The 115,108-nt window shown below is 69.8% G+C and carries 104 protein-coding genes and 4 pseudogenes (1 of these 108 cut by a window edge); 38 read left to right on the forward strand and 70 right to left on the reverse strand.

The annotated features are described in order from the left end of the window. The 3 genes from AB0L95_RS19290 to AB0L95_RS19300 all read right to left on the reverse strand — a co-directional run. The coding region (locus AB0L95_RS19290) for a DUF4158 domain-containing protein (protein WP_365162874.1) at positions 1–700 on the reverse strand (700 nt) is incomplete at its 3' end. A gap of 401 nt (positions 701–1,101) precedes the next feature. Continuing rightward, on the reverse strand, positions 1,102–1,512 hold the full coding sequence (locus tag AB0L95_RS19295) for a VOC family protein (RefSeq protein ID WP_365162875.1): 411 nt from the start codon (positions 1,510–1,512) through the stop codon (positions 1,102–1,104). A gap of 136 nt (positions 1,513–1,648) precedes the next feature. Further along, the gene (locus AB0L95_RS19300) at positions 1,649–2,254 is read right to left on the reverse strand and encodes a TetR/AcrR family transcriptional regulator (RefSeq protein WP_365162876.1); all 606 of its coding nucleotides are present in this window, start codon (positions 2,252–2,254) and stop codon (positions 1,649–1,651) included. Positions 2,255–2,370: 116 nt separating this feature from the next. Here AB0L95_RS19300 and AB0L95_RS19305 point away from each other — a divergent pair, with 116 nt between their 5' ends. Then, a complete protein-coding gene (locus AB0L95_RS19305) occupies positions 2,371–3,291 on the forward strand; it encodes an NAD(P)-dependent oxidoreductase (RefSeq protein WP_365162877.1) in 921 nt (306 codons plus the stop codon). Positions 3,292–3,512: 221 nt separating this feature from the next. Here AB0L95_RS19305 and AB0L95_RS19310 read toward each other — a convergent pair whose 3' ends face one another. Then, a complete protein-coding gene (locus tag AB0L95_RS19310; protein ID WP_365162878.1) occupies positions 3,513–3,950 on the reverse strand; it encodes a PPOX class F420-dependent oxidoreductase in 438 nt (145 codons plus the stop codon). Between the two features lie 159 nt (positions 3,951–4,109). Between AB0L95_RS19310 and AB0L95_RS19315 the strand changes: the two genes are divergently transcribed. Next, complete coding sequence (locus AB0L95_RS19315; RefSeq protein ID WP_365162879.1) at positions 4,110–5,336, forward strand: serine hydrolase domain-containing protein; 1,227 nt, start codon at positions 4,110–4,112, stop codon at positions 5,334–5,336. A 78-nt stretch (positions 5,337–5,414) separates the two neighbouring features. Here the strand turns inward: AB0L95_RS19315 and AB0L95_RS19320 are convergent, their stop codons facing one another. The 5 genes from AB0L95_RS19320 to ribA all read right to left on the reverse strand — a co-directional run bounded on the left by AB0L95_RS19320 (position 5,415) and on the right by ribA (position 10,585). Continuing rightward, entirely contained in the window at positions 5,415–6,569 is a 1,155-nt protein-coding gene (locus AB0L95_RS19320; RefSeq protein WP_365163130.1) for a saccharopine dehydrogenase family protein, read from the reverse strand. A 4-nt stretch (positions 6,570–6,573) separates the two neighbouring features. Next, complete coding sequence (locus AB0L95_RS19325; RefSeq protein ID WP_365162880.1) at positions 6,574–7,629, reverse strand: saccharopine dehydrogenase; 1,056 nt, start codon at positions 7,627–7,629, stop codon at positions 6,574–6,576. Beyond that, on the reverse strand, positions 7,626–8,771 hold the full coding sequence (locus AB0L95_RS19330) for an FAD-binding oxidoreductase (protein WP_365162881.1): 1,146 nt from the start codon (positions 8,769–8,771) through the stop codon (positions 7,626–7,628). Before AB0L95_RS19330 ends, AB0L95_RS19325 begins: the two co-directional genes overlap by 4 nt. Beyond that, complete coding sequence (locus AB0L95_RS19335; RefSeq protein WP_365162882.1) at positions 8,768–9,745, reverse strand: ornithine cyclodeaminase family protein; 978 nt, start codon at positions 9,743–9,745, stop codon at positions 8,768–8,770. Before AB0L95_RS19335 ends, AB0L95_RS19330 begins: the two co-directional genes overlap by 4 nt. Before the next feature lie 150 nt (positions 9,746–9,895). Then, positions 9,896–10,585: a GTP cyclohydrolase II gene (ribA, locus tag AB0L95_RS19340; protein ID WP_365162883.1), complete on the reverse strand. Its 690-nt coding sequence runs from the start codon at positions 10,583–10,585 to the stop codon at positions 9,896–9,898. A gap of 86 nt (positions 10,586–10,671) precedes the next feature. Between ribA and AB0L95_RS19345 the strand changes: the two genes are divergently transcribed. After that, positions 10,672–11,502, forward strand: coding sequence for a creatininase family protein (locus AB0L95_RS19345; RefSeq protein ID WP_365162884.1), 831 nt, complete (start codon positions 10,672–10,674; stop codon positions 11,500–11,502). Between the two features lie 263 nt (positions 11,503–11,765). On the opposite strand, the pseudogene AB0L95_RS19350 reads toward AB0L95_RS19345, so the two are convergent. The 5 genes and pseudogenes from AB0L95_RS19350 to AB0L95_RS19370 all read right to left on the reverse strand — a co-directional run. Further along, positions 11,766–12,794, reverse strand: a pseudogene (locus AB0L95_RS19350) (lysylphosphatidylglycerol synthase transmembrane domain-containing protein); the annotation flags it as partial. After that, a complete protein-coding gene (locus AB0L95_RS19355; protein ID WP_365162885.1) occupies positions 12,791–13,723 on the reverse strand; it encodes a class I SAM-dependent methyltransferase in 933 nt (310 codons plus the stop codon). The gene AB0L95_RS19355 and the pseudogene AB0L95_RS19350, both read right to left, overlap by 4 nt. After that, positions 13,720–14,919 carry a glycosyltransferase family 4 protein gene (locus AB0L95_RS19360; RefSeq protein WP_365163132.1) on the reverse strand — a complete coding sequence of 400 codons (1,200 nt, stop codon included), beginning with the start codon at positions 14,917–14,919 and terminating at the stop codon, positions 13,720–13,722. Before AB0L95_RS19360 ends, AB0L95_RS19355 begins: the two co-directional genes overlap by 4 nt. 11 nt (positions 14,920–14,930) lie before the next feature. Further along, positions 14,931–15,329: a 6-carboxytetrahydropterin synthase gene (locus AB0L95_RS19365; protein ID WP_365162886.1), complete on the reverse strand. Its 399-nt coding sequence runs from the start codon at positions 15,327–15,329 to the stop codon at positions 14,931–14,933. A 186-nt stretch (positions 15,330–15,515) separates the two neighbouring features. Next, complete coding sequence (locus AB0L95_RS19370) at positions 15,516–16,496, reverse strand: NAD(P)-binding protein (protein ID WP_365162887.1); 981 nt, start codon at positions 16,494–16,496, stop codon at positions 15,516–15,518. Between the two features lie 109 nt (positions 16,497–16,605). Between AB0L95_RS19370 and AB0L95_RS19375 the strand changes: the two genes are divergently transcribed. Continuing rightward, positions 16,606–17,394, forward strand: a complete 789-nt coding sequence (locus AB0L95_RS19375) for a CDP-alcohol phosphatidyltransferase family protein (RefSeq protein WP_365162888.1) — start codon at positions 16,606–16,608, stop codon at positions 17,392–17,394. A 184-nt stretch (positions 17,395–17,578) separates the two neighbouring features. Then, entirely contained in the window at positions 17,579–18,088 is a 510-nt protein-coding gene (locus tag AB0L95_RS19380; protein WP_365162889.1) for a hypothetical protein, read from the forward strand. Between the two features lie 55 nt (positions 18,089–18,143). On the opposite strand, the gene AB0L95_RS19385 is transcribed toward AB0L95_RS19380, so the two are convergent. Next, positions 18,144–18,599: an RpiB/LacA/LacB family sugar-phosphate isomerase gene (locus AB0L95_RS19385; RefSeq protein WP_365162890.1), complete on the reverse strand. Its 456-nt coding sequence runs from the start codon at positions 18,597–18,599 to the stop codon at positions 18,144–18,146. A gap of 300 nt (positions 18,600–18,899) precedes the next feature. Then, on the reverse strand, positions 18,900–19,463 hold the full coding sequence (locus AB0L95_RS19390; RefSeq protein ID WP_355911080.1) for an NAD(P)H-dependent oxidoreductase: 564 nt from the start codon (positions 19,461–19,463) through the stop codon (positions 18,900–18,902). Positions 19,464–19,579: 116 nt separating this feature from the next. Between AB0L95_RS19390 and AB0L95_RS19395 the strand changes: the two genes are divergently transcribed. Further along, complete coding sequence (locus tag AB0L95_RS19395; RefSeq protein ID WP_365162891.1) at positions 19,580–20,071, forward strand: MarR family transcriptional regulator; 492 nt, start codon at positions 19,580–19,582, stop codon at positions 20,069–20,071. A gap of 97 nt (positions 20,072–20,168) precedes the next feature. Here the strand turns inward: AB0L95_RS19395 and AB0L95_RS19400 are convergent, their stop codons facing one another. Next, positions 20,169–24,335 carry a hypothetical protein gene (locus AB0L95_RS19400; RefSeq protein ID WP_365162892.1) on the reverse strand — a complete coding sequence of 1,389 codons (4,167 nt, stop codon included), beginning with the start codon at positions 24,333–24,335 and terminating at the stop codon, positions 20,169–20,171. Positions 24,336–24,809: 474 nt separating this feature from the next. Here AB0L95_RS19400 and AB0L95_RS19405 point away from each other — a divergent pair, with 474 nt between their 5' ends. Next, complete coding sequence (locus AB0L95_RS19405; protein ID WP_365162893.1) at positions 24,810–25,805, forward strand: helix-turn-helix domain-containing protein; 996 nt, start codon at positions 24,810–24,812, stop codon at positions 25,803–25,805. A 76-nt stretch (positions 25,806–25,881) separates the two neighbouring features. On the opposite strand, the gene AB0L95_RS19410 is transcribed toward AB0L95_RS19405, so the two are convergent. The 3 genes from AB0L95_RS19410 to AB0L95_RS19420 all read right to left on the reverse strand — a co-directional run bounded on the left by AB0L95_RS19410 (position 25,882) and on the right by AB0L95_RS19420 (position 28,785). Beyond that, a complete protein-coding gene (locus AB0L95_RS19410) occupies positions 25,882–26,607 on the reverse strand; it encodes a DUF305 domain-containing protein (protein ID WP_365162894.1) in 726 nt (241 codons plus the stop codon). A 127-nt stretch (positions 26,608–26,734) separates the two neighbouring features. After that, complete coding sequence (locus AB0L95_RS19415) at positions 26,735–27,166, reverse strand: DUF6153 family protein (protein WP_365162895.1); 432 nt, start codon at positions 27,164–27,166, stop codon at positions 26,735–26,737. 167 nt (positions 27,167–27,333) lie between these two features. Further along, positions 27,334–28,785: an MFS transporter gene (locus tag AB0L95_RS19420; protein ID WP_365162896.1), complete on the reverse strand. Its 1,452-nt coding sequence runs from the start codon at positions 28,783–28,785 to the stop codon at positions 27,334–27,336. 431 nt (positions 28,786–29,216) lie between these two features. On the opposite strand from AB0L95_RS19420, the gene AB0L95_RS19425 reads away from it, so the two are divergent. Then, positions 29,217–29,798: a helix-turn-helix domain-containing protein gene (locus tag AB0L95_RS19425; RefSeq protein WP_365162897.1), complete on the forward strand. Its 582-nt coding sequence runs from the start codon at positions 29,217–29,219 to the stop codon at positions 29,796–29,798. A gap of 110 nt (positions 29,799–29,908) precedes the next feature. On the opposite strand, the gene AB0L95_RS19430 is transcribed toward AB0L95_RS19425, so the two are convergent. The 8 genes from AB0L95_RS19430 to AB0L95_RS19465 all read right to left on the reverse strand — a co-directional run bounded on the left by AB0L95_RS19430 (position 29,909) and on the right by AB0L95_RS19465 (position 39,875). Next, complete coding sequence (locus AB0L95_RS19430) at positions 29,909–30,727, reverse strand: TIGR03943 family protein (RefSeq protein ID WP_365162898.1); 819 nt, start codon at positions 30,725–30,727, stop codon at positions 29,909–29,911. Further along, positions 30,724–31,737, reverse strand: a complete 1,014-nt coding sequence (locus AB0L95_RS19435; RefSeq protein ID WP_365162899.1) for a permease — start codon at positions 31,735–31,737, stop codon at positions 30,724–30,726. The genes AB0L95_RS19430 and AB0L95_RS19435 overlap by 4 nt, the downstream gene beginning before the upstream one ends. A gap of 109 nt (positions 31,738–31,846) precedes the next feature. Continuing rightward, complete coding sequence (locus AB0L95_RS19440) at positions 31,847–33,604, reverse strand: phosphatidylglycerol lysyltransferase domain-containing protein (protein ID WP_365163134.1); 1,758 nt, start codon at positions 33,602–33,604, stop codon at positions 31,847–31,849. 267 nt (positions 33,605–33,871) lie between these two features. After that, complete coding sequence (locus AB0L95_RS19445) at positions 33,872–34,849, reverse strand: hypothetical protein (RefSeq protein ID WP_365162900.1); 978 nt, start codon at positions 34,847–34,849, stop codon at positions 33,872–33,874. 146 nt (positions 34,850–34,995) lie between these two features. Then, a complete protein-coding gene (locus AB0L95_RS19450; RefSeq protein ID WP_365162901.1) occupies positions 34,996–35,799 on the reverse strand; it encodes a DUF2690 domain-containing protein in 804 nt (267 codons plus the stop codon). 251 nt (positions 35,800–36,050) lie between these two features. Further along, positions 36,051–36,683 (reverse strand): hypothetical protein, encoded by a 633-nt coding sequence (locus tag AB0L95_RS19455; protein ID WP_365162902.1) that lies wholly within the window; start codon positions 36,681–36,683, stop codon positions 36,051–36,053. 199 nt (positions 36,684–36,882) lie between these two features. Then, entirely contained in the window at positions 36,883–38,403 is a 1,521-nt protein-coding gene (locus tag AB0L95_RS19460) for a hypothetical protein (protein WP_365162903.1), read from the reverse strand. Positions 38,404–38,627: 224 nt separating this feature from the next. Further along, the gene (locus AB0L95_RS19465; protein WP_365162904.1) at positions 38,628–39,875 is read right to left on the reverse strand and encodes a serine hydrolase domain-containing protein; all 1,248 of its coding nucleotides are present in this window, start codon (positions 39,873–39,875) and stop codon (positions 38,628–38,630) included. A gap of 705 nt (positions 39,876–40,580) precedes the next feature. On the opposite strand from AB0L95_RS19465, the gene AB0L95_RS19470 reads away from it, so the two are divergent. Next, positions 40,581–41,174 carry a hypothetical protein gene (locus AB0L95_RS19470; protein ID WP_365162905.1) on the forward strand — a complete coding sequence of 198 codons (594 nt, stop codon included), beginning with the start codon at positions 40,581–40,583 and terminating at the stop codon, positions 41,172–41,174. A gap of 689 nt (positions 41,175–41,863) precedes the next feature. On the opposite strand, the gene AB0L95_RS19475 is transcribed toward AB0L95_RS19470, so the two are convergent. Genes AB0L95_RS19475 through AB0L95_RS19485 form a run of 3 tightly spaced genes read right to left on the reverse strand, consistent with a single transcriptional unit; the run spans position 41,864 to position 44,673 of the window. After that, entirely contained in the window at positions 41,864–42,580 is a 717-nt protein-coding gene (locus AB0L95_RS19475; RefSeq protein WP_365162906.1) for an NAD(P)-binding domain-containing protein, read from the reverse strand. 19 nt (positions 42,581–42,599) lie between these two features. Continuing rightward, complete coding sequence (locus AB0L95_RS19480) at positions 42,600–43,631, reverse strand: LLM class flavin-dependent oxidoreductase (protein ID WP_365162907.1); 1,032 nt, start codon at positions 43,629–43,631, stop codon at positions 42,600–42,602. After that, positions 43,624–44,673, reverse strand: coding sequence for an LLM class flavin-dependent oxidoreductase (locus tag AB0L95_RS19485; protein WP_365162908.1), 1,050 nt, complete (start codon positions 44,671–44,673; stop codon positions 43,624–43,626). Before AB0L95_RS19485 ends, AB0L95_RS19480 begins: the two co-directional genes overlap by 8 nt. Positions 44,674–44,780: 107 nt before the next feature. Here AB0L95_RS19485 and AB0L95_RS19490 point away from each other — a divergent pair, with 107 nt between their 5' ends. After that, positions 44,781–45,254, forward strand: a complete 474-nt coding sequence (locus AB0L95_RS19490; RefSeq protein ID WP_365162909.1) for a MarR family transcriptional regulator — start codon at positions 44,781–44,783, stop codon at positions 45,252–45,254. A gap of 304 nt (positions 45,255–45,558) precedes the next feature. On the opposite strand, the gene AB0L95_RS19495 is transcribed toward AB0L95_RS19490, so the two are convergent. The 8 genes and pseudogenes from AB0L95_RS19495 to AB0L95_RS19530 all read right to left on the reverse strand — a co-directional run bounded on the left by AB0L95_RS19495 (position 45,559) and on the right by AB0L95_RS19530 (position 56,210). Beyond that, the gene (locus AB0L95_RS19495) at positions 45,559–46,452 is read right to left on the reverse strand and encodes an MBL fold metallo-hydrolase (protein WP_365162910.1); all 894 of its coding nucleotides are present in this window, start codon (positions 46,450–46,452) and stop codon (positions 45,559–45,561) included. A 153-nt stretch (positions 46,453–46,605) separates the two neighbouring features. Beyond that, positions 46,606–46,851, reverse strand: a complete 246-nt coding sequence (locus tag AB0L95_RS19500; protein ID WP_365163136.1) for a helix-turn-helix domain-containing protein — start codon at positions 46,849–46,851, stop codon at positions 46,606–46,608. Beyond that, positions 46,837–47,157 (reverse strand): annotated as a pseudogene (locus AB0L95_RS19505) (recombinase family protein); the annotation flags it as partial. The pseudogene AB0L95_RS19505 and the gene AB0L95_RS19500, both read right to left, overlap by 15 nt. A 175-nt stretch (positions 47,158–47,332) precedes the next feature. Continuing rightward, positions 47,333–49,861, reverse strand: coding sequence for a tetratricopeptide repeat protein (locus tag AB0L95_RS19510; protein ID WP_365162911.1), 2,529 nt, complete (start codon positions 49,859–49,861; stop codon positions 47,333–47,335). After that, complete coding sequence (locus AB0L95_RS19515) at positions 49,858–50,229, reverse strand: hypothetical protein (RefSeq protein WP_365162912.1); 372 nt, start codon at positions 50,227–50,229, stop codon at positions 49,858–49,860. The genes AB0L95_RS19510 and AB0L95_RS19515 overlap by 4 nt, the downstream gene beginning before the upstream one ends. Before the next feature lie 120 nt (positions 50,230–50,349). Then, positions 50,350–53,469 (reverse strand): Tn3 family transposase, encoded by a 3,120-nt coding sequence (locus AB0L95_RS19520; RefSeq protein ID WP_365162913.1) that lies wholly within the window; start codon positions 53,467–53,469, stop codon positions 50,350–50,352. Between the two features lie 800 nt (positions 53,470–54,269). Next, complete coding sequence (locus AB0L95_RS19525; RefSeq protein WP_365163138.1) at positions 54,270–54,692, reverse strand: cold shock domain-containing protein; 423 nt, start codon at positions 54,690–54,692, stop codon at positions 54,270–54,272. A gap of 564 nt (positions 54,693–55,256) precedes the next feature. After that, positions 55,257–56,210: a helix-turn-helix domain-containing protein gene (locus AB0L95_RS19530; protein WP_365162914.1), complete on the reverse strand. Its 954-nt coding sequence runs from the start codon at positions 56,208–56,210 to the stop codon at positions 55,257–55,259. Positions 56,211–56,520: 310 nt separating this feature from the next. Here AB0L95_RS19530 and AB0L95_RS19535 point away from each other — a divergent pair, with 310 nt between their 5' ends. The 3 genes from AB0L95_RS19535 (at position 56,521) to fabG (ending at position 58,551) form a co-directional block, all read left to right on the forward strand. After that, positions 56,521–57,111, forward strand: coding sequence for a hypothetical protein (locus AB0L95_RS19535; protein WP_365162915.1), 591 nt, complete (start codon positions 56,521–56,523; stop codon positions 57,109–57,111). A gap of 26 nt (positions 57,112–57,137) precedes the next feature. Next, positions 57,138–57,515: a hypothetical protein gene (locus tag AB0L95_RS19540; RefSeq protein ID WP_365162916.1), complete on the forward strand. Its 378-nt coding sequence runs from the start codon at positions 57,138–57,140 to the stop codon at positions 57,513–57,515. A 253-nt stretch (positions 57,516–57,768) separates the two neighbouring features. Next, positions 57,769–58,551 carry a 3-oxoacyl-ACP reductase FabG gene (gene fabG, locus AB0L95_RS19545; RefSeq protein WP_365162917.1) on the forward strand — a complete coding sequence of 261 codons (783 nt, stop codon included), beginning with the start codon at positions 57,769–57,771 and terminating at the stop codon, positions 58,549–58,551. Between the two features lie 82 nt (positions 58,552–58,633). On the opposite strand, the gene AB0L95_RS19550 is transcribed toward fabG, so the two are convergent. Next, positions 58,634–59,941 carry a cation:proton antiporter gene (locus AB0L95_RS19550; RefSeq protein ID WP_365162918.1) on the reverse strand — a complete coding sequence of 436 codons (1,308 nt, stop codon included), beginning with the start codon at positions 59,939–59,941 and terminating at the stop codon, positions 58,634–58,636. Between the two features lie 311 nt (positions 59,942–60,252). On the opposite strand from AB0L95_RS19550, the gene AB0L95_RS19555 reads away from it, so the two are divergent. The 3 genes from AB0L95_RS19555 to AB0L95_RS19565 are packed head-to-tail and all read left to right on the forward strand — an operon-like array spanning position 60,253 to position 63,517. Continuing rightward, complete coding sequence (locus AB0L95_RS19555; protein ID WP_365162919.1) at positions 60,253–60,933, forward strand: 4'-phosphopantetheinyl transferase superfamily protein; 681 nt, start codon at positions 60,253–60,255, stop codon at positions 60,931–60,933. A gap of 6 nt (positions 60,934–60,939) precedes the next feature. After that, complete coding sequence (locus AB0L95_RS19560) at positions 60,940–62,958, forward strand: acetoacetate--CoA ligase (RefSeq protein ID WP_365162920.1); 2,019 nt, start codon at positions 60,940–60,942, stop codon at positions 62,956–62,958. A 31-nt stretch (positions 62,959–62,989) separates the two neighbouring features. Beyond that, entirely contained in the window at positions 62,990–63,517 is a 528-nt protein-coding gene (locus tag AB0L95_RS19565) for a MaoC family dehydratase (RefSeq protein WP_365162921.1), read from the forward strand. Here AB0L95_RS19565 and AB0L95_RS19570 read toward each other — a convergent pair. The 7 genes from AB0L95_RS19570 to AB0L95_RS19600 all read right to left on the reverse strand — a co-directional run bounded on the left by AB0L95_RS19570 (position 63,496) and on the right by AB0L95_RS19600 (position 70,695). Next, positions 63,496–64,530, reverse strand: coding sequence for a zinc-binding dehydrogenase (locus tag AB0L95_RS19570; protein WP_365162922.1), 1,035 nt, complete (start codon positions 64,528–64,530; stop codon positions 63,496–63,498). The genes AB0L95_RS19565 and AB0L95_RS19570 overlap by 22 nt on opposite strands. Further along, a complete protein-coding gene (locus AB0L95_RS19575; protein WP_365162923.1) occupies positions 64,512–65,405 on the reverse strand; it encodes an alpha/beta hydrolase in 894 nt (297 codons plus the stop codon). Before AB0L95_RS19575 ends, AB0L95_RS19570 begins: the two co-directional genes overlap by 19 nt. A 72-nt stretch (positions 65,406–65,477) precedes the next feature. Next, positions 65,478–65,765: a phosphopantetheine-binding protein gene (locus AB0L95_RS19580; protein ID WP_365162924.1), complete on the reverse strand. Its 288-nt coding sequence runs from the start codon at positions 65,763–65,765 to the stop codon at positions 65,478–65,480. Between the two features lie 110 nt (positions 65,766–65,875). Further along, positions 65,876–67,288, reverse strand: coding sequence for an NAD(P)/FAD-dependent oxidoreductase (locus tag AB0L95_RS19585; RefSeq protein ID WP_365162925.1), 1,413 nt, complete (start codon positions 67,286–67,288; stop codon positions 65,876–65,878). A 191-nt stretch (positions 67,289–67,479) separates the two neighbouring features. Continuing rightward, positions 67,480–68,274: an AfsR/SARP family transcriptional regulator gene (locus tag AB0L95_RS19590; RefSeq protein WP_365162926.1), complete on the reverse strand. Its 795-nt coding sequence runs from the start codon at positions 68,272–68,274 to the stop codon at positions 67,480–67,482. Positions 68,275–68,719: 445 nt separating this feature from the next. Continuing rightward, positions 68,720–70,150: a hypothetical protein gene (locus AB0L95_RS19595; RefSeq protein ID WP_365162927.1), complete on the reverse strand. Its 1,431-nt coding sequence runs from the start codon at positions 70,148–70,150 to the stop codon at positions 68,720–68,722. Between the two features lie 143 nt (positions 70,151–70,293). Next, positions 70,294–70,695 carry a PPOX class F420-dependent oxidoreductase gene (locus tag AB0L95_RS19600; protein ID WP_365162928.1) on the reverse strand — a complete coding sequence of 134 codons (402 nt, stop codon included), beginning with the start codon at positions 70,693–70,695 and terminating at the stop codon, positions 70,294–70,296. Positions 70,696–71,052: 357 nt separating this feature from the next. On the opposite strand from AB0L95_RS19600, the gene AB0L95_RS19605 reads away from it, so the two are divergent. Continuing rightward, positions 71,053–72,480, forward strand: coding sequence for an alkaline phosphatase family protein (locus tag AB0L95_RS19605; protein ID WP_365162929.1), 1,428 nt, complete (start codon positions 71,053–71,055; stop codon positions 72,478–72,480). Positions 72,481–72,747: 267 nt separating this feature from the next. Here the strand turns inward: AB0L95_RS19605 and AB0L95_RS19610 are convergent. After that, positions 72,748–73,090 (reverse strand): annotated as a pseudogene (locus tag AB0L95_RS19610) (NAD(P)/FAD-dependent oxidoreductase); the annotation flags it as partial. A gap of 181 nt (positions 73,091–73,271) precedes the next feature. On the opposite strand from AB0L95_RS19610, the gene AB0L95_RS19615 reads away from it, so the two are divergent. The 7 genes from AB0L95_RS19615 (at position 73,272) to AB0L95_RS19645 (ending at position 80,767) form a co-directional block, all read left to right on the forward strand. Then, complete coding sequence (locus AB0L95_RS19615; RefSeq protein ID WP_365162930.1) at positions 73,272–74,975, forward strand: NAD-dependent malic enzyme; 1,704 nt, start codon at positions 73,272–73,274, stop codon at positions 74,973–74,975. A gap of 261 nt (positions 74,976–75,236) precedes the next feature. Then, the gene (locus AB0L95_RS19620) at positions 75,237–75,605 is read left to right on the forward strand and encodes a hypothetical protein (protein WP_365162931.1); all 369 of its coding nucleotides are present in this window, start codon (positions 75,237–75,239) and stop codon (positions 75,603–75,605) included. Between the two features lie 4 nt (positions 75,606–75,609). Beyond that, positions 75,610–76,536, forward strand: a complete 927-nt coding sequence (locus AB0L95_RS19625) for a LysR family transcriptional regulator (RefSeq protein ID WP_365162932.1) — start codon at positions 75,610–75,612, stop codon at positions 76,534–76,536. Between the two features lie 228 nt (positions 76,537–76,764). Next, on the forward strand, positions 76,765–76,992 hold the full coding sequence (locus AB0L95_RS19630; RefSeq protein WP_365162933.1) for a hypothetical protein: 228 nt from the start codon (positions 76,765–76,767) through the stop codon (positions 76,990–76,992). A gap of 702 nt (positions 76,993–77,694) precedes the next feature. Next, positions 77,695–79,155, forward strand: coding sequence for a multicopper oxidase family protein (locus AB0L95_RS19635; protein ID WP_365162934.1), 1,461 nt, complete (start codon positions 77,695–77,697; stop codon positions 79,153–79,155). Between the two features lie 285 nt (positions 79,156–79,440). Beyond that, complete coding sequence (locus AB0L95_RS19640) at positions 79,441–80,028, forward strand: sigma-70 family RNA polymerase sigma factor (RefSeq protein WP_365162935.1); 588 nt, start codon at positions 79,441–79,443, stop codon at positions 80,026–80,028. Beyond that, a complete protein-coding gene (locus AB0L95_RS19645) occupies positions 80,018–80,767 on the forward strand; it encodes a hypothetical protein (RefSeq protein ID WP_365162936.1) in 750 nt (249 codons plus the stop codon). The genes AB0L95_RS19640 and AB0L95_RS19645 overlap by 11 nt, the downstream gene beginning before the upstream one ends. 230 nt (positions 80,768–80,997) lie before the next feature. On the opposite strand, the gene AB0L95_RS19650 is transcribed toward AB0L95_RS19645, so the two are convergent. Further along, the gene (locus tag AB0L95_RS19650; protein ID WP_365163146.1) at positions 80,998–81,399 is read right to left on the reverse strand and encodes a hypothetical protein; all 402 of its coding nucleotides are present in this window, start codon (positions 81,397–81,399) and stop codon (positions 80,998–81,000) included. A gap of 214 nt (positions 81,400–81,613) precedes the next feature. On the opposite strand from AB0L95_RS19650, the gene AB0L95_RS19655 reads away from it, so the two are divergent. The 3 genes from AB0L95_RS19655 to sbnA are packed head-to-tail and all read left to right on the forward strand — an operon-like array spanning position 81,614 to position 84,207. Next, complete coding sequence (locus tag AB0L95_RS19655) at positions 81,614–82,051, forward strand: hypothetical protein (RefSeq protein WP_365162937.1); 438 nt, start codon at positions 81,614–81,616, stop codon at positions 82,049–82,051. Next, a complete protein-coding gene (gene sbnB / locus AB0L95_RS19660) occupies positions 82,048–83,118 on the forward strand; it encodes a 2,3-diaminopropionate biosynthesis protein SbnB (protein ID WP_365162938.1) in 1,071 nt (356 codons plus the stop codon). The genes AB0L95_RS19655 and sbnB overlap by 4 nt, the downstream gene beginning before the upstream one ends. Positions 83,119–83,172: 54 nt before the next feature. Beyond that, positions 83,173–84,207: a 2,3-diaminopropionate biosynthesis protein SbnA gene (sbnA, locus tag AB0L95_RS19665; RefSeq protein WP_365162939.1), complete on the forward strand. Its 1,035-nt coding sequence runs from the start codon at positions 83,173–83,175 to the stop codon at positions 84,205–84,207. 325 nt (positions 84,208–84,532) lie between these two features. On the opposite strand, the gene AB0L95_RS19670 is transcribed toward sbnA, so the two are convergent. Then, complete coding sequence (locus tag AB0L95_RS19670) at positions 84,533–85,081, reverse strand: carboxymuconolactone decarboxylase family protein (RefSeq protein ID WP_365162940.1); 549 nt, start codon at positions 85,079–85,081, stop codon at positions 84,533–84,535. A gap of 141 nt (positions 85,082–85,222) precedes the next feature. Between AB0L95_RS19670 and AB0L95_RS19675 the strand changes: the two genes are divergently transcribed. Further along, the gene (locus tag AB0L95_RS19675) at positions 85,223–85,849 is read left to right on the forward strand and encodes an ABATE domain-containing protein (protein ID WP_365162941.1); all 627 of its coding nucleotides are present in this window, start codon (positions 85,223–85,225) and stop codon (positions 85,847–85,849) included. Positions 85,850–86,191: 342 nt separating this feature from the next. Here AB0L95_RS19675 and AB0L95_RS19680 read toward each other — a convergent pair whose 3' ends face one another. After that, positions 86,192–87,166: a zinc-binding alcohol dehydrogenase family protein gene (locus AB0L95_RS19680; protein ID WP_365162942.1), complete on the reverse strand. Its 975-nt coding sequence runs from the start codon at positions 87,164–87,166 to the stop codon at positions 86,192–86,194. A gap of 841 nt (positions 87,167–88,007) precedes the next feature. Continuing rightward, positions 88,008–88,754, reverse strand: a complete 747-nt coding sequence (locus tag AB0L95_RS19685; protein ID WP_365163140.1) for an SGNH/GDSL hydrolase family protein — start codon at positions 88,752–88,754, stop codon at positions 88,008–88,010. A gap of 497 nt (positions 88,755–89,251) precedes the next feature. On the opposite strand from AB0L95_RS19685, the gene AB0L95_RS19690 reads away from it, so the two are divergent. The 4 genes from AB0L95_RS19690 to AB0L95_RS19705 are packed head-to-tail and all read left to right on the forward strand — an operon-like array spanning position 89,252 to position 92,434. Next, complete coding sequence (locus AB0L95_RS19690) at positions 89,252–89,788, forward strand: calcium-binding protein (protein WP_365162943.1); 537 nt, start codon at positions 89,252–89,254, stop codon at positions 89,786–89,788. Beyond that, on the forward strand, positions 89,785–90,921 hold the full coding sequence (locus AB0L95_RS19695) for an isocitrate/isopropylmalate family dehydrogenase (RefSeq protein ID WP_365162944.1): 1,137 nt from the start codon (positions 89,785–89,787) through the stop codon (positions 90,919–90,921). The genes AB0L95_RS19690 and AB0L95_RS19695 overlap by 4 nt, the downstream gene beginning before the upstream one ends. Next, positions 90,918–91,562 carry an isochorismatase family cysteine hydrolase gene (locus tag AB0L95_RS19700; RefSeq protein WP_365162945.1) on the forward strand — a complete coding sequence of 215 codons (645 nt, stop codon included), beginning with the start codon at positions 90,918–90,920 and terminating at the stop codon, positions 91,560–91,562. The genes AB0L95_RS19695 and AB0L95_RS19700 overlap by 4 nt, the downstream gene beginning before the upstream one ends. After that, positions 91,541–92,434: an SAM-dependent methyltransferase gene (locus AB0L95_RS19705; RefSeq protein ID WP_365162946.1), complete on the forward strand. Its 894-nt coding sequence runs from the start codon at positions 91,541–91,543 to the stop codon at positions 92,432–92,434. Before AB0L95_RS19700 ends, AB0L95_RS19705 begins: the two co-directional genes overlap by 22 nt. Before the next feature lie 91 nt (positions 92,435–92,525). Here the strand turns inward: AB0L95_RS19705 and AB0L95_RS19710 are convergent, their stop codons facing one another. Genes AB0L95_RS19710 through AB0L95_RS19725 form a run of 4 tightly spaced genes read right to left on the reverse strand, consistent with a single transcriptional unit; the run spans position 92,526 to position 96,224 of the window. Then, positions 92,526–93,191, reverse strand: a complete 666-nt coding sequence (locus tag AB0L95_RS19710) for a response regulator transcription factor (RefSeq protein WP_365162947.1) — start codon at positions 93,189–93,191, stop codon at positions 92,526–92,528. Between the two features lie 3 nt (positions 93,192–93,194). Beyond that, complete coding sequence (locus AB0L95_RS19715; protein ID WP_365162948.1) at positions 93,195–94,412, reverse strand: histidine kinase; 1,218 nt, start codon at positions 94,410–94,412, stop codon at positions 93,195–93,197. A 55-nt stretch (positions 94,413–94,467) separates the two neighbouring features. Further along, positions 94,468–95,283 (reverse strand): ABC transporter permease subunit, encoded by an 816-nt coding sequence (locus tag AB0L95_RS19720; RefSeq protein ID WP_365162949.1) that lies wholly within the window; start codon positions 95,281–95,283, stop codon positions 94,468–94,470. Further along, positions 95,280–96,224 carry an ATP-binding cassette domain-containing protein gene (locus tag AB0L95_RS19725; RefSeq protein ID WP_365162950.1) on the reverse strand — a complete coding sequence of 315 codons (945 nt, stop codon included), beginning with the start codon at positions 96,222–96,224 and terminating at the stop codon, positions 95,280–95,282. The genes AB0L95_RS19720 and AB0L95_RS19725 overlap by 4 nt, the downstream gene beginning before the upstream one ends. A gap of 337 nt (positions 96,225–96,561) precedes the next feature. Here AB0L95_RS19725 and AB0L95_RS19730 point away from each other — a divergent pair. Continuing rightward, a pseudogene (locus tag AB0L95_RS19730) lies at positions 96,562–97,401 on the forward strand (RNA repair domain-containing protein); the annotation flags it as partial. A 210-nt stretch (positions 97,402–97,611) separates the two neighbouring features. On the opposite strand, the gene AB0L95_RS19735 reads toward AB0L95_RS19730, so the two are convergent. Further along, positions 97,612–98,403: an SDR family NAD(P)-dependent oxidoreductase gene (locus AB0L95_RS19735; RefSeq protein WP_365162951.1), complete on the reverse strand. Its 792-nt coding sequence runs from the start codon at positions 98,401–98,403 to the stop codon at positions 97,612–97,614. Between the two features lie 166 nt (positions 98,404–98,569). Here AB0L95_RS19735 and AB0L95_RS19740 point away from each other — a divergent pair, with 166 nt between their 5' ends. Beyond that, entirely contained in the window at positions 98,570–99,169 is a 600-nt protein-coding gene (locus AB0L95_RS19740) for a TetR family transcriptional regulator (protein WP_365162952.1), read from the forward strand. Positions 99,170–99,403: 234 nt separating this feature from the next. On the opposite strand, the gene AB0L95_RS19745 is transcribed toward AB0L95_RS19740, so the two are convergent. From AB0L95_RS19745 to AB0L95_RS19760, 4 genes are all read right to left on the reverse strand, one after another. After that, positions 99,404–99,841 (reverse strand): hypothetical protein, encoded by a 438-nt coding sequence (locus AB0L95_RS19745; RefSeq protein ID WP_365162953.1) that lies wholly within the window; start codon positions 99,839–99,841, stop codon positions 99,404–99,406. A 51-nt stretch (positions 99,842–99,892) separates the two neighbouring features. Next, on the reverse strand, positions 99,893–100,753 hold the full coding sequence (locus AB0L95_RS19750) for a heavy metal-binding domain-containing protein (RefSeq protein ID WP_365162954.1): 861 nt from the start codon (positions 100,751–100,753) through the stop codon (positions 99,893–99,895). A 13-nt stretch (positions 100,754–100,766) separates the two neighbouring features. Further along, complete coding sequence (locus AB0L95_RS19755; protein ID WP_365162955.1) at positions 100,767–101,708, reverse strand: heavy metal-binding domain-containing protein; 942 nt, start codon at positions 101,706–101,708, stop codon at positions 100,767–100,769. Positions 101,709–102,276: 568 nt separating this feature from the next. Continuing rightward, entirely contained in the window at positions 102,277–102,519 is a 243-nt protein-coding gene (locus AB0L95_RS19760; RefSeq protein WP_365162956.1) for a hypothetical protein, read from the reverse strand. A gap of 1 nt (position 102,520) precedes the next feature. Here AB0L95_RS19760 and AB0L95_RS19765 point away from each other — a divergent pair, with 1 nt between their 5' ends. Further along, complete coding sequence (locus tag AB0L95_RS19765) at positions 102,521–102,865, forward strand: hypothetical protein (RefSeq protein ID WP_365162957.1); 345 nt, start codon at positions 102,521–102,523, stop codon at positions 102,863–102,865. Positions 102,866–103,171: 306 nt separating this feature from the next. Here AB0L95_RS19765 and AB0L95_RS19770 read toward each other — a convergent pair whose 3' ends face one another. Both AB0L95_RS19770 and AB0L95_RS19775 read right to left on the reverse strand, forming a co-directional pair. Beyond that, positions 103,172–103,396 (reverse strand): hypothetical protein, encoded by a 225-nt coding sequence (locus AB0L95_RS19770; protein ID WP_365162958.1) that lies wholly within the window; start codon positions 103,394–103,396, stop codon positions 103,172–103,174. Continuing rightward, on the reverse strand, positions 103,393–104,028 hold the full coding sequence (locus AB0L95_RS19775) for an AAA family ATPase (RefSeq protein WP_365162959.1): 636 nt from the start codon (positions 104,026–104,028) through the stop codon (positions 103,393–103,395). Before AB0L95_RS19775 ends, AB0L95_RS19770 begins: the two co-directional genes overlap by 4 nt. Before the next feature lie 376 nt (positions 104,029–104,404). On the opposite strand from AB0L95_RS19775, the gene AB0L95_RS19780 reads away from it, so the two are divergent. The 3 genes from AB0L95_RS19780 (at position 104,405) to AB0L95_RS19790 (ending at position 109,005) form a co-directional block, all read left to right on the forward strand. Further along, positions 104,405–106,114: an MFS transporter gene (locus AB0L95_RS19780; protein WP_365162960.1), complete on the forward strand. Its 1,710-nt coding sequence runs from the start codon at positions 104,405–104,407 to the stop codon at positions 106,112–106,114. A gap of 523 nt (positions 106,115–106,637) precedes the next feature. Then, complete coding sequence (locus AB0L95_RS19785; protein ID WP_365162962.1) at positions 106,638–107,810, forward strand: AAA family ATPase; 1,173 nt, start codon at positions 106,638–106,640, stop codon at positions 107,808–107,810. A 475-nt stretch (positions 107,811–108,285) separates the two neighbouring features. Then, on the forward strand, positions 108,286–109,005 hold the full coding sequence (locus AB0L95_RS19790) for a rhomboid-like protein (protein ID WP_365162964.1): 720 nt from the start codon (positions 108,286–108,288) through the stop codon (positions 109,003–109,005). 1,015 nt (positions 109,006–110,020) lie between these two features. Here the strand turns inward: AB0L95_RS19790 and AB0L95_RS19795 are convergent. From AB0L95_RS19795 to AB0L95_RS19825, 7 genes are all read right to left on the reverse strand, one after another. Further along, entirely contained in the window at positions 110,021–110,260 is a 240-nt protein-coding gene (locus AB0L95_RS19795) for a VOC family protein (RefSeq protein WP_365162966.1), read from the reverse strand. A 288-nt stretch (positions 110,261–110,548) separates the two neighbouring features. Continuing rightward, positions 110,549–111,532, reverse strand: coding sequence for an aldo/keto reductase (locus AB0L95_RS19800; RefSeq protein ID WP_365162968.1), 984 nt, complete (start codon positions 111,530–111,532; stop codon positions 110,549–110,551). 397 nt (positions 111,533–111,929) lie between these two features. After that, complete coding sequence (locus tag AB0L95_RS19805; RefSeq protein WP_365162970.1) at positions 111,930–112,172, reverse strand: hypothetical protein; 243 nt, start codon at positions 112,170–112,172, stop codon at positions 111,930–111,932. A 541-nt stretch (positions 112,173–112,713) separates the two neighbouring features. Beyond that, entirely contained in the window at positions 112,714–113,175 is a 462-nt protein-coding gene (locus AB0L95_RS19810) for an STM3941 family protein (protein WP_365162972.1), read from the reverse strand. A gap of 186 nt (positions 113,176–113,361) precedes the next feature. Next, positions 113,362–114,249, reverse strand: coding sequence for an IS3 family transposase (locus AB0L95_RS19815; RefSeq protein WP_365162974.1), 888 nt, complete (start codon positions 114,247–114,249; stop codon positions 113,362–113,364). After that, a complete protein-coding gene (locus tag AB0L95_RS19820; RefSeq protein WP_365162976.1) occupies positions 114,246–114,545 on the reverse strand; it encodes a transposase in 300 nt (99 codons plus the stop codon). The genes AB0L95_RS19815 and AB0L95_RS19820 overlap by 4 nt, the downstream gene beginning before the upstream one ends. A gap of 187 nt (positions 114,546–114,732) precedes the next feature. Further along, a protein-coding gene (locus AB0L95_RS19825) for a hypothetical protein (RefSeq protein ID WP_365162977.1) crosses the window boundary here: on the reverse strand, positions 114,733–115,108 show its 3' portion. Its footprint extends 347 nt past the window's final position; the window shows 376 of its 723 coding nt (coding positions 348–723); the start codon falls outside the window, past its right edge — the gene reads right to left on this strand; the stop codon is at positions 114,733–114,735.

Raw genomic sequence — 115,108 nt, forward strand, 5'->3', positions numbered from 1 at the left:
GCCGGCACCCGCGCGGCGACCTCGCGGTAGGTGCCGTCCAGCAGCGCGGCCCGAGCCGCCAGGTGCTCCCCCGCCCCGGCGGGCAGGTTGAGCGAGGCGAGCACGGTGGGCTTGGCCTGCTCCCACGCTTCCCCGTGCTCAGCAGCCCGTAGAGGGTGTCCCACAGCCGCTGGTTCGCCGCCTCCCTCACCGCGGCCACCAGCCGGGCCAGCGTCGTCACCCCGGGCAGCAGCACCCGCCGCTCACGCAGCCACCCCGCCGCCGCGTCGAACAGCGCCTTCGGGCCCTCCCCGGTCGTCCACGCCCGCGCATCCACCCACGCCCGCAGCTCCGCCTCCGACTCGGCGAACTCCGTGTACTCCAGGACCCGCCGCAGCTCACGGACGTGATCAAGCCGGGTGTTCTCCCGCTCGCCGTACGCCTTCAACGCCGACGCGTCCGCGACGCCCAACTGCTCGGCGAGGTAGTCGACCACCCCCGCCGGCACGTCCGTCGGATCGTCCAGGAACACCCCAAGGAACCGCACCGTGGTCATCTGCACCGCGAACCCGAGCCGGTTGTGGGCCCGCCGCTTCGGCTCGATCAACGCCCGGTCCACGTCATCCAGGAAGAAGAACCGCTCCAACTCCGTACGGGACGGCGCCCCGTCGTACGCCGCATACTTCGCGGCTTGCTCATCCGTCAGAAACTCGACCGGCACCCCGGACCTCCAGACAGTCAGTGATCAACACGACTACCGAAGGCTCCGCCCCCGCCGAACCCCAGGTCAAAGCGCTCTCCAGCCCTCCAGAGGCTTAGCGCCGGTTTTCGTTCCGATGTTCCTCAACCCCCGATCCAGGCGGGCGCATCGCTGATGGCGTCCAGCATGTACTGCAGTGCGGGCCGCAGGCGCCTGGCGGGAGCGCGGCGGCGGGCCGCAGCGGGTGCGGGGGCACGGCGGGCGAGGTCGTACAGGTACTGGCGTTCGCCGTCGTCGAGGTGCAGGACACGCGCAAGTCCGGTGTCGATCGCGGGAAGCCCGAGCGGGGGCTGGGCATCGGCGCGGTGGGCGGATACACCGCCGGGGTCGCACCGCGGCCGGACGACCGGGCATAGCGGGACCTATCCGTTGGACCAGCCGCGTCGGCAGAGCACCAGCCGGTAGCTGTCGGGGTCCTCGATCGTGACGCCCCACTCGTTCCAGTACGGGTTGGGCGAGAGCACCCGTCTGCCGCCGTACTCCTCCAGCCGGGCGACCAGTTCGTCGGGGACCGGCTCGTCGAGGTAGAGGACGACGAGGTCCTCCTCGGTGGGTCGGGGTTCGACCGGTCGGCCGGCCTCGTGGACGAGTTCCAGGTGCCAGCCGGCCTCGGGCAGGCCGAGCATGAGCAGGTCGTGCTCACCCCGCTCCGGGCCCGCCTCGGCCCGGTACACCACCGACAGCCCGAGCCCCTCGGCCCAGAACCGCTCGGCCGCGGCCAGATCCCGGGAGGGACGGGCGATCCTGAGGTGACTGCGGGCGTCGAAGGGCACGACGGTTCTCCTCACGGGGATACGAACGGCGGGTCGCGGGGGTGGGCACCGCGAGCGGGCCCCTTCGTCAGCCTAGGAGCGCGGTGATCGCCGGGCCATCGGCCATGCGTCCTGCGTCGCAGGGCGTAGGACCACGTCAGCCGCCCGGTACCGGCCCTGCGACGCTCGCGTCGAGGAGGGGCCCCAGTTCCCTTACGACGGTCGTCAGGGCGCGTACGTCCCGTTCGGTCCGGGCGATCAGGAGGGCCCCTTCCAGCGCGCTGATCATGAGCGTGGCGAGCGGCTCGGTCCGGTCCGCCGGGACGCCCATGTCCGCGAGGGCGTCGGCCACCGGGCGGATCCAGCGGGCGAACGCCGCCGCGGCCGCCGTCCGTGTGGAGTCGGCGGTCTGAGCGCAGTCCACGGCCGCCGCGGCGACGGGGCAGCCCCCCGCGAACCCCGACGACGCGTACTCCTCCGTCCACTGCCGCACCATCGCGGCGAACAGCGCGCTCGGCGTCGGCTCGGGCAACTGGGCGAGGAAGCGCCCGACTCGCCCGGCCGCGTACCGGCCCGCCCAGTCCACGGCCTCGTTGACGAGCTGCTCCTTGCCGCCGGGGAAGTAGTGCTGGAGCGAGCCGCGCGGAGCCCCCGCATGGGCGGCGACGTCGCGCATACCGGTCGCCGTGACGCCGTCGCGCCGGATCAACTGGGCCGCGCTGAAGACCATCCGCTCCCGCGGCCCGCGCTCGGACGCCGCCATCGTCGACCTCCCGGGCTGGACACCGTGTTTCCCGCTCACCCTATGACCGGCGTCATAAACCTGGCTACTATGACCGCCGTCATAGGCCGGGGGTCCGGAGCGGAAGGCGGTCCATCGTGTACATCGGCTTCATCGGTCTCGGGGTCATGGGGCAGCCCATGGCGCTGCGCCTGGCTCGGTCCGGCACTCCCCTGGTGGTGTGGAACCGCACCCCCGCGCGCACCGAGCCGCTGCGCGTGGCCGGAGCCGAGGTGGCGGCGGGCCCCGACGAGGTGTTCGCGCGGGCGGAGGTCGTGATCCTCATGCTCGCCGACGACCTCGCGATCGACACCACCCTGGGCCGCGGCACCCCGGACTTCGCCGCGCGCGTCGCCGACCGCGTCGTCGTGCACATGGGCACGACCTCGCCCGGGTACTCACGGGACCTGGAGGCCGAGGTACGGGCCGCGGGCGGGCGCTATGTGGAGGCGCCCGTCTCCGGGTCGCGGGTCCCGGCGGAGAACGGGCAGCTGGTGGCGATGCTGGCCGGGGACACGGCGGCGGTGGACGTCGTACGGCCGCTGCTCGCGCCCATGTGCCGCGAGACGTTCCTCTGCGGCGCGGCGCCGAACGCCCTGGTGATGAAGCTGTCGGTCAATCTGTTCCTGATCACCCTCGTGACCGGTCTGTCGGAGGCCTATCACTTCGCCGACCGGCACGGTCTGGACCGCAAGCTCTTCCTGGACGTCCTGGACGCGGGGCCCATGGCCAGCGCGGTCTCCCGGATGAAGGCGCCCAAGCTGCTGGCCCGCGACTTCGCCGTGCAGGCGGCGGCCCATGACGTCCTGAAGAACAACCGGCTGGTCGCCGAGGCCGCCCGTGCGGCCGGACTCGCCTCACCGCTCCTCGACGTCTGCCACACCCTGTTCGACGAGACCGTGACGCTGGGGCACGGGTCCGAGGACATGGTGGCCGTCCTGCGGGCGATCGAGGCCCGCACCGAGGACGGTTCCCTCGGATCCGGGCCCCTGGGCGGCGGCCTGGACAGTTCCGTCTAGTGCTGTGGCCGGAGAGGTCTGCCGGGAAGCTCGCGGCGTCCGGTACTGGGGGTGCCCCCACGCCTTTCCGGCAGTGGGGGAGCATCGCAAGGCGGAGCGCCGCCCGCGTACTGGATGTACGCGGGTGATTGCGACAACGCGGCGAGGCGCCGTGCCTGGGGGCACCTCCCAGCCACCAGGCGGGGGGAGCCGCGAGCCGGTGAACCTTTCCGGTCGCAGCACTAGCTTCGGGGAATGCCGTAGGCCCGCTCGACGCGCAGTCGCAGGACCAGGCGGCGGTCGCGGACCATGGCGGCGCGGTAGTCGTCCCAGTCGGGGTGCTCGCCGACGACGTCGCGGTAGAGCCGTACCAGCTCCTCCACCGTCCGGTCGTACGGGTCCAGCGCGACCGGCGACAGCTCGGCGGTGCCCTCGGCGACCGTGTACGCCCACCGGTCGGGGCTGGTCACGTGGTACGAGGCCCGGGGGTCCCGGCGCAGATTGCGGGTCTTGACGCGGTCGTCCGTGAGCGAGACCCGGATGATGTGTTCCTCGGGATCGTAGGCGTGGCTGACGTTCGACAGCTGGGGCCGGCCGTCGCGCTTGAGGGTGACCAGCACCCCGCCGTGACCTTCGGAGAGCAGCGCGAGCAGCGCGTTCTGCGTGGCGTCCTGAGTCATACCCGCGTCAACCGCCCCGACCGAGCGGCGCATTCCCCGGTGCACACCCCGCCGTGATCCGGATCGCAGCGGCCCGGGGATCGGTCCGGATCCGCGTAGGGCCGTGACATGTTGGAGCCGGAAACCCGGGACGGCACCGGGACGGACCGGAGGAGAACGATGGGACAGCTGCGTCAAGAGGTGGAGCCGGGAGAGGTCGGTCTCGACCCGAAGGCGCTGGCCCGCCTCGACCAGCACTTCGCGCACCAGGTCGACGCCGGGAGGCTGCCCGGCTTCCTGGTGGCCGTCTCACGGCACGGCCGCACGGCGCACCTCACCCTGTACGGGCACCGCGATGTGCGGGAGGGGCTCCCGGTCGAGACGGACACGCTGTGGCGGATGTACTCGATGACCAAGCCGGTCACCTCGGTCGCCGCGCTGATCCTCATGGAGGAGGGCCGTTTCGGGCTCGACACGCCCGTCGCGGACTTCCTGCCGGCCTTCGCCGAGCCGCGGGTCCACGTCGACGGCTCCGGCGCGGATCTGCGGACCCGCCCGGCCGAGCGGCCCATCCTGGTCCGCCATCTGCTCACCCACACGGCGGGGCTGACGTTCGGCTTCTACCACGCGCATCCCGTGGACGCCCTGTACCGGGAGGCGGGCATCGAGTCGTCCGTGGTGCCCGGCACGGATCTCGCCGAGACCTGTGAGGCATACGCCCGACTGCCCCTGCAGTTCGAGCCGGGCACCCAGTGGAACTACTCGGTGGCGACCAATGTGCTCGGCCGGCTCGTGGAGGTGGCCTCGGGCCGGGACCTGGCCGCCTTTCTGACGGAGCGGGTCTTCGCCCCGCTGGGCATGGTGGACGCGGGCCTGTGGGTCACCGAGGAGCAGGCGCCACGGCTCGCGGAGCTGTACGGCGAGACGCAGCAGGGCGGGATCACCCCGGTGCCGGGCCTGCCCGTGCACGGCCGGCCGCGGCTGCTCTCCGGCAGCGGTGGCATGGTCGCGTCGGCACACGACTACCACCGTTTCATGGAGTTCCTCCGCCGCCGCGGTGAACTGGACGGCACCCGTCTGCTGAGCGCCGAGACGGTCGCCGCGATGACCTCCAACCATCTCCCCGATGGCGCCGACCTGCACTCCTACGGCAGTCCGGTGCATCGCGAACCCGGCAAGTCGGGCCTCGGGTTCGGGCTCGGCGTCTCCGTCGTCACGGATCCCGCGGCCACCCGGTCGCCCACGGTCCGGGGCTCGTTCGGCTGGAGCGGGGTGGCCACCACGACGTTCTGGGTCGACACGGAGCACGACCTGACGGTCCAGTTCCTGACCCAGCTGCGCCCGACGGGCTCGCACACGGTCTACCCGGAGCTGAAGCGGCTGGTGCACGAGGCGTTGACGGACTGACCGCGCTCGGCGCCCGCCCGGCCGAGTCGAGGGGCGGCGATCCGGCCGCCCCTCCCCCGGGGCTTGACGCCCCGCTGCTCACGCGCTGGTCGTCAGGCTGAACTCCAGCCCCTCCCCGGCCAGTTCCGCGAGCCACTCCTCGGACCGCCGGGCCGTCTCGGCCGCCCGGTTGAGCCCCGCCGGCAGGGCGTCGGCGAGGACCTGGCGCACGCCCAGGGCCAGCGGGCGGGAGACACAGCGAGCCATCGCGCTCTCCTCCTTCGTCCCCTCAAGGTCCAGCAGGTAGCGGCCCGACCAGGTCACGCGCGAGCCGGCCCGTACCTCCAGGGACACGGCGAGGACGACCCGGTCGCGGTCCTCGTCCGTCGTGGGGTAGGTGGCAGCGAGTTCGCCGGCCAGGGCCGCGATCGCCGCGTCGTCGCCCGCCTTCAGCTCCTCGAACACCCGGTCCCAGGCGCGCAGCCAGCCGTCCAGGCGCAGGGTGCCGCGGACGAAGGTCACCGGCTTCCAGGCGGGCGGCAGACCGTACTGGGCGACGAAGGGCACGCTGTCGCGGTTCGGGTAGACCTCGAAGGTCTCGCCGTCGATGACATGGGGGCGGGTCGCCTCCCAGGGCCGGGCCGCGGTGGTCTCGGCGCCGTCCTCGATATAACGCGCCGGTGAGCGCAGCGCGTTGAGGACGCCGACGGGCGCCCAGCTGAAGCGGTACCGGAAGTCGTTCGGGACCGCCGGGATGCCGCCGCAGTACGAGGTGAGGCTCACCTCCGCGGGGGTGCCGGGGCCGATCTCCTCCTGGGCGCGGGCGATCAGGCTGTGCGCGAAGAGGTGGTCGATGCCCGGGTCCAGGCCCGCCTCGGTCAGCACCACGAGCCCGGCCGCGGCGGCCTCGGGCACCAGGTCGAGGACCGCGTCGGAGACATAGCTGGAGCAGGCGAAGTGGGCCCGCCGTTCGACGCAGACCCGTAGCAGGGCCGCGTGTTCGGGTGCCGGGAGCATGGAGACGACCACATCGCCCGGCGTCAGCTCCGCCGCCAGCGCGGGCAGGGTGAACGCACGCGGTTCGGCACGTCCCGCGAGGCCCAGCCCGGCCAGGGCCTGCGCGGCGCGCTCCTCGGTCCGGTGCCACAGCCGGACCCGTGCGGCGGTGTCGCAGACCGCCGCGAGCCCGCTGCCCGTGGACAGGCCCGCGCCGATCCAGTGCACCGTGCCGCTTGCCGGGACAGCTGCCTCCATGGGTTCAGACATCGATCGACTCCCCTTCCCCGGACCGGAGTCCCCGGACCGCCGTGTCGAAACGTTCCCGGCAGCGCCCCCAGGCGCCGCCCACCTCGAAGTCCGCCAGCAGCGGGGTCAGCGCCGCCGAGAAGTCCGTGCTCGCCTCCAGTGGCAGCAGGGACGGCAGGTTGTCGATCGCGATGAGGTCGAGGACGGGCTCCTCGCGCAGCCTGCGTACCGGGTGCTCCCAGTCGGTCGGGGTGTCGTAGACGGGCAGGAGGTTCAGCGGCGACCCCACGTCGGCCGTCACGTCGCACACGGTGCGCAGCCCGCGGCCGGGTTCGTCGAGGTCCTTGTCCGTCAGGAACGGGGGCACCGGGCTCGTGGTGAGCACGGTGTTGACCATCAGCTCGTGGTCCAGCAGGGCCGGGCGGTCCAGATCGCGGGTCTCGGCCAGGTCCCAGCAGGTGGGGTCGACCCCGGCCGCCGCCAGGGCGGTCCTCGCGCCGCGCCCGCTGCGCCCCAGCGCGCCGATCACCAGGGCCCGCGCCTCGCCCGCGACCGCGCGCAGCCGCTCGTCCAGTTCCTCCTTCGAGGTGGGCCGCAGCGGGGCGGTCAGCCGGTCGCGATGGTGCAGCAGGGTGAGCGCGGCGCCCACGTAACCGGCCCAGAACCCGAACGCCACAAGCCGGCGCCCGGTGTCGTCCACCAAGTACTCCAGGTCGAGCAGTGTTCCGCCGCCCGCGCGAAAGCGGCGCAGCAGGGCCGCGGCGCCGGGCTGGCCCTTGTAGGCGTGCCCGAAGAAGACATGCCGATGGATCAGTTCCGACGGCTGGTCAGGAAGTTCCTTGAGGCCGAGGATCACCGCGTCCCGCGGCGCCGTCACCCAGGACCCGGGCGCGGCGAGGCGGCAGCCCACCGCCTCGTACTGCCCGGCCGGGAAGACCCGCTGCGGTGAGTCCTCGATCGTGACGGTCACTCCCGCGTCGATGAGCCGTCGGGCGTCGGACGGTACGAGGGGGGTGCGTCGCTCGGTGGTGCGGGTCTCGTGGCGGAGCCACAGATGGAGTGCGGTCATACGAGGTTGACCTCCGGGCGCGGGGCGTCGGCGGCGAACCGATCGACGCTCAGGGGGCTGATGTCGACGAAGGGTACGCGGCCGAGGTAGAGATCCCTCAGGACCTCGCCGACGGCCGGCCCCTGGAGGAAGCCATGGCCGGAGAACCCGGTGGCGTAGAGGAAGCGGGAGGGTGAACTCGCCTCGCCGATCAGCGCGTTGTGGTCGGGGGTGATCTCGTACAGGCCCGCCCAGCCGCCGGTGCGGCGCAGGTCGAGCAGCGCGGGCGCCCGCTGCTCCATCGCCGCGCACAACCCCGGGATCCAGCGGTCGTGGGTCTCGGTGGCGAAGCCGGGCCGCTCGTCGGGGTCGGACATGCCGACGAGGAGTCCCGGGCCCTCGGTGTGGAAGTAGAAGCTGGTGGTGAAGTCGATGGTCATGGGCAGTCCGGGCGGCAGGTCCGGTACGGCCTCGGTGACGGCGATCTGCCGGCGCAGTGGCTCCACCGGCAGCTCCACGCCCGCCATGGCGCCGACGGCCCGTGACCAGGCGCCCGCCGCGCAGATCACGGTGTCGGTCTCGATACGGCCCCGCTCGGTGACCACGGCGGTGATGGTGTCGCCGTGCAGTTCGATGCCGGTGGCCGCGCAGTGCCGCAGGATCCTCGCGCCGTGCCGGCGGGCCCCCGCCGCATAGCCGTGCACCACCGACTCGGGGGTGCAGTGCCCGTCGTCGGGCGAGTACGCGGCGGCCAGCAGCCCGTCCGTGGTGATGACCGGCGACAGCCGCCGCGCCTCGGCCGGGTCGATCATGCGGCTCGGCACACCGAGGGAGTTCTGCAGCCGCACCCCGGCCTCGAAGGAGGCGACCTGCTCGGGGGTGGAGAGCAGGAACAGATAGCCGACCCGGTGGAGCCCGATGTCCTGCCCCGGTTCCTCGGCGAACCGGGCGAACGCCTCCAGGCTGCGCGCCCCGAGCCGGATGTTGAGTTCGTCGGAGAACTGCGCCCGTACGCCGCCGGCGGCCCGGGAGGTGGAGCCGGCGGCGAGTTCGTCGCGCTCGACCAGGACGACGTCGGGGACACCCGCGCGGGCCAGATGGTAGGCGGTGCTGGTGCCCATCACTCCGCCGCCGATGACGACGACACGCGCACGCAGGGTCATCGGCGGGACTCCTTCTCACGGGCGGCGTCGATCACGGCCCAGGCCGCCGCCGCGTCCTGGACGCCCACCCCGACGCTGAGGTGGAGCACGATGTCGTCGGTGCTCCTGCGCGCCTCCAGCCGGCCGGTGACCACACCGCCCAGCGGGATCAGATCCTCCGGGGCGAGCAGCCGGTCGCGCAGCGCGGACACGACCGGACCCGCGTGGTTCCGGGCCGTGTCCGGGTCGTCCACGACCACGGCCGCGGCCCGCCGTACCGTCTCGGGATCGACCTCGCTGCGCGTGGGCTCGAAGGACCCGACGCTGACGACCGTGCATCCGGGGGTGAGCCAGGCGCCGCGCAGGACGGGGGTGCGGCTGAGGGTGCAGACGGCGACCATGGGCAGCCCGGTCACGGCCTCGTGCGCCGTGTCGACCGCCTTGACGGGGATGCCGAGTTCGGCGGCGAGGGCGCGGGCGGCCCCGGCGCGCCGGTCCGGCGTGGGGCTCCAGATGCGCACGGAGCGCAGCGGGCGTACCCGGGCGACGGCCCGTGCGTGGGCGAGCGCCTGCGTGCCGGCGCCGAGCAGGCCGAGTTCCGTGCTGTCGGCGGTGGCCAGGACATCGAAGGCCACGGCGCCGGCGGCGGCGGTGCGCAGGGTGGTCACCGCGGTGCCGTCCAGGATGGCGACCAACTGTCCCGTCACCGGGTCGAGGGCGTTGATCACCGCATGGACCGTCGGCAGCCCGGCGGCCGCGTTGCCCGGGTTCACACTGCCGAACTTGGCGACGGGCCCGGTGTCCGCGGAGAGGCGGGCGACGTAGGCGAAGACGACGCCGTCGTCGTGGCGGCTGGGGTGCATGATCTTGCCGGGGAGTTCGGCGGTGCCGTCCCCGAGCGCGCTGAAGGCCGCGCGCTGGCAGCGGATCGCCCGGTCGGTGTCCAGCAGTTGATGGATCTGCTCGCTGCTCAGGCGTAAGACGTCGTCGGTCATTCCTTGATTGTTTCCGGGATCCGCGCCGACGTCACCAGGGCGTCAGGATCGGTGGCCCACCGGGGTGCCGGGTGGGCCACCGCAGGTGCAGACTGCGCCGCCCGGTGTGCGGGCGCGGCGGCCGGCGCCGGGCGGCCGCCGCGCACCCGCTCACGAGGAGTGCACCACCGCGTCGAGGTGCGGCAGGTAGTGGTCGAGCCGTTCCCGCTTGGTGCGCAGATACGTGATGTTGTTCTCGCACGGCGGTATCAGCAGCGACACCTGCTCGTCGATCTTGATGCCGTGCTTGAGGAGCGCCTCCCGCTTGCGCGGGTTGTTGGAGAGGAGCCGCACGGACCGGACACCGAGGTCGTGCAGGATCTCCGCCGCGACCCGGTAGTCCCGCGCGTCCACCGGCAGACCGAGAGCGAGGTTCGCCTCCACCGTGTCCAGGCCCTCCGCCTGTAGCTTCATCGCGCGCAGTTTGGCGAGCAGGCCGATCCCGCGACCCTCGTGGCCGCGCAGATAGACGAGGATGCCGCGTCCGGCGGCCACGATCTCGCGCAGCGCGGTGGAGAGTTGGGGCCCGCACTCGCAGTGCGTCGAGCCGAAGGCGTCCCCCGTCAGGCACTCCGAATGGAGGCGGACGAGCATGCCCTCTTCCTTGATGTCGCCGTACACCAGGGCGACTTGTTCGTCACCGCGGTCGTGATCGAGGTAGCCGACGGCCTGGAAATCACCGTACTTGGTCGGCAGGGGGGCATTCACGACGCGGGTGACCCCGGAGGAGGGACCATTCACCACTCGGGGGACTCCCGAGAGGTGGGCATTGCCGCCGAGCACCCCATCGATGTCTGTCATGATCTATTCCTATCTGTAAGCGCAGGCGGTACGAGACGAAAGGCCGTGGAACCATGAGCGGTTCGGGGAATACGGGAACTTCTGGGATGCGGTCGGCGGATGACGCGGGTGTTGCCGGGCGGACGCCGGGGCGCGGCGCGGATGTGCTGCCGTCGGACACCTCGCGGGACGTACGGGTCCGGGCGGAGGGTGTGAGCCGCCAGGTCGCCGTGCTTCCCGTGGGCAGCTTCGAACAGCACGGTCCCTATCTGCCGCTGGCGACGGACACGCTGGTCGCGTGTGCGATCGCGCGCGAGGTCGCCGCCGCATATCCGGTTCACCTCCTTCCTCCGGTGACGATCTCCTGTTCGCACGAGCACGCGGACTGGCCGGGAACCGTGAGCATTTCCTCGGTCACCCTCCACGCGGTGGTACGGGACATCGCCGCATCGCTGCGCCGCTCGGGCGTCGAGGCCCTGGTTCTGGTCAACGGCCACGGCGGGAATTACGTCCTCGGCAATGTCGTCCAGGAATCCGCGGACAGCGGTGTCCGGATGGCGCTTTTCCCGGCCCCGGAGGACTGGGAAGCGGCCCGGGAACGGGCCGGTGTGCGCACCTCGTTGCTCAGCGACATGCATGCCGGGGAAATCGAGACCTCCATTCTTCTGCACTGCCGTCCCGAATTGGTCAGGCCCGGTTACGAGACGACGGATTTCATCGCCGACGACCGCAGGCATCTCCTTACCCTCGGCATGTCGGCCTATACGGAATCCGGTGTCATCGGGCGTCCTTCGCTGGGTTCCGCCGAGAAGGGGAAGCACTTGCTCGCGGCGCTCGCCGACTCCTTCGCGCCGTACTTCTCCTTGGTCGCCTCGGAGGAGTCCGCCGCGAGCGGCCTGACCGGAGCCACGGCTCCCGAGGGCACGCAGCGATCCTGACGCCGCGTCAGCAACGAGCGCCGCGACCCGGGGGGTGAGCGCGGATAGGGAGCGTAGGGCACAAGGGCACGGAGCGCGTGGGGGGAACGCTCCGGGCCCCGTGCGGGGGGCTCCTTCGACGCCTCCGACGGGCCCACCACGTCGGCGGACTCGGCCGGCTCCACCGGCTCGGCCCTCCCGGCGGACTCCGCGTTCGTCGTCGCGCGCGGGCTCCGCAGTCCCGCGTACCACCGGGCGAGGAGTACGACGATCCCGGGCAGGCTCGCGACGAAGCTGAGGACGCCGTACACCACCGCGACGCCGAGCCCCATGTTCGCGCCGAGGCCCGCCGCGCCGAACGCCCAGGCGGTGACGCCCTCGCGGGGGCCCCAGCCGCCCACGTTCAGCGGCAGCCCCATGGCGATGAGGGCGAGCAGGGCCAGGGGCAGCAGCGTGGCCGGGGACGCGTGCGACCCGGCGGCGCGCGCGGCCACGAGGAACATCAGCAGATGCCCGGCGAGCACGACCACCGACGAGAGCAGCACCGCGGGCCAACTGCCCCGGGCCAGCAGCGCGGTCCGCGCCTCGGCGAGCGTGGCCCTGAGCGCGCGGGACCGCGGCGAGGGCCGGCCCGCCCGGCCCATCCGGCCCATCCGCGACGCCGCCACCACGGCGAGCACACCGAGGGTCGCGAGCGCCGACAGCGCGACCCCATGGCGAGCCTGCGTGAGCACCGGCGAGGGGAACGTGAGCAGAACCGGCACACCGACCGCCACAAGGGCCACCTGGCCGGCGGTGCGCTCCAGGACCACGGCGCGCACACCGCGGCCGACGTCCCCGGCGCTCTGCCCGTGCCGCACCGCGCGGTGCACATCGCCGAGCACACCGCCGGGGAGCGCCGCGTTGAGGAACAGCGCGCGGTAGTAGTCGGCGACGGCGGCGCCGAGCGGCAGCCGGATGTCCAGGGCGCGGGCGACACGGCACCAGCGCCAGGCGCTGAACACGGTGGTCAGCACGCCGATCCCGAGCCCCACGAGCAGGGTCGGGACGTCGATCCGCCGCAGCCCGTCGAGGAACACGCCGGTGCCGAGCCGCCACAGGAGCACGCCGAGGATGGCGGCCCCCGCGACCGTGCCGAGATGCGTGCGCAGGGCGCGCGGGAGGGAGCGGCGACGCGCCGACGGCGTCTCGTCCGCGCCCGCCGGGCCGTCACCGGGCACGGCGGGCGCGGCGTCCTGGAGAAGGACCGCGGTGGCCGAGCCCTCCCGGACCCCCTCCCCCGTCCGCCCCGGGGCGAGCGTCCGCGCCGTCATCCCGCCCCTCCCACCGGCCGCGGCAGGACCAGGATGTCGCTGTGGTGCACGACCACGTCCAGCCGGCCCGCCGCGCAGTCGGCCAGACGGTCCTGGAGATACGTCTCCGCACGGTCCGCGATGTCCGGCCGCTGCTCCACGGCCGCACCGACCCAGCCGCGCAGCCATTCCCCGGTCAGTTCCGCCTGCTCGGCACCGAGCCGCCACGGGCTCGGCTGCACGCGTACGCTCGCGCCCAGCCGCTCGAAGACCTCGCAGGCCGCACGGACCGCGTCCGGGCCGAGGAGGTCGCCACGGCGCTGGTGGGCGTCGAAGGCGTCGGCGATCTCCTGGTCCATGGGGTGCGCGGGGGCCAGTTCCACGCGTCCGACGACGGACAGGGTGAGCAGCGCCGGGCAGCCGGCGCCGACGCAGGCCGCGGCGAACGTCTCCAACTCGTCGGCGGTGAGGACGTCGAGCAGCGCGGAGGCGGTCACCAGCGAGGCTCCCGCCAGGGCGTCCGGGGTGAGCCGGCCGATGTCGCCGCGCTGGGTGGTGACGGTGACGCGGCTGCCGTCGGCGGCCGACTTGGGGGCGCCGACCGTGGCGAAGTGCAGCAGATACGGGTCCCGGTCGTGCAGGATCCAGTGCTGGGCGCCGTCGAGGAGGGGGGCGAGCCAGCGGCCCATCGAACCGGTGCCGCAGCCCAGGTCGTGCACCACCAGGTCGGTGGCGCGCCCGGACCGGTGGGCGAGCCGGATCCGCAGCGGGTCGAGCAGTTCGTGCGCCCGGGCCGCCGCGTCCGCGGGTTCGCGCAGCTGCAGCCACTGCGGGGCGTACCGGGGGACTTCGGGCTCGGTGCCGCCGGGTGACGGTATCCCGGAGAGGGCGGCGGGCTCGGCGGCCGTCGGGTGCGCCTGGGGTCCGGGGGGAGTCGTACTCATGCTCATGCCGCCCTCCGGGGTTCGTGGCGCAGCTTGGCAAGGACGCCCGCCAGGCTGCGGGCCGTGGTGGCCCATCCGTCCAGTGCGGCCCGGCGGCCGCGTGCGGCGGCCTTCAGCCGGCGCCGTACGTCCGCCTCGCCGAACCAGCCCCGCAGCTCCGCTGCCAGCGCGGCGGGGTCCTCCGGCGGTACGAGGATGCCGGGCACCCCGCCGTCGGGTGCGCGTCCGACCGCCTCCGGCAGCCCGCCGACGTCGGTGGCGAGGACCGGGATGCCGCGGGCGAGCGCCTCGGTGACGGCCATGCCGTACGTCTCCGCGTACGAGGTCAGGACCATGAGGTCGGCTGCGGCGTAGCTGGCGTCGAGCGCGGCGCCGGACTGCGGTCCGACGAGGTGCAGCCGGTCGCCGAGACCGTGGGCGTCGACGAGGTCGCGCAGCCGGGCGACGTACTCGGGGTCGTTGCCGAGCCCGCCGACGCAGTGGCAGCTCCACGGCAGGTCCTTGACGGTGGCGAGGGCCTCGATCAGCCGGTGCTGGCCCTTGCGCGGGGTGACCGCGGCGACGCACAGCAGCCGTGAGACGCCGTCGGTGCCGGGGGCCAGGGGCGCGATGTCGGCGCCGGGCGCGGCGGCGTGGACGCGTTCGGGGGCGAGTCCGTGGTGGGAGACGAGCCGGCGCACGGCCCAGTCGCTGGTGGCGACGACAGCGGACACCGCCCGCAGGGTGGCGCGCTCCTTGGCGTCGAGTTCGGCCGTGGTCGCCGGGTCGAGGCCCGTCTCGTCCCCGAGCGGCAGATGCACGAGGACGGCGAGGCAGAGGCGTTCGGCCTCGGGGGTGATGATCTCGGGGACACCGCAGGCGACCAGGCCGTCCAGCAGGACGACCGTGCCGTCGGGCAGGTCCCGCAGCGTACGGGCGAGTTCCGCGCGGGCGGCGGCCCCGGGCCGGGGCCAGGTGCCGTCGACGGTGTGCTGCTGGACCTGCCAGCCGAAGCCGGGCAGGTCCAGACAGATGCGGCGGTCGTAGGCGTTGCCGCCGCTGGGGGTGGCCGGGTCGTCGACGCCGCCCGGCATGACGAAGTGCACGGTGCGCAGGGACATGGGGATGATGTCGGCGTTCTTCAGGGCCGTGTTCTGCACGGGCACGTAGTTCAACCGGCTCTGGGGCGTGCGGCCGCGGGAGTCCGGGGACGCGTGGTCGATGGTCGTGTCCGTCACAGGGCACGCTCGTAACTCGCCCAGGCGATGTGCGACTCGTGCAGCGTGACGGTGAGGGCGGCGATGCCCCGGGCGTTCTCGCCCAGCGCTCCCTTGTGGATCCGCTCGGCGAGACGGTCCGCGATCACCTTGGCCAGGAACTCCGTCGAGGTGTTGGTGTGCGCGAAGTCGGGCTCGTTGTCGAGGTTGCGATAGTTGAGCTCGCTCACCACAGCGCCCAGCTCCTGCGTGGCCAGTCCGATGTCGACGACGATGTTGTCGTCGTCCAGCTCGGCGCGGCGGAACGTTGCGTCCACGAGGAACGTCGCCCCGTGCAGGCGCTGCGCGGGTCCGAAGACCTCGCCACGGAAGCTGTGGGCGATCATCAGGTGATCGCGGACGGTGATGCTGAACAACGGACGACCCTCCAGGTGCGGTGCGTCTGGCCCCCTGTCGGGGCATGTTGTGTAGTACGGCCGGCTCCGGCGCGTTGTTCAGCTGCCCGTTCTCCTTGTTGCAAGGTTTTCTGCGAATTCCCAGAGGGTTTCCCAGGAGTCCGGACAACTCGGGCTGCGGGGCCGGGACTCGGCGGTGCGGACGGCTCAGCCGACGGGGTAGCGGATGCGGTGGCACAGCCCCTTGAGATCGCCGTGCGCGAGGCGCGGCAGCACGTCGGGGAGCTCGTCGAAGGCGGACTCGCCGGTGACGAGCGCGTCGAAGGCGGGGTCGGCGAGCAGCCGCAGGGCGAGGGCCATCCGGTCGCCGTAGGTGCGTCCGGAGCGGGCGCGCGGCGAGACGGTGCCGACCTGGCTGCTGCGCAGGGTGAGACGGCGCGAGTGGAACGCCTCGCCGAGCGGCAGGGTCACCCGCCGGTCGCCGTACCAACTGAGTTCGACGACGGTGCCCTCCGGGGCGAGCAGTTCCAGGGACCGTACGAGACCCTGCTCGGTCGCGCTGGCGTGGACGACGAGATCGCACTCCCCGAGCGCGTCCTCGGGCAGCGCGAAGTCCACCCCGAGCGCGCGGGCGGTCTCGGCGCGGGCGGGATCGGCGTCCACGAGCTGGACGCGGACCCCGGGATGGCGCACGAGGAGGGCGGCGACGGAGCAGCCGACCATGCCGCCGCCGACCACGGCGATCCGGTCCCCGACGAGGGGACCGGCGTCCCAGACGGCGTTGACGGCGGTCTCCACGGTGCCGGCGAGGACGGCCCGGTGGGCGGGCACGGCGTCCGGTACGACGGTGACGGCCGAGGCCGGGACCACATACCGGCTCTGGTGCGGATACAGGCAGAAGACGGTACGTCCGACCAGGTCACCGGGCCCGTACTCCACCTGTCCGACGCTCAGATAGCCATACTTCACGGGGGCCGGGAAGTCGCCCTCCTGGAAGGGAGCACGCATGGCGGCATGCTGGCTCTCCGGCACACCGCCGCGGAAGACGAGGGTCTCGGTGCCGCGGCTGACGCCCGAGTACAGCGCGCGCACGAGCACATCGCCGTCACCGGGCTCCGGAAGCTCGACGTCGCGCACCTCCCCGTGGCCCGGCGAACGCAGCCAGAAGGCCCGAGCTGTGAGATCCATATGCGTCCTCCTGAACGATCGGCCGACTCTTCACGTACCGCAACTACGAGAAGTCGCGCACAACGTACGCGGCGAAGATCGAATCTGTCACTTGGCCGGAGGGTGAGCGGTGGCCCTGAACCACATGTACGACGCGAGGCTGTTGCAGCAGGAGACGACCGTAGGGGCGGGCGTGCAGGTGCTGCTGCTGACCTTGCTGGGCACGGCGATCGGGATGGGCCCGGCCGGTTGGCTGACGGGCCTCGCGTTCGCACTCGCCACCTGGGCCGTCCTCACCCGCGCCGTGCTCCGCTCCCGGCTGCGCTCCTTCGGTCCGGCCAACCGGGTGACGCTCGGCCGAGCCACGCTGGTCGGCGGTGTCACGGCGCTGGTGGCGGACTCCTTCGAGAGCTCACCACCGGTGACGGTGCTCGTGGCACTGACCGCGGTGGCGCTGATCCTGGACGGCGTGGACGGCAAGGTGGCCCGCCGCACCGGCACGTCGACCGCGCTGGGCGCGCGCTTCGACATGGAGGTCGACGCGTTCCTGATCCTGGTGCTGAGCGTCTATGTGTCGATGTCGCTGGGCCCGTGGGTGCTGCTGATCGGCGGGATGCGGTACGTGTTCGTGGCGGCGGCCCGGGTGCTGCCGTGGCTGAACGGCGAGCTGCCGCCGAGCATGGCGCGCAAGACGGTGGCGGCCCTGCAGGGCGTCGCGCTGCTGGTGGCCGGGTCGGGGTATCTGCCGTACGTCGCGACGGCGGGGATCGTCGCGGGTGCGCTGGCGTCCCTGATGTGGTCGTTCGGGCGGGATGTGCTGTGGTTGTGGAGCGTTCGGGACCGGGGCCAGGACCGGCCGGGCGCGGGGGCGGACGACGCCATGCTGCAGCCGGTGCCGGAGCTGGTGGCGGGCGGCTGAGCGCCCAGGCGGGGCCGATGTGTGGGCCGACGCCCGGTGCGGCGGCGCGCCCGGCCGCGCGCGAGGGGACGCGGAATGCGCTGGATGCCCCCTCACGCCCCCGTTGCGGAAGTTCACCCGAAGTGCGTGTGCGGGCAGTGATGCGGAGGTAGTCACCGAGCCGTTCACGAGAGGAACGACCGCCATGAACCGACACCTGGCCCGCCCCGCCGGACTCGCCGCCTCCGCCGTCCTGCTGGCCGGCGGACTGCTCGCGGCCACCGCGCCCTCCGTCACGGCAGCACCCGCGAAGTACACCCAGGCGGCCGCCGCTCAGCAGTTACGGCAGGCGGGCATCCGCTGGACCTCGTCGGGCGGATGCAGCGACCGGAACAACTCCCGGTGCACGTCCTTCGAGCAGATCAACCGGACCACCGTCGCCGGCGTGATCGCCTTCAAGCGGGCGAGCGGATGCGCGGTGACCATCACCGGCGGCACGGAGCAGGGCCATGCCTCCGGCACCTACAGCCACCGGAACGGGTACAAGGTCGACATCCATGTGACGTCGTGTGTGGACACCTACGTCACCACCAAGTTCCACTACGTCGGCCCGCGGCCCGGCGACCGCGCGAGGCAGTACAAGTCACCCGCGGGGAACGTCTACGCCCGTGAGGGCTCGCACTGGGACGTGACCTACCTCAACGGCGACCGCTGACCGGGACGGTGGCGGGAGCCGACCACCGTCGCCCCGCCACCGCCGCACCGGTCCGCTACGGCGTCGGCCTGCCGCCGTCGAGCCGTCCGATCCGGGCCACGTTCTCCCGGTCGTCGGCGTCCCCGCTCGCCTCGGCCGCGAACCAGGCGTCGAGGATCTCCTTGAGCAGCGGCTCGGACGTCAGCCGCAGGCCGAGCGCCAGCACATTGGCGTCGTTCCAACGGCGCGCCCCGTCGGCCGTGTAGGCGTCGGTGCACAGTGCCGCCCGTACGCCCGGCACCTTGTTCGCGGCGATCGAGGCCCCGGTGCCGGTCCAGCAGCACACGACGGCCTGGTCCGCCGTCCCGTCGGCGACCTCTCGGGCCGCCGCCTCCGAGCACGCCGCCCACTGGGCGTCGTCACCGGGTCGCAGGGCACCGTGGACCAGCACCTCGTGGCCGCGACCGCGCAGTTCCCCGACGAGGCTGCGGGCGACCGGTTCGTCCATGTCCGAGGAGACGGAGATCCGCATACCCCGGAGACTACCGCGCTCGCCGTCGACGGTCCGCCGCCCCGGCGGGCCGCTCAGGGGCCGTCATGTCGCGCGCCAGGGGCGCGACATCGGTGCCGGACAGCTCGATGCGGGCCATCAGGGACGGATGCGGGCGACGGCTCGCAGGTTCACGTCGGCGGCCGAGAGCGGCATCCAGCCGGTGCGGCCCTCCCTGATCGCGAAGTGGCCGAGTCCGACCTGATCGAAGGTGTCCTGGGCCCGCGGACAGCGAGCCGCAGTGCCCGGACCGGCGTCCGGGCACCGCTCGGGGCGTGGAGGTCAGTTCTTCGTGCGCAGCTGCGCGAGAGCGTCGCTCCAGGCGACGACCTGGTCGATCGTCGCGGTGAGCGCGTCGAGCTGCGCCTCGATGGGCTTGAAGACGCTGAAGTTCTCGAAGTCGGTGAACAGGGACAGCGCCACCTGGGACCGCACATCGGCCATGTGCAGCTCACCGGCGATCAGGCGCAGATGCTCCACGGCGCGGGTGCCTCCGGTCGAGCCGTAGGCCACGAACCCGACCGCCTTGTGGTTCCACTCGGCGTAGAGGTAGTCGATGGCGTTCTTCAGGGCGCCGGGCACCGAGCGGTTGTACTCGGGCGTGACGATGATGAAGCCGTCGAAGGAGGCGATCTTCTCGGACCAGGCCTTGGTGTGCGGCTGCGTGTACTGCCCGAGCGACGGCGGGTAGGGCTCGTCCAGCAGCGGAAGGTTATGGTCCGCCAGATCGACGAGTTCGAACTCCGCGTCGGTGCGCCGGCTCGCGTTCTCCAGCACCCAGCGGGCGACGGCCTCTCCGTTCCTGCCGGGGCGCGTACTTCCGAGAATGATGCCGATCTTGGTCATGGTCTTTCCCCTGCGCTTCCTGAATCCGAACATTCGCTTGCTCCGTCAAGTAAATACTTGCGTGAGCAAGTAGATGCGCGGGATCCTTGACTTGTCAAGCAGCTACAATCGGCGCCATGCCGTCTGCCGAGCGCTCCCCCTCGCCCCTCACGCCCCTCAGTGCGACCGAGGAAGGGTTCGTGCGTGCGCTGGGCCGGGTGATGATGTTGCTGCCGCGGGCGGTGGACGCCGACATGCTCCGCGACGCGCGGTTGCCGCTGTCCGAGTACACGGCCCTCATGCACCTCTCCGAAGCCCCGGGCGGTCATCTGCGCATGAGCGAACTCGCCACCGTCTGCAATCTGTCGCTCAGCGGGATGACCCGGGTGGTGAACCGCCTGGAGAAGCAGGGTTTCGTCCAGCGCGCAAAGTGCGACGAGGACGGACGCGGCTGGAACGCCGTCCTGACCGACGAGGGACTCGCGGGCCTGGAGAAGGCCTGGCCGACCCACCTGGCCAGCGTGCGTCGGCATGTCCTGGACCATCTCGACCCCCAGGACCTCACCCGGCTCACCGACGCCCTGCAGCACATCGTCCCGGGAGCCGGCTCGGGCGGCCCGGGCGCCTGAACGATCCGGCGGTCCGCGGGTCGGAACGCCTGGCCGACGTGACGGTCCGCGGGCGCCGTGGCGCCCGCGGACCGGGGTGGTCGAGCAGCGGATCGGATCAGTAGGAGAACTGCTGGATCTGGCTGCCGTCGCCTGCGTACGTCCAGCCGGTCCGGGTCGCCGGGTCGAGCTGGACCACGCGCTCGCGATGGTTGTCGAGCCGGCCGTTCCAGGAGCCGAGCTGCGGATACTCGACGCCGGTCACGGTGCCCACCGTCCGGCCCGTCCTCAGGTCGGCGACGACGATGCGGCCGGTGGCGTTGTTGTCGGTGAAGCCGTACTGCTGGAAGCCGCCCGTCGGCTTCAGGTCCGGCACGCGGAAGGCGAACAGCGCCAGTTGGTGCACGCCGTCGACGGCGAGGGCCAGGGGCGCCTGCTGCATTCCGAGATTCACCGGGTCCCCGCTGGGCAACTGGGCGAAGTACCCGGTGCCGGGGAAGTTGACGCTGAAGGAGTGGTACCAGGTTTCGTAGAGGTTGCCCTTCTGGTCGGAGGCAAGGTCCCCGGCGCAAGAGGTTCCGCTCTGGCTGTGGGTGACCGTTCCGCTGCCCAGATCGACCGAGGCCACGGTGCCGGAGCCGACCGAGGCCAGGCAGTTGATGGTGCCCCCGGTCTTCTGCGCAGTGAAGACGCCGGTCGACTCGTCCACGTCCAGCAGGCCGTACGTGGAGCGGCCGTCCGGGGTGGGTTCGAGCTGGAGAGGTGCACCCAGAGCGCCGGTTGCCGTGTCCACGGGGAGCACGAAGCCCGCACGGTCACCCGAACGGGAGGCGAGCACCGCCGCACGGTGGCGCTCGGCGTCCACGCGCCCGCCCGTCACGACGTATTGGTCGTCGACCCGGACCGGGCTGCCGACCGCGTTGCCGGTGCTTGTGTCGTAGGTCTCGAGCCACTGCTCGCCGGTGGTGGTCTGCTTGTGCAGGACCAGGGCGTGGTGGGCGGAGTCGACGCCGAACACCTCGTAGATGGAGCCGTACGCCGGATCGCTCGTCAGCTTGCGCCCGTAGATACCGGTGGCGGCGTCGTAGTCGTACACCGAGCCTTCATCGGTGGGGCTTTCGACCGCCGCGACGGACGTGCCGCCCGGGACGATCGCGAAGTCGGTCAGGTTGGTGCCGTCGGGAGCCAGTCCGTCGTCGTACGCCAGCAGCGACGTCGGCGAAGCCTGCCCCACCGGCTTGCCGTGCCCGTCGACGGCGAACACCCGCAGGTCGTAGGCGTCCGACGAGGGCAGCTTGAGCGCGCGGGCGTCGAGTTCCACCGTGCCCCGTGTGCCCTTCAGCGAACGGTCGAGCATGGCCGGGCTGTCCACCCCGTTGCGGTCGCGGGCGGTGCCGTTCTGGTTGCTGACCAGGTTGTACGAGTTGTACATGTTCGGTCCGGGCGCGGAGAACTCCAGCAGGGTGCCGGTGGCGCCCTTGACCCGCGACACGTCGTAGCGCACCGAGAACCGCGGTGCGGCCCGGTCGATCTCCAGCAGGTGACCGAACGCGCCGGATGCCTCCTTCGCGGCCAGGGTCGGCGCCGCCGGGCGTTGCGAGGGGTCACCGCCGTCGACCCGGATCGAGGCGAACTCGCCGTACGCCGGGCCGCCCTTGGCGCCGCCTGTGGGGTTCTGGAGCACACCGATCCCGTAGATGCCGCCGCCGGCGGAGAAGGCGCGGGCCGGAACGGTGACCGTGCCGCGAAGTCCCGTCAGCGGGGCGGTGTAGGAGGCGGAGAAGATGGGCGCCAGCCCGGGGTTCCAGTGGCCGACTCCCGACACGACCAGCTGGGGCGAGCTGACCCTCCGCACTCCCGTGAGGTCGTAGCTCACCCGCACGGAGTGCCCCGCCTTGACCACGGACCGGACCACCGGGGCGAGTGCCTCGGCGTAGCCCCCGTCAGTGGGACCGAACGTCAGCTCGTGGGTGGTCGAGGCCAGCACCTCGTGGCCGCGGTGCACCTCGAAGGTGAGTGAGACCTGACGGTCCGTCGTGGCGACGACCGGCAGTCCGGCCGCCGTCAGCATCTGTGCGGGGGTCAGCCGGATCGCCGGCACGTCGGAGGTGAATTCGTGATGCCCGATGCGCAGTGCGTAGCTGACGCCGTGCCGGTCGGGCAGGCCGGTCACGTCGGCGCCGATGGTCACCGGCCCCACCAGGCCCTCCCCGGTGGCGGCTGAGCCCGTCCCCGGTCCGGCCAGATCGATGCGTCCGGGGTCGGTGGCCTCCAGGTACGAGGCACCGAGCCCGCCCGTGGTCTGGCGGTGCGCCACCGAGAGCCGGACGATCCGGGGCGTGCCCGGGCCGGCCTGGCTGCCGTGCGCCTTGGCCAGCACCGCCTGCACGGCGGCGGTCACATCGAGCTGCGGGCCCACGTGCAGCGGCTGGTCGATCTGCGGCGGCGTGGGCACGGCCCGGCCGGTGCGCTCCAGCAGCGTACGGACGTCGGCGGGCGACGGGTGCTGCCCGGTCAGCCGGGAGGTCTGCAGCACGACCGCGGCGGCGGCCGCGATCTCGGGCGCCGACGCCGACGTGCCTCCGTTGAGGACCTCCGTCACCGACTGCGCGGTCTGGCCCTGGTGCTCGAAGGCCGGGATGCCGTCACTGGGCGCCGAGACGTCCACGCGCGTACCGAATCCCGAGGAGAAGATCCCGGAACCGTTGAGCCTGGTGGTCGCCCAGGTCCCGTTGGCCGACGCGGCTCCGCCGTTCTGCGGCGGCACCGACAGCGTGTCGTCGGTCGTGGTACCGCCCGCGGCGATCGCGCCGGAGTCCAGCACCTTGCTGGGCGTGGTCGAGAGCTGGTCGTCGTCGATCCGGGTGGTGTCGGCCGCCTCACGCGTCACGTCGGTCGCGGTGCTGCCGCCGTCGGGCCCGACGGCCGCGTTGGTGTACAGCCTGGTGCCGTCGTTCGACGAGACCACGACGGTGATGCCGTACTGCTGCACGATCGACGCGATCACGGCCTGCTGGACCGGGTCGTCCTCCAGATAGCGGCCGGGGAGCCCCGCGGCGTCGGTGCCGTAACCGAGGCTGGCGGTGATCACGTCGGGGCGCGGCTGCTGCCGGGCCGCGGCCAGCAGCGCCACCGCGATCTGGCTGAACGTCGGCTGCTGCGGGACGACGAGCCGGTAGTTCGCGCCCGGGGCGATGCCCAGCAGGTCGGAGTTGCCGCTGCCCTGCATGCCCGGACGCTGCAGGTCGTGCGGAAGCGGCGCCATCACGGAGAAGTCCAGCAGCACCTCGCCCAGCGCGGGGTCCTCCCCCTGGGCCGAGCCCATCGGGTCGAGTGCCCCGGTCGCGTCCGCGGTGTAGGTGGGGATCAAGGGCATCGTGGGGATGTCCAGGTACCGCCGGCCGTTCTGGACGACGGTCGTCGGCCCTGTCGAGCCCAGGTTCGGCGTCGACGCGTCGGTGAGGTCGCCGACCGAGACATTGGTGATGGTCTCACCGGTGCCGGGCAGCTGGTGGAACTTCTGCTTCAGCACGCTGTAGGCGCCCGTCGCGTTCACGCCGCCCGCGTTGAGAAAGCTCTGCAGCGAGGTGCCGAGAGCCGCGTTGCCGGGCACACCGTCGGAGCCCGTGGCAGCGCTGTCCTCCCTCTTCGCCGACGAGCCTGACTTCCCCGCCGCGGCGCCCACCGAGGAGGGCAACGGCACGGAGCCGGTGTTCATGGGGGAGACGGTCTGGTCGGGCTCGGCGTAGACGACACCGGGTGTGGCGGCGAGCGTCCGGGCAGCGGCCGAGGCGTCACCGCCGGCGAGCTGGACGACCTGGACCTTGGACAGGTCGATCGCCCCGGAGCCCAGCTTCAGCTGGGCGGCCGAGTGCAACTGCCGGGCCTGGGCGGCCGAGAGTCCCGGCATCAGGGGCCGCATGGAGACCGCCCGGGCCCTGTGGAGCGCCGCGTTGACCGTGGTGTTCGAGGTCAGCGGGGTACGGGCCTGCAGATTGCGCTGCTTGCCCGACGACTTGCCGGTCACCTGGGTGGCCGAGCCGAGTACCACGAGAACCTGGTGAGGGCTGTTCTTCGTCGACTGCGCGGGCGTGGGCTTCAGGAACGAACGCCACGGACCGAGCGCCGAGGATCCGGGTGTGGTGGGCAGCGCGGCCCCCGCAGACGTGCCTTTCGCACCGGAATCGGGCGTAGGGGTCTGCCTTCCGGTGGCCGTCGCGTCCTGCACGGGTGCGCCGAACAAGAGGGCCGCGCTGGCTATGGTGGCGAGGCCGCGAGCGATCACTCGTCTCCGCCTTGTCATAGGAACTCCACTTCCTGCCAAAGGACTCGGGGACAGCACAGAGCAGGCGCCGGCCCCCCGAACAGCGCCAACGGTGTGGGGAATCTGTCAATCCGTAAAAGCCGGCACAAGACGAGGAGAGTGGCGGAGTTCCGCCAACTGGCCAGAACTCGCCAGCGAATCGGCGAGATCGCACGGTATTTAACGCGCCCTTTATTGACGCCGAAACAGAGGCCCCTACGACGCGCCCGCAGTTCGCCGCGGTCAGCGGACCGAGAGCCGGCGGACGGCGGCGGGGACGGCTCGTGGCGCGGAACCAGTTGCCCGCCCCACCGTGCGACGCCGCCACGGGGACCCGCCGGAGGGCACCTCCTCAGCGGAAGGGAAGATCTCGATCACGACTCGGGTTGCACAGGGCTACTGAAGTGGCCGGCTTCCGCCGGCCGGCGGAAGCCGCCATGGAAACGGTGAGAACGCATGGCATTCAACGTGCTGGGGCTGACGGACGAGACAGAGCGTGTGTACGCCGTGCTGGTCGGCCTGCCGCGGGCCACCGCCCGCGAAGTGGCGGACGCCTGCGGCTCGTCCTCCCCGGCCGTGGCACGGCTGCTGGCCGCGCTGGTCAAGGACGGCCTCGCGACACGGGCGACCGGGCGGCCGCCCCGGTTCACCGCGGTGGCGCCCGACGTCGCGGTCACCGCCCTCATCCGCCGACAGGAGGAGCAACTGGACGAGGCCCGGCTGCTGATGCACCGGTTGACGGACGCTCACCGCGAGGCGTCCCGGATCAGCCACCCCGACATGCCGGTCGAACTGCTCACCGACCGCGCCGACATCAGCGCCGCGGTACGGCGGTTGACCGCCGAGGCGTGCCGCGAAGTACGGATCCTCGACCGGCCCCCCTACGTCGACCGCCCGGGCAGCAACCTCGAAGGACAGCTCCAGCGGCAGCGCGCGGGAGTGGCGCACCGGGTGGTCTACGACCGCGCGGCGGTGGCCTGGCCGGGCCGCCTGCACAACGACATCCTGCCCAGCGTCCGGGCCGGCGAACAGGCGCGGGTCCGGGCCGAGTTGCCGCTCAAGCTCGTCATCTGCGACAGCCAGGACGCTGTCATCCCCTTCAGTCTCGCGCCGGGAGGATTGTCCGCCGCCTACCTGGTGCACACCTCACCGATGCTGGCGGCCCTGGAGTCCCTCTTCGAGGCCGAGTGGGAGCGAGCCCTTCCGCTGCACGTGACGGGCCAGGCGCCGCACGCCGGCACCACGGAGGAACCTGCGTCCGACGGACCCGACGTGGAGACCCGCCACCTGCTCACGCTGCTCGCCGCCGGGCTCACGGACGCCGCCATCGCCCGGGCCCAGGGCTGGAGCGAGCGCACCACACAGAGACGCATTCAGCGCCTGATGGCCGAGCTGGGTGCCCCCACACGCTTCCAGGCCGGCCTCCTCGCGGCCCGCCGCGGCTGGCTGTGAAAGCGGACGCGCGGCCGGCCCAGCGCGGCGGCCGGAAAGGTTCACCGGCTCGCGGCGTACCTTTCCGGCCACGGCACTAGCGTCGGCCGAGCATCCTGTTCATCTCGGTGATCTCGGCCGACTGCGAGGTGACGATCGACTGCGCCATCGCCCTGGCCGGACCATGGGCACCCTTGGCCTGTTCGGTCCTGGCCATCGCGAGGGCGCCTTGGTGGTGACCGACCATCATCTTCAGAAACGCCGTGTCGAAGGCGTCACCGGACAGCTTCGCCAGCTTGTCCAGGTCCGCGTCCGACATCATGCCGGGCATCGACGAGCCGGCGTGGTCCATGCCCGGCATGCCACCCTCCATGGCGGACGCGACACCGGACGGGACCTTCTCGCCCCAGGCCCTCAGCCAGCCCGACATGGTCTCGATCTCGGGATCCTGTGCCTTCTCGATCTTCGCGGCCAGGTTCTTCACCTGCTGGGACTTCGCCCGCGAGGAGGCCAGGCCGGCCATGGTCACGGCCTGCCGGTGGTGCGGGATCATCTCCTGCGCGAACGTCACGTCGTACGCGTTGTGGCCGCCCTGTGCCGCGGGAGCGGAGGCCGACGGGTCGGCGGAGGACATCGACCCCGTACCGGATCCCATGTCGTGACCGGAGTGCCCCGACGAGGAGGAGGCGGAGGAGGAGGGCGAGGCGGAATCGCCAGTGCCGCCACAGGCGGCGAGCATGATCGCGGCGGTCGCGGCCGCGGCCAGCGCGGCGGTCCGGCGGACGAGCGGGGTCCGGCGGACGAGGGAACGACGAGTTGCCATGGGAGGTACAGCTCCTTGAAAGTGCCCGCGCTCGTGCGCATGCGGATGCGCGTGCGCGCGGGAAGGTACGGATCATGAGACGGACCCGAACACGCCACCCCGGGCTGAGGGTGTCGTGCGGGTGCCTCTAGATCCGCAGAAGCTGTAGCTCGGACAGATCGGGCGGAGCCCGCCCGTCGATCGCTCCCGCGAGACGGTGGCCGTGCGCGACGGAGGCGGGATCGATGGGGGCGACGGGCGCGGGCGGCAGTGCGGGGGGTACGTAGGAAGCGGCCGTACCTCCGGCCGCGCAGGTTCCGTCGGCGTGGTCCATGACCATGCCGCCTTGTCCCGTGCCCGAGAGCATGCGGCACGATCCGGCGTCTGAGGCGTGCGCGGCGGTGCTCTCGGCGTGGTGCGCTGCGACGCCCGGCCCGGTCACCATGACGTGTGCGCCCGCCGACGGGATCCCCGACGGCGAGAGCGCGTGCATGGCCAGCACCCCGGCCACCACCGTCAGTACCAGCAGCATCCAGCGCGCACGACGCACCGCGAGGCGGATGCGCGGGCCGGATGTCATGGGCTCATCCTAGGGACACTCCGTGCCTGATCCGCGCGGCGGGGTTCCCTTTGCGCCACACGGCCGCCGGCCTCGGTCACCGCGACCGGGCCCGGCGCTCGACTCGAACCGGACCGCCGCCGCCCCACAGGGCAGGCGGCGGTCAGAGCCGTCATCCGTGGCGGACGTCAGCCGCGCGCACTCGGCACGGCGGCCTCCGCCCCGGTGCGGGCCGGCTCGTCGGACGCGCGCGGCACACCGGTGACCCGGGTGGCGTGCCGGACGGGGACGAGCAGCGCGGCCAGGGCGGCGGCGAGGCAGAGCAGGGCGAGCAGGCCGAAGCCGTGGGTGTATCCGGAGGCGTAGGGCAGACCCGAGGGCTGGAGGTGACCGGTCACCAGGACGCTGGTGACGGCCGCGCCTATGGAACCGCCGATCGTCCGGATGTTGGCGTTCATACCGGTCGCGGCGCCGGTCTGCTCGGCCGGCACACTGCCGACGATCAGGTTCGCCATCGAGGCGAAGGCCAGTCCGATACCGAAGCCGAACACGCCCGCCACCAAGGCCACCTGCCACTGCTGGTCGTGCCAGAAGGTCAGGATGCCGCAAGCGACCGCGTCCAGGGCGGCACCGGCCGTGAGCAGGGCCTTGGCCCCGAGCACCGGCTCCAGGCGACCGCTCAGCATGCCTGAGAGGAACATGGCGAGCAGCATGGGCAGCATGAGCAGCCCGGACGCGGTGACGGACGCGCCGAAGCCGTATCCGGCGACGGCGGGCGTCTGCACGAAGCCCGGCAGGAAGGACCAGATCGAGTACATGCCCGCGCCGAACAGCAGTGCGGCGGTGTTGGTGGTCCACACGGCGGGCAGCCGCATGACGCGCAGGTCGATCAGCGGGCTGCGGGAGCGCGCCTCGGAGGTCAGCCACAGCGCGAAGAGCACCACCGCGGCGACGAACAAGCCGATCACCCGGGCCGATCCCCAACCCCACTGGCTCGCCTGGCTGAGCGGCAGCAACAGGGCCACCAACCATGCCGAAAGCAGTACGGCGCCGGCCCAGTTGAGGCGCCCCTCGGACCGGCGCGGCGACTCGGGCACATAGCGCAGGGCGATCAGGGTGGTCGCGGCGACGACGGCGACCGGGATCCAGAACAGCCAGCGGTAGTCGAGCGCGGACACGATGGGGCCCGCCGCCACCATGCCGACGCCACCGCCGGCGGCGATCACGGCGGACAGGTTGCTGATGCTTCCGCTGACCTCGGACGGGGCGAACTCGTCGCGGATGATGCCGAAGGACAGCGGGAAGAGGGCGCCGCCCGCGCCCTGGATCACCCGGGCGACGATCAGGGTGCCGATGCCCGGCGCGAGCGCGGCGAGCAGACATCCGGCCAGCACGGTCAGCAGCACGGCGACGAGTGTGCGCTTCCTGCCGACAAGGTCGCCGATCCGGCCGAGGATCGGGGTGAACACCGAGGCGGACAGCAGATACGCCGTCATCACCCAGGTGGCGGTGGACTGCGAGGTGTGCAGCGCGTGCTGAACGGTCGGCAGGGCCGGCGCGATCAGCGACTGCAACATGGAGAACACGCCCGCACCGGTCGCCAGGACGGCGAAGGTGAGACGGGTGGACTTCCGTGGCATCAAAAAGCCTCTCCGGACAGGGCGGGGCCCAGGTCGTCGGGTCGGGTCGTACAGGGGTGTACGCGGGTGTTCTGGGTCGTACGAGGCAGCACCGATTCGTACGGGGTCGCACATGGGTGTTCTGGGGTGTGCAGGGTCGTACGGGGTCGCGCAGGGTCTACGAGCTCGGTCGCGTCGCGGGCGGCGCACAGTACGCCGACAGCCACGAGGAACGGTCGCGAGCGGATGGGGCGGCCGGACGGCGCGGTGCGCGCACGCCCGGCGTCGGGTCAGAGGGGGATCGAGAGGTGTCGAGCGGTATGGGGCGTCGGCGACGCGTGTGGCCGCACGCGTCCAGGCCGAACGCACCCCGACTGCTAAAGTGGAGGTAGACCTCCACTGTAACGGAGGCTACCCTCCGCTTCAACCCGGTTCCGTCCAGGGAGGCAGCAGTGACGGCTCAGCCGTTCCCCGTCAGCGAGATCGTGGCGGCCCAGCGGCCGCACCGGAAGGACGCCGCCCGTAACTACGACGCCCTGATCGCGGCAGCACGCGAGGCGTTCGCGGAGAACGGCGCGGAGGCGTCCCTGGAGGACATCGCCCGCCGCGCCGGCGTCGGCATCGGCACGCTCTACCGCAACTTCCCCACCCGCCGTCACCTCTTCGAGAGCGTGTACGCGGGCGAGGTGAACGACCTGTGCCGGGTGGCCAAGGAGGTGGCGGACCGCGAGCCGTGGGAGGCTCTCACCTCGTGGTTGCGCCGGTTCGTGGACTACACGGTGACCAAGCGCGCCATCCGCGAGGCGATGGACGACGAGTCGGACATCTTCCTCGCCTGCCGCGAGTCCATGTACCAGGCGGGCGGCCCCTTGTTCGAGCGGGCCCAGAAGGCGGGCGAGGCCCGGACGGACATGGGCTTCGACGACCTGCTCCGGATGGTCGCCGGGATCACCGCGACGAACTTCCTCGACGACGCCCAGCGGGACCTGGTCCTGACGGTGGCGCTGGACGGGGTGCGGACCCGCACCGTCTGAACCGGCCGACCGCGGCCGGCCTCAGCCGGCCTCAGCCGGCCTTCGTGGAAGTGTTCACCGGCGATCGGCGCGCCCGGGTCCTGCCACGGGCGCGCCGTCGGCCGGAGGTGTCACTGGTTCCAGCTCTCGTCGTAGGGGTCCTTGGGCGTCGGGACCGGCTTGGCCTCCTCGACGTCGAGGAACGGGATGCGGCCGCCGTTGACGGGGTCCTTCGTCCGCCGGGCGCTGTAGGTGCCGGTGACCTGGAGCCAGGAGTCGGGTTGCAGGACGGGCGGCAGCTTGCCGGACAGTCCGACCTTGACCGGCTGGGCGTCGGCGGCACAGCAGTTGAGGGCCATGCGGACGAGATACGGGGTGCCCCCGTGGTCGAGCGCGACGAACCCGGTGATCTCCACCTTGCGGTTGCCGAGGGAGTGTCCGTGGCCGTACGCCGCGCGGCCCGCGTAGTCCACCAGGCTGAGCGGGACCGGGTCGCCGGACGGCAGGGCCGGGTAGGCCAGCGGCGGCTGCAGGGCCGTACCGGCGCGCAGGGCACTGTAGGAGCCGAGCGCGGGCGGGGCGACCAGGATCAGGGCGAACAGCGGCAGCAGAAGCAGCCAGGAGATCCGCGGTTCGCGGTGGCTGTGACCGTCATCGTCACCATGGCCGCCGTCGTGAGCGTGGACGTGGCCGTCGTCTTGACCGTGACCGTGCCCGTCACCGCGGGCCGTGTGCGCCTCTCCCTCGCTCTTCCGCTGCCGGGCCGCGCGGTACCGGCGCAGGTCGTACCAGACGGTCGCGAGCGCCGCCATGATCAGCACGGCTCCGGCGGCGAGCAGCAGCGGCTGGAGCCCGGCCTTGACATAGCGCAGATACAACGAGGTCGTGCCGGCGTGCAGCATCGCCCCGCCGACCAGGAACATCACGGCTGCTTGTGCCTGCCGGTTCACAGCAGCACCGTCCCGGCCACGACCGACACCAGGATCGCCATCACGAGCGTGGTGGGCGCGAACCGCAGGGCGAAGGAACGCCCGAACGTGCCCGCCTGCATCGCGAACAACTTGAGGTCGATCATCGGCCCGACCACGAGGAACGCCAGCCGGGCGGTCAGCGAGAACTGGGACAGCGACGCCGCCACGAACGCGTCCGCCTCGGAACAGATCGACAGCAGCACCGCCAGGACCGAGAGCGCGAGGATCGCCACCTCCGGGTTGGCCGCCGCCGTACGCAGCCAGCTGGCCGGTGCCACGGCCTTGAGGGTCGCCGCGGCCATGGCGCCCACGACCAGGAACCCGCCCGCGTGCATCACGTCATGCCGTACGGACCCCCAGAACGCGGCACCCTTGCTGTGCCCCTCGTAGGACGCGCGGGCCGGCGGCTTCAGCCAGTCGGTGCGGCCCAGCCGCTGCCACAGCCAGCCCATCGCGCACGCCACCAGCAGGCTCGCCGCGAACCGGGCGAGGACCATCTCGGGGTTGCGGGGAAACGCGACGGCCGTGGCGGTCAGCACGATCGGATTGATCGCGGGAGCCGAGAGCAGGAAGGCCAGCGCCGCCGCGGGCGTGACACCCCGGCGCACCAGCGCCCCCGCGACCGGTACGGAGGCGCATTCGCATCCGGGCAGCACCGCCCCCGCCACGCCCGCGACCGGCACCGCGAGGGCGGGCCGCTTCGGCAGGGCACGGGCGAAGAACGACGGCGGGACGAACACCGCGAGGGCGGCGGACAGCAGCACACCGAGCACGAGGAAGGGCAGGGCCTGGACGACCACCGCGAGGAACACGGTCATCCAGCTCTGCATCACGGGCGCGCCCAGCGCCCGCCGGATGGGGCCCTGCCCGACGACCAGCAGGAGCACCAGCAGGACCAGGCCGTGGGAGGAGTTGAACTGCCAGCCCTGCGAAGGCTCCTCGTCATGGCCCCGGTCGACCGGGGCCGGGGGTGCTTTGACGATCGTCACGGGCGGGGTACCTCCGAAAGGAGCGGGCGGCGCGGGAGGGGCTCGGCCCCTCTACTGAGGTACGTCGTCCCGCCCGCCCCGTCTCACCCGGGGTCCGGAACTTTGCCGCTCAATGACCCTTGTCATGGCCCTTGTCGTACGCGAGCGGGGGCTGCCTCTGTCCCCCGGCCGGGACGTGCCGCCGCCGGAAGAGGGACGGCAGGCTCGGCGGGGTCAGGAATCCCTCGGCGCGGGCGCTGGCGATACCGATGCGCGGGATGTCGCTGCTCTTCTCGAACAGCAGGAAGCGCGGCTCCCACACGGGCCGGTACTTGGCGTTGGCGCGGTAGAGGGACTCGATCTGCCACCAGCGGGAGAAGAAGGTCAGCACGGAGCGCCACAGCCGCAGAACGGGTCCGGCGCCGAGGCGGGAGCCACGTTCGAAGACGGCGCGGAACATGGCGAAGTTCAGCGACACCCGCTTGATGCCGAGATCGGGCGCGCGCAGCAGCAGCTCGATCACCATGAACTCCATCAGGCCGTTCTCACAGCCGCGGTCGCGCCGCATCAGGTCCAGGGACAGACCGTGCTCTCCCCAGGGCACAAAGCTGAGCAGGGCCCGGGGCTCGCCCAGGTCGTCACGGCACTCCAGCATCACGCAGTTCGTGTCGGCCGGATCGCCGAGGCGGCCCAGGGCCATGGAGAAGCCGCGCTCGGAGCCGCCGTCGCGCCACCGGTCGGCCTTCTCGATCAGGCTCGCCATGTCGGACTCGGGGATGTCGCCGTGACGACGGATGTGCACGGTGTAGCCGGACCGGCGGACACGGTTGTGCGCCTGCCGTACGACGCGCATCGCGCGCCCTTCGAGGCTGAAGTCGGCGACCTCGACGATCGCCTCGTCGCCCAGTTCGAGAGCGTCGAGACCGTGCCGGGCGTAGATCGTTCCGGCTTCCTCGCTCGCGCCCATGACGGCGGGCGTCCAGGCGTGCCGCCGCGCCTCCTCCAGCCATGCGTCGATGGCGCCGGGCCATGCCTCGGGGTCGCCGATCGGGTCACCGGAGGCCAGGGTGACACCGCTGAGCACCCGGTAGGTGATGGCCGCCTTGCCGCTCGGGGACCAGATCACGGCCTTGTCGCGGCGCAGCGCGAAGTAGCCGAGGGAGTCGCGCTCACCGTGCTTGGCGAGCAGGGCGCGCAGGCGCTGTTCGTCCGCCTCGCCGAGGAGTTCCCGGCCGCGGGGTGCGCGGAAGCAGGCGTACAGAACGAGCAGGAAGGTGGCCGCGATCAGGCCGTTGATGGTGATGTCCACCCAGCGCGGGGCGTCCACGGCGTCGATACGGTCCGCGAGCGGGCCCACGCTGACGCCGCGCAGCAGCGTGTACGCGATCTGGTCGGTCAGGGAGGCCCCGGCCAGCTTGTTGGTGCCGTCCACCAGCAGGGTGCCGATGCCGCCGCTGACCAGGATGCCGCAGGCGCCCACGACCAGGGCGAGCCGGGGGTTGGCGCGGTCGCCCACGGCCTGGAACTCCCTGCGGCCGATCAGCAGCGCGGCCACGAACAGGCCGGTGAGCAGGGCGGAGACCCAGTTGAAGACATGGCGGCGGTAGTCGTCCTGGGTGAGGGCGAGCACGTAGAGCGCGAAGAGCGGACCGGCCAGCAGCATGTTGAAGATCCATGCGGCCCGCTTGCGGCGCCTCATCACCACCGCGAGGAACAGGGCGAGGGCCGCCGAGACCAGACCGGCGGTGGCCAGGTAGGGGGTGAAGAACTCACCGACGTTGTGCTCCTGGACCTCCTCGCGGAAGGGCAGCGAGACGACCGCCGCGATGTTCAGCATCGCCTGCAGCCGCAGGTACCAGACCGTGGCGGCAGCTGCTCCCGGGCGCAGGCGTGCGAGGAGCGACGATCGCTCCTCCGGCGCGCCCTGCGGATGCCGGACGCGCTGCTGGGGGATCACTGCTTGTTCCTGTGCGGGCACCGCGATGACTCACCTTGACAAGAGGCCGGAGCGACCGGCGTGGACGGAAGCGGACACTGGGGGCGGGACACTCTGCCCTTGGCTCTCCCGGGCACTCCCCTCGACCCTACATTCCGTAGGGGCACAGAGCGCCCTGCCAAGGGTAGGAGTCAGGCAAGGACGGGCAGCGCACTGCACCTAGCAAGCCCCGTCCTCCGCGCCCACGGCATGTCTCTCGGACGCATACGCAGGGTCGCCCCCCGCCGACTCCGCGCGCTGACGGAGGAACGGCACCAGCCCTCGTTCCAGCACGGCGTTCTCCCAGCTCTCCCGGGCCCGGCACACCTCGGGATCTCGGTCGGCGGGATGGCCCGGGCGGCAGCCGGAGCGGCTGCGCGCGCCCGTCACCAGGATCCAGGCGAGGTCGCCGAGAGCCGCCCCCGCCGTCACGGCGGCGGCGATCACCCCGGCCATCACGAGCCCGTCGCCGATGTGCGGGCGAACAGCTAAGGCACGCAGCCCGAACCCGCACAGCAGGAACACACCGGTGGCCACGGCCCCGAGGCTCGGGACGAGGACCGCGAGGACTCTTTTCGTATCGCCGTCGACAGCCGGAGCATCACTTGGCGTAGTGGAATCGTCATCCGAGGGGGTCCCGTACGTCCGGCCGTCGTCACCCGGAACTTCACCGTGCGTACGGGCGTCGTCGCCCGCAGGACCGGCGGGCGTACGGTCGTCGGTGCCAGTGGTACTGCTGGGCGTACGGTCGTCAGCGCCGGTAGTACTGGTGGGCGCGCGATCGTCATCACCCACGGAACCGTCCGACATGCGATCACCGTCCGCCGCGGCACCGTCCGACGCCCAATCGCCCGACACCTGATCGCCAGACGCCCAATCACCAGACATGTGATCGCCCGACACCTGATCACCGTCGCCCGAGGACCCGTAGCGGTCGACTGCGGCGGCCCGGAGCGCGAGATAGCGGCTGTACTCGGCGGCGGCGACACCGACGAGGCGGGCACGCTCCTCCAGGGCCTTGGCGCGCAGCTCCGCCCGGGACGCGCACGCGCCTGCGGCCTCGAGCGCGGCCGCGATCTCCGGGGCGTCCAGCGCCCGGTCGACCATCCCCTCGAAGGTCGTGCCGACCACTGGTGACGGCTCGTCGGACTCCTGCACGCGGATCCCCCGATCGGCGACAACGGGCCGGTCGATACCGACCGGCAGGGCGGACGAGCCAAACCCTACAACATGTAGGACATCCGCCAGGAGCAGAGCGTTGACACGTCATACCCCCTGCGCCCGCCCCCGGGCCGATCATCCGCTCAGCGCCCGCCCGTGGGTTCGGCATCGAGGCCGGTGCACGCCACTTTGCCGTCCACCTCGGCACATGCCTCCACGCCTTCGGGTGAACTCACGGCAAGCATGGGGCTGCTCGAACCCGCGGTGCCGTCTCCCGGGTACGACGCGGAGAGCACGTCCCGTCCCGACCGCACATAGATGACGCGGGCATCCATGGCCCGCGCCTGGACCTCGGCCCAGGCGGCACCGCAGGACGGCGAGTACTGAAGCCGCACCGCGTACGAGGCGTCCCGGACCGAACTCTTGGTCTGCGCGTCCCGGTCGCAGGCGGAGACGTCCGGCAACTGCCCCTGGCAGGACGCGCCCCGACAGCGGGGCGAGGGCGCGGCCGGACGGCCGGACGGCGCGCCCGAGCGGTGTGCCGCGACGAGGGTCAGGGTCACCGCGGTCACCACGACGACCAGGGCGAGCGCCGGCCGTGTCAGCCGCCGGGGCCGGACGGACTCCGACGGGAGGACGTCGTACGACGGCTCGTCCGGGCCCTGGGGGCGGTCGGCCGCCTCCCACAGGGCCAGTACGGGGGCCGGATCGACGCCGACGAGCCCGGCGAGCGCCTCCACGGCCGAACGGGGCGGCCGCTGCGTGCCGTTGAGATAGCGATGCCAGGCGGACTTGCTGTACGGGGTACGTGCGGCCAGGGCCGCGAGGCTGAGGCCGGTGCGCTCTTTCAGGCCGCGCAGCTCCGTCACGAACGGTCCGTCCGGCTCGGCCGACGGGACCGCCGCCGTCCGCCAGGGCGCCGCCGTCCGTGCTGCGCCGGCCTTCACGGTCTGGATCCTTGGGGCTGTCGCATGCTGGATCCTTGAGGCTGTCGCATGACCTGTCCCTCAACGCTGATTCCACTTTGGGCGGTTCGCCCTTGGTTGTCAGGATGTGTTCCCGGGATGGTGGTGCCGCCACACATGGAAACCGGTATGAACAAGGTGAGTTGCCAGGAGCCGAGCACGCCGAAGACCTGCCCGGCACACACAGGTGACCGGGCAGGCCTGTCCCTTCGGGGGGAGAGAGAAGGGACGCCTCAGCACCAGGGCACGGCGCTCCGGGTGCGGACGTAGTGCGCGGAGACATAGGCCCTGCTGCCGGCGAGGCGGTACCACCGCCGGTTCCCATGGACGTACGAGCCGTGCCTCTTGCAGGCCAGCAGCAGCCGGCCGTTGACGTGGCGGTGTCCCACCACGCGGTAGCCGGTGCCCGGACCGGAGCGGATGTTCAGCGGGACGTAGCGGGTGGTGACACGACCGACGACACGGTACGCGTGGTGCCGGTACGCCGCGCCCGTCACATAGCCGGTGCGGTGGCCGTACGCCGACCCGGTCAGGTAGCCGACGCGGTGGCGGTACGCCGTGTGGGCGCCGTAGCCGATGCGGTGCTGCGTCGTGCGCGGGATGTGGCGGAGGTGGCAGCTGTAGCCGACGCGACGGACGTGGCGGACATGACGCACGTAGCGCTGGCAGAGTGCGGAGCGGTGGGCGCGGTGCCGGACCGGCACATGCCGGGTGGCGGCGGGGAGCGTGTGCGGGCGGTACTGGACCGTCGCGACGACCGGCGCCGGGGCGGCCCGGTCGCCCTCCACGGCGACTGCGGCCGTGGGCACGAGCGCGAGCATCGCGACCGCGGCGAGCAAGCCGCCCTGCAGTGTCCGACGAATCATGGAAACCTCCGTGCTGACGTTGCCGATCACGAGGCGTGATCTCACGTCGCCCAGCGTTTCCGTGCCGGGGGCCCGGAATTCCGTTTCGCTGTTCCGGGGATGGGCGGAACGTCCCGTGGGACGGACACGGCCGGCCCGCGCCTGGTGGCGAGCGCCATGCGCGGCGCTCGCCACCAGGCGGGTTGTCGGCGGATCGCTTCTAGACGGCGCCCGAGGCGAGCTTCCACTCCCGGTGGAACGTGCCCAACGGAATCGTGCGCTGGAGGACGGGCGTGCCGAAGACGGACAGCTGCAGTTGCAGCGCACCGCTCAGATCGACACCGCCGTACAGCGCCCACGCCCCGGCCGCGCCTGCCGCCGGCGGTGCACCCGGGCTCGCGGCCGCGCTCGCCGCCGCCGACGCCTCGCCCCGCAGGTACGGCGCCAGGTCGGCGGTGACGCCCACCGCGCCGTACAGGCCGACGGAGGCCTGCGCGCCCAGCGCTCCCTTGACGTTCCCCGCGGCCGTCAAGGAGGTGCGTACCGGCGTGCTCGTCATCGCGGACTCGTTCACGGGCGTCCAGCCCTGGCCCGGACCGTAGGTGCCGCCCGCCTTGAAGTCGCCCTTGAGATCCTGTTCCACCGCGACGGTCACGTTTCCGTCGCCACTGATCTCGAAGTAGCAGGTCAGGTCGAGGTTGACGACGACGGGGATCGAGCCGACCTGGAGCACGGGGTCGGCGTGGAGCTTCGCGAAGGGCACCCGTACCGGCTTGGCCGTGACGCCGACACGCCCCTTCAGGGACCACCGCGAGGCCCAGCCGCCCGACACGCCGAGGTAGGCCGAGGCGGGCCCGGCCTGTCCGGCCCGGGCGGTGGCGCCACCGGTGCCGTCACCGCCGTAGGAGAAGTCGACCTCGGGCGCGACCTGCACATACCCGGCCACGGTGGCGTCCGCCGACACCGGAGTGCCGGCGGGGGTGGGCACATCGGCCCGGAGGTCGACGCGCAGACTGCCCAGCGGGAGCTTCGCGCCCTCGGGCCCCGCGTGGATGTCCCCCGTCTTGGCCCAGGAGACCTTCACATCGGGCAGCAGCCGCTCGACGTCGAAGGACGAGGGGTCGACGGGAACCGTGCCCTTGGCCTTGTCGTCGCCGAGCAGGGTGTCGAGGGTGGTCGGCGCGGTCTGCACCTCGGTGCCGTCACCGGTCTCCCCGATCACCTTGGTGACCTTGGCGAGGAGGCCGTCCGGGGCGCCGGGCGCGGGCGCGCTGGCGATGACGTCGCCGATGGCGATCCGCCCCGGCTCGGCGGAGCGGTTCGGGGTGCCGGACGGGGTCGCCGCGGGCGATGCCGGCCCCGTGGACGACGCCGCTGCCGTGGGTGATCCGGGTGCAGTGGACGATCCCGACGGCCTGGGCGTCGTTCTGACCGCCTGTGAGATGACGGCCCGTCGGGTGTGACGGTCGTACGAGCTCACCTTCAGCGTGCTGCGGTGGGCCCGCGTGTCGGTCGCACCCGGCCGGGCGAGTGCGGTGGACGTGGCGGCGGGCGCCGCTTTGACCGCGAGAGCGCTGTCGGCGTCCCCGGCCGCGATGGCGGACGCCTCGGGCTGTCCGGCGGGCGCCGCGCCGGAGGCGGAGGAGGAGCCGGACCCCGACGCGCAGCCGGAGGCGAGCAGCAGCACGGATGCGGTGAGTGCGGGCATGAGGGCACGCAGGTGCCCCTTGCGGATACGCAAGATCTGTCCTGTGGTGGTGGGGGGTTGCAGAAGGGCCCGACGGTGCGTTCATACCGACGGGTAACAAGGCGTGAGCATGCCATGAAGATGTGAAGCCTCGCTCCACATTCCGACCCCGGACACTTGCGATGTGAGCAACGCAACGAACGCCGACCGGACGCGGCGCACCTTCGAAACCGCTTTCGGTCAGCGGGAGTTGAGGCGTGGACGGCGACGGCCGTCCCTCATTCGGCCGACGGCCGTACGGGCAGACCGAAGACGTGCTCCGGCGTGGCGATCTTCGTGATGGCTTCGCCGAAGATGCTGCTGGGCTGCTGCCCGTCGCGGCGGACGTCGGTGTTCAGCAGCACCACGAGGGTCGTCCGCGTCGACGGCAGATAGACGGCCAGGGATTCATAGCCCGGCAACGAACCGTTGTGCCCGATCCAGCCCTGCACATCGAAGACGCCGAGCCCATAACCGACGCCGGGGGCGGCGGCCGGGGACGCGATGAGCCGCTGCCGCTGCAGGGCCGGGCTGATCAGGGCGGTGCCGTCGGGCAGAGTGCCGGTGGCCACTGTGCGCGCCCACACCCGCAGATCCTGCAGATCGGAGATCATCGCGCCGGCCGCCCAGGCCCAGGAGGGGTTCCAGTCGGTCGCACTCTCGGTCTTCCGGCTCGCGGTCTGGTCCGTGTACCCCTGGGCATGCGGGTCCGGGAAGGCGGCGTCGACCGGGAAGCGCGTGTGGTCCAGGCGGGCCGGCCGGAGGATGTTCTTCTGGATGAACTCACCGAGCGGCTGCCCGCCGGCCTTCTCCACGACCATGCCGAGCAGGACGAGGTTGGTGTTGCTGTAGTCGAACTGTTGTCCGGGTGGAAACAGCACGGGGTGCTTGAAGGAGTAGCCGAGCAGCTCCCGCGGTGTGAACGACCGCCTCGGATCGGACGTCAGCGCCCGAAGGAACGTCTCGTCCTCGGAGTAGTTGAACAAGCCGCTGCGCATCCCGGCCAGCTGGCGCAGCGTGATCCTGCTTCCGCCGGGCACGCCGTCGACGTACTTCCCGATCGGGTCGTCCAGCCCCACCCGGCCCCGCTCGGCCAACTGGAGCAGCGCCGTCACGGTGAACGTCTTGGTCTCGCTGCCGATCCGCATGTACAGATCCGGCGCCATCGGGCGACCCGTGCCCTTGTCGGCGACCCCGAACGAGCGTACGTAGCTGCCCTTGCCGGGCGTCCACAGTCCCACGGTCACGCCGGGGACGTGCACCTCCCTCATGATCCCCTGAACGGCCGCGTCGAGCTGCCGTTGCACAGCGGGCCCGAGGGCCGGTGCCTCGTCGGCGGGCAGCGACGGGGACGCGGGCATATGGGGTACGTCGACGGTGACCGTGACGGCGGCGGGTTCCCCTTCCTCCTGCCCCCGCACGGCTCCCCACACGGCTCCGGCCGCGATCGGCAGTCCGAGCGCGCCCACCCCGGCGGCGATCGCCACACCTTTACGCAACCGTCTGCACGCACGCACCATGAGCCGACTCCCACCGTGAACAGACCCGCGACCACGCGGAGGACGCAGGCCACAGGTCCCGAGGTCAGCCTAAGAGCGCCCGCGCGACCCCGCCTGTCGGCGTGTCACCCGCTCACCGGGAGGCCCGGAACCACGACACGCCGACGCCACGACCGATTCACCCGTTCGCCGAGGACACCCTCCGGGGCCGCGACCGGACCGCTCCCCGGCCGCGCCCGCCGAGGATCCGACGGCCGGCCGGCCGTCCGGCCACCCGGTTCGAACCACCCGTCGTCCGACGGGTCCGGCGACCCCGCCGACCGACACGGGACCGGCCGGTCACCCTTCCCTCACGCTCACATGAACTGCCTTCACCACGAAGGGAGTTAACGACTGATGAGAGGCGTAGACGGCGTCACCTCACACGTGCGCTCCCCCAGTTGGGACGGCCTCGGCGGTGCACCCCCAGGCCCCATGACGGCAGGCCACCGCATTCGGGCCGAGGCGGGCCGCGGCACGTCGTGGCAGGCCATGGGGCCCCGGCCCCGCATGACGAGGCGTCAGCGCCACTATTACTCCAAAAGGATTCTTCGTAATATTTTCAGCATGTCTGATATGACATACAAGAAGATGATCTGTACGTTCAATCTCGCATCGGCTCACAGCCGACGTCTCTCAGACAGGAGAAGCAACATGGCAACGCGTTCCACTGTGGTGACCGCCGCCCTGGCGGCCGGCGCGGCCCTGGTGGCCACCGGTATCACCTACGCCAACGCCGCCTCCGAGCCGGCCCAGGCGGCGGCTGCGGTCGCCGCCCCGGCTCCCGCCGCCGCTCCCGCTGCTCCGGCGGCGGGCGCTCCGGCCTACTCCGAGGGCAGCAACGGCAACGGCAACAACAACGGCAACGGCAACAGCTACGGCAACAACAACGACAACTCCAAGGGCCACGAGGGTGGCGAGGAGGAGGAGAACGAGGAGGAGGGCCACCACAAGGGCGAGGGTCGTATCTTCGTCAACGAGCGGGAGTACTCGCCCCACGAGAGCAGCTGCATCACGGTTGTCAGCGGCCTCGGGGCGAACAGCCTCAACGTCCGTAACGACAGCAAGAAGACCGTAGAGGTCTTCAACGGTGCGACCTGCGACAACGGCGCTCCTATCGCCACTGTCGGTCCCCACAGCTCCAGCAACGGCCTCTTCACCCGCCACGTCCGCGGCGGAGTGAAGGTCAAGCACGGTGTGGTGGGTAGCATCCGGATCGTGCACCGTCACAAGGGGTACGACGACTGACAGGGGCACTCGTGTTGCCCACACAACGAGAACCCCGGCCCGCCGGAATCGGGCCGGGGTTCCGGTCTGTAAGGACCTGACCGGTGTGTCCGCGTTCCACGTTAATCCTTTGCCGAACGACCCGCGTGTCGATCACGTAAAAAGCGAGACGTTGAGCTAAGGGCGCATCGGGCGGCGGCGCCCCGCCGGTCCCCGTGGGGCGCCGCCGTCGCCCTCCCGATGCCGGACACGGAGGCACAACCGGCTCCCGGCCGGGCGTGATCCCCGCCTCCGGACGGGCAACGGCCCGGCCGACCACCCGTCCCGCCAGTCGGGTGATGTCGTGCCCGACAACGCCCGTACGCGCGAAGTGATGCCGAGCCCACGGTCCATGCGCCGTGGCGGGGCGCCTGGACCACACGTACCGACGTCACTGGACCCCGTCCAGCACGAGGCGGACCTGCTCGCCGAACGCCCTGTGCTGTTCGTGGCCCGCACCCGGGTCCGGGACTGGCCATACGCGTGGCGCGCGTACTCCCCCTCCCCCTCCCCCTCCTCGGGGGGGGTTCGACCGCTGCAAAGGTCGGTGCGAGGGCGGTGGCCGGACACACCTCGAAATGCAGCGGCGTGTGCTCGGCCAACGGGGACGGGGCGTCGGCGGACAGGCGGCCCCCACGGGGCGAGGGTCAGCGGCCCTCACGGAGCAAGGGTCAGGCGGTGTGTTCGGTCGATGCCGCGGCAGCGGTCCGCGCGCCGATCACGGTCCGCCCACGGTCCGATTCGGGGAAGCGGTCGAGCATCGCGCGCAGTTCCCCGGCGCCGACATGGGCGCCGAAAGGTTCGGTGCCCGGTTCGAGCCGTACCCCTTCGGCGAGGGGGCCTGCCGTGACGGGGTCGAAGCCGACAGCGTCGACGAGATGCACGACGGCGGAGAGGTCGTCCGGAGCGTCACCGGCGATCGCGATCGCCTTACGTCCCGGCGCCCCCGCGGGCCGGGCCCCGTCTTCGAGGTCGTGGTATCCCATGTGGTTGAACGCCTTGACCACACGCGCTCCGGACAGGTACGCCTGCACGATCTCGCTCGAGGAAGTGAGCGGGTCGGTGAGGTCCTCGCGAATGCCGTCGACTTCCCACCAGTAGTTCATCGCGTCGATGACGAGCTTGCCCCGCAGCGCTTCGGCGGGAACGGTGCGGTATTTGCCGAGCGGGAGCGCCAGGATGATCATGTCCGCCCCCGCCGCGGCCTGCGCGGCGGTGACCGGGACAGCACCCGGCGCGAGGACCTCGACGGTGAGGGCGATCTTGGCGGGGTCGCCGGATCCGGCGACGAGCACGCGGTAGCCGGCTGCCAGGGCGAGTCGTGCCAGTACGGTCCCGACTTTCCCCGCGCCCAGGATGCCGACGGTGCGCACGGCAGGGGTGTCCATGCCTTCTCCGTTCATGGCGTCAGCCCGCGAGAAGGTCGCGGACCATCGGGATCACCTTGGTGCCGTACAGCTCCACGGCGCGCAGGCGGGCGCTGATGGGCTGTGTCCCGCTGGTGTAGATGAGGTCGAACCGGCCGACGTCGAGCGCCTTGACGGCGCGGGCCATCTTGCGGGCGACCGTCTCGGGAGAGCCGATGTAGAGGGAGCCGTGCTCGATCTCGGCGTCGTACTCCTCCTTGCGGATCGGCGGCCAGCCCCGCAGCGCGCCGATACGGTCCCGGATGACCCGGTAGTACGGCCAGTGCAGCTCCCGGGCCTCCTCGTCCGTGTCGGCGATGAAGCCGGGCGAGTGCATGCCGACCGGATGGGCGGTCGTGCCGAACTGGTCGGTGGCACGCTGGTAGAGGTCGATGTAGGGCGCGAAGCGCTCCGGGGTGCCGCCGATGATGGCGATCATGAGCGGGAGCCCGTAGTGCGCGGTGCGGACGACCGACTGGGGTGAACCGCCGACTCCGACCCAGGTGGCCAGGTGCCCGGACTCGGTCTTGGGGAAGACGTCGGCGTCGTCGAGCGGAGCCCGCTTGGTGCCGCTCCAGGTGACGGGCTTCTCCTTGAGCAGTTTGGCGAAGAGCTCGATCTTCTCTTCGAACAGCACGTCGTAGTCGCTCAGGTCGTACCCGAAGAGGGGGAACGACTCGGTGAAGGAGCCACGCCCGAGGATCACCTCGGCCCGGCCGTTCGAGAGCGCGTCCACGGTGGAGAAGCGCTGGAAGACGCGGACCGGGTCGTCGGAGCTCAGCACGGTCACGCCGGAGGACAGACGGATGCGGCTCGTGCGGGTGGCGATGCCGGCGAGGACCGTCTCCGGAGTCGAGATCGCGTACTCCGGGCGGTGGTGTTCACCGAGGGCGATGACGTCGACGCCGGTCTCCTCCGCGAGAAGGGCCTCGTCGACGACCTGCCGGATGGCTCGCGCGTCGGACACCGGATTGCCGGAGTCGTCCGTCGGCACATCGCCGAACGTGTCCAGACCGAAGACGAGATCAGACATGGGTGGGCTCCTTCGTGAGCAGTTGCTTCACCCGCGGGGCGACTTCGCGGCCCAGCAGCTCGATGGTGCGGGCTCGGGCTTCCCGGGGCAGGTTCATGACGTCGTACTTGAGGTCGAAACGGCTCAGGTGCAGGTCCCGGGCCATCGTGGCGATCTTGCGGGCGACCGTCTCGGGTGAGCCGACGAAGAGCGCGCCCGCCTCGACCTCCTGCATGTAGCGCTCACGGGTCGGCTGGTAGAACCCGCGTTCCTCCGCGAGTCGGGCCACGACCGGCTGCCAGTACGTCCACCAGGTCTCGACCGCCTCCTCATCGGTGTCCGCGACCATCCCCAGTGAGTGCTGGGCGACCGGTCGCCTGGCGTGCCCGAACTCTTCGAGTGCGCGGTGGTAGAGCTCGACGTGACCGGCGAAGCGCTGGGGGCGTCCGCCGATGACGGCCAGCATGAGCGGCAGGTCGTAGCGGGCCGCACGGACCACGGAGTTCGGGCTGCCGCCCACACCAATCCAGGTGGGGATGCCGCCGGTCGGCATCCGGGGATGCAACTGTTGCTCGACGAGCGGCGGCCGGAACTTCCCCGACCAGGTCACCGTCTCCTCGCGCTGGAGACGCATGAACAGGTCGAGCTTCTCCTCGAACAGCTCCTCGTAGTCGGCGAGGTCGTAGCCGAACAGCGGGAACGAGTCAGTGGCTGACGCCCGCCCGAGGACGAGCTGAGCGCGTCCGTTCGAGACCGCGTCCAGGGTGGAGAACTCGTGGTACAGCCGCACCGGATCGTTTGTGCTCAGTACGGTCACCGCGGTGCCGAGTCGGATGCGTTCCGTCGCGGTGGCGATCGCGGCGAGCAGAACCGGGGTGGCGCTGTCGTTGTGGCCTCGGCGGTAGTGCTCACCGACGCTGAACACGTCGAGCGACACGGCTTCGGCGAGCCTGGCCTCCTCGACGATCAGGCGAACGGTCTCGGCGTCGCTCAGCGGGCCCTCGGCATCGGTCGCGACCTCCCCGAACGAGTTGAGCCCCAGCTCAAAGCCTTGGGTCGTCATGGACTCCTCCTGCTGCGCTCCCGGCCGTAGGACACGGACCGAGTTCATTGACACGTCAATCATCAGTCCATATGATTGACGTGTCAACAAGAGAGGGTGGCGACACCATGCCAGAGCGACGGAAGGCCTATCCCACCTCTGAGGAACTGCGGATCTGGCGGGACTTCATCGAGACGACGGAAGCGCTCCGCTCCGAGCTCTCGTCACGCATGCAGAGGGAGTCCTCCTTGTCGCCGGGCGACTACGCCGTACTCCTCGCTCTGCGAGAGGCGGAAGGGCGGCGACTGCGTTCCTCCGAACTGGCGGCCCGCATCGGCTGGGAGCGCAGCCGTCTCTCGCACCAGATCGGGCGTATGGAGCGGCGAGGGCTGATCCGGCGCGAGGAGTGCGTCACCGACAGCCGAGGCGCCGAGGTGGTACTCACGCCGCAGGGCGCGGAAGCGTTCCGGGACGCGTCCCTGCCCCATCTGCGCGACGTGCACGAGCTGTTCGTGAACACCCTCACACGGGACCAACTCGCCGCCGCTGAACAGATCGCGACGGCGCTTCGGAACGGTCTGAAGGTGCCGCGCGACACCTGAGGAGGGTTTCCTGCGGACCGGCCGAGACCGCATACAGCGGTCCGGGCCCGTAGGGGCGAGCCGGTCGGGGTCGAGGCGGAGGACGCCTCCCGCTGTCCGGCCGACGCCGGCCGGACGCGGACGGAGCGGGTCAGCACGAGGTAAGGACGGCGCCCGGTTCGGTGGGTCGCCGCGTGGGCAGTGGCGATCTGCCTGCGCCCGGATCAGTGCCCGCACTCGCACCGCGATGACAGTGCAGACCCTCGACCCGGTCCGCTACGTGCGCATGGCTCACAAGCGCCTGCGGCAGCGCCTCCGCATCGGATCACAGCCAGGCGGTGAGCAGGTTCTGCACGGGGTCACCGCCTTCGCGTGCGAGATACAGCGCTCGCGAGCTGACCCACAAAACCGTCGTACCGAGACGCTCGGGGTAGCGCCTGATCATGGTGTGGAAGAACTCGACGGGGGTGTCGTGCGTGGCCAGGGTGACCTCGGCGTCGTCGAGGTACCGGCGGGTCTCGGCGATGAGCCGTGCCGCGTCGTCGTCGAGGTTCTTGTTCTGGTGGCTCGCGACGATCCGGCGCGGCCCCAGCGCGGCGACGGCGTCGATGGCCTTCCGCCAGGCCCCGAGACTTCCCTCGGCCGCCTCACCGAGGTATTGGTGCACACCGTTGTAGAGCACGTCGCCGGCCACCACCAGATCGAGGTCCGGCACATGCAGCACGGTGCAGTCGTCGCTGTCCGCGTGCCCGACTTCCACGATGCCGAGGTCGTGTCCTTCGAGGGTGAGGCGGTTGCCGGGTACCGTGACGGCCGTGACGGGGGACGGCGGGATCTGGCCCGGCCACATCACATCCCACAGCACCTCCCTGGCGGCCACGTTGTTGTGCATCTGCTCGATGGTGGCGGCCGAGGCCACCACCTGCGCGCCGAAGCGTTCGGCGAGCATATGGGCGGTGAACCAGTGGTCACCGTGTCCGTGGGTGGCGACGATGTGCGTCAGCCGCTTCCCGCTCGCCGCGACCCAGTCTCCGACCGTTCGCGCCTGCCCACGGGTCATGGGCGGGTCGACGAGTACGGCGTCCTGCCTGCCGTGGACGAGGGTGACCGCGACGGGCTGGTAGACACGGGGCTCCCCATTGGGCAGCAGCCCGGGGACGCTCTGCGGCACGGGGTCGAGGACGAGGACGTCGTGACCGAGGGCGGTGTCGCTGGACATGGTTTCTCCTTGCGAGGGTGAGCCGGTTGGCGCGCCTGGTCGAGGAAGCGCACGACATCGCTCGCGAACTCCTCGTGGTGCTGGAAGAGGAAGCCGTGGGCCGCGTCCGGGGGTGCCGGTAAGAACTCTGCCACCAGCCGCAAACGGCGGTGATCAGTCCTCGGACCTGGTGGGTTGGGGCAGCTCCGGCGTGCTCGTCGCCTCAGCGAGTGCGAGGCGACCGCCCTTCAGCTCGGGAACATAGTTGTAGATCGTGTTCCTGGAGACGCCGAGGAGCTTCGCGATCGAGGTGACGGTGTTCTCTGGGCGGGCGAGCAGGTCGCGGGCGTGACGCACCTGCTCCTCCGTCATCGCCGGCGGGCGTCCGAGTCGGACGCCGCGGGCGCGAGCGGCGTCCAGGCCCTCGTTGGTGCCCTGCACGATGAGTTCGCGAATGAACTCCGCCAGGGCCGCGAACACGTGGAAGACCAGGCGTCCGCCGGGCGTGGTGGTGTCGAGCGCCTCGTGCAGCGAGGTGAAGCCGACACTACGCTTGCGCAGGCCGGACACGATCGCGATGAGGTCCTGGATAGAACGGCCGAGCCGGTCCAGCGACGGGACGACGAGGGTGTCACCCTCGCGCAGGTAGTCGAGGGCTTTCCGCAGTTCCTCGCGTTCGGCGCTCTTGCCGGACTTCTTGTCGGCGAAGATCCGGATGCATCCTGCTTCGGTGAGTGCGAGGAGATCGGTGGTGTCATCGTCCTGGGGTGGCTGGCACCCGCCAGATCGTACAGAAAACGGTGCCCATCAAGTTCTTGAGCACATCGACTTTCTGACACCGTTTTATGGGCATGATCCGGCCCTGATCTGGCCTCGAACTCATACTTGCCGATCTTGCTCATCAATCGGTCGGTTCCTGAACAGCTATGTCTGCGGGGTGCTGTGCTTGCAACTGCGCTAAGTTTTCGGCAGCGCTGGGTGCATCAGCGGCGCCAATGCGCCTGTAAATATTCACCGCTTGGCGGAGGTCGGCGAGGGCGGCCTGCCACTGGCCGGTCCGTACCTGGCAGCGGGCGATTCCTTCGAGGGCGTGGGCCTCGTCCAGAGGACTTTGCACCTGACGTGCCAGGTGCAGGGCCTCCCGGTACGCGACTTGTGCCTCTTGCGGTCCAGTGGATGCAGCCAGGAGTGCGCCGGTGCTGTTGAACGCCTCGGCCTCGCCCTGGACGTCACCGACCTCCCTGAACAGGCTCCTAGACCGCTTCAGTAGGTCGGCGGCTGCGGGATAGTCCGCAGTTGCAGCCCGCACGCGGCCCAAGTCTTGCAGTGCGTTGGCCTCGCCATGGCGGTTGCCGATGGTGCGGAAGAGGTCCAGTGCCTGCTGCCCTAGGTCGGCGGCTGCCGGATAGTCCCCAGTCGCAGCTCGCACGCGGCCCAGGTCTCCCAGGGCGTAGGCTTCGCCGCTGCGGTTGCCGATGGTGCGGAAGAGGTCCAGTGCCTGCTGCCCTAGGTCGGCGGCTGCCGGATAGTCCCCAGTCGCAGCCCGCACGCGGCTTAGTTCCTCCAGGGCGTAGGCTTCGCCGCTGCGGTTGCCGAGGCTCCGGTACAGGTTCAGTGCCTGCTGTTCCAGGTCGGCGGCTGCCGGATAGTCCCCAGTCGCAGCCCGCACCTGGCCCAGTTCCCGCAGGGCATTGGCCTCGCCGAGGCGGTCGCCGAGGCTCCGGTACAGGTTCAGTGCCTGCTGTTCCAGGTCGGCGGCTGCCGGATAGTCCCCAGTCGCAGCCCGCACGCGCGCCAGGTCCCACAGGGCGTGCGCCTGACCTCTGCGGTTGCCGATGGTGCGGAAGAGGTTCAGTGCCTGCTGTTCCAGGTCGGCGGCTGCCGGATAGTCCCCAGTCGCAGCCCGCACCTGGCCCAGTTCCCGCAGGGCATTGGCCTCGCCGAGGCGGTCGCCGGTGCGGTGTGCGGTGGTTGCCGCGGTCTCGTGGAGGCTCATGGCCTCGTGCCAGGGGCCTTGCTGGCGGAGGTAGGCGGCCAGGGCGGCGGTGAGGCGGATGGCGTGGGAGTGCTGTGCGGTGGCGTGAGCCTGGTGGATGCAGGCGGTGAGATTGGGGTGTTCGGTGCGCGTCCAGGTCAGGGCCTGCTGGTGGGTGGCCACACTGGGTGCAGCAGGGGCAGTGCTGGGGACCGGGGCGGTGGGGCGGGAGCTGTCAGTGAGGTGTCGGTCGGCAGTCTCAACGGCGTGCTGGTAGTAGTCCAGCAGCCGCCTGGCGGCGGCTTCACGCACGTCGGCCGGATCGTGTCCGGTGGTGAGGGTTCGGGCGTAGGCGCGTAGTAGGTCGTGTAAGCGGTAGCGGCCGACGGCCGGGGAGTGGATGAGGTGGTCCTCGTACAGGGCTTCGAGTTCGCACCGGGCCTTGGAAAGGGGAATATCGGCGAGGGCTGCGGTGGCGTAGGCGTCGGTGTCGGGGCCGGGGTGCAGGCCCAGGTAGCGGAAGAGGCGCTGCCGCTCGGGTGGGAGGGCGCGGTAGGACATGTCGAAGGCGGCTTTCACCGCGCGGTCGCCGGTGGCGAGTTCGCCGAGCTGGTCCTGGGCGGCAGCGAACTCGTCGGCGTAGTCGGTCAGGTTCCAGTGGGGGTGGTGGGCGAAGCGGCCGGCGAGCAGGGCGATGGCCAGGGGGAGGAAGCCGCATAGCTCCACGATCCGGGCGAGGGCTTCGCTGCTGGCCGTTGTGGTGGGGGTGCGGTGGGCGAGACGGGTGAACAGTAGGGCCGCATCCGCCGACGAGAGGGTGTCCAGAGGCAGTGGGGTGGCGCCGTCCAGGGCGGTGAGGCGGTGGCGGCTGGTGACCAGTACCAGGCAGCCTTCCGAGCCGGGCAGGAGCGGCTCGACTTGGGCGTGGCTGGCGGCGTCGTCGAGCACCAGAAGCATCCGTCGTCCGGTGAGCCGGTCGCGCCACAGGCCGGCGCGGGCGTCCAGACCGTCAGGGATGCTGGGAGGGTCGATACCGAGGCTGAGCAAGAGGGCGGCGAGGGCGTCAGCTGGGTCGGCCGGGTTGTGGCCGGCGGTGTGGGCGTTCAGCCGCAGGAACATCTGCCCGTCCGGATAGCGGCTTGTGAGCTGGTGGGCGGCGTGGACGGCGAGAGCGGTCTTGCCGACCCCGGGCATGCCGTCGATGGTGTGGATAGCCACGACCCGGGATGGCTGCGTTGCGGCCAGGATCTGGTCCACCTCGGCCTGTCGGCCGGTGAAGGCGGCCACGTCCCGCGGCAGCGTCCGCAGCGCCGTGACCGGTGCCGGGGCCGCAGGCGCCTCCTGGATGACGTACTGGTCCCGCCCGGCCACATAGCCCTGCGCGTTGCCGTCGGCGTGCATCTCAATACGCACCTGTGCCGTCGCGTCTTCGCCCCTGCTCGCGGGGGTGGTCATGAGCCTGTGATGTGCTGGTCGCGGCCGGCCATGTACACCCGCGCGTGGTCACGGGCCTCGGCGCGCATGACGATCGACTGGACGCCGCGCTGTTCGTCCGGTGGCAGCGCCGGGACGAGGTGCTCCTGGAACAGACGCCGGAGCTCGCCGGCCGCCGCGGGATCGTCCGAGAGCAGCCGCTGGAGCCGCAGGCGCCAGACCCCTGTCAGCGCCTCTTCGGTGTCGTGGTCATGTTGCTCGCGGGCACTGAGAACGCCCGCGCGCAGAGTTTCCAACTCGGCCCCGATATCGTCCGCGTGTTCGGGGTGAAGCCGGTGCCACAAGGCTGCCGTGGCCGCCCTGGCCTGTTGCCAGGCGTCCGTGGCCATCGCACCCACCAACGCCGTCCCGGCAGCCAACACCAACGGGTCCATTCCGCCCCCTCGCAGAAAAAACCAAATAATAACTACTCATTCTTACGACCCGAAAAAGGTATTTACCAGCCAATATCAGCCCATCCCAGGTATCTCGTCGACGGCTGCCCTCAGGGGCCCCTGCACCAGCAGGTTGCCTCCCGTGTCGACGGCGGCGGCGTCTTCTCCGCCGCTGGAGACGTACGGGTTACGCAGCGAGTGCGTGCCAGGCATGGCAGCCACAGAGAGGGCAAGCCGGGTATCCATGTCGAGGTTCACCTCACCGTACGGGCGGACATGCGACCAGAACAATGGGGTCAGGCCGCGCCGGTCGGCCGGGGTGAGGAGCCTGGCCCACTCCGGTTCGTCGAGGATGTCCTGGAGCATCAGGGTGTTCACGTAGACCAGGGCGGACTGGAGGCTCCGCAGGCACAGGACGAACATCTCCTGCTCGTCGCGCCGGTTCGAGGCGATCTCCCCGCCCTTGCCGTAGGCGATCACGGAGTTCGCTCCGTTGGAGGACTCCATCACGTTCAGGCCCTCCTCGATCTCCCGTTGAAGGTCCCTCAGCCGCAGATAGCGGGCCACGAAGATGGTCTTCTGCGCGCGGCCGACCTCCAGCATTGCCGCGTAGGTGGGGTGGGAGGCGTTGCGGGTGAAGCGGCGCAGGATCGCCTCGGTGGACGCGGTCCGCGTTCGGATCGCGGTCGCGTACTTGATCATCTGGTCGTACTGCTGGGCGATGAGTTCCCAGCGGATCGGGCGGGTCAGTGCCGGCGTGAGGCTGGGGTAAGCGTCCGGGTCGCCGGCCGCCGACCGGTACAGCTTGACCTTGTTGATCCGCTTGATGCGGGGCAGCAGGTCGAAGTTCAGCAGCCGGGTGATGCCGAAGCCGATTTCCGACTGGCCATGGCTGTCTGTGTAGTTGGCCTCGACGTCCATGGTGGTGCCGTGCCGCATCGCGCCCTCGACCATCGCGGCGACCTCGGAGGCGGTGCAGTTGATCAGCTGGGAGTGGATGGCCAGGGACTTCTTCTCCACGTGCCAGTAGATGAGCACCCCGCGGCCGCCGTAGCGTGAGTGCCACTCGGTGAACAGGTTCTGGTCGTAGGCGCGCACGTGGATGGAGTCGGAGGCGACCGCGGTCGAGCCCTGGCCCCACAGATCGGCGCTGCGGGCGGCGAAGGTGGCGTTCGCTATCTGGATGGCGATGGCGCGGGCGGCCTCGGCGGACAGGTAGCGGCGGCGGACGTAGCGCAGTTCGTCCTCGGTGTGGCCGTGGCCGCCGAAGGCGACGGCCTTGATCCCGGTATTCGTGCCGTAGGCGTAGATCACCAGGAGCAGGCGCTCGGCCAGTACCTCCGCCGAGAGAGAGCCGCCGCCGGAGACAGAAGTGACCGCGTCCAGGCAGCCCGTGCGCAGGACGGCCTCTTTGAGCATGTCGATGAGCGGCACGATGCCCCATCGGCGCTGTACCTCAACCTTGATCCTGCGCAGGTTCTTCGGCTCGGGCTGGGCCTCGGCCGGGGTCAGCCGGATCGCCCCGGACTTCCGCTCGGCGATGTCCAGCCAGCTCAAGCGCGGCATCCCATCGTTCAGCAGCGTCAGTTCGGTGGTCATCTGCTCGCGCAGCTCGTCGACGAAGACGGCAGCGTCCAGCGGCTTGCGCAGCTCGCGGTAGTTCTCCTCGCGCCGCTCGGCGAAGTCCTGGGGCAGGTCCTCGTCCGGGTTGCGCCACTTGTCGGCGCCGACCACCCAGATCTCCTTGCACTTGAGCTGGTCGCGCAGGGCCTGGAAGGCAACAACCTCGTAGACCATGCGCACCACACGGCGTCGGCCGCGCTTGTCGGTACAGTGGACAACCTCCGCCCAGTCCCCGCCCATCGCCTTGTGCACGGGCACGGTCTCACCCAGCGGGTAGTACGTGGTGTTGCCCGCCGCCGCGTACCGGGCCACCAGCGCCAACGCCTCGATCACCGGCCGGTGCGTGTGGTTGGACGAACGGAACTCCAGCACATCCAGCAGCTTGATCAGCCCGCGCCGGTAGTGGTTGGTGTACGACGCCTTCAGCGTCGTCTGCACCGTGCGCCGGTAGACCGGGCCGCGGGTCTTGAACTCGTGCACCAGCTCCCGCAGCGTCTGCTCACCGCCGGACACCGCCGGGTAGACGACCTCGCGGACCGTGCCCTCCGGCTCGCCGATCGACGCGTCGGCGAGCTTAAAGAGGATGCTCTCCTTGCCCGACACCTTCTTGAACGCGTTGACCAACTGCTCGGTGACCTTCTTCTCCGCCCGCGCCCCGATCCGGTGCACCGTGGATATCAGCAGCTCCACCAGCGTGTCCGTGATCTCCCGCTCCCGCTCGTGCAGCAGCGCGGCCAGCAGCGTCACCCGCAGCGGCAGCGGGTGCGTCCGCAAGTGCGACGGGGATTCCACCGCGGCCCGCGCCCGCCATCCGGCCACCACCTTCGGCGCGACGTCGGCGAACAGGTCCGGCGGCAGCCCGATCGCACGGACCGCTAGCAGCTTGTCGATCTCGGTGAGCATCGTCTCCAGGCTCACATTGCCCGGAGCCTCCTTGATCTTCCCCAGGACCGGCGGGCCGTCCTCGCCCTCACCTGTACCGGCTTCATCGGGTATGGCGTCGTCCGCCTGGTCGGCGCCAGCGACCAGGGCGACGATCCGCTCCGTGCTCTCCACCGTGAGTCGCGCCGAGATCCCCGCCGTCAGCGTCTCCTCAGCCACTCGCAGCGTGGCGCCCACGATCCGGTCGCACCGCCCCGGAGTCGGCGGCTCAATGCTCTCGGTGCGGCAGCGAGCCAGCAGTTCCACCCGTACCTGCTCCGGCCGCCGCTCCTTGCACGCGACGTGCTCGGCGAGCCAGGCGGTCAGCTTGTCCGCATCCGCAACGCTGCACTCACGAAAGCCCAGGTGCCCGCGGATCTGCGCGCGGTGGTACTCAACCGTCCGGCCGGTCCACTCGTACACGTCCAGCTCGGCGGCGGGTACCTGTACCTGCCGGGCGACGAACTCCACTGCCTCGCCCGGCAACTCGAACCGGCTCCGGGGAAACCGGCCGTACTGCGTATAGAACTTCAGCAAAACGGCGAAGCCCAGTCGCGTCGCACCGCGCTTGCCGGACACGAGCCCCTGCTCGTCCTTCAAGAGTGTCCAGTGCTCGACCAGGTCGTCCAGGTCCAAAGGGGTACGGGCCACGGTCGTAGATCGTCCTCTCGGGGCTTCACCCCGCGCAGCTGTACGACCCCGGACTCACTCACACGAGTGACATCCTCGCAAGATCACCACCGTTTGCGGCTGGTGACAGCATTCTTACCGGCGCCCCCAGTCCTGGACCGACGACCGCGACCGCCGGCACGCCACCCACATCCCTGACGAGCGAGCCTTCACCACCAAGCCCGACCCGGCCAAGGCCATGGTGCTGTCGCCGGTCCAGATGACGCGGAGGCCAGCCCCCGTCGCCCGCCCGTCCGCATCATGCAGGTCCCGTCGGACCGCCTCGACCAGCCGGGAGCTGGAAACGGTCCGGGCCGAGCGGGAGGAACTCGCCTGCGCGGAGCAGGTGCTCGTCCGGTTGCACGCGCAGGCCGAGGCGGAGACGGCTGCACCGGCCGGCCGCCGACCACCCCGGGCGGTCCTCCGAAATCACCACCGCCCGTCATCACGACATCACACGCCATCTCCGCAAGGCCGGACTCGGCGCCCGCTGACAGATGATCTACAACCCGGACAACGAGCCACGACCAGCACGAGCCCCAGCGAGAGCCATCACACCGGCCCCGCGACCAGCAACTTCAGCGCGAATCGGGCTCGATGCGGACAGGAGTCGCGTCCCGAGTCTCAAACGGGCGCCCACGGCCCAGCCCGACTGACGCATGGTCACGTCGCTCGACGGCCACACGTCTGTGCGCGGTGGTCCGCAATCGGCGCTGGGCAGTGGTCGCACAGCAGCACCCAGAAGTGCCTGCCCGGCCAACCTGGGAGATGGTCGGCGTCTGTCAGCCCTCGGTCCAGCCATGGCGCTTCGCGCTCCGGGCGAGGCTCATACGCACATTCAGGATCTCCTCGCCGGTGAGCGAGGGAACAGACTGCAGCAACAGCTCCGTCACTTCCCTGAGGTACTCGTCGACACTGAGAACATCACACGTCGCCTCGTCGCCGCCTGCCGAGATCTCCGAAGCAGAGGCCACCGGCATCATCGGTCCCCTGCCGTCGGCCTCGAACGCCAATTGGACGGACGACGCCTTGGGGCCGCGGTCTCCCTCCTCGATCTTGAACTCCACGGCCAGCCCCAGGCGCACCTGGTCCTCAGGGAACCGTATGTCGTTCACGTGTACAAACACGTCCTCGCCCCCGTCCTCCGGAGCGATGAACCCATAACCCCGCGCACTGTCAAACCGCACCACTCGACCAGCAACCATCACAACAACCCCAATCCAGCGCCAAACTCTTGCAATGAGAACAACGGGTGATGCCACCCACAGCAATCGACTTCGACGAATGCTCGACCAGCAATGTGAAGGCGAGATTTATGAGCCACAATTGTACTGTATGGACTCAGGGTCCTGAAGCGACCTTGAGCAGGGCGTCGGCCCGCTCGGCGACGACACGGACACCACGGATCGCGGCGTTGACCGTGCGCCGTTTCGAGGCCGCCTCTCAGCCTTCAGCGCATCCACCTGACGCCGCGTGAACTGCTTATTCGTCAACTTCTTGTTGGGGAACCACGAGCCGATGGGGACCTCAGCGCCGTTCGCCAAATACGACACACTGGCTTGCCGCAGATGGGTCCCCGAATTCCCGGGATTCCATCTTTCGATCGCTCGGCATACTCCGCATCAGTAAAACGCCGAAGTGTCTTCTTGGCCCCGCCCTCAACCACCACAACATGCCCAGGAACCTCAATGCCCGCAGCCCCCGCCTCCTCAACCACAGCCCGCGCCAGCCTCGGCTTCGCACCCCCATCCTGATCCGCCTCGGCGTGTTCACCGCAAGCAGGGCGTCCGGGCGGTCGGGCCGGTGCCCTTCGGCGTGACGACGACGGACTCGACCCAGACGCAGCCCGTCGCGGTGGACAGCATGTCTCCGTAGCTGCCCGGCGGGGTGTTGTTGCTCCACTCCGAGTGGACCTCGGCACCGTCAGCGGGGCGGTGGGCGGCCAGTCGCACCGCATACAGCAAGGGATTGCTGTAGCGGGCCGACGCCCAGACCGTCCCGCAGGTGCTGCTGCGCCGCAGCAGCAGATCGCCGAAACGCTCGCCGCCGGGAAGGTCGAGAGGGACGGTCGTCACGGTGGAGATGTCCGCGTCGCAGCCGCGGGCCCGCGGATCGTCTCCGTCCATGTCCTCGTACGCGCCGGAAGGCTCCCGCTGATCGATGACGTGCTGGTTGACGGCCCGCCAGCCACGGGGTGAGGTGGTCGAGCCGGTCTGTGGCGAGCCGATGGCGAACGCGGCCACAAGGCATCCCGCGGTGAGGACGGTGATACCCGTGCCCGCGAGGAGGAGGTGCCTGCGACGCCACCGCCCTGAGGCCGAAACCGTTCGCCCGGCCGACCGGAGCGGAACCGCGTCCGGAGCGGCCGAAGCGGCGAAGGCGGAAGATACCGTGTCGTCCAGGAGGGGACCGGTATGGGCGGGCGCCGCCTTGCGTTCGTCCGCCGGTTCATCGGTGCCGAGGGCCTTGCGCGCATTCCGCCATCGCTGCTCGTAGGGGGCCGGATCGGCTCCGCATGCCTCGGCGAACGCCCTGATCACCTCCAGCGAGGGCAGTTGGCATCCTCTGGCCGCGCGTGAGAGCACCGACGCCGAGTAGTGGGTGCGTGCGGCCATCTGCCGGTAGGTCGGTAATCCGGACGCGGCGCGTAACTCCCTGAGGGCTCCGGCCAGTTCCTCGACGGGCCCGGCCAGCGGATCGATCTCGACTTCTCGACGGCCCATGTCTCCCCCGATGGATTGATGCATTGATGCGTGGTCAGGCGCATCTGCAACGCATCATGCCCATCGAGCTCCGAATCCACTAGACGGTTGAAAGACCGAGACGGTGGACCGCCGCAGGGGCCGCGCATCCAGGTGTGTGCGCCACCCGCACCCCGGAACCACCGGATTCAGCACCGGCCGGCGGCGTCGGAACGGGCGTCGGATCGGCGGATGGGGAGGGTTCATGAGTCGCAGTACGTGGGGATGCCGGTCAGCGCGAGCGTCCGCACCAGCACCGAACGCCGCCGGGCCCGGTCGACTGCGCCCAAGCGTGTCGGCGCTGCTCGCGGTGCTGGCCGCGCTTCTCCTGAGCAGCGTGGCCCTGCCGAACCAGGCTTTCGCCCGCGGCCGGGGCCAGGCCTGTGTCTTTCTCGCGCCCAAGGGAGCCGGTGGCTTCGGGCATGTCGGATGGGCCTTCCAGGAACCGCCCAGCGATCACTGGTTCTTCGGAGCGACAGAGGGCGCGGGCGGCGAGGAGGGCGGCCCGAACGCCCGGAAGATTCCGCCCGGTCAGCGCAACGGCGCGTGGGTGGACACCGGCAACTGGCGAAAGGTGCTCGACACGTTCCGGAACGCGAAGGCCAACGAGCATCCGGGGGGCTACTACAAGCAGTACACGTGCGCGGACGCGAACCAGAGCGCGGTGCACTCAGCGGCCGTGCAGGCCCAGGCCAACATCGGCAGGGGATACAACCTGTTCGGCGACAACTGCATGAACCACGCCTATGACGTGCTGCACGCCTACAACCTGACGCTGCCCAGCCCGAACGAGCCGATCTACGTCAGCCCCACATGGGCACCCAATCTCTGGGTCAACAAGCTCTCCCGCACACCTGGCTGGAACGGGCTCAACTCCCTGTGACACACGTCGAAAGGAACCGATCAGCGATGCGTAGCAGGATGCGAAAGCGGTCCGCGGCGGTGGCCGTCACGATGGCCGCCGCGGCCGGCCTGGCCTTCGCCGCTCCGGCGGGCGCGGCCACCACCGCCGGCACCCGCTCGGCCTCTCAGCTCTCGCCCCAGGTGCATGCCGACCCGGTGGAGTGCGAAATCGTCTATGGCGACGGCGCGAACGGGCATCCCGACGACAGCCGTACGCACGCCTACTGCAGCGGCGACGGTGCCGTCACCCTGCACGTGTGGTGCGCGGTCAGCCCGTGGACGGAGGTGGCGCGCTCCACCCACGCCGTCGTCCACGGCTGGGTCGAACTCGCCCTCGGTTGCGGGGTGTTCAAGACCAACCGAGCGACCTGGACCAGCCCCTGACCCCCGCACACCCACCGGCCCGGCGGGCAGTCCTGCGACTGTCCCGCCGGGCTGCACAACGCCGCCACGGTCGTCGTCCGAACCGCGCCGGCCTTCGTCTTCGGTTACGCCCCGACCATGCACCGCGGCCGCGGCAAGGGCCATGCCGTCGTGCACGCCCACCACGGACACGGGCGGGCCGGTTTTCCGTCGTTTAGGAGGCGCTTTACCGGTCGGTGCTTGGCTGGTACGGAGGATAGACAAAGGAGGCCACATGCCGGAGGAACGTGCGGACGACGCCCGGCGCGACGACCGAACCGAGGGCCGCCGCGTCGCGCTGGTGACCGGGGCAGCACGTGGCATCGGCCGCAGTATCGCTCTGCGGCTGGCGGCCGACGGATACGACATCATCGGCTTCTACCGTGCCGACAGCGACGAATCCCGGGAAACCGAGGCCAAGGTGCGGGCGTTCGGCGTACGGACCCTCTTCACCGAGTGCGACATTCGGGACCGGGACGCGGTGGACGACACCGTGCAGCGAGCGGAGGACGAGATCGGACCGATCAACGCCCTCGTCAACAATGCCGGCATCACCCGGAACGGTCCGATGGTGTTGCTCGCTGCGCAGTCCTGGGTCGATGTCATCGACACCAACCTGAACGGCACTTGGAACATCTGCCAGTCGGTGATGTACGGGATGCTGCGTCGGCGCGGCGGGACCGTCGTCAACATCTCGTCCATCGTCGCGCTGAGCGGATTCGTCACCATGAGCAACTACGCGGCGAGCAAGGCCGGCGTCATCGGCATGAGCAAGTCGCTGGCGAGGGAGGCGGCTCCGCACGGCGTGCGCGTCAACGTGGTGGCTCCCGGCATCACGGAGACCCAGATGATGGAGGACATCCCGGTGCAGGCCCGGGGGAAGATGCTGGAGCGCATCCCGCTTCAGCGGTTCGGCTCCCCGGACGATGTCTCCGAGATGGTCGCCTTTCTGCTCTCCGACCGCGCCTCCTACGTCACCGGTCAGGTGATCCAGGTGGACGGTGGCGCCTCCCTCTGACCGGCTCCCGTCCCGGCTCGGTGCCAGGCGGACGTGCGGCGTCCGCCTGGCACTCGTGCGTCGGCTGGTATTCGCCCGCCGCTCAGCCCGCCCCGCCGCGGCCGGCCACGGTTTCCGGCTCCTGTGACGGGCTGCCGAGGGGGCTCGACATGCTCACGGGCCGACCGAGCGCGGCCTCGACGCGCTCGGGCAGGGCCCAGCGGTACAGCGGCAACGCGCCCGCCGTGGTCACCACCGCGACGAGGACCAGCAGGGAGAAGACGTCCTGGCTGATCATGTGCTGGGCGAGTCCGATGTTGATGAAGATGAGGATCATCAGACCGCGCGCGTTCATCAGGCCGCCGACCGCCAGGGACTCGCGCCAGGGGAAGCCCATGCCACGCATCGCGAGTCCGCAGCCGAAGTACTTGCCGACGAACCCGGCCAGCAGCAACGACAGGAACGCCGCGACGAGGGTCAGGTCGGACACCCCGTTCAGCTTCGTGTTGAGGCCGGAGAGGGCGAAGAAGACGGGCAGGAGGAAGACACAGACGAACTCCATCGTCCTGGCGTGCAGAGCCTCCCTGAACGCGGGATCGCGTGGCATGGCGAGGCCGGCGATGAAGCCTCCGAACACCGAATAGACACCGATGTAGTCGGTGAACCAGCCCGCCGCCAGCACGGTCACGCACACCATGTACATGTCCCCGGGACCGAACTGCCCGGTCCTGGCCACCCGCTCCCCCAGCGGGCGCAGTACCCGGGAGACGACCAGCAGCATCACGGCGGCGAACACCGCGGCGAGGACGATGGTTCGCACCGCGTGCCACCAGTTGTTCCCGGAGTGAGCGACCACCAGCACGGCCAGGAGGCACCAGGCAACGGCGTCGTCGATGGAAGCGCCCACCAGCGACAGTCGTCCCAGTCTGCTGTTCTCGAGCCGGCGTTCGTAGAGGATGCGGGCGAGCATGGGGAACGCCGTGATGGACAAGGCGCCGCCGACGAAGAACGCGAATTCCAGCCGGGAGACGCCAGGACCGGACAGCGACTGGTACCAGAGAAAGCCGACGCCGAAGCCCAACAACAGGGAGGGGGCGATTCCGGACACCGCGAGAATCAAAGCCTTCCGGCCCTCTCCGCGCTCCCCACCCGCTTGGCTGCCGTGGTCCAACCCGACGCCCACCAGGAACATGTACAGGGTCAGACCCAAGGTGCTGAGCACGTAGAGAACCGGCTTCACCTCCTGGGGAAACAGCCGGGTCTGGAGGCCTGGGGCCACGGCGCCGAGAAGCGTCGGCCCGAGCAAGACACCGGCGACCATTTCCCCGAGCACACGGGGCTGTCCGACCATACGAGCCAGCCGGCCGCACACCGCGGAGGCGACAAGTATGCCCACCAGGGCGGGAATCACTCTGAGCACTAGATCCAAATTGGGGTCAGCCGAGGCGAGCTCAACGGATCGGCCCATACTCACCCTCTCGATTCTTCCTGTGAAGCTGCTGACTGCTTTCCATCAACGCCATTAGCCCAGACACCACTAAAGGGCGACCGAAGCCCGACCTAAACGTGCTGCCGGGCCGGATTAAGCGACTGATAAGTGGCATTTTGGGGGTGGGGTTTACCCTTCTCATGGATTCGCCGACAATGAGGAATCCACTCGACCCCGCCCGCGGTCGCAGGGGCGCGACTCGATTCAGCCGACCGCGCGCGAAGGAGCAGCAATTGAGGGCTGATTCCCTGGGCACGTTCCTCCTGCTCGGACGGCCGGTGCAGGTCTGGTGCGCGGCGGTCGGAGGGGAGGGCGGTCCCGAGCGCGCTGCCGATCTCGGGATGCTGCACGCTTCGGAGGTCGACCGGATGCGCCGCATCCTGCCGGAGGACGAACGGGCCGCCTATGTGGCGGGCCGGGCCTTGGTGCGCCATGTCCTCGCCGCACAGCTTCAGATGACACCGGAAGAGAGCGTCATCGTCGCCGGCGGCGGGGGGCGCCCCCGTCTTGTGGGACCGCGCAACCGGGGCGTCGATTTCAGCCTCTCCCACTCGAGCGGACTCGTGGCCGTGGCGGTGAGCACCACGGCGTGCGTCGGGATCGACATCGAGCAGCTGCTTCCGGGCCGGCCCTTCGAGGAGATCGCCCGCAGGTTCTTCGCCCCCGAGGAACGTGCGCTGTGGGCCCGCACACACTGCGCCGACCGGCTGCGCACGTGGTACCGCATCTGGACCCGCCGCGAGGCCTATGTGAAGGCGACCGGTGACGGCCTGCGCGGCATAGGCCGCGAACACCCCGGCCGGGGCAGCGGATGGGACACGGTGCCCCTGGACCCGGCCCCCGGATATGTCGGATCCCTCGTGGTGCTGGGCGAAGGTTCCCCGGCCCGCCTGACCCTCGGCGCTGAGAGGTGAGTGACCATGACCTTGGCCAGGCCCCTGTGGACCCCTCCGGGTGACGTCCTGGAGCACGCGCGTATCGGGGACTACCTCCGCTGGCTGGCGGACCACCGCAAGCTTCGCTTCCGGGACTACGAGGCGCTGTGGCTGTGGTCGGTGGACGACCTCGACGGCTTCTGGTCGTCGATCTGGGAGTACTTCGAGGTCGGAGCCGTGGGCGGCGGGACACCGGACAGGGCGTTCGTCGACGGGCCCACCATGCGGGGGGCCGCGTGGTTTCCCGGCGCCTCGGTCAACTACGCGGAGCGGGTCCTGCGTATGCCCGGGGCGGACGAGTCTCAGCCCATGGTGTTCGGCTACTCCCAGACCCGGCCCGATGTCGCCCTCACCGCAGGCGAGTTGCGCGACCAAGTGGCCCGCGCCCGCCGTGGCCTGCAACGCCTCGGCGTGACCCGCGGGGACCGGGTGGCGGCCTACCTGCCGAACATACCCGAGGCGCTGGTGCTGCTCCTCGCCTGCGCAAGCCTCGGAGCGGTCTTCTCCTCCTGCGCCCCGGAGTTCGGCGTCCGGTCTGTGCAGGACCGGTGGCGTCAGATCGCGCCCAAGGTCCTGGTGGCCGTCGACGGATACCGTTCCGGCTCCAAGGATGTCAGCAGGGTCGCCGAGGTCGCTGGGATCCGTGCCTCGCTACCGAGCCTGGAACACACCGTGTCGCTGCCCTATCTCGGCTGCGGACCGCAGGACCCGTACGCCACACACGACACACATGACGCGCACACCTGGACCGATCTGCTCGCGGAGCCGGGGGAACTGGACTTCGTCTCTGTGGACTTCACGCATCCGCTGTACATTCTGTACTCGTCGGGGACCACGGGACCGCCCAAACCGATCGTCCACGGCCACGGCGGCATCCTGCTCGAACATCTGAAGATGCTGGCGCTCCATCACGACCTCGGCCCGGGTGACCGTTTCTTCTGGTTCACCACCACCGGGTGGATGATGTGGAACTACCTGGTCTCGGGGTTGGCCGTGGGCAGCGCCGTGGTGCTGTACGACGGGAGTGCCCACCATCCCGACCTCGGCGCCCTGTGGCGGCTGGCGGAGGAGTCGGGGACCACGTACTTCGGCGTCTCGGCGCCGTTTCTCATGGCCTGCCGCAAAGCAGGGCTGACACCGCGTGCGGATTTCGGCCTGTCCCGGCTGCGCGGCATCGGCTCCACCGGCTCCCCCCTGCCCCCCGAAGGGTTCAGTTGGGTCTACGAGTCCGCAGCCCCGGCCGCCGGCTCCCTCGTGCTGACGTCGCTGTCCGGCGGAACCGACGTGTGCACGGGCCTGGTCGGAGGTGTACCGCTGCTGCCGGTCCACGCGGGCGAGATCACGTGCCGTTGCCTGGGCGCCGGAGTCGAGGCCTACGATCCCTCCGGCCGGTCCGTGACCGGGCAGACGGGTGAGCTGGTGATCACCCGGCCCATGCCGAGCATGCCGGTCGGGCTGTGGGGCGACACCGACGGTCAGCGCTACCGGAAGGCGTACTTCTCCGCCTACCCGGGTGTGTGGCACCACGGCGACTGGATCACGATCAACGAACGGGGCGGCTGCCTCATCACAGGGCGCTCCGATGCGACGCTGAACCGGAACGGGGTACGCCTGGGCACCGCCGAGTTCTACTCGGTCGTCGAGGATCTGGACGAAGTGGTCGACTCTCTCGTGGTCCACCTGGAACGGCCGGCCGACGGCAAACTGATGCTCTTCGTGCAACTGCGGGACGGACTACGCCTGGACACCGCACTGCGGCTGCGGATCTCCCGGGAACTGCGCGACGCCCTCTCCGAACACCATGTACCCGACCACATCGTGGCCGTGCCGTCCGTCCCGCGGACGCTGTCGGGGAAAAAGCTGGAGATACCCGTCAAGCGCATCCTGGGCGGCGCCGCACCCGAGGACGTCGTCTCGCCGGGGGCGCTGGCCGATCCGAACGCTCTGGACGCCTTCGTGGACGTCGCTCACCGCTACGGTATCCGCACACGCGAACGGACCTGACCGACCACGACGGCCGAGGAGAACAGAACGGATGACGGCCACGACCGCGCATACCACCGACTTCGCCGCACCGATCGACGACCGGTATTTCGAGGACTACCTCCCGGGCGCCGTCCACACCTACGGCAGCATCAGGGTCGACGAGCAGGAGATCCTGGACTTCGCCCGGCGCTTCGACCCGCAGAGCATCCACGCCGACGCCGAGGCGGCCGAACAGGGCCCGTTCAAGGGCCTGATCGCGAGCGGCTGGCACACCACCGCGCTGATGATGCGTCTCTACGCCGACCACTACGTGAGCAAGGTGGCCAGCCTCGCTTCCCCAGGAGTCGACGAACTGCGCTGGCTGCAGCCGGTCCGGCCGGGCGACGCCCTGTCGATCCGCACGACGGTGCTTCAGGCTCGGCCCTCCCGCTCCAAGCCGGACCGGGGCATCGTGCACACCAGGGTCGAGGTGCTCAATCAGGAGAACGAGGCCGTACTGACCATGACGGTGATGAACATGTTCCGTCGGCGCGATGCGGCGGACGGCCGCTCCGTTCAGGCGTCCTCACACAGCTGAGGGAACGTCAGCACGAGCTTGCCCGTGTGCAGGCCGCCCGCCATCCTCCGGAAGGCGTCCGCGGCCTGTCCGACAGGGTACGCCGTGTACGGCAGCGGACCCAGCTCGCCCGACGCGAGCAGCGGGCCCAGCTCGTCGAGCATCGACGCCACCAGGCCGGGTCTGGTCCGGCCCAGGAGGAGCAGGTCCACGCTGTGCAGGCTGAGGTTGCGCCGGAACGGTGCGAGCCCGATCGGGTTGCCGGCCATGATGTCGCGTTTGCCGATCTCCACGAACCTCCCGAACGGCCGAAGAAGTTCCAGTCCGGCCTGCTGGGCGGGACCGGCCAGCGAGTTCAGCACCACGTCGACACCTTCGCCGTCCGTGGCGGCCAGTGTCTCCTCGACGAACGCCATGGAACGCGAGTCCATGACGTGGTCGATCCCCAACTCCCGTAGATGGGCGTGCTTCTCGGGGGTCCCGGCGGTGGCCAGCACGGTCGCGCCCAGCAGACGTGCGACGGCGACGGCGGCCAGGCCGACTCCTCCGGCCGCGGAGTGGACGAGGACGCGCTCGCCGCGCTGCACCCGGGCCAGCCGGTGCAGGCCATACCAAGCGGTGAGGTAGGCGACGGGCAGTCCGGCCGCCTGCTCCAGGGAGATCCGGCCGGGAACCCTCAGCACCGAGGTGACCGGGACGTGTACGACGGAGGAGAAAGCACCCTCGGTGAAGGCGGCCACCCGGTCCCCCGGTGCCGGATCAGTGACGCCGCGTCCGGTCCGTGTGACGACGCCCGCACAGTCGAGCCCGGGTTCGGGGGCCTTCTCGAAGTAGTCGTCGAGCACCCCGAGTGCGGTGAGGACGTCGGGGAAGTTCAGCGCGGCAGCCGCCACACCGATCTCCACCTGTCCGGGGCCGGGCGCGCCCACGGAACGTTCCACCAGGTCGAAGGCGAGTTCGCCGGGGCGTCGCAGGAACAGGCTGGTGCACCGGCCCTCGTGCTCGGTCCTGAGGGTCATGGATTCGTCGTGCACGGAGGCTCCTGGCGGGTCGCGGGCCGGACAGCACGGGCCGGGGCGGTACGGAAGAAGTCCACGAGGAGTTCGTTGACGTCGTCGGGCCGCTCCAGGAAACCGAAGTGACCGCAGCCGTCCAGCTCCTCGTAGCGGCATTCCGGGATGGCGTCGGCCACGGCTCGGCCCATCGCAGGCGGCATGATCATGTCGTGGCTGAAGGCGACGACGAGCGCCGGGCGGCTCAGCTTCCGCAGCCCGGGCAGCCGGTCCTCGTTGATCGTCGCCTCGTACTGAGCGGCCCAGCCCTCGCTGCGCTGGGGAAAGAGGGAGAGCGTCGTGAGCCAGTCGTCGGCCCGCCGGTCGTCCGCCAGGGTCGCGGGCCCGAACAGCTGGGTCATCGTGGCGACGGCTGCGAACCGGTCGGGGAGGTCCTTGCCCGAACGCATCAGGTCCGCACACGCGAGGGCCAGGGCGTCACGGAAGGCGTCGCCCTTGCCCCGGGTGGCGAGCAGCGCCACCGCGGTGACCAGGTCGGGGCGTTCCAGCGCCAGTTCCTGGGCGACCATGGAGCCGATCGACACTCCTGCCACCCGGCAGGGCCCGATGCCCAGCTCCTCGATCAGGGCGGCCGTGTCGGCCACCAGATCCCCCAGGACGTACGGGCCGGGCGGCACGTCGGAGGGGGCGCTCCCCCGGTTGTCGAAGGTGACGACCTGATATCCGGCCCGGACGAGGGCCGGGACCTGGTGGCGGTCCCACAACATGGCCGATGCGGCCGCTGGAGCGATCAGCAGCAGCGGATCGCCCTCTCCGCGGATCCGGTAGCTCAGTCGGATTCCGTTCACCCGGGCCGTCGGCACGCGTATCTCCTGCTTCTCTTCGTCGGGTCGCACGCCGCGCCTCGGACGGCGTGGACGTCCGTCCTCATGGCCCCGGCATGCGGAGGCATCCGGTCGCGCGGGCGGTCAGCCGGGCTGGGAGCCGGCGGCCGCCCCGGCCTCCTGTGCGGCGGTGTCCGTCTGAGCGAAGAAGAAGCACTCCTCGATCCGGCGCAGTGTCCGGAAGTCGTCGGTACGCAGATTGCGGCGGTCGATGGTCCGGCCACTCGCCTTCTCGATGATCACGACGAACTCGATCAGGGACAGCGAGTTGAGCAGGCGGGTGTCGAAAAGGTCGAGGTCGGGGTCCACCTCGTCAAGGTCGGGGTTCTGGTCGAGGAACCAGTTGAGCACCTCGGGCGGAAGCGCGGACATCGTGGGACTCCCATTCTGGTCTGACGGTGCGTGCGATGGAGGCCGGGCGGGCCGGACATCCCAGGAGCGGTCTGACGCCGGTGCTCCGGCGCCGTCGGCCGGGGGCGGCACTAGGAACGGGCGGGCGCGGACGCGCGCCTGACCCCGAGCGAGGGGGTGGTTACCAGGTAGAGCCCCGAGGCCGCGTCGTAGAGGTCACTCGCCTCGATACGCAGAGCGGTGAAGTTCGGCTGCCCGTCCGGGGCCTCACGGTCGGCGCGTTGCCTGGCCTGGTCGGCCTCCTGGAGGAGTTCCGGCATGACGCTTGTGCCGCGCGCATCCCTGGCGTCGCGCAGGTCGCTCAGACCCGCGGAGATCTCGGCGAAGGCGCCGTTGGGACGGGTGTACTTCTCCTTCTCCCGCACCAGCCGTTGAGCCAGCCAGAAGTAGTTGTCCTTGCCCTTGTACTGCTCGTACACACCGGACACCAACACGATCAGCCGAGCGTAGGCATTGCGGAACAGGGACTCGTAGAAGCCCTGTGCCTCCGCCTCGCTGATGTCACCGCTCGCCGTGCCGATGACGGACGCCGCGGCCAGCACGGCGCTGTACATGGCCAGATGCACTCCGGTGGACAGCAGGGGGTCGAGGAAGCAGGCCGCGTCACCGACCAGGAAGTAGCCAGGTCCGCTGAAGCTGTCCGCCACATACGAGTAGTCCTGCTCGACACGGGCCCGGCCCAGGAATGTTCCCTTCGACAGCAGGTCTCGGACCGTGTCCGACTTCTGCACCAGGTGCTGGAGCATCTCCTCGTCGGAGGAGAACTGCCCGCGCAGCTCCGTGAAGCGCGTCTTGTGCGTCACGAATCCGATGCTGTACTGCTCGTCGCGCAGTGGAATCACCCAGTACCAGCCGTCCGGAGCGGAGACGACGTTCAGGCCGCCCGAGGGTGTCTCCGGCAGCAGTGAACCGCCGTCCCAGTAGCCCCACACCGCGACGTTGCGGAAGATCTCATGGGCTCGGCGGTCCCTGAAATGCTGGGCCGACAGCACACCCGCACGGCCAGAGGCGTCGATGAGGTAGTCGAAGTCGTCAACCCGGTGGGGGGTGCGGGTCGTGGCGTCCACCCAGTCGACGGCGACGGGCCGGTCCCCCTCGAACACCACCTTCTTGACGTGTGCCCCCTCGATGACCTCGGCCCCCTGCTCCCGGGCGTTTCGCAGCAGCACCTCGTCGAAGTCCGCGCGTTCGACCTGCCAGCCGCGTACATCTGGTCCGAAGAGCTCGTGCCAGTCGATCGTCCAGTCCTCGTTCCCCCAGCGCAGCAGCGCACCCCGGCGGCTGGTGAACCCCATCGCGTCCACTTTGTCCAGCACACCGGCCATATCCATCATGACGCGGCAGGACGACGTGAGGGACTCTCCGACGTGGTAACGGGGAAATGTCTCTCGTTCCAGCAGGGTCACGGAGATGCCGGCGCGCGCAAGCAGTGTCGCTGCCAGTGAGCCACCAGGGCCACCCCCCACGACCAGGACCTTGGACATGAAGCTCTCCTCAATCCACCTTTGGTGGAAGTTCGGACGCGTGTGTCCAGAAGACCACGTGCCGCTAAAACCCTGGCTTCTTGTCCCTAAAACCGGGAGCGCGCACGACGGAGGGGCAGGGCGTGGTGGGGGACAGCGCCCGCACGGAACGCTGCGACTCCCATCCACCAATCCCCAGAAACGGCGATCGATCAACTCGCACGCTCGGCCAAAATCGGCCGAGAGGGATCGTCCAACCATGTTTCGCGGGCGAGCACGGCACGTTGCAGATACTGAAGGCGTGCGCTCGGTTCGACGCCGAGCTCATGTGCGAGTGATATTCTGACGCGGCTGTAGGCCTGCAGGGACTCCGAGATCCGCCCACTGCGGTAAAGTGCGATGATGAGCCAGCCGTGCAGATTCTCCCAGGTGGGGTGCTCGGCGGTGAGGCCGTAGAGCTCACTGATGAGTGCGCTGTGCCGTCCCAGGGCCAACTCGATCTCCACATGCCGTTCGTAGGCGGCATACCATTTCTCCTCAAGCCGCCGGGCATAGCCGTCGAGCGCGGGGACGGAGCGCACGTCCGCGAGCGCCGGACCCCGCCACAGGGCTTTGGCCTCGGTCAACAGCGCCGCGGCGCCCTCCATCCGCCCGAAGGCGGCGGCGTTCCTGGCCTGCGCCACCATGGCGTCGAAGCACTGTAGGTCGAGTCCTCCCCGATTCACCTGCAGACAGTAGCCCGGCGGTCGGGTGGCGAGCAGACCGGGAGAACCGCCGAATTTCTTGAAATGCTTGCGGAGTTTGGATATATAGACCTGAAGAGCTGTCTCGGCGGTCCGTGGCGGCTCTCCGGACCACAGGGCATCGATCAGGTGCGACGTGGAGACCACACTGTTGGCATTCACACACAGGAGCGCGAGGAGCGAGCGGAGCTTAAATGCCTGTGGAACGACTGTGGTTCCATTGGCGTCTTCCACCTCGAGCGGGCCAAGTATTCGGAACTTCAACGTTCTCCCCTCCGGGCGTCTGAAGACCTTGTCAACCTTTGATGGGTTTTCAGTCACAAACGCGCTCAGATCGCGAGGTGCTCAAGACCGCACCGGGCTTGAGTTCCTCCTCCCTGGGGGAGCGTGACGCGCGACTGCGAGCCGTCTCGGCCAATGACGGGTGCACAGAATCCGCCATCACTTGTCAGCGCGCGCCGACCGGCCGGGCTCGTCTCAGCCAGTTCCCCCATCTACGGCCGAGCAAGGTCACACGGAGCCAATACGTCACTTACATCACACGGAGCCGCTTTAATGATCAATGGAACCAACTGGCGCCGTCAAGACCCTTGAGGAAGCCTTGGTGCTACCGGAAAGCACCGCGAAGGGAAGGTCGTTACGAGAAAAGTCCGAAACTCGGCTTGATTTCAGCGACGATGCCGCCTGCCACGCGCGTGCTCCGAGCGGGTCAGCCGATCCGCTTCACCTTGTTGCGCAGCCAGAAGGGACGTCGGCCCCGCGCGGTCGGGAAACGGCGCAGATCCCGGCGGTACTGGCGAGCGGTCGGCGGCTCTTCCCAGGCGGGCCGGCGCTCTCGGTCCACGACCGGGGACATGAAGCGCCAGGGCCTTCCGTCCGAGCGGCTCCGCCACGCCGGATCGACCTTCTTGACCGTCATGACCAGCACGTAGAACACGCCGTGGTCCACCGAGTAGCTCGCCTCACGCAGCCGCCACAGCGCATCGCGCTCGGCGAAGTCGGGAAGCTGCGTGATGGCGCGGCCCGAGTCGTCATCCTCCGCCTCCGACGGGTACCACCCGGCCCGACCGGCCGGCGGATCCACCTCCAGCTGGACTTCCTGGTGTCCTACGACGGCTCGGTACTCCAGGGTCAGCGCGTCCCACTCGGGCGGCGCCTGCGCCATCATGGCCGCGACGATCCGGTCGCTCAGGCTCTGCCGCTCCTCGTCGGTCAGGGGCCGGACGTGGGCCTCCCACGTGCGGCGCTGCCGCGCGGTGGGTCCGTCGCCGTATCCCGGGAAGTCGCTGCTGTACTTCACGTCCAACAGCAGCCGCCCCAGGAAGGCCCGACCCTGGTAACTGTTGTAGTAGTAGAACCGGATGAGCCAGAAGTCGAAGTCGAACGTGACCGACGTGTCGGTGCGGCGGTAGGTGATCGGGGTGTGCTCGCCGAGCCACTCGCCGAGAGAGTTCTCCCGCCCCAACGCTGCGGCCAGCAGCCACTGCAGGACACTCTCGACGACGAGCACGCCGAAGAACCAGACGACACACACAACGACCGTCAGCGGAGCCGCGAGCCATGCCGGGCCCAGGCCCGTGCAGAAGCGGTACACGTGGGACGGCGGCCCGGTCAGCGCGGTCTCGACAAGGTCGGGCAGCGTGGTCGCGTATCCGGCGAGGTACACCAGGACGGCCCCGTTGAGCAGGTAGCGGGCCACGCTGAGGACATCGCGCGAGAACCCCCAGTCGGGGCGGAAGCCGGCGATGCTCCTGCCGCACTGTGTCACCAGTACGAGCAACTGGCCGACCACAGTGAGCAGGGCGACCCGGCCCTGGAACCCGGGCTGCCCCTGGAGGCGGCTGGAGATGAAGTATCCGGAGAACCCGGAGATGAGCGCCCGAAGGAGCCAGACCGCCAGGATCACCAGCCGTCCGGTGAACGCGACGCCTGCGGAACGCGCTACCGCTTCGTCCCCGGGCGGACGCAGGGCCGGCGGGTTCAGCAGCAGGACAAGGCTGGTCAGGGCGGCGATGGCCACCGACAGCGAGGTCCTCGCCTGCCCGTGGACATCGCCGAACGCCGAGAAGAGCGACAGCCCGATCAGCGCCAGGAAACCGAGAACCAGTGCCGTGATCCGTATTCTTCCCCCGTAGGACACCGCTTCATGGTAGAAGTCCCTTGCGCGGTAGGGGAGTTGGCGTCGCAGCCGACGTCCCCACGTGCGCGTGTCCATACGCGCTCGCGGAAGGCTGTGCGAGGGCTCGAAGGCCGGTCGGCTCCGCTGCTCGGCGAGATCACTAGCTAGCCGCGGGGGCTGCTGATCCGTTCGGGTTGGATCACATAGATCACCCGGACCTGGTCGCGGCCGCCGAACCATGGGTAGGGGCCGCCCAGATATTTCTGCGCGAGTGCCTCGATGTGGTCGACCGCTCCCTCGGTGGTCACACGCACCACACGGCCGCGGATCTGGACGTAGGAGGCGGGGTCCGAGGGGTCGGCAACCGCGATGGCCACCCGTGGGTCGCGCGCGATGTTCCGGGTTTTTTGATGCGACTCGACGCTGTTGATCAGGACGTGCTCGCCGTCGGTGTCGACCCATGTCTGGGTGAGCTGGGGCGAGCCGTCGGGCATCGTGGTAGCGATGTAGCAGGTGCTGGGGCGGCGCAGCAGCGCCAGCACGTCCTCGCCGAGGGGTACGGGCACAGGGATTCTCCAGGGGACGGTCAGGTGGGGTACGGGGGCCACGGTAGCCGCGGCAGGGAACCCGGCCCTCCTCCGCCCCCCCTGTTCAGCCGTGCAACCACTCGAACACGGTGCGCGGCGTCGCTCCCCCTCGTCGTGTCAGCGGACCGAGTCGGCGCTGGACTCCCTGCCCCAATCCGGGGCAACGACCCGGCAACGCCCCGATGACGCCGGTCATGGCTTGGCCAAGCGCTTCCCGCACGTTGGCCGCATATTCATCCCTTGCCCCTGACGGCCCGAGCAGCGCCGGGCGGAGAGTGATCGGCGGACCGACCGTCACTCCGAAGAGCGCCTCCCTCCCCCCAAGAAGGAGCAATCATGACCGAGTTGACTCGTCGCAGACTCCTGGGCTCGGCCGCCGGCGTACTGGGCGGTGCCGCGGCCTTCTCCCTCCTCCCGCCGACCGTCCGGAAGGCCGTCGCCGCCGGGCCGCCGGAACGCAGCTCGCTGCACGACATCGAGCACGTCGTCATGCTGATGCAGGAGAACCGGTCGTTCGACCACTACTTCGGCACCCTGCCGGGCGTCCGCGGCTTCGCCGACCCCCACGCCATGAAGCTCGACAACGGCCGCAGTGTCTTCTACCAGCCGGATGCGCAGAACCCGAAGGGCTACCTCCTGCCCTTCCACCTCGACACCCGCACCTCGAGCGCGCAGGCCATCCCGTCCACGTCCCATGCCTGGTCCGTGCAGCACCAGGCATGGAACGGCGGCAAGATGGACCAGTGGCTGCCGGCCCACCGCAAGGCCGACGGCGCCAACGGTCCTTATGTCATGGGGTATTACACACGCGAGGACATCCCGTTCCAGTTCGCGCTCGCCGAGACCTTCACCGTCTGCGACAACTACTTCTGCTCGGTGTTCGGCCCGACATGGCCGAACCGCCTGATGTGGATGACCGGCACGATCGACCCCGGCGGCGCGCGGGGCGGACCGATCGTCAGCAACGTCGCACCCACGCCGTACCGCTGGACGACGTACGCCGAACGGCTGCAGGCGGCCGGCATCAGCTGGAAGGTGTACCAGCAGGACGACGACTACGGCTGCAACATGCTGGAGCAGTTCGCGGCGTTCAAGAACGCGCAGCCGGGCACGGACCTGTACGAGCGGGGCGTGCGCCCCCAGCCGGAGGGCACCTTCGAGGACGACGCCCGCTACGACCGACTGCCGGCGGTGTCGTGGATCATGCCGACGAGCTACCAGTCGGAGCACCCGGACTACCTGCCGGCGGCCGGAGCCGACTTCGTCGCCTCCAAGATCGAGGCGATCGCCTCGAACCCGAAGGTGTGGCGCAAGACCGCTTTCATCCTCAACTACGACGAGAACGACGGCCTGTTCGACCACGTGGCCCCGCCCACCCCGCCCGCAGGCACGGCGGACGAGTTCGTCCAGGGCTTGCCGATCGGCGGCGGCTTCCGCGTCCCGGCCATCGTCATCTCGCCGTGGACGGTGGGCGGTTGGGTGGCTTCCGAGGCCTTCGACCACACCTCCGCGCTCCAGTTCCTGGAGCAGTTCACCGGCGTCGAGGAGCCGAACGTCAGCAACTGGCGACGTTCGACGTTCGGTGACCTCACCTCCGCCTTCCGCTTCACGCACGCCAGCCCGCGCCCGCCCCGTCTGCCCGACGACACGGCGGAGCAACTGGAGAAGGCGAAGAAAGAGGTGGCAACACTGCCGAAGCCGACGCTGCCGGGCGCGGACCAGACGTTCCCGCGCCAGGAGAAGGGCGACCGCCCCCACGTGTGAGGGGCCGACACCCGCGCCGGTGTCCCGTGAAGCCGTCAACGGGACACCGGCACCGCAGCGCGCCGGTAGGTCGCCGTCGGTTCGCGACCGCTGGTCGAGCCGGATCCCTGCGTATCTCCGCCTCCCTGCCGTCGCGCCGGAGCAGGTCGCGCGGTTCGTTGCCACGACGTGGCTCGACCTCCGCAGCCGCCATCGCAGCCGTTGAAGATCGTCGGCGCCACCGAGTGAGCAGCGACCGCCTGGCGACAGGCCGGACGGCACCGCGGGTCATCCGGTCCGTCGCGCCTTCGCCACCTCGTCGGCACGGTCGGCAGGCAACGCGGTCGCCGCCTCGGTGAACGGGTCGCGCGGGCTCTCCAGCTCGATCAGGCCGACCGTTTCGCGCTGGAGGAGGGACGCGAGCGTCCGGTCGACGCACACGCGTATCTTGCGGTTCATCGTCGGCACCCGGCTGCCCGTGGTACAGACGGTGGAACCACCATGCCGGACGACCCCTGAGCTTGAACTTGTCGAAGAGGACCGCCACACCCTTGTGCAGGCCGAGGCCAACCACCGCGCCCAGGTTCTTGTGCCGGTACTCCTTCAGCGGGCGGCCGCGCAGCGTCGCGAGCCATGTCCTCGGCCTCGGCGATTCACTCCGGCAATTTGGTTACGAACTCGCAAAAACTCCTGCTCAGGAGCTTCCATGCGTCAGATTTATGGATATTGAGCGCTTCAGGCATTGGACGCATGTTCCAGCGGCGTCGAAGCTCGTCGGCATCCCCGATTCCCCGGACCGACAGGATTCGATCGTGAAGAAGCAGCAGAACCCGGCGGCGACCCGCATCGAGACCACCGCTCGGGGGCGTGCCGTGCTGAACAATCCCCGGCTGAACCGGGGCACCGCCTTCACCCGGGAGGAACGCCGGGAGTTGGATCTGGTGGGTCTGGTGCCGCCCCAAGTGCTCACCCAGGACCAGCAGGCCGAGCGGGCGTACCAGCAGTACGCGGCGCAGCCGAACGACTTGGCCAAGAACGTCTACCTCACGGCACTGCACGACCGCAACGAGGTGCTGTTCTTCCGGCTGCTCGGCGACCATCTCGGGGAAATGCTGCCGATCGTGTACACCCCGACCGTCGGCACCGCGATCGAGCGCTACAGCTACGAGTACCGCCGCCCCGGCGGTGTGTACCTGTCGGCCGACGCCCCCGAGGACATCGAGCGCTCCCTGCGCGCCTCCGGCCTGGGCCCGGACGACGTGGACCTCCTCGTGGCCACCGACGGCGAGGCCATCCTCGGCATCGGTGACTGGGGTGTGGGCGGCATCGACATCGCGGTCGGCAAACTCGCCGTCTACACCGCCGCCGCGGGCATCGACCCGCGCCGCACGCTGGCGGTGATGCTCGACGTCGGCACCAACCGCACGGAACTGCTGGAGAACCCGCTCTACCTGGGCAACCGGCACGAGCGCGTCGACCGCGAGACCTACGACGCCTTCGTCGACGCCTACGTCACCGCCGCCACAAAGCTCTTCCCGAACGCCATGCTGCACTGGGAGGACTTCGGCCCGGCCAACGCCCGCCGCGTCCTGGACCGTTACCGCGAGAAGGCCTTCACCTTCAACGACGACATCCAGGGCACCGGCGCCGTCAACCTCGCCGCCGTGCTCTCCGGCGTCAAGGCGAGCGGCGTCCCGCTGACCGACCACCGCATCGTCGTCTTCGGCGCCGGAACCGCCGGCGTGGGCGTCGCCGACCAGCTCCGCGACGCGCTCATCGCCGCGGGACTGACACCGCAGCAGGCCACCGCCCACATCTGGGCCGTCGACCGCCACGGCCTGCTCACCCAGGGCCAGGACGGCATGCGCGACTTCCAGATCCGATACGCCCGCCCCGCGGCCGAGGTCGCCGACTGGCAGCACGACGAACGGCTCGGTGGCATCCCGCTGGCCGAGGTCGTCGACAAGGCCCAGCCCACCATCCTCATCGGCACCTCGGGCCAGGGCGGCGCCTTCACCGAGGAGATCGTCCGCACCATGGCCGCCCACGCCCGGCGCCCGATCATCCTGGCCATGTCCAACCCGACCCGGCTGGCCGAGGCGGTCCCCGGCGACCTGCTGGCCTGGACCGGCGGGCGCGCCCTGATCGCCACCGGCAGCCCCTTCGACGCCGCCGAGTACGAGAACGTCACCTACCAGATCGGCCAGGCCAACAACGCGCTGGTCTTCCCGGGCCTCGGCCTGGGCGCGATCGTCGCCGGCGCCAACCGCGTCACCGACGGCATGCTGGTGGCAGCCGCGCACAGTGTCGCCGAGCAGACCGACGCCACCACCCCGGGGGCGCCCATCCTCCCCCTCGTCGACCAGCTCCGCGACACCTCTGTTGCCGTCGCCGTCGCCGTCGCCCGTGCCGCCGGCGCCGACGGTGTCGCCCACAAGCCGGTCGACGAGCGCATCGAGGACCGTATCCGCGCCGCCATGTGGCAGCCCGTCTACCCGCCGATCAAGGCCGCCTGACGCTCACCTCCTCGTCGGCAGGCCAGACGATCCGGCCGCCGAGGAGTCCCGGGAATCAGGCCCGGCGGTCGAACGCGACGACGCGCGCCGCCGAGGCTCGACCGCCCTGTCCGCCCGTGCCGCCGACGCCACGCCGCCGAGCGGATCCGGCCACAACGCCGGGGTCCGGCACGCCCCTGACCGGCCGGCACCGGGCTACCCTGGCCTCCACCGCCGCGGTACGGGAACCGGCAACGCCACGCCGTCCTGCTGGCGGTCTGCGTGCTCGCCGCCCAGCTGTGCGCCGCGCTGCTGCACGGCCCGGTCAACCGCGCCTACGCGCAGACCGAAGCCGCCCTGGCCGCGACCGTCCGCTACCGGGATCTGGCCCAGGGCGCCTCGTCGGCCGACCGGAACGCGCTGCGCCGCGCCGCCTACCAGCAGTTCGCCGAGGTCCGGCGCGCCGCCGCGCACGCCCGCCGCGAGCCCAAGCGCCCCGGACGCCGGATTCCCGACTGGGAACAAGCCGTCACCACCGCCGACCGGCTCTGCGGTGCCGTCACCGCGCGGTCCCCGACCGCCGACCGCGACCGACGACGAGCCATGCGCTCAGCACCTGAAAACGCATCATCCGATGCAATGCGAGAATAAGGGAATGGATCTCCAGGTACTGCGCTCCTTCCAGGCCGTGGCCGAGGGTGTGACGGTGACCGACGCGGCGGCCGAGGCGCGCATCACCCAGCCCGCCCTGTCCCGGGCCCTGAACCGGCTCGAGGAGGAAGTCGGCGCGGAACTCTTCCAGCGCGTCGGCCGCCTCCTCCAACTCACCCCGGCCGGACGCGTGTTCAAGGAGTACGTCGACACCATGCTCGACAGCTACGACCGCGGCCGGCGAGCCGTCGCCGAGGTCGTCGACCCCCACGCGGGCACGGTGTCGCTGGCGTTCCTGCACACCCTGGGCACCTGGCTGGTACCGAGACTGGTCACCGGCTTCCGTGAGACCTTCCCCCAGGTCCGCTTCGAGCTGCACCAGGACGGCGAGACCGGCCTCGCCCAGCACCTCCTCGACGCCACCGCGGACCTGATCATCACCAGCAAGGATCCCGGCCATCCGCTGATCACCTGGCGCCAGTTGCTCGTCGAACCGCTGTGGCTCGCCGTCCCCGCCCAGCACCGCCTGGCCCAGCGCCGACGGGCCCGGCTGGCCGAAGTGGCCGAGGAGCCGTTCATCGTGCTCAAGCCCGGCTACGGACTGCGCAGCGTCACCGAGACCCTGTGCCGCCAAGCCGGCTTCACCCCGCTCGTCGGCTTCGAGGGCGAGGAGGTCGAGACCCTGCGGGGCCTGGTCGCGGCCGGCCTCGGCGTGTCCCTGATCCCGGCGTCACCCAACGTCTCCGACGCCCCCGTGACCGGCCCGGACATCCTCATCCGCTACCTCAAGGTCACTGACGTGCACAGCGCCCGGGACATCGGCATCGCCTGGCTGGCCTCCCGCACCCTGCCCCCGGCCCCCCGAGGGTTCATCGACCAGGCTCTGAGCGCCACGGCCCAGATGCGGACGGCGACCGCACCCCCCGGCTGACCCCGTACTGATGACCGGAATGCATGAATTTCAGGAACATCAGGCATTAGACACATATGACGCCTTCTGGGAGCGTGAGCGCTGGAGCTGCGGCGCCCTTGGCCGCGGCCGATCTGCGCCTGCCGGACGGGAGGGACCAGTGACTGCTGCGAACACGGCCGCACGCGCCACACTGGCGACCTGACCATTGGTCCTTTTTCTCACCATCCGTGGCGGCACCGCCCTGCTGTGCCGTGTGCGGACACTGACGGCCTGCCGGAGAAGGCCGAGCGGAGATGGCGACGGATCCTGCGCCGCGAGCGCCGACTGGCCCGCAGACGGGAGCTGCGGCTCTTCTCCGCGGCGCAGCGGAAGTCGCTCCGCCTGCTGGTGGAAGGCAAGAAGGACCCGCTCAGCGCCCCGACGCGTACGACACCTTCCAGCAGCTCGGGAACGCCGCCTTCGGCGCTGATCTGATCGGCGCCTGGGACAAGACACGCCGCCCGTACCTCTTCGACGCCGCGTGCGGGCGATACCCCTTCCACCGGCGTTAGAGCCGACGGGGATCGGGTCCTTACGTCGCCCTTTCAGGGCGCGTTCAGACCGCCTGGCGAATCCGGCCGGACGAGGACGGTCCCCGGGCATCCCGCGGCAGTCCCCGCCCTTCGCGGCGGTGTCATCCGGATCGTCACGGTCCGGGGCACCGGTCGACCCCTGCAAGATCAGCCGTCTCCGGCGGCCGGGCTGATCACCACCTCTTGAGGTTCGCGACAGGCACACGCGCTCACCAGGAAGACACCCGCCCCGGCGTCAGCGCCCCGGGGCGGCAGGCGACTGACCCCGTCCGTCTCACGGTCTGCATGACCGCCACGCCTCACACCCACCGGCGGGCGTCCGACCGGCAACGACGAGGAGCGGGACCTCTGAGCGCTCCGCTCCCCTGGAAGTGCGGTCATTCGAGTGCGGACCCTCGGTGACATGTCACGCCCACACGGCGGAGCCTCACGCGCGCCACGTCATAAAGCACGAAATGTGCCACTATTCTCTCTGGTTGACGGTCCGAAACCACATGCCGGGGCCACGACCCGCCCCGCATGAACACGGACGACGTTCGTCGTGTCCGGCTCATCTGGGCCTCGGCCTCCCCGAGCACGGCACCCCACTCCTGGAGAGGCGGTCATGCGCTCACTGTCCAAGGTGACCGGGTTCCTCGTCTGTCTGGCACTTGCCGTGACCTGGCTGTCCGGCTGTGACGAGCCGCAGCCCGAGCGGGCAGCGTCCGGCGCGTCGCCGTCGGGGCAGCCGGCCAGGGGCGCCGAGCTCCAGGATCCCCCGGAGGTGGTGAGCGACCACGGGGTGCTGCGGACCACCGTCGTGGTGGAGCGGCGCAAGGTGTGGGTGGGCGACCGCCGGCTGTGGGCACTGACCTACAACGGCCGCTACATGCCGCCCACGCTCCGCGTCCAGCCGGGCGACCGTGTCGAGCTGGCCCTGGTGAACCGCGTCGGGGCGAAGTGGCAGGGCGTCACAACAGACACCAATCTGCACACCCACGGGCTGCACGTCTCGCCGCGTCAGCCCGCCGACGACATCTTCATCTCGATCAAGCCCGGTACGACCTACCACTACTCGTACCAGCTGCCGCGGGACATCACGCCGGGCACGTACTGGTACCACTCGCACATCGACATGTACTCGGCCGCTCAGGTGGCCGGTGGCGAGTCGGGCCTCATCATCGTCGACGGTCTGCGGAAATACCTGCCGCCGTCCCTGCGCAACGTCACCGAGCACGTGATCGCTCTCAAGGACGACCAGATCCAGGGCGACGCGATCAAGATCAATCCGCTGTCCATCCAGGCGAAGACCAACCGCACGGTCAACGGCCAGCAGAATCCCGTGATCCACATCCGCCCGGGAGAGACGCAGCTCTGGCGGCTCGCCAACATCGGCGCCAACATCTACTACAAGCTGCATCTCAAGGGCAGCACCCTTCATGTGATCGCCCAGGACGGCTATCCGGTCCACCGCGTCTACTCCGCGGACACGTTGATCATCTCGGCCGCCGCCCGGTACGACGTGCTGGTGCAGGGCGGCCCGGCGGGGACCGCCCAGTTGGAGACGCAGCCGTTCTACACCGGACCGGCCGGCAACAGCTTCCCGCAGGTGAACCTGGCGACGGTCGTCACCGGCGGTCCCCCCACGGTCCCGGCCCGCATCCCGTCAATCTTCGGACCCCTCGTCGACCTCACCAGCGCAAAAATCGCGGGCCGCAAGACGATGGTGTACACGGAGAAGAACGACCCCGACAGGTTCTACATCAACGGCAAGCTGTACGACCCGAACCGCGTCGACTTCGTCTCCCGGCTCAACACCGTCGAGGAGTGGACGGTTCGCAACGACACGCAGGAGGACCACTCCTTCCACGTCCACACCAACCAGTTCCAGGTGATGTCCCTGAACGGGAAGGCCGTGGACCCCGCCTACGCCTGGCACGAGACGGTCAACATCCTTCGCGGACAGCAGCTCGTCCTGCGGATCCGCTTCGCGGACTTCACCGGGCGGACCGTGCTGCACTGCCACCTCCTCAACCACGAGGACAAGGGCATGATGTCCGTCCTGGACATCGTCGACGGTCGCTAGGACAGGGCGTCATGAGGGGCTGCGGTGACCCACACGCACCCGCTGCGGCCGGGCCGGGCGGACGGGGTCTCCTGCCGGTACCAAGCGCCGCCGGAGTTCGCTGACCTGCTGAAACGCCGCCGCCCTCGGGTGCCGGCCCAGCCCCTGTCCGATCGCTTCAGGTCGCGGTGAAGTGGGCCACGCAGGCTCAGTACCCCGGCCCGGGGAATCGCGGAGGAGAATGGGCACGTGACCTTCCGCAGGGGCTGGGCAATCTCCTGGCGGAGCCGGACCGTACCTAGGAGTATGCAGAGGTTGCGGTTGCCGGTGGGCCGCCTCCCGGACGAGGCTCTGCTGTCCGGGCTGGGCACCGGTGACCCGGAGATCGCCGTCACTTTCGTACGGAGGTTCCAGCACACGGTCTTCGGTGTGGCCGTCGCCGTCACCGGGGATCCGCAGCTGGCCGAGGACATCGCCCAGCAGACGTTCGAGCGTGCGTGGCGTCATGCGCAGATCTATGACTCGCGCCGCGGTTCGGTGACGACCTGGCTGACGACCATCGCACACAACCTTGCCATCGACGCCTTGCGTTCACGGCCGCCGGAGCCGGTGGCCCCCGAAGATCTCGAGGCGCTCCTCGGCGTGATCACCGAGACCCCCGAGCAGCATGCGCTGGCCGATGAGGCGTCGTCGCGGCTGCGGGCCGCGGTGGCGCAACTGCCGCGTGAACAGGGCCGTGCCCTGGTGATGGCAGGCATCTACGGGATGACCGCCCAGCAGATCGCCGACTGGGAGAAGATCCCGCTGGGCACCGCCAAGACGCGCATCAGGACGGCGATGGCGAAGCTACGGACCACGCTCACATCTAAGCCTCGAGGCGACCATGTCCAGTGATGTGACCTGCGAGAAGCTGCGGGAAATCGGCGCCGAGCTGGCTCTGGGCGTACTGCCCGGCCGCGAGCGGGCCGAGGCGGTCGCGCATCTGGACCGGTGTGCGGGCTGCCGCGAGCACATCGGGCACCTGACCCTCGTCGGTGACGGGCTGATCGGGCTGCTGCCGGGCAGCGAGCCCCCCATCGGATTCGAGACCCGAGTGGCACAAGCGCTGACGCAGGGCGTATCAGCGCACGAGAGGCGCCCGCACGCGCGCGGGTCCGGTATCACGCACGCGGGCCTCCGCGGCCGTGCCCGGCTTCGGGTCGCGTCCGCCGCGGCCGCAATCGCCATCGCCTTCGGGTTCGGCGGCTGGGCCGTCGGCACGGCCATGCAGGACGTCACGGCCACGCCTTCGCAACCCGTCGAGTCCGTGAGCGGCATGCTCATCGCTCGGCTCACTTCGGCCGGGACCATCGGTGAGCCGACCGGCGAGGTGTACGCCCACCCCGGGAACCCTGGCTGGGTCTACATGTCCGTCAATCTCGCCGATGCCGGAGTCCCGTACAACGGCAAGGTCTCCTGCCTGCTGGAGCACGCCGACGGGAGCACCGTCGACCTGGGCAGCTTCACCCTGCACGACGGGTACGGCTACTACGGTGGGCCGGCCCTCGTCGACCCCTCCGCCCTCTCCGGCGCCCGTCTGATGTCCTCGGACGGCACCGTCCTCGCCATGGCCCACTTCCAGCCTCGGACATAGCCCTGCAGGGCCCTGAAGGGCTGACGCTCCCACGCCTCGGGCGCGGGCGGCGTGGCGCCCTTCTGGATGGGCGATACCAGTGCCGACGAGATAGATGTCCATGATGCGAGATAAAGCTTCAATTGCCCAATACGTTCATGTACGTGGTCCGTATATACATCATGACCTCAGAGCCGAGGCTCACGTCGAGCGCCGCCGGAAGCGCTACCCATGACGGCCGGGCAGGGGGCCTACCCGCTGTCCTGGAAGCACCTGCGGACGCGGGACCGCCCCCGCCCACCCGGGGAAAGCGTGGGGATGAGCCGGCTGAATCTCTCGTGCCCGATCTCCGGCAAGTCCCGCTGTCGTGCGAAGGGCACGGCGGCGCGCACCCCGATATGGAGCACGCCCTCGCGCACGTGCCGGCCGAGGTCGTACGCGTCGAGGAGGTGCCGGTCGACAGCCGCTTCTTCGACGACCTGGGTGCGGATTCCTTGCCGATGGCATATGCCCCACTCGGCGCCCCTGCTCTTGCGCTGGCCGACGTGCTCGTTCTCGTCTTCACCCCGGCGTATTTCATCCTGATCGAGCGGACGATGGCAGTCATCGGCGACGCATGCACGCTGAACTCGGGAAGTGTCATCCAGTGCCATGCGCAGGAGGACGGCGCGTTCAAGTCCGACCACACCACGCTCGGGAGCGGCTGCACGTCGGACCCAGCCGCCGTGTGTTCCAGCCCGATGACCAGGACTTCCGGCGGCCTGTTCTCACCGGGGGCGGGATCACCAAAGACCTCACCCGGCATCCGGTCCTCGCCGGCCTGGCCCGCCTGCTCGGCGCCCGAGTCGCGTCATCCCCGACCGTTCCGTGAACCGCAACCGGAGGCGATGCGAGATGTCGTCCTCATCCACCTCACGACCGCCGGAGCCGGACCTGCGGCTCGACCGCATTCCGATCCTGACGAGCGGCCCGACTGACGATCCGCTCCGTTGGGCGGCCGAACACCGGGACACGCTGCGGACCCTCGTCACCGATCACGGCGCGCTCCTGGTCCGCGGGCTCGGGCTGCGGGACCGGACCGAGACCGCCACGGTCTTCAGACGGCTGGCCACCGGCCTGATGGCCGAAACGGAAGCATTCGCCACGGCAATCCTATGGCGACGGCGCGTACTCGTTGCACTCCACAACGTGCGCACCGCGCACAGCAGAGAAGCCTACGAGGGACAGCGCCACGTCGTTGCCGCCCTGGCCGACCCGGTGCAACTGGCCAACTGCTCGCCGACTGTGGAGGTGATCACTTCATGACCGTCGCCTATTCCTCCGCCACCCGCTTGACACCGTCCGGGACGCCGCGTGTGCCTGGCATTGCCGTCATCTCCGGCGCGCAGGTGCAGCGTGTGTTGCAGGGCCGCGAACAGCACATCGTGGAGCTGGTGGAAGCCGCCTATCAGCTGCACGCGGAGGGAGACTCGGTGAACCCGCCCTCCCATTTCCTGCGTTTTCACGATCTTCCGTCCTCCCGGATCACCACGCTGCCCGCGTCGCTCGGTGGCGAGACACGGGTGGACGGCCTGAAGTGGATCTCCGGCATTCCTCAGAACGTGACGGACGGCATCCCACGAGCCTCGGCGGTGCTGATACTCAACGACCACGACACCGGCTACCCGTTCGCATGCCTCGAAAGCTCGATCATCAGCGCTTCCCGAACGGCCGCGTCGACCGCCCTGGCGGCCGACTGGCTCAGTCGGCACCGGCCGCGCCCCACACATCTCGGTTTCATCGGGACGGGCCTGATCGCCCGATACATTCACACGTTTCTGGTCGGCACCGGCTGGTCGTTCGACAACGTCGGTGTGTTCGACCTGTCGCACGACAACGCGACAGCCTTCCGTTGCTGCCTGGAGCAATCCGGGGCCGCGGGGCCGATCACCGTGCACACCAACGCCGAGCAGGTGATTCGCCTCAGCGACCTGGTGGTCTTCGCCACGGTCGCCACCCGTCCCCACATCCACGACCCGGCATGGTTCGCGCACGGTCCACTCGTGCTTCACGTATCACTGCGCGACCTGGCACCCACGGTTCTCCTCGCGTCGGCGAACATCGTCGACGACATAGAACACTGCCTGCAAGCCGATACATCACCGCACCTGACCGAACAGCTCACCGGCAACCGCCAGTTCATCGACGGCACACTGGGAGACGTCATGGCCGGGCGCATCACACCGCCACCGGACCGACCCGTGGTCTTCTCACCTTTCGGCCTGGGGGCACTCGACCTGGCCCTCGGCAAGTACGTCTATGACCAGGTCGCCGATTCCGGAGAGCTGCACGTCGTCGACGACTTCTTCCACCAGTTGAACCGCTACGGATGAGCGGCCGACGGCACCATCGGGCACCGAGCCGCCCTTCAACCCACGGAGGCCATCGTGCCAGTCATATCCGACCCCTATAGCTTCAACGAGGAGGACCTTTATGTCGACCTGGAACCCATCTTCGAGCATCCGCTGTTCCTGAAATGCGAGGGCTTCAATTTCGCCGGCTCCATCAAACTGAAGCCGGCCACGGAGATGGTCGAGGCCGCGGAACGGGCAGGGGTCATGACGCCCGACTCGGTCCTGGTGGAGTCCTCGTCGGGCAACATGGGTGTGGCTCTGAGCGTGATTGCGGCCAGCAAGGGCTACCGGTTCCTGTGTGTGACAGACTCGCGCTGCAACCTGTCGACCCGGTTGTTGATGGAGGCGCTCGGCACCCAGGTCCACGTCGTCACCGAGCCCAGCCCGGACGGCGGTTTCCTCGGTGCTCGTCTCGACTACGTCCGTAGGCGATGCGCTCGGGACGAGCGGTATGTCTGGCTGAGCCAGTACACCAACGCACATAACTGGAAGGCGCACTACCACCGGACCGCGCCGGCGATCGCGCGCTGGTTCCCTCACCTCGACGTCCTGTTCGTCGGGGCGGGCACCACCGGAACGCTCATGGGCTGTGCCCGCTGGTTCAGGCACTGGCACCGCCCCGTGCGGATCGTTGCGGTCGATACCGTCGGCTCGGTGACCTTCGGCGGCACGCCTGGCCGACGGATGCTCCCCGGCCTGGGCATGAGCATGCGACCGCCCCTGCTGGACACGTCGTACGTGGATGAGGCGATACAGGTCGAAGAGGCCGACACCATTCGAACCTGCCATCGTCTGGCGAGTCACGGCTTCCTCTTCGGGGGCTCCACAGGAACCGTGGTCAGCGGGGCGATCGACTGGCTGGCCCAACGGGACACGCAACGCCTCACCGCGGTGGCCATCGCCCCGGACCTCGGCGAGCGCTATCTGGACACCGTCTACCAGGCCAACTGGATACAGGATCTCTACGGCGACGATGTCTTGACCACCGACGAGCGGCCCCACGCCGGTCCTCGCCGTGACCCCGGGAGCCGAACCGTGCCTGGTTGCGCGCGGCGTCCGGGACCTTGATTTCCGCACGTCATGACGGCGGCAGGGTCCTCGCGACCGGCGAGACGTTCGGCCGGCGCCCGCCCCTATTCCCTTGTTCGTAAGGCCCGCGAGGCCGCTCGCGACAATGCCGCTACGTCTCCCAGACCTCGTCACCGCCGTCCTGCGAGGTCTGTGCCGGCGGTCGTCACGCGTAGGCGGAGCCGCTGCCGCCGAAAAGGGATGTTGCACGGTGGTCGTGGCCGGCCTCGGTCCGCCCTTTCGCACGGAGTGGCCGTTGACGGACGGCTGGGCGTGCGGGTCGCCGTGGGCAGGACAGGGGTGGCGACCCGCACGGCTGGGGTCGTCAGGCGTGCTGGTGCGGCGTGACGAGGGGGAATTCGTTGTCGGTGTCGGCAACGATGTTGAAGTAGTTGGTGAGGATGTTGAGGGCGAGGTTGCCGATGACCTCGGCGATTTCGGCGTCGGTGACGCCGGCGGCGCGGGCGGTCTCGAGTGCGGTCTCGTCGATCGTGCCGCGGCCTTGGGCGATGGCGTCGGAGAGGGTGAGCAGGGCCGCCGTGTGCGGGTCGGTGGACTGCGCGTGGCGGGCGCGCTCGATTTCGTCGCTGTCGAGCTTGGCGACGTTCTTGCCCAGGAAGGTGTGGGCGGACAGGCAGTAGGTGCAGCGGTTGTACTCGGCGGTGGCCAGGGCAAGGCGTTCGCGGACCGGGGCGGGCAGCACGCCGGCGGCGAGTGCGCCGGACAGGCTCATCCAGCCCTTGAGCAGGGCGGGGCTGTTCGCCATCGCCGTCGCCATGTTCGGAACCGCGCCGATGCTCTTCTTGAGCTCGGCGAGCAGGGTGGCGGCCTCGCCGGTGGCCTCGGCGGGGTTGATCTGGGGCAGCGTCGACATGGTGGTCTCCTTCTGATGCCTCTACGTCCAACTAATGGCTGTAATGCCTATTTACCATTAGGACTATGTCACGCTGCCGCCGCGCCGTCAAACGGTACGAGAGATTCCATCCATTAGGTGAGTGGTATCGTGGGAGGCGTGATGAGCGAGGGAGTGACCACGAGCGCGCCGCTGCTGGGGGAGCCACTGCCGGTCGAGCTGATGAACACCGTCGCCGTCGACCGCGGCCGCACCCTCGACGCCCTCGACAGCGCCACCGGTGCCGCGGCCTGGCTGCGCGCGGTCGCCCACCGACTCGCAGCCGAGACCGAGATCAGGGCCGACCAGCTCGATGAGGACACGGTGCGCCCGGTCACCGGGACGCTGCGCACGCTGCGTGACGCGCTGCGACGGCTGGCAGCGGAGGCGACCGACGATCCGCGCCCGCCGACCACTGCCGCGGGGCCCGCGCGGCCGGAGGCGATCACCACGTTGAACACTCTCGCGCAAACCTGGCCCGAGCTCGTCTGGCCCGCCGACGGGCAACCATCCCGCGCCTACCGGGGCCCCGGGACGGCCGCGAACCTCGCCGTACAGCTCCTCGCGCACCAGGCTGTCGAACTCTTCACCGGACCCGACCGCGATCGCCTGCGCCCCTGTCTGGCGCCGAACTGCCTGCTCTTCTTCGTCAAGAACCACGCGCGCCGGGAATGGTGCTCGCCGGCGTGCGGCAACCGCGTGCGCGTCGCCCGGCACTACCGGCGCCACCACACGGCACCGCAGAGCTGAGGGACACCGACCGGGCCGCTCCGCGACCGGCTGTGCGCGGCGTGAACCGATGCTCCGCAGCCTTGGAATCCCTAGTGCCCGGGCAACATGCTTCGGCCAGGAAACCGCACGCGAGACATCAGCAGGACCCGAGCGCCTCGTGGCCTTCCTTGATGCCTACGTCGACCATCCGATCCAGCACCCGGACCTGGTCCGTACCTCGGAGACCGCCACCACAGACTCCACGCCCCTGTCGAACCGTGTTGCAACGGACGGGTCGACCCGGCTCCGTCCAGTGAAAGTCATGTATCGATCGGAGCATCGATCCCGGCCGACGCATACCAGGATGCGACCACCTGCAGGTCAATCATGGACGACCACCATCTTGCCCTTGGCCTCCCCGGCCTCCATGACCCGATGCGCTTCGCGTATTTCCTCGAATCGGAACACGCGTGAGGGTTTCGCCCTGAGGTTGCCTGCCGCCACCTCCTGCGCGATCTTTTGAAGCGGCACATCAGACAGTGGAAAACCGGGAGTCCCGAACACAAAACTGCCGAAAAAGGTCAGATACACACCGCTCGCCATTTGCGCCAGCGGGTTGAAGTCAGTAACCGGATCCAGGCCGCCGAGCCATCCGGCCAAGCAGGCACGTCCACCTCGGCGCAGCATGGCGAGGGAATCGAGCATGGTGCTGTTTCCCACAAGGTCGAGCACCGCGTCGATCTGCTTGGCCTCGGCGATTCGCTCTGAAAGGTCTGGCACCTCCAATTCGGCCCGTGCAACGCCGAGTTCCGCAAGCAAGGGGAATCGTTCACGCTTTCGGGTGGTGCCGATGACACGCGCGCCGACGTTCACCGCGAGTTTGATCGCGGCCTGACCGAAGGCTGAGCTCGCTCCCCGGATCACCAATGTCTGCCCCGGAGTTACCTCCAAATTACGAAACAGGCACGTCCAAGCTGTCGCATAGGTTTCCGGAATGGCGGCAAGATCAGCCCAAGGTAAATCCGACTCGATGATCGCAACGTTCGAAACCGGCACTCTCGTATATTCGGCGTAGCTGCCATTGATGGTGCGTCCGAGGCCACCCATCAGCGCCGCAACCTTCGCACCCACGGGAAACTCGCCGCCAGGACAAGACTTCACCAGGCCGACGCACTCGATACCGCTGACCTCGGCAGCTTCGGCCCACTCGCCCCGACGCATATGCATCTCGGCGTGGTTGAGGCCGAATGCTTTGATTTCGATGACAACATGACCAGGTTTGGGCTGAGGTTCCGGAAGTTCAGTGTAAACGAGACACTCCGGGCCGCCGAATTTTTCGATAACGATGGCGCGCATAGCCTCTCTCTGATCTGTCGAGCCTGATGGCCATATGGTCAGTCAACGCCTACACAGCCGAGTGCGCCACCGTACGGGACATGACCGTATCGTGCCGGGTGGTGGCGGGCTCGAACGTGGCGATGATGCACTGCCACCCGTTTGGTGAGTTCGGTTGTTGCGCTCTCCAACAGGAATGCGCCCTCCTCTGCAGTGGCGCCGGTGGGATCGCAGAGCACTCCGTTGGCTGTGACCGAAGCCGGCCCTTCATGGCGCAGTCGCGGAAGGAGGTCATTGACAGGGGGCGGTGTTGCCTGTGTGCGCGGCATGCAGACACCACATCAGTCAACCGTATCGTCAGTGGTCGAATCCCCCCTCGGACACAACCACGGACGATATGCCGATGAGGGCCTCGACCTTACGGTCACGGTCCTTGTTGCATGTTCGTGGCTGATGGTGATGCCCAGGACCCCGCGGAGCGGGCCTTTCTTGTCGGCGTCGGCCGTGGATATGTCCCCACGTGTCCGGCGGCGCGCGCCTGTTCCTCGGTCAGTCCCACCAGCAGGTCGGTGACGGCCTGGCGGTCGTGGTGGGCTGCGGGTTCGACCTCGACGAGTGAGGAGAAACGGAAGTCGCCCCGGAGTACGGGTAGTTCGACCATGGCCCTCGCCGGGCATCGTGATGCAACAGCCCCTTCCTCACGGCCTTCGTGCTGGACATGGGTCCTTCACGGTCGGAGCGCATGTCCAGACGAAGGCCGCTTCCGTATGTGGCCGGTTGCCGAACAGAGTGACCGAGTTCGACTTGCCGTTCCACGGCGGATGGCGAGGATCAAGCCGGGTCGGCTCGTCCGCGGAGGAAATCAGCTGTTGGCGTTGAGGACGGGGTAGTAGCCGCTGGAGTGGCCGGTGGCGGTGGGGTGATACGACTCCCAGCTCGGTGAGACCACCAGGGAGTGCAGCCAGCCGTCGCTGGAGCACAACTCGTGGCCGCTGAAGGTGGTGCGGACGTCACCGAAGACGAAGCCATGGGCGGCGGCGCGGTTGGCGATGACGCTGTCGAGGATGTCCGCAGCCTCATCGATCTTGCGGTGCTTGGTGTCGCTGAGACCGACGCAGAAGACGTTGAGGGTGTACATGTGCGGGTAACCGAGAACGACCACCTTGGCGCTGGGTGCCTTGGCGCGGATGGCGTTGTAGGTAGCGTCCAGGCGGGCGGGGAGCGTGTTCTGCGCGTAGCTCTCGGCCTGGTTCACCCTGTTGACGCAGTCGGTGTCCGAGCCGGTCACACAGGTGGTCATGACGTCCGAGAAGCCTGCGTCATTGCCGCCGATGGTGAGGGAGACAAGCCCGGTGGCGGAATTCAGCGGGCCGAGTTGACTGTTCGTCACATCCGTCGTGACCGCACCGGAGCAGGAAGTGTCGGCGAACGAGGACGGGGCGTGGGCGTTCTTCCACAGGTAGGGGTAGGCACTGAAGCTGCGGTGGCAGTCACCGCTGGAACTGTCGTAGTTCCCTGCGCCGTTGCCGGCTGAGTACGAGTCTCCCAGTGCAACGTACGCCGGTCCGGCAGCGTGTGCCGGACCGGTCAGCACCAGGCTGAACATCATCGCGAGGCTGAGCGTGGCAAGGGCTGGCAGCGATTTGACGCGTCTCACGAGACCTCCCTGAGCGGGAAAGCTGGCTCTCATTTGGTACAACACGCAATCACTCAAGTGAAGTGTCCATGCCGAAAATTCTTCCCGCGTAGACATCACGTTTCAGGCCACGGAGGCGCGGGAACGGCGAGGGCGCAGGGAAGGTGTGGCCGCGGCTCCCACGGGCCTGAAGTCCGTTTGCTGCAGGTAATTGACCAAGCGTCAGCCGCTGTACAGCGACTGATCGGCGCGACCGCGTGAAGGAGTCGGACCCGATCCGGCGTGCGCAACGGGCGCAGCGGTCGGCTGAATTCCGGCGGCCCGGCGTGTCATGCGTCCGACCAGCAGATTTCCCCCCTTCGTGTGCACAGACGGCTATCGCCTGCCACGGCTCCGGAGCCGACCGGATAGTGGGATGCGCCGGGACACGGGCCCGGCGCATCCCACCCGGAGAGCAGAGGTGCACCACCATGCCCACCACCGAGGCGACCGACCGCGTCCAGCTCGTCTTCTCCCTCTTCGACGCCGACCGGAACGGCCATATCGAGGACACCGACTTCGACCTGATGGGCCGCCGCGTCGTCGCGGCGGTACCGGAGGCCGCCGACGCCGCGAAGGACAGGCTGCTCAGCGCCTTCCACCGGTACGGGGACACACTCGTGAACGAGCAGGACGCCGACGGCGACGGACGGATCAGCCCCGAGGAGTTCACCGCCGTCGTGCTCGACCCGAGCCGGTTCGACGCCGCCGTGCACGAGTTCGCCGAGGCCCTCTCCGAGATGGGCGACCCGGACGGTGACGGTTTCGTCGCCCGCCCCGACTTCCGTGCCCTGATGACCGCTATCGGTTTCGAACGGGACAACATCGAGGCGCTCTTCGACGCCTTCGCCCCGGTCGACGGCGACCGTATCCCCGTGGCCACCTGGGCGGAAGGCATCCGGGACTACTACCGCCCCGACAAGGCCGGCATCCCCGGCGACCACTTGGTCCCGGGTGCGGCCCGGTGACCCGCGTCGGGCAGCGAAGCGGTGACGGCGAGGGAGCGGCCGCCGGCCAACCCGTGGTCGGCCTCGCGGTGGGCCGGGGTACGGGCCCCGAGCTGGCGGCGGTCTTCGAGCGGGTGCTGGGCGCGCTCACCGCCGACCAGCCGGCCGGCGTGGAGATCGCCCGTTCCCCCCGCCTCTACCACTCCTATGTCTCGCTCCGCCCGGAAGGCGACGTCGGTCGGATCCGGGAGCTGACGGCGCAGGACGCGGACCACTACGAGCGGTGGTGCCGCACCCGGGCCCGGCGCGGCACCACCGCCGTCTTCCGCACCGCGATCAACGCCCAGTCCCTGTACCTCGTACGCCGACGCCTGCGCGCCGTGAAGGTGGACCTTCTCACGACGGGGGCGGGGTCGCTGCTGCTGGTGCGGGACCAGGCCCAGGGGTTCTACAGCGGCGAGAACCTGCACACCCCGGGGCAGGTCATCCGCACCCTGACCTTCAGCCGCGAGGTCACCGAGGCGGTCGTCGGGTACGCGCTCGAACGTGCCCGAAGCGAGTGGCCCGACGGACGCATCGGCCGCATCGTGATGGCGTACAAGTTCCATCTGCTGGACGGCGCGTTCGACGCCTGGGTGGCCTCCCTGGCGGACCGGTTCGGCGTACGCATCGAGGTGTTCCAGCCGGACACGGTCAACCGCAACCTGATCACACACGGACTGCCGGACCGGACCCTGCTCGTCGCCGGGAACGAGTGGGCGGACATCATGCATGTCATGCTGCTGGACCGGTTCTGCTCGGACCGGCAGGAGAACCGCTGCACGGAGAACGTCTGCCTGGCCCCGGGTGCGGCCGGTCTGGTCGAGTACCAGACCGTGCACGGCTCCGCGGACGACCTGGCCGGCCGGGATCTGGTCAACCCGCTGGCGACGATCCGCGCGGCGGCCCTCATCGCCGAACGGCACGCCGGATGCGCCGGTGCCGTACGGGCCACGGAGGCCGCCCTCGCGACCCTCGACGAACAGGGCGTACGCACCCCGGATCTCGGCGGCCGGTATTCCACCACCGACGTGGCCGACGCTCTGCTCGACGCTCTGGAGATGCCCGGCACCGGCAGCGCCCCGCAGGACACCGTCCTCGCAGGCGGGTCATGACCGGGCGAACGAGGACAGCCCTGGTCGTCGTGGACCTGCAGAACGACTTCTGCACCGGCCCCACGGTCCGGGCACATGTCGGCGGGGGCCCCGCCGCCCTGGACGCGGTCGTCGCGGGCGGGCTGAGGGCGACGGCGCAGGCGCGGCGCAGGGGCGTGGAGGTCGTATTCGTCCGCTTTCTCGGCGACCCCGAGTTCCAGGGGGCGAGTTGGCGGTGGCGTGACCGGCAGCACGGCAAACGGCCCAAGTGTCTGGAGGGCTCGTGGGGCGCGCAGTTCCACCAGGTCGTGCCGACTCCGGACGAGCGGGTCTTCACCAAGCGGGCCTGCTTCGACGCCTTCCTCGGCGAGGGCTTCGAGGACCACCTGATCGCCCGGGACGTCGGGCATCTGGTGTTCGCCGGTCTCTACGCGGACGTGTGCGTGGACTCCACGGCCCGGACCGCCTTTCAGAAGGGCTTCCATGTCACCGTCCTGACGGACTGCACCACCGCCCTGCACCTGCCGTACGACACCGTCCTGCGGTACATGCGCGTCTGCTACGGCGCTCGGACCACCACGGCGGACGACCCAGGCGCATGGACCGCACCCGATGTCGTGCCCGACCCGGAGGGGGAACCGTGCGCACTGCCGCCGGCCTGACCGCGGGTGTGGCGGCGGGAGTGGGCCGCACCGCTCTCCTCGTGGCCGCTGCCCGCGCTGTCGAGACCTACCGGCCCGACGCCCTGTCTCAGGACTTCTTCGCGGAGCACTTCGTCCGCGCGGCGCCCGTCTCGGCCGACTGGCCGGTCCGTCCGGACCAGGTGCCCGAGGGAAGCGCCGACCCGGTCTGGGGCCGACTCGGCCGCTACTTCGGACTGCGTACCCGTGTCCTGGACGACCACCTGCTCCGCTCGGCGCGGGCAGGCACACGCCAGGTCGTGCTTCTCGGCGCGGGCCTGGACTCCCGGGCGTTCCGGCTTGACTGGCCGCCCGGCTGTTCGGTCCACGAGATCGACACCGGGGAGGTACTGGCCTTCAAACAGGCGGTGCTCGACCGGATCGGGGCCACGCCCGTGGCCGACCGCCGGACACTCGCGGCCGACCTGCACGGCGACTGGGCCGATGCGCTGCTGGAGACGGGCTTCGACCCGGCCGCACCGACCGCCTGGCTGGCCGAGGGACTGCTGCTCTACTTCCCGGCAGCGGCAGAGACACGACTCATCGCCACGGTGGACCGGATGAGCGCGGTCGGCAGCACCCTGGCGTACGAGATCAAGGAGGTCTCCGAATCGGCGCCGGTGCGCACCGGCCCGGTGTACGTGGCGGTGCGGCAGCGGCTCGGCATCGACCTGCCGGCTCTCTTCGACAGCGATCCCCGTCCCGACTCGGCCGGTGAACTCTCGGGGCGCGGCTGGACGGTAAGTGTCCGTAGCCCGTACGACTTCACCGCGCTGCACGGCCGCGGACCACGTCCGCAACCGAACGACGCCCTGGCGGTCAACCGCTGGGTCTTCGCCGCAGCGGCAGAATGACCCTTGGCCGTGCCGACGAACGCGGATGCGGCGATGGACCGGGCGGCGCCCCTGCGCGTGGTCCACGAACCGGTCGCCGATCCCCGACGAGTCACCCGGGCTGGACTAGTCGGGTCTCGTACGCGAACACCACGGCCTGCACGCGGTCCCGCAGCTCCAGCTTGACCAGTATGCGGCTCAGGTGCGTCTTGACCGTCGCCTCGGCCAGATGGAGGGTCGCGGCGATCTCCGCGTTGGACAGCCCGCGGCCCACCTGCGTGAGCACCTCCCGTTCGCGGGCGGTGATCCGGGCCAGGCGGTCCTCCTGACGGGTGCCGGTGGACTGGATGGGGAGCTGATGGGCGAAGTTCTCCAGCAGGAGCCGCGTGATGCGCGGTGCCACCACCGCGTCGCCCGCGGCCACACAGCGGATCGCCGCCAGCAGTTCCTGGGGCAGCGCGTTCTTGAGCAGGAAGCCCGACGCCCCGGCGCGCAGCCCGGCAAAGGCGTACTCGTCCAGATCGAAGGTGGTCAGGATGAGCACCTTCGCCTCGGGGCACTGCGCCACGATGCGTTCGGTCGCCTCGATGCCGTCCATGCCGGGCATCCGGACGTCCATCAGGACCACTTCGGGCCGCAGTTCACGGGTCAGCCGCACGGCCGCCGTGCCGTCGCCGGCCTCACCGACCGCCTCCATGTCGTCCTGCGCCTCCAGCACCATGGAGAACGCCATGCGCAGCAACGGCTCGTCGTCGACGAGAAGAACTCTGATCGTCATGCGTCACACTTCGTTTCCGGACAGGGCCAGCACCGCACGCACGCACCAGCCGCCACCCGGCCGCGGCCCCGCCTCGAACTCGCCACCGTACGCGGCGGCCCGCTCCCGCATCCCGTGCAACCCCTGCCCTCCAGTGGCGGCGGGGGCCTTCGCGAGACGACCGTCGTCCGTGATGCTCACCATGATCCGCTGCGGGTCACAGCGCACCTCCACGTGGGCACGGGTACCCGGCGGGGTGTGCTTGAGGGTGTTGGTGAGTGCCTCCTGCACCAGACGGTACACGGTGAGCTGCGCCGGGACCGGCACGCCCGCGGGGTCGCCGAGGACATCCAGCCGGGTGGGCAGCCCGGCGGCGCGGACCTGGTCGGCAAGCGGCTCCAGCTGCGTGATCCCGGGCATCGGATGGCGCAGGGCGTCCGGTTCGTCGGCCCTCAGGACCCCGAGGAAACGCCGCATGTCGGTGATCGCCTGACGCCCGGTCGTGGAGACCTGCCGCATCGCCACCGTGGCCCGCTCGGGGGAGTGTTCCTGCGCGAAGACGGCGCCGTCGGCGAGCGCGACCATGACCGACAGGTTGTGCGTGACGATGTCGTGCATCTCGCGGGCGATCCGCGAGCGCTCGTCGGCGACCGCGAGCTGCGCCTGCTGGTCCCGTTCACGCTCCAGCGTCACGGCCCGCTCCTCCAGGAACGCCATGTGAGCGCGCCGGCTGCGCATGTTCATCCCGATCACGGCCGCGGCTATGAGCATCGCGGACAGGCCGACGAACGCCTCGACGACCCGGTCCTCAGGGGCCCACCGCACCGCCGCGATGAGCGCTCCGCCCTCGAGCACGCCGATGGCGAGCCACGTGCGCTGCCGTGGGGCGTACGCAGCCACCGTGTACAGCGCGATCAGCAGTGAGACGTCCGCAGGTATGCGCAGATCGGTGCACCACTGGACGAAGGCGACCGCCGAGATCGTCAGGAACACCGCGAGTGGCGCCCGGCGCCGCCACACCAGCGGAAGCGTCAGCAGCCCGGTGAACACGAGGACCTGCCACATGAGGTCACGAAGGCGGCGGTGCTCCGCTCCCGTCTGGGCCATGAGGACGGCCGCGGCGAACAACGCGTCCACCGTCAGTGGCGACAGGCGCGCGCGCAGGCGCAGCCGGACGCGCCCGGCGAGGGCGCGCCACGACTGGACCCTGAGCCGCAGAGCCTGCGGTGGTGCGTACGTCATCGACGCACTCGGCGGCCGTCCGTCACGGGAACGCCGCCCCGGCCGGCGAGCGCCATCAGGCGTCCCGGCGCTTGAGCGCCACCCCTGCCCCGGCCAGCGCCACCAGCGCATACAGGCAGAACACCGCGAATCCCGTCCATGGCGCCAGCGTATGCGGCTCCTGGTGGATGTGGATGAGGCCCTGCCCCGCCGTGCTCGGCAAGTACTTGTTGACCGCGTCGAACCACGACGACGGCAGCGCCTCGGCGAGCACCGGAAGCACCAGCAGGACACCGAACAGGGTGGCGATGCCGCCGGCGGTGTTGCGGATGAGCGCGCCGAGAGCTACGCCGATCAGGCCCACGCCCGTCAGGTACAGACCGGTGCCGAGCACCGCGCGCAGGACGCCGGGGGCGCTGAGCGAGGTCTCCAGGTGGTGGCTGGACAGCGCGGCCTGGCCGACCAGGAAGGCGACCAGCGCGGCTGCCGTCATCAGCACCCAGGCCACCGCCGCGTACACCAGGGCCTTGGCCCACAGCACGGGAAGACGGCGCGGCACCGCGGACAGCGAGGCACGGATCATCCCGGTGGCGTACTCACCGCTGATCACGAGCACGCCGAGAACGCCGACGGCCAGCTGGGCCAGGTAGAAGCCGCGCAGGCTGACCAGCGTCGGGTCGAAGTGCAGCCGCTCGTCCGGCGGCAGGTGGGACCAGCGGTCGGCGGTGAAGTAGCTGAACAGGAAGCCCAGGCCGATCATCGCGATGACGGCGGCGAGCAGCGTGAACAGCGTCGAGCGCAGCGACCGCAGCTTGATCCACTCCGAGTGGATCACCCGCAGCTGGGTGACCTCGCCCCGCTCCGCCTCCGGAATCACCGTTGCCGTCGTCATGCCGCACGTCCTTCCCCAGCCGCGCCGACGAGCTCCGCCACCGGTGCCTGATACTCCACGGCGTCCCGGGTGAGCTCCATGAACGCCTCCTCCAAAGACGCCTGCTGCGGCGTCAGTTCGGCCAGCGCGATGCCGTTGTCGGCAGCGATCCGACCGATCCGGTCACTGCTCAGCCCGGTCACCGACAGCACACCGGGCTCCTGCGAGGTGATCGTCACGTCCGGGCCGGCCAGCAGGCCGCGCAGCTTCTCCGCCTCGTCACTGCGCACCCGCACCAGATCGCCGGCGGCCTGTGCGGTGAACTCCGCCACCGAGGTGTCCGCGATCAGCCGCCCCCGGCCGATGACGATCAGGTGCTCGGCGGTCAGCGCCATCTCGGACATGAGGTGCGAGGACACCAGGACCGTACGGCCCTCGGCCGCGAGACCCTTGAGCAGATTGCGGATCCACAGAATGCCCTCGGGGTCGAGGCCGTTGACCGGCTCGTCGAGGATCACGGTGGCCGGGTCGCCCAGCAGCGCGCTGGCGATGCCAAGTCGCTGCCCCATGCCCAGCGAGAACCCACCGACCCGCTTCCTCGCCACCGCGCGCAGGCCCACGAGGTCGATCACTTCGTTCACTCTGCGTGCAGAGATCCCGTGGGTCGCTGCGAGCGCCAGGAGGTGGTTGTAGGCGCTGCGCCCGGTGTGGATGGCCCGCGCCTCCAGCATCGCGCCCACCTCGTGCAGTGGCGCCCGGTGCTCGGCGTAACTCTTGCCATTGACCACGGCCCGGCCGGAGGTGGGCGCGTCCAGGCCGAGGAGCATCCGCATCGTGGTGGACTTGCCGGCCCCGTTCGGCCCGAGGAACCCGGTGACGACGCCGGGACGTACGGTGAAGCTGAGATCGTCGACGGCGGTGCGCTCGCCGTAGCGTTTGGTGAGGGAATGAGCCTCGATCATGAAGTGTCCTCGTGGGAAAGGGAACCAGAGTCCGCGCTCAGCCGGACGCGCTCCACGCTAGGACCGGTCCTCACCTGGATCGACACCCCACAGACCGACGTTCAGGGCGCCCTTCCTGCATCCGCGGGCTGAAGGGCATACATCCGCTGGTGTACACGCCGCGTGGCTTCGGACACCGGATCACGGGCCTGCGGCTGGATGACGGACGGCAGCGCGGCTGCGGAGCGCCCCGTCACGCACCGCACCTGATGCGTCACGGGTGCGAACGGAACAACCGTCGAGACTGATGGGCGGCACCCTGGAGGAAGAGCGGTGCGAAGACGGAGGAGGAGGCGTGATGCGAACCAGTGACGAGATCTATCACCGGGTCCGCTGGGACCCGCGGTTCGACCCGGCCCGGTTCGTGCTGGGGATCAGCCAGCGCGGGGATGCTCTCAAACGCATCCCGCTGTCATCCTTCGTGCCCGGGGGCGACATCCCGTGGCATCGGGTGGTGTTCATCGAGGCGGACGGCGAGGTGGTCTGGGACCGAACCACGGGTGTGGACCGCATCGACGCGTCGGGCGCCGGCCTGGTGCGGGACCAGCAAGCGGGCCTCGGCTTCGACACGAGCTCCGGCAGGGTCGGGCCCGTCGGCGTCCTCGACGTGTCCCCGACGGCCCGCACGGCGGTGGCCTGGATCCCGCCCGCGGAGCTGTGGCCGCCGATCCAGGACATCCGCCGGGATCACGATCCGCAGATCCACCGGTGGCCGCCGCACGTCAATGTGCTCTTCGGCTTCGTGCCGGAGTCCGACTTCGAGCGGGCTGCCCCGCTGCTCGCCGCGGCGACGGCCGAGATGCCGGTCTTCACCGCCCGGCTGGACGGGGTGCGCACTTTCCGGCACGGGGAGCACTTCACCGTGTGGCTCGACCCGACGGCGGCGGGCAAGGCGCCGTGGGCGGATCTGCACCGCGTACTGCAACAGCGGTTCCCGCGCTGTCGTGGGCCCGCCAAGAACTTCACCCCCCATCTGTCCTTGGGCCGGACTCGGGACCCGCGGCGAGTCACCGCGGACTGCGCCACCCGGCTCGACGCCATGACGGCGACAGTCTGGGAACTCGTCCTGCTCTCCCGCAGAGGCGACGGGCCGATGCGGCCACGGGCCACGGTCGCCCTGCGCTCGGGCGAGGTCCGCCGGCTACCCGGGCCCGGCCTCGAAACACCGGGCCCGGAGGACACGGCATGGCTCTCCGAGATCACCGCCAGGTGAGGCCATGGCCGGGCGAGGCGAAGCGCCGCCCGGGATGCAGGTCGCATGGGCGCAGTACGGCGTTGGCTGCGGCCTACGGGCCGTCGCCTGCCCGAGGAGGTGTCATGTGCCCGGAATCGGAAAGACCGGGGCAGCTCAGCGGCTCGACTTCTGCGCCGTCACGATCGTGTCCATGGTCGCCTCAGCCCCCGCCAACCGCTGAACGCGCTCCGAGAACCCCGGGAACTGCGACGCGATTTTGGAGAGGAACCTCAGCTCCGGCGGAGCGACGTTGATCTCGGCGACATCGCGCTCGATCGCCCGCATCACGCCCTTGACAACCCGCTCCGGCGCAACAGTGCGTACGCCGCCGGGCGTCGACGAACCCGTCTTCGCGAACATCCCCAAGTCCCGTACGAAGCCCGGCTGGACGATCGAGACCCCCACGCCGGTGGCGTGGAGGTCCTGACGGAAGGACAGCGAGAAGCCCCGAAGCCCGAACTTCGTCGCGGTGTACATGGACGACGACTTGGTGGCTGCCATCCCTGACAGCGACCCGACGAAGCAGATGTGCCCGCGCCCCGCCGCCACCATCTCCGGAGCGAGCAAGCGCGCGAGCACGGCGGGTGCACGCAGGTTCACCGCGAGCGCACGATCGATCTGCTCCGGCGAATAGTCCAGCAGGTCGCCGCTGGAGGGCAGGGCTGCGTTGGCAATGAGGATCTGCGTGCCGGAAGCCTCCGTGGCGAGGCGCAACACGTCGTCGGGATCAGCGAGATCGGCGAGGACGGCCCTGGCGCCAAGGCGTTCGGCAAGTGGTTCCAGCGCCTCGCGTCGCCGGCCCGTGAGAATGAGGTCTGCGCCCCGAGCCGACAGTTCGGCGGCAAGCGATCCGCCGATGCCGCCCGTGACTCCCGTGAGCAGAACGGTTGCCCCAGCAATGTGCACGACTACCCTCCGGTCTTGTTCGTTCGAACGAACATTAGGGAGGGTCGGCATCCCTGTCCACCGATGTCCCCACCAAAGCTGCTCACGGTCAAGCAAGTTGACATGGCTTCAGCGCCTCCATCGCCCCTACCGGAGGCCGGACGGCGCCGGTGGGACAATGTGCGGCATGCCCAAGCCCGCCTCCCCCGCCCCGACACGCCAGCGCATCATCACTGCTGTCCTGCAGATCATCGGCGAGGACGGGATCGCGGCCCTCACCAACAGAAGGATCGCCAAGGAAGCGGGAGTCTCACTCGGCTCGGTCACCTACCACTTCGAGACCCAGCATGAGCTGCTGCGCGAAAGCCTGTTGCACTTCGTCCGTGAGGAGGCCCGGCACTTCACCGAGTTGGCCGACCAGTGCCAGACCGAGAGCCTCGGCATCGAAGACGCAGCGGCCCTGGCCGGTCAGGTAGCCTGCGGCGCAGCGCTCGACAGCGCGCACCTCGCACCCTTCGAGCTGTATCTGCGCGCCGGGCGCGACGAACGACTGCGCGAAGCGGCGGCAACAGCGTTCACGGCCTACGACCGGCTCGCCACCCGGATCCTGACCGCCCTGGGCGTCCCCGACGCAGAACGCCGGGCGGCGACGACCGTCGCCGTGGTGATGGGCCTGCAACTCCGGCGACTGGCGACCGGCAGCCCTGCCGACGACCTGGTCGACGCTCTCTTGCTCCTGGCACGCGGGGCTGCCTGCCAGCCACCCGAACAGAGTCTCCTGGCCTAGGCGGAACGAGATTCGGCTGAACACGGCGCGGAACTGCCGGGCGGCGCGGAAGATTTCCCCTGGGCAGCTCGTCCGGAAGTCGTACTACGCAGCATGCCGGGCGGGCATCGCCGTCATCGTGGGCATGATGGGCGTGGGGGCACACTCTGCGAGGCCCCGGGCAGCACTATCAGCTCCGAACACGCAGGACGGAGAAGGGCGGGCAGCCGGTCCGTGGCCAGGGAGGCTGCGCCCCTACTCCCCCAGCACCAGCCGCTCCAGCGCCACCCGTGCCCGCGCGTCGGACCGTGCACGGGCCGCGACCGCGACCGCGAGCTCCCGTACCCACTCGTCGAGCGCCACCGGGCGCCGCGAGAGCACCACGCCACGGACCTCCTTGCACACCTCGCCCTTGGGATGCGTGCCCGCCAGGTCGAGCACGAGCCGCTGCTCGCCGAGGAAGACCTCGACCCGTTCGATGCGGCCGGCGCGCCCCGCGAGCCGGTCGGCCATGCCCCGTTTGCGCTCGACGGTGACGGAACCCGGCGGCAGCGCGTCCGCCAGTGTCCCGGTAAGCACCTGGGCGTAGACATCCAGGTCGGCGGCGTCCCTGCGCAGCGCGGCCGTCAGCAGGTCGATGGTGCCCGGTTCCCCGTCGGGATCGAACGGGACAGGCTCGTGTGGCGAGGTCATCGCGGGGCCTCTCGTGGTGTGCGTTTGATCCGAGTCTGCTGGTCCGGGCGCTCAGCCGTCCAGACTGAGCACCATCGTCGGGCGCTGGATGACGTGGTCCTCGCGCAGGGGCCGCACGGCCGTGCCGATGGCGAAGAACTCGGTGGTGTGACCGCCCCAGCGGTGGTTGTGCGCATTGAGCTGCACGCCGACGACGCCCTCTGCCCGCAGTTCCTCCGCCTCGTGCTGCATCCGTGCCATCGCCAGCTCCCGCGCGTCGTACAGCGCCTGCGTGAACTGTTCGATCTCCACGTTCTTGCCGATGTTGGAGAACATCTGCCCCATTCGCTGGTGCGCGATGTGGTAGACGCAGGTGCCCATCACCATGCCCAGCGGGGCGTAGCCGGCGCGGATGAGCGTCCAGAAGTCCTGGCCGTTGAGGTCCGAGGTGAACGGCTGGCCCTTGAGGTTGCGCCAGCTGCCGCCGTTGCTGCCCGGCGCCGGGTGATCGGCCTTGACGGCGGTACCGATCGCTATGAACTCTGCGATGTCGCTGCCGAATTCACGGGCCTCGACGCTCAGCCGCACGCCGACGATGCCGTCGGCGCCCAGCTGGGCCGCCTCCGCCTCCATGCGGGTCATCGCCAGCTCACGAGCGTGATACATCGCCTGGCTGAGCATCGTCAGCTCCTGGTTCTTGCCCCAGCGGCCCAGTTGGATGCCCACGTGGTAGATCGAGCTGCCCAGTACGAGGCCGATGGGCCTGAATCCCGCCTCGCGCACCAGCAGGAACTCATTGACCGACAGGTCGCTGGTGAAGATCGAACCCGGCTTGCCCGGCTGTAGCTCGGCCAGCCGCCGCATGGCATCGGCCGGCACGCCCTGGGCGGACATGCCGTCAGGAGTACTGTCGGCGCGGTTGAAGTCGGTCATGAACGGGTTCCCCTCATCGCATATCGGTGGCGGTGCGGCGCGCCGTCCGCCGGCGTCGTTCCGGGTCGAGCGGCATCACGGTGAGTGTGCGGGGCGGCTGTTCGCGTGCTGTGAAGCGGGCGACGGTGGTACCCAGCAACGTCGACTCAGCCACGTGGTCCTTCTGATCGTCGTTACTCCTGCGCATGCACGACTCGCCCCAGATACGCAGGCGGCCCGCGGAGAGGATCACGCCGTCGCCGCCCCGCCGCCCCGTCTGCGCCCGCAAGTGCGCGCGGGCGTCGGAGCGCACCGCCTGAACGAGCTCGCTCCAGCCGCTGACCTCGGTGTTGTTCCAGGAGCGCGTCTGTGCGCGAGTGCGGAAGTCGTCGTGGCGTACGCCGACGGACATCCCGTACAGCAGCTCCACCGGGACCCATCCCGCGGTCACCAGCTTCGCGAACCCCTGGCCGTCGAGGTGGCAGGTGAACGGCTCCGGCGCTCGTACCGTCCCCGCAGCGCGCACCGCGGTCCCGATCACCTTGAACTCCAGGCAGTTGGGCTGCGCCACGAAGGGCTCCACGGTCAACTGTGCCGCGACGACGCCGTCGCCGCCGAGAGCCGAGCACTCGGCGGTCATCCGGTCGAGGGCCGAGCGACGCGCCCGGTCGAGCACCTCGACGAGCCCGGCGGACGGGGCGCCGCGTCCGGAGAGGGCTATGGGCGCCGGGGCGCTGCTGAAGGCGTACTGCATGCCCCCGTAAAGACAGTCGTGATAGCCCCAGTACCGTCCGCTGCGGCCCACGTGATAGACGGCCGAGCCCATGACCTGCCCCACCGGCTCGAACCCCACGGCGCGCAGCGCGGCGAACTCACCGGTGGACAGGGCCGAGGACCATGTCCCGCTGCTGCGTACCTCCGCAATGCGCGCGGCTGCCGCCGGGGGCAGCCCGTCCCCTGTCCAATCCCCGCTCATGGACACCAACTCCCCGCTTTGCACCCTACCCAAGGGCATAGCGGCTCGAGTCTATGCCCGGCCGCCCGGGGCAGCCGTGGCAAGCCGGGGGCGACCTGGACGGCGTGAGGAGGCCGCCGCCGCACTGTCGGCACCGTGTCTCCCAACGGTGAACTGCTCCTCGGTCTCCTACCGGTGCGACGACACCTTCTGAAACGGGGCCGACACCCGGGGGACCTCGAGCCCGGCGGCGCCGGCCGCACCGGAACCGAACGGGTCTCGAAGGGCGTCTCCAGCCGTGACCGCATGGTGATCGACCCCGTGAGCAGCGTCCTGCTGGAGACCACCAGCCTCACCGGCAGGGGGCAGCACCCAAGGCGAGACCACGCGCGTCACCCGACTGTCCGCCGGCCCCGCCGACAAGATTGTCCGACCTGCCCGCTCCACAGCTGAACCGGCGTTCCGGGTCCCTGACGGCCCCGGGGCGTCACCTGGGCGGACCGGGTGCCCAGGGCCTCGGACACACCCTCGGACAAGGACGCCGCCGCCCTCGCGCGCAGCCGACACAAGTGAGGTTCGCATTGAGACATCACAGCGCCACCCGTCGTAGCGCCACCGCCGTGGTGGCCGTCGCCGCCGCGGGTGTCACCCTGCTCACCGGCTGCTCGTCCAGCGGTTCGGCGGACGCCGGCCGATCCCCCTCCCCGTCCGTCCCGACGACTTCCCCGACCAGTGCGGCAACTCCCCGCACGGCTGTGGCCCCGTCGCAGATCGCCAAGGGCCCCTCGTCGTCCGCATCCCCGAGGTCCAGCGCCGGCTGTCGGTCGCTCACCGTGCCGCCTGCAGCCAAGGCCGAAGTGACAGCCGCGTACGGCCGTCAAAGCCGGCCGCAGCTCGCGCACATCCGGCCCCGTACCGGCACCTTCTACTACGGCAGCTGCGGCAGCACGGCCTACGCGGCCGCAATGTTCGTGCCGACCGCAGCCGCCACCTACGCCGAGCAGGTGGCCAGTCAGGACGACGGCGCCGCGATGAAGTACTTCTCCCGCTCCGGCAACGGCAGCTGGACCCTCATCGCCAGTGACGGCCTTCCCCGCGACCCGCACGGCTGTGCCGCCATCCGGCAGATCCCGGCACCTCTGGCCGCCCTCTGGGCCGACTGTCTGGCAGTTCCGTGACCGGGTGAACCTCGTCAGGCATCAACAAGTCCTGAATCCACCTCGGGGGTGCACAACCTTTACGTCGCCGCCGTCGATTGGGGCCGGGAACATCTCCCAGCGCTCGTCGGCTACACCTTCGCCGCACCCTGGGACCCACCCACCAGGCGGCCGGCGCGCAACCGTCCAGGGACCGGCCGGCCACGGCGTCGTGACGTACTGTCAACAGGGCGTATGTCTCAGGGCCTCCGCTCCGACGAGACCACCCGGCGCAGTGGAGGCACCGGGCGAGCGGCAGCCGGCTCACGCGCGACTGCGCCACATCGCCTACGGGGCGCTCCTCAGCGGGCGCAGTGCAGCGGCGCCGGCCCGCCCCAGCGCGGACACCGGTGACTCTACCCATCTCATGAGATCGCGCGGCAAGCCGGTGTCGAGCTCGATGGTCACCCGGACGTATCGGGTGTACAGCTGAGCGACCTTGACGGGACGCGGGACGGCGGCATCCGGTCCGCGCTGCAATGCGGCTCGGTAGGTGTCCTTGCGCTGATTCATGCTGTGTCCTGTCGCTTGATGAGTTCGTCTGCGAGGTCCATGTACGCCGAGCCTTTGGCCTCGACAGGACTACCGAATGACTGGGCGTACAAGTCGAGCCGCGGAATGTGGGTGGACAACACGTCGAATCCCCGCTCGGTGAGAGCTTCGCGGGCGTCGGCGTCAGGACCGGTACGCGTGGCGTCGGCACGATTCGTTCGGTTCAGCAGAATGGCGGCGCGGGCCGGCTGGATGCGCAAGGACTGTACGTCGCCCATCTCGCCACCGATGGGCGCCATGCGATCCAACTCGATGGGAGCCGGAGCCACCGGCAAGATCCACTCGCCTGCGTACCTCATGATGCTCCGGGCGATGTGCGCGTGGTCCTCCAGCTGAGGAGCGTCGAATACGACGGCCTGCCGGTCGCCCAGGAAGTCGTTCACGCGCCGGTGCACGTCGCCCACCGGAAGAGCGACCACAGGAAACGGGAAGCCACCTGCCAATTCGCTCCAGTGCAGCGCGGAGGAGGCGGGGTCACTGTCGACCAGCAGCGGCGGGATACCCGACTCGTGAAGTGCGTGGGCCAACCAGACTGCGCTGGTCGTCTTTCCCACTCCGGGCTTCAGGTTCACAAAGGCGTAGCTCAGCGACACGAGACTCAACGTATGGCCGCGAGCGAGTGCCGGCCGTCGGCTCGGGGCACACCATTGCGTTGTTCACCCTACGGCGGCAATGAATCATTCGGACGGTCCAGTACGGAAGTCGTCGGTCAGCACCGTCTTGACACGTCTGCCGTTGCGGGAGTTGCCGCCCTTCCGCGCAAGGTCACGTTTCGGCATCCCCGCGCACACCTCTAGGTCGTACCGACTGGTCGGTACTAACCTCTGCGCACACCTCCACCATCTGGGCACAGAGACCCCGGGGTTCGGCCCACCTGGCCGAACAGTGCTCGTGCAAGCCGCGCCGCAAGGCGTGCAGTGTCCGCACCCACCGCACCGGGCCCACGGGCCCGAACCCAGGAGCCGCCGCATGACTGCCATGCCTGCTTCGCCCGACGACACGAACCTCAGACCAACCGATACCGGCACACCGGAAACTCCCGGCCGTGCCGCCCGGTTGTGGCGCCGCGAGCTGAACGATTACCCCGTCACCTCACGCCGCATGGCGTACCTGGGGATCGTGGTGTTGACGACCGTGGTCCTGTACTACGCCCTCTACGTGCAGTACGCGGTCGCCACGTCGATCATCATGCACTTCCACATGACCTACAGCTATTTCGTGTGGGTCTCCGTCATCGGCAACGCGGTCGGCGCCTTCGCCTCGCTCGTGGCGGGCCTCGCCGACCGCTGGGGCCGGGCCAACATGGTGGTCTACGGGCTTCTCATCGCCGCCCTGCTCAGCCTCCTCGGCCTGCCCAACGCCCCGGACAAGAACACCTACCTGGTGCTTTTCGCCGGCCTCAGCTTCATCGAAGGCATCGTGCTGGTAGCCACGCCGGCACTGATCCGGGACTTCTCTCCACAGCTCGGCCGAGCCACCGCAATGGGCTACTGGACCATGGGCCCGGTCATCGGGAGCCTGGTCGTCACCGTCGTCACCAGCAGCACCCTGTCCTTCGCCGGCTGGCAGGACGAGCTGCGCTACTCCGGCTGGGCCGGGCTTGCCGTCTTCGTGTTGGCGCTGATGGGACTGCGCGAGCTGTCGCCCCGGCTGCGTGATCAGATCATGGTCAGCCTCCGCGACCGTGCGCTGGTCGAAGCGCGGGCCAAGGGCATGAATCCGAGGACGGCGACCAAGGCCCACTGGCGGCAGATGCTACGGCTGGACGTCGTCGGCTCGGCCACCGCTGTCAGTCTCTTCCTCCTCCTCTACTTCGGCGCTGTAGGAAACCTCGTCGTCTTTTTCGCCGCGACCTTCGGCTACAGCGAGCAGCGCACCAATGGGCTGGCCAACTGGTACTGGGCGGCCAACGCGGTGGCACTGGTGGCGGCGGGGCTGCTCTCGGACAAGTTGAAGGTGCGCAAGCCCTTCATGATCGTCGGAGCGATCGGCTCGATCGCGGTCACCGTGCTCTTCGCCCTGCACGCCACAGAGCCGCGCACCGGTTACTACACCTTCGCCGTACTGTTCCTCGCCATCGGTGTGCTCACCGGCGTCACCTACGCACCCTGGATGGCGAGCTTCACCGAAACCGTGGAGAAGCAGAACCCGGCCGCCACGGCGACCGGTCTGGCCGTGTGGGGATGGATCATCCGGGCGGTGGTCGCGATATCCACGGCGTTCGTCCCGGTCGTGGTGACGTCGGCCACGCCGCTGGTCGAGCACGGTGCCCAGGTGAAGGCCGCGAGCGTCCAGGCCGCCCCCGCACTGACCATCATCGACGCGCACCCGCGGCTTTTCGCCGAACTCGACGCGTACCCTCCGGCTGAGGTCCCGCCGGCGCTGGCGGCTCAGGCGGTGCGCGAGGTCGGGGCCGACGGCCTGGCCACCGTGCGCAGGGCCCAACCGCAGTTGGCACTGCTGCAACGCTATGGATCCCAGGTGAAGAGCGCCACGGCCGAGGGCCCCGAGCAGTGGCGCACCTGGTGGCTGATCTGTGCCGCCGGACAAGTGATCTTCCTGCCGTTCATCTTCGTCATGGCCGGCCGTTGGAGCCCTCGCAAGGCCCGCGACGAGGCGGTGGAGCACCAGCGCGCCGTGGATCGTGAACTGGCGGCCCTCGCCGAGGAGGGCGACTGATCCCAGGCCACCCTCCAGCCTGGGTCGGGAGGCCCTTGCGCTGCCCACCCAGGCTGTGGCGTCGGCAACCGGCCGCGCACGCCGGTTGGGGGCTACAGGCCCGTACACGGCGAATTCTCAGCCATGGGCATCAAGGTCGCGGCCTCCACTGTCCGGGAGAGCCTCAAGGAGCACGGTCCCCCTCCCCCGCCCGAGAGACGGAATTCGCCCCACCCTGCCCCTTTGGCACCCATGTTCGGGAGGCTACCGACACGGTTCCCCCATACCTCTGCCGCACATCGTCCCACTTCGCTAGGCTCACCAACAGGCTGGGCAGCGAGGGGAACAGCGTGCCGGAACAGGAACGCAACGAGCAACGAGTTGGCTCGACAGGCCCCAGCCGGGCGGAAACGCCGCTGTACGAGCGTGCCGACGAGATGGCAGCCGCGCGGGAGGCAGTGGAGGCGCTCTGCGCCCGCTCGTCGGACGGCCGCTCTGCGCCCGCTCGTCGGACCGCGGCGGTCGACGTGGCGGGCTGCTGCTGTTGAGCGGCGCCGCGGGACTGGGCAAGACGACCTTGCTGACCGAGATCAGGGCCATCGCCGCTGCCCGCGGGTGCACGGTCTTGTCCGCGCGCGGCAGCGAGCAGGAGCACACGGTTCCCTTCCACGTCGTGCGGCAGTTGTTGCAGCCCGTCCTGGCAGTCTGTACCGAGGCCGAACGTCGCGAGATCTTCGGTGGTTGGTACGAGATCGCCGGGCCGGCCGTCGGCCTCTTGGCCCAGCAGGCCGGTACCGCCGTGCCGGATCCACAGGGCGTCCGGGACGGTCTGGACTGGGTTCTCACACAACTCGCCGTGACCAAAGCGCCGATCGTCATGGTCGTTGACGATGCGCACTGGGGTGATCTGGAGACCCTCGCCTGGCTGGCCGCGTTCGCCGTGCGGGTGCAGGAACTTCCCCTCCTGATCGTCCTGGGGTATCGCCCGGACGAACTGCCTGCCGATGCCGTGGCGTTCCGTGAACTGATCGTCGGCCGCGGGTCCCACCCGATCACCTTGCGCGCTCTCAACCCTGAGTCGGTCGCCAAGTTGGCCCGCGGCGCACTCGGGCCGGAAGCGGACGATCCCTTCTGCCGCGAGTGCTGGGCCGTCACCGGTGGCAACCCCTACGAAACTGTCGAACTCGTCGCCAAGGTCCAGGACCGCGGTCTCACTCCCTCCGAGGAGTCGGCCCATCTGCTGCGCGACCTTGGTGCGTCGTCCCGCGGCACCGGACTGGTCAAACGACTGGAGCGGCTCGGCAACCCGGCCGTGCGGCTTGCCTGGTCGGCGGCCGTACTCGGGACCGAGATCTCCCCCGAACTGGCGGCTTCGGTGGCCGGGCTCCCACCGGCCGAGGCTCAGGACGCCACGGACAGATTGCGAGTCGCTCGTATCCTGACCGGCACCAGGACGCTCGAGTTCGTCCACCCTCTCATCGCCACTGCCGTGTATCGGGCCATCCCTTCGGCCATGCGCACCGCGATGCACGGGCAGGCCGCCGGCGCGGTGGTCGACGCGGGCTTGAACATCACTGTCGCCGCCCGGCACCTGCTGGAGGCCCATCCGAGCAACGACCCGGAGACCGTCCAGCAGCTGCGCGCAGCCGCGCGGGAGAATCTTCGCCAAGGCGCTCCGGGACGCCGCTCATCGCTGCCTGGAGCGTGCGCTCCGTGAACCGCCGCCGGCCGAGGAGCGCGCGGCCGTCCTCCACGAGCTCGGCTGTTCTGCCCTGCTCACCTCACCGGCCACCACGGTCAACCACCTCTCGGCGGCCTTGCAGCTGGGCTTTGCGCGCGTGCTTGCCGCCGCAGCCTACGAGGACCGCGGACGCGGCGGCCGCCATCGCGGCCAACGCCCAACGCCGACTGATCATCGCGCGACCGACGCCGCTACCGCCCGACACCCGCGCAGGTCCCTCCACCCAGCGTTCCACCAGGTGAAATCCCTCCCGTGTATGTCGGACCACTGGTCATTGCGGGGGCAGTACAGCATCGCTTCGTGAGAACTCCTCTCATGTTGGCCGCCATCGGAACCGGGCAAGGCGGCAGATGGTCTCTTCCCGGGAAGGCCGGGCACATCGCCCGTGAGCGCCCGAGCACGGGCGGCGAGAACGTATCGAATCTGCATGAAACGGATGAAAATGAGGGCTGTGGAGACGTTGAGGCGGCGGTTGCCGGGCACCGCCGTGTACGTCACGGCCCTGCTGCTCACTGCGTGGTGGCTGAAGGGACAACCGGTCGCAGAGCGCGCCCGTTTCGTGCGCCACAACAGCAGCAACGTCCACCACCTGGATGTCGGCAAGTGGTGGACCCTGTTCACCAGCGGCCTGGTGGTCGACGGTGTCCCGGCCCTGGTCGGTATCGCCGCAGTGGCCGGGGTCCTGGGATGCGCCGAATGGCGCTGGGGCACGCTGCGCGCGTGCGGAGTGTTCGTCTTCGGCCACCTCACCGCGACCCTGCTCACCGAGGGCGCCCTGTGGCTGATGCACGTCGTCCATCTGCCAGGCGTGCCCACCCGGACCCGTGACGTGGGCATCAGCTACGGTCTGGTGACGACCGCCGCCTGCCTACTCGCCCTCGCCGCCGGCCGGCTACGCCGCTACGGCCTGCCTCTGCTCGCCACGGCGCTGACGGCCGCCTTGCTGTACGACCAGGAACTCGCCGACGTCGGCCATCTGGTCTCCCTCGCGCTGGGCTGCCTCGCCGCCCACACGGTGTGGCTGCGCACCCCGTTCGGCCCGGCACGCACGAAGCCCGTCGCGCAGGATCCCATCGACGCCGAGGCATCGCCTGGCGGGAGTCACTCTGCGGGGAATGAAGGCATCGGTGCGCCGGATCGGCGAGGAGCAGCTCCAACCGGCGGGTGTTGACCTGTTCGTTGTCCCGGGCCGACTCCGGCAGGAAGAACTGCTGCCCCTAGCGCTCCAAAAGTCCTTCACTGGTGCTGACCTGGGCGTTTTTTCCGGACTGCGCAGTCAGAACGAGGGCGGAAACGGCAACCTCCATCCAGCCGCGCAAAAACAGCACGCCGCGTACCGCACCCCAAACCGGCCGGCCCACCGAGCCAGCCCGGTCGCAACCGCTTCCGACCGGGCCGGCCAAGCCTCCGCCACGTGAGTGACACACCCCCGCCGCGCTCCACCCCTGAAAGCCCCACATGCCTGCGCCACGGCTACCGGCCGTCGCGCAGGCATGGTCAGGCACTACTCCCGCGACTCGTTGATCGTTTTCCGCGAACATGTAGATCGTTTCCCACCGCCGCGGTGAGCGGTTGGCTATCCGAGGACAGGCACAGGGCGCCGCCGCGTTCGCCCTGACCGAGTTCGGGACCGTCCTTCGTCCCGCAGACGGACTGTCCTGAAGCGGAGTTCTCCAGACCCTCAGGCTCCCGCACCCGCTGGGCCTTCTGCTCGACGGTCCAGTCCTGTTCAGATCCGGTCGCTGCCTGCGATTGCGGTGCCATGGCTGCCTTCTCCTTTCGGTCCTCTGCGACTCGTGCGCCCTGGCCATCCCTGGCTCGGCGACCTCCTCAGCATGGCTGGAGGGCGCAATTCAGGACTCGCTCCGGGCTTTCGCGCAGTAGGTACGGAGTGGTCGCTTCGACCCCGAACCCCTGGTCACGGCCGGGCGGCGAGTACGGCCGGGCCGACGCCGAGCCAGCGGCCGACGTCGACGGCCGGCTCCGAGCGGGGGCGGCCGCTCATGGACCAAGCGGTGTCGATGGGTATCTGTTTCTGAACTGAAACGGCGTTCAGGCGCCGTCTATGGGCGCCGAGGCCATCACGGGCGAGTCGCCTGCCTTCTCGTGTCGGTGCCGGGGCTGCCGCCTTGAATCGGAGCAAACCGGACCACCGCCCGTCAACGTGGCCTTGCGAAAGACCCAGGTCAGCCCTTCGAGTGCTGCCACGCCTTGTACGTGAACTCAAGGCTGTACCCATCAGGATCGAAGACGCTGGCCGCGTAGTACCCAGGAGCGTAGTAGGGACGGTCCGCGGGTGCGCCGTTGCCGGTCGCGCCCGCCGCCATGGCCGCCGCATACGCCGCGTCGACCGCCTCCTTCGACGGCGCGGTGAAGCCGACGTGCGCGGCACCTCCCTCACTGACCCCGTCGCGCAGCCAGAACACAAAAGCCGTGTCGGTACCGAACCCCTAGGTCGGGGTGCCCCTCCGGACCGGTCGAGCCGTCGAAGTCGATCACGTGGCTCATGCCCAGTGGCTTCAACGTCTGGTTGTAGAAGTCGACCGAGCGGTCCATGTCGCTCACCGTCAGGAAAACATGATCGATCACTGTACTCATCTCTTTCTGGAGACTGAGGACGCCGCCAACGGAAGCGTCCAGGACTGGTTGGATTGCTGCAGCTCGGCCTCCGGGAGGCCGTGCCGCGGCATGCCGCCTGCTGGCGTGCCCGGTACTCAGCCGTTGAGAAGCTGCATCTGTTCGGGGGTGTAGCGGTCGCCGGAGACGATCCCGTGCGGGGCGACCGCGTCGATGGCGGCCAGTTCGTCCGCGGTGATGGTTACGGCGGCAGCGACGCTGTTCTCTTCCAGGTAGCGGCGGCGCTTGGTGCCGGGGATGGCGACCGCGCCCTGGTGGAGGACCCAGGCGAGGGCCAGCTGGGACGGCGTGACCTTCTTGGCGGCGGCCATCCGGCGGACCTCGTCGACCACGGCCAGGTTGCGGTTGAAGTTCTCGCCCTGGAAGCGGGGGTCGGTGCGGCGGTAGTCGTCGGCGGCGAAGTCGTCCGGGCCGGTGATCGCGCCGGAGAGGAAGCCGCGCCCCAGCGGCGAGTAGGCGACCAGGCCGATCCCGAGCTCGTTCAGGGTGCCCATGACCCCGTCCTGCTCGATGCCGCGCTCGAAGAGCGAGTACTCGGTCTGGACCGCGGTCAGCGGGTGGATGCGGTGGGCGCGGCGGATGGTCTGCGGCGCGACCTCGGACAGGCCGATGTGGCGGACCTTGCCGGCGCCCACCAGCTCGCCCATGGCGCCGACGGTGTCCTCGATCGGCACCTGCGGGTCGACCCTGTGCAGGTAGTAGAGATCGACGTAGTCGGTGTTCAGGTGGCACAGGGAGCGGTCCAGAGCGCGGCGGATGTACTCGGGGCGCCCTTTGAGGCCGGTCACCGCACCGTCGTCGCCGATCTCGATTCCGGTCTTGGTGGCGATCACGGCCTGATCGCGGCGGCCGGTGAGCGCCTTGCCGAGGAGCTGCTCGTTGATGAAGGGGCCGTAGATCTCGGCAGTGTCGAACAGGGTCACGCCCAGTTCCAGGGCGCGGTCGATGGTGGCCAGCGATTCGGCCTCATCGGTGCTGCCGTAGAAGGCGCTCATCCCCATGAGGCCGAGTCCCTGGGCGGAGACGGCGAGGCCCTGGCTGCCGAGCGTGCGGAGTTCCATCGTGATCTTCTTTGTGTCGAGGTCACCGAGCGCGTGATAACCAACTGGATGGTTTCCATCGTGGGGCACGCCCCAGCAGCTGCTGCCGCCCGGGGTGACCGAGCACGGACTGGACGACGTGGTCGCAGCCGTGCTTCGCGCCAACCGACCGGAGTAGGCCCAGGACCGCGAGAGGCCGACGCGGCGGGCCCTCACCGGCGACTGCTGCAAGGGGCGAGAGGCCGGTGACCTGGGCGATCACCTCCGCCGAGAGGTGGAGGGAGGCGCGCCGTCACGCTTGGCTGACGGCGATCGTCGGTTGCCCGGTTCCACGTCAGGGCTGTTGCCGCGTCGTGGATGGCCTGGTAGGCGAAGGAACCAGAGTCCTCCTCATCCATGACCAGGGCCTGTAGATCGTTTACAGCGGTGCTGCGTCACGGCGCAGACGATTGAAATGAATGAGGACCGCCTGGTCAAAGCCCAGCGCGATCAGGTCCTCCTGAACGGGAATGTCGACCTGCAGATCGGGCCGGTACTTCTCGCCGGCGGCGTCGGCCTGCTCTTTGTAGCGCTGCTCCAGCCAGTCGCGCCCGAGCACGACGTGATTCCACCAGAACCAGCGTCGACCGCGGTGCTCCGGCTTGGACAGCTCGTCCAGCAAGTCGCTCTCCTGCACCAGCTCGAACTGATTCTGTCGGCACCCGAGATCGTCTTCCTCCAGGTTGCGACCTTTGTCTCGTACTTCTGTCGCTGAGACGTGCGCTCCCCGACGCGGGTGCCGGTGGCAAGGTTCCAGGAGATCTCGAACGTCAGCTTGCGGAGTTCTGGTCGTTCCTTGGCTACACGCTTCACCGAATCCGTCATGGCGGTCAGCAGTGGATCGATGCCGTCAACGTGCTTGGCCTGCCAACCCCACTCCGTGCCGTCCGGCAGGGTGGCGTACTACTCCACGCCGCCGTCAGGGTTGCCGCCCGGATGGCCTGAGTACCTGATGGCACGCGGTTCTTGAGCAGCTGATACGACAGCTCTTCGAATGCCCGACTCTGCTCGCCGTTCCAGGAACGAAGCGTCTTGAAGCTCAATCCGTCTCCACCCCTCGTGTTCCCTTCCGGCTTGGAGACCCAGATGCGTTCGCTCGCACGCCTGTCCGAGGCCGATACAAAGTCGCAGGACTGCAGTAGCCGGTCGGCCAATGGGCGCGCTCAGTGCTGTACTGCGAGTCCGGGGCGGTGGCGCCGCATCGCGTCCAGGACGGCCTCAGGCGGCACCGGCAAGGTGTTTGTGGCCATGTTGGCCGGACCAAAGCCGAGTCGTGCGTTCATGGATGCGGTGCTGCGGACGAGCTTGGGTGCTCGAGCCAGATAGGCGTCCGGGTCGTGCAACACGAGCTCAATGAACCGCTGCGAGGTGTTACGTACCCGCTGCTCGCGTATCCGCACGAGGGCTATCTCGTCCCAGGCGAATCGGCCCAGCTTCATGTGGTCCACTCCCGCGTCGTCCAGCACCAGCTCCGGTCGGCCGTGGAGCAGGCGCTGGATGATGATCACCGAGCAGAACCCGAAGAAGGGCACGGCCAGCGCCCCCGCCGCAGTCATCTTCACAGTGCTGTGGGCGACCAGGAAAACGATGCCCAGAGCGACGAAGACCAGAGAGCCGGCCAGCATGGCCCACACGCGTCCCTTGGCGAGCGGGTAAACCGTCGGGGGCAGTGGAACGCCGTTTCTGATCACGGGCTCAGACGATAGGGCCAGAGCCCTCATCAGCGGAAGCCTTTTCGCAAACCGTCTGGCGCCGTGGTCGTCCCGTCTGCCGTCGTCTGAAGCTTCCCCGTGATCTTGGACACTCGATCTTTATGCCGCGAGGTCGTGCTGGTGCCGCTGTCGGGTCTCGACGGGGGTGAAGTAGCCGAAGTCTCTGTGCTTGCGCAGTCGGCGGCGGTTGTAGAACGTCTCGATGAAGTCGAAGACCTCGGCGCGGACGGTGGCCCGGTCGGGCCAGACGCGGGTGCCGCTCTCTTCCTTGAGCAGGGCCCAGAAACTCTCCGCAGCGGCATTGTCGAGGCAAGATCCGGTGCGTCCGCAGCTTTGCCGGAGGCCCAACTCGCGTATGTGGTGGCGGAAGCGGCTGCTGGTGTATTCGCTGCCGCGGTCCGAATGCACTATGCAGCCGGGCTGGAGACGGCCACGTCCGGCGGCCATCTCCAGCGCGTCGACGACGAGGTCGGCGCGGTGGCGGTCGGCCATCGAGTAGCCGACGATCTCGCGGGTGGCCAGGTCCAGCCAGCAGGCGAGGTAGAGCCAGCCCTCGACTGTGGGCAGGGCGGTGATGTCGCCGACCAGCTTCGTGCCGGGGGTCTCGGCGTGGAAGTCCCGGCCGATCAGATCGGGGGCCGGCTTTGCCTTCTTGTCCGGCCGGGTCAGCGACCGCCGCCTGCGGCGGTGGGCTCCCTGGATGCCGTGCTCGCGCATCAGGCGGGCGACCCGCTTGCGGTTCACGCGTTGCCCCAGGCGTCGTAGTTCGGCATGGATGCGTGGAACCCCGTAAGTGTGACGGGAGGCGACGTGGGTGACGGTGATCTCATGGGCCAGGGCCTCGTCGGCAGCCTTGCGGGCCGAGCGGGTCCTGGCCGCGGCGAGCCAGGCGTAGAAGGAGGAGCGGGCCACCTTGAACAGCCGACACAGGAAAGCGACGCCGTGGGTGGTCTTCTCCGCCTCGATGAACGCGTACGTGTCGTTCACCGATCGCTCTCCTTCACGAAGAAGACCGCGGCTTTTCGCAGCACCTCGATCGTCTTGGCCTGCTCGGCGTTCTGCCGACGCAACCGCTTGAGCTCCTCGCGTTCGGCCGTGGTGAGTTCGCCCGGGGCGCCCTCGCCTCGATCTGCCTTGGCCCGGCGGTACCAGCCGCGCAGGGACTCGGGGCTGATGCCGAGGTCCCGGGCGACCGCCGTGACCGTCTTGCCCGAGGAGTCGACGAGCGCGATCGCGTCCCGCTTGAACTCCTCGGTGTACCGCCTCGTGTACTTGCTTCCCACCTGGTGCTACTTCCTCTGGAACCTCAAGTCCCAGTCTCCAGGTGTCCACGATCAAGGGGAAGGCTCACCCCGTGCGGTTGCTGCCCGCGGCAACAGACGGGTCTCAGTTCCACGACACGGTCGCTGTCGCCTCGGTCCGGCGGCGGCTCTGCTCCTGAGGCAGAGCCGCACGCTCCCGACACGCCACTCACATGACGGGACGATTGGAAGACGCGTACTCATCCGCAATGTTGAAGACGCTGGCACAGCGCGGGCATTCTGCATGGCCGAAGAGATGGGCGATACCGTCGGCGAGCACGGTTTCGCCATCACGGACGGCAGTCTCATGCATCCATCGACCGATGCCGGAGAGGCCTTCGGGAGACGTCGGCCGCAGTGCCCGGCGATCCACGTCGCCCAGGTGCCAGTCCCGGATCGCTGAGTAGCGCCCGTAACCGCCGATAGCGATCGTCACCTCGACAGCGCAGTGAGGGCAGGCGACCTGATAGAAGTCATCCGAGAAGTCACCCAGGGCCGCACTCCAGTGGTACTGCTCTTCGGCCGCGAGCAAGTCGAGGAAGGCC

Source organism: Streptomyces sp. NPDC052036 (assembly GCF_040680495.1).
Lineage (GTDB): Bacteria > Actinomycetota > Actinomycetes > Streptomycetales > Streptomycetaceae > Streptomyces.

Bases quoted from the DNA above. Each gene is read 5' to 3' on its own strand.
- AB0L95_RS19330 (WP_365162881.1), bottom strand. From the start codon at position 8,771: ATGACCCTGCGTGCGCGTGTCGTCGTCATCGGCGGCGGAGTGATGGGC.
- AB0L95_RS19700 (WP_365162945.1), top strand. From the start codon at position 90,918: ATGACCGGGCGAACGAGGACAGCCCTGGTCGTCGTGGACCTGCAGAAC.
- AB0L95_RS19530 (WP_365162914.1), bottom strand. From the start codon at position 56,210: ATGGGCCGTCGAGAAGTCGAGATCGATCCGCTGGCCGGGCCCGTCGAG.
- ribA (WP_365162883.1), bottom strand. From the start codon at position 10,585: ATGACAGACATCGATGGGGTGCTCGGCGGCAATGCCCACCTCTCGGGA.
- AB0L95_RS19780 (WP_365162960.1), top strand. From the start codon at position 104,405: ATGACTGCCATGCCTGCTTCGCCCGACGACACGAACCTCAGACCAACC.
- AB0L95_RS19755 (WP_365162955.1), bottom strand. From the start codon at position 101,708: ATGAGCGGGGATTGGACAGGGGACGGGCTGCCCCCGGCGGCAGCCGCG.
- AB0L95_RS19645 (WP_365162936.1), top strand. From the start codon at position 80,018: ATGTCCAGTGATGTGACCTGCGAGAAGCTGCGGGAAATCGGCGCCGAG.
- AB0L95_RS19560 (WP_365162920.1), top strand. From the start codon at position 60,940: ATGACCTTGGCCAGGCCCCTGTGGACCCCTCCGGGTGACGTCCTGGAG.
- AB0L95_RS19770 (WP_365162958.1), bottom strand. From the start codon at position 103,396: ATGAATCAGCGCAAGGACACCTACCGAGCCGCATTGCAGCGCGGACCG.
- AB0L95_RS19690 (WP_365162943.1), top strand. From the start codon at position 89,252: ATGCCCACCACCGAGGCGACCGACCGCGTCCAGCTCGTCTTCTCCCTC.
- AB0L95_RS19640 (WP_365162935.1), top strand. From the start codon at position 79,441: ATGCAGAGGTTGCGGTTGCCGGTGGGCCGCCTCCCGGACGAGGCTCTG.
- AB0L95_RS19390 (WP_355911080.1), bottom strand. From the start codon at position 19,463: ATGACCAAGATCGGCATCATTCTCGGAAGTACGCGCCCCGGCAGGAAC.
- AB0L95_RS19395 (WP_365162891.1), top strand. From the start codon at position 19,580: ATGCCGTCTGCCGAGCGCTCCCCCTCGCCCCTCACGCCCCTCAGTGCG.
- AB0L95_RS19315 (WP_365162879.1), top strand. From the start codon at position 4,110: ATGGGACAGCTGCGTCAAGAGGTGGAGCCGGGAGAGGTCGGTCTCGAC.
- AB0L95_RS19415 (WP_365162895.1), bottom strand. From the start codon at position 27,166: ATGACATCCGGCCCGCGCATCCGCCTCGCGGTGCGTCGTGCGCGCTGG.
- sbnB (WP_365162938.1), top strand. From the start codon at position 82,048: ATGACCGTCGCCTATTCCTCCGCCACCCGCTTGACACCGTCCGGGACG.
- AB0L95_RS19385 (WP_365162890.1), bottom strand. From the start codon at position 18,599: ATGCGGATCTCCGTCTCCTCGGACATGGACGAACCGGTCGCCCGCAGC.
- AB0L95_RS19325 (WP_365162880.1), bottom strand. From the start codon at position 7,629: ATGACCGCACTCCATCTGTGGCTCCGCCACGAGACCCGCACCACCGAG.
- AB0L95_RS19745 (WP_365162953.1), bottom strand. From the start codon at position 99,841: ATGACCTCGCCACACGAGCCTGTCCCGTTCGATCCCGACGGGGAACCG.
- AB0L95_RS19455 (WP_365162902.1), bottom strand. From the start codon at position 36,683: ATGATTCGTCGGACACTGCAGGGCGGCTTGCTCGCCGCGGTCGCGATG.
- AB0L95_RS19675 (WP_365162941.1), top strand. From the start codon at position 85,223: ATGAGCGAGGGAGTGACCACGAGCGCGCCGCTGCTGGGGGAGCCACTG.
- AB0L95_RS19750 (WP_365162954.1), bottom strand. From the start codon at position 100,753: ATGACCGACTTCAACCGCGCCGACAGTACTCCTGACGGCATGTCCGCC.
- AB0L95_RS19625 (WP_365162932.1), top strand. From the start codon at position 75,610: ATGGATCTCCAGGTACTGCGCTCCTTCCAGGCCGTGGCCGAGGGTGTG.
- AB0L95_RS19470 (WP_365162905.1), top strand. From the start codon at position 40,581: ATGGCAACGCGTTCCACTGTGGTGACCGCCGCCCTGGCGGCCGGCGCG.
- AB0L95_RS19310 (WP_365162878.1), bottom strand. From the start codon at position 3,950: ATGACTCAGGACGCCACGCAGAACGCGCTGCTCGCGCTGCTCTCCGAA.
- AB0L95_RS19510 (WP_365162911.1), bottom strand. From the start codon at position 49,861: ATGACCACCCCCGCGAGCAGGGGCGAAGACGCGACGGCACAGGTGCGT.
- AB0L95_RS19490 (WP_365162909.1), top strand. From the start codon at position 44,781: ATGCCAGAGCGACGGAAGGCCTATCCCACCTCTGAGGAACTGCGGATC.
- AB0L95_RS19405 (WP_365162893.1), top strand. From the start codon at position 24,810: ATGGCATTCAACGTGCTGGGGCTGACGGACGAGACAGAGCGTGTGTAC.
- AB0L95_RS19320 (WP_365163130.1), bottom strand. From the start codon at position 6,569: ATGGAGGCAGCTGTCCCGGCAAGCGGCACGGTGCACTGGATCGGCGCG.
- AB0L95_RS19810 (WP_365162972.1), bottom strand. From the start codon at position 113,175: ATGCTGGCCGGCTCTCTGGTCTTCGTCGCTCTGGGCATCGTTTTCCTG.
- AB0L95_RS19355 (WP_365162885.1), bottom strand. From the start codon at position 13,723: ATGAGCATGAGTACGACTCCCCCCGGACCCCAGGCGCACCCGACGGCC.
- AB0L95_RS19635 (WP_365162934.1), top strand. From the start codon at position 77,695: ATGCGCTCACTGTCCAAGGTGACCGGGTTCCTCGTCTGTCTGGCACTT.
- AB0L95_RS19605 (WP_365162929.1), top strand. From the start codon at position 71,053: ATGACCGAGTTGACTCGTCGCAGACTCCTGGGCTCGGCCGCCGGCGTA.
- fabG (WP_365162917.1), top strand. From the start codon at position 57,769: ATGCCGGAGGAACGTGCGGACGACGCCCGGCGCGACGACCGAACCGAG.
- AB0L95_RS19475 (WP_365162906.1), bottom strand. From the start codon at position 42,580: ATGGACACCCCTGCCGTGCGCACCGTCGGCATCCTGGGCGCGGGGAAA.
- AB0L95_RS19380 (WP_365162889.1), top strand. From the start codon at position 17,579: ATGAACCGACACCTGGCCCGCCCCGCCGGACTCGCCGCCTCCGCCGTC.
- AB0L95_RS19740 (WP_365162952.1), top strand. From the start codon at position 98,570: ATGCCCAAGCCCGCCTCCCCCGCCCCGACACGCCAGCGCATCATCACT.
- AB0L95_RS19580 (WP_365162924.1), bottom strand. From the start codon at position 65,765: ATGTCCGCGCTTCCGCCCGAGGTGCTCAACTGGTTCCTCGACCAGAAC.
- AB0L95_RS19650 (WP_365163146.1), bottom strand. From the start codon at position 81,399: ATGGCACTGGATGACACTTCCCGAGTTCAGCGTGCATGCGTCGCCGAT.
- AB0L95_RS19800 (WP_365162968.1), bottom strand. From the start codon at position 111,532: ATGGAACTCCGCACGCTCGGCAGCCAGGGCCTCGCCGTCTCCGCCCAG.
- AB0L95_RS19515 (WP_365162912.1), bottom strand. From the start codon at position 50,229: ATGGCCACGGACGCCTGGCAACAGGCCAGGGCGGCCACGGCAGCCTTG.
- AB0L95_RS19670 (WP_365162940.1), bottom strand. From the start codon at position 85,081: ATGTCGACGCTGCCCCAGATCAACCCCGCCGAGGCCACCGGCGAGGCC.
- AB0L95_RS19715 (WP_365162948.1), bottom strand. From the start codon at position 94,412: ATGACGTACGCACCACCGCAGGCTCTGCGGCTCAGGGTCCAGTCGTGG.
- AB0L95_RS19485 (WP_365162908.1), bottom strand. From the start codon at position 44,673: ATGACGACCCAAGGCTTTGAGCTGGGGCTCAACTCGTTCGGGGAGGTC.
- AB0L95_RS19565 (WP_365162921.1), top strand. From the start codon at position 62,990: ATGACGGCCACGACCGCGCATACCACCGACTTCGCCGCACCGATCGAC.
- AB0L95_RS19345 (WP_365162884.1), top strand. From the start codon at position 10,672: ATGCGGTCGGCGGATGACGCGGGTGTTGCCGGGCGGACGCCGGGGCGC.
- AB0L95_RS19335 (WP_365162882.1), bottom strand. From the start codon at position 9,745: ATGACCGACGACGTCTTACGCCTGAGCAGCGAGCAGATCCATCAACTG.
- AB0L95_RS19410 (WP_365162894.1), bottom strand. From the start codon at position 26,607: ATGGCAACTCGTCGTTCCCTCGTCCGCCGGACCCCGCTCGTCCGCCGG.
- AB0L95_RS19685 (WP_365163140.1), bottom strand. From the start codon at position 88,754: ATGATGTTCAGCCTGGTGCTGACCGGTCCGGCACACGCTGCCGGACCG.
- AB0L95_RS19525 (WP_365163138.1), bottom strand. From the start codon at position 54,692: ATGGTTGCTGGTCGAGTGGTGCGGTTTGACAGTGCGCGGGGTTATGGG.
- AB0L95_RS19720 (WP_365162949.1), bottom strand. From the start codon at position 95,283: ATGACGACGGCAACGGTGATTCCGGAGGCGGAGCGGGGCGAGGTCACC.
- AB0L95_RS19540 (WP_365162916.1), top strand. From the start codon at position 57,138: ATGCGTAGCAGGATGCGAAAGCGGTCCGCGGCGGTGGCCGTCACGATG.
- AB0L95_RS19480 (WP_365162907.1), bottom strand. From the start codon at position 43,631: ATGTCTGATCTCGTCTTCGGTCTGGACACGTTCGGCGATGTGCCGACG.
- AB0L95_RS19710 (WP_365162947.1), bottom strand. From the start codon at position 93,191: ATGACGATCAGAGTTCTTCTCGTCGACGACGAGCCGTTGCTGCGCATG.
- AB0L95_RS19725 (WP_365162950.1), bottom strand. From the start codon at position 96,224: ATGATCGAGGCTCATTCCCTCACCAAACGCTACGGCGAGCGCACCGCC.
- AB0L95_RS19300 (WP_365162876.1), bottom strand. From the start codon at position 2,254: ATGGCGGCGTCCGAGCGCGGGCCGCGGGAGCGGATGGTCTTCAGCGCG.
- AB0L95_RS19680 (WP_365162942.1), bottom strand. From the start codon at position 87,166: ATGCGCGCCATCGTTATCGAAAAATTCGGCGGCCCGGAGTGTCTCGTT.
- AB0L95_RS19495 (WP_365162910.1), bottom strand. From the start codon at position 46,452: ATGTCCAGCGACACCGCCCTCGGTCACGACGTCCTCGTCCTCGACCCC.
- AB0L95_RS19585 (WP_365162925.1), bottom strand. From the start codon at position 67,288: ATGTCCAAGGTCCTGGTCGTGGGGGGTGGCCCTGGTGGCTCACTGGCA.
- AB0L95_RS19370 (WP_365162887.1), bottom strand. From the start codon at position 16,496: ATGGATCTCACAGCTCGGGCCTTCTGGCTGCGTTCGCCGGGCCACGGG.
- AB0L95_RS19420 (WP_365162896.1), bottom strand. From the start codon at position 28,785: ATGCCACGGAAGTCCACCCGTCTCACCTTCGCCGTCCTGGCGACCGGT.